The following is a 115343-nucleotide window of genomic DNA, read 5'->3' on the forward strand; positions in this document are numbered from 1 at the left end:
CTCTTCGGTCACATAATCATCCAGCACCTCCGGCAGCAGCGTGCTTTGGGTGCGGTGCTCTCCTTGGATAAATCGCTTCATCAACGCTCCTTAACGTGGATTCGACTTTTTATATAACGCTTGAGAGATATTTCTGTTTACCTCGTTGACAGATTTTTTGAATTATTTTTTATTGCTTTTTAGGGTGCGTTTTTACACAGCCTCTGCCGCAAGCGCGCACTCAGGCCAACAACCTCCGCCACAATGCCTTGTCTTTGATGAATCAAACACTCTGGCAGCTATTGTTTTTACGGTTACGGGGTCTGCGCTGACAACCTGACAATTGCGAACTATCACCATCGAATGTCCGGACCCCAGCTTCTTCAGATCTCAGCTTCCACCAGCCTCCAAAGTGCGTTGGATTCAACCGGCCAATACAAATATTCTGAACCATTGACCTAATTAATTTTCGACTAGACTCGGGCAAGGTCCTTTCCAGACAGCTTCATTCTCATTGGGTGCCCGTTGACCATCTCCGAAAAACTGATCCATTCCGGACTGTCCATTTCGTCGCGCAAAAAGAAACGATGGTCAGGAGTTGGTTCAAGTGGAATCACGCCGTCTAACCAAAGAATTCCGGCTCGCAATACGACATGCATGCTTCCTATCCAATCGCTGTCATTACGATAGTGTCCAACATAACTGTGCCATTCTGATGGCACCGAAAATTCGCGCGCTCCAGTGTAATCTGCGCTCACATACCAATCGTTACCCCAGCCAACTTCAGCGAACTTGCCCTCCTTTTTATCACCATCACGCTTAAAGTGAACTGCGAATTTCGCAAACTCCGGGTGTAATACGGTAAACGAATTTTCAGCACCAATAGTCGGTTCCAACGTCACCTGTGTTCCCCGATGTATCAGATACAATCTGTCGCCGACCGAAGTGATTTCCAGAATTCGACCATCGGCACCGGAAAAACGTCCCTCATAGTCCGACGCCTTGTCGACATAATCGGATGGCTTTTGCAGCGGTATTTTCGGTAAAGGTTTTCCCTCCCGAGAGGCTCGCATTAGTCTTAACGCATATTCAGCTACAGGTCTGGGTCTATATCCCTGCATTGAATTGACAGATACGAATACACCAAGACCTGCATCAAGATCAACTTCAAGCGCCGATGCAAAAGATACCATTCCTCCCGTATGACGAAGACGGGTGTGACCATCCAGCGTATCAACCGTTATTCCATAACCATACTTGGCGCCCTTACCGAATTCATCTGCTTCCGCGTGCGGTGTTGAAAACAGCTTAAATCCCGCTTCAGAAACCAGTCTGCCAGTGGGAACCTGTCCACGGTTAATTAACATCTGCAAATAGGCCCCCATGTCAACCGCGTTGGACGCAATGCAGCCACTGGCCGTTGTCACTGCAATTGGAGGCGCAGCAACGAGGCGTCCGGCGCGCGGATAAGGGCGATCATTTAATTCAACCATATAGCTATTAACGACTCTATTGGCCATATCAAGTGTAATGATTGGTTCAGTTGATTTCATTCCGACAGGATTTAAAATACGAACCCGGAATGATTCTGCGAGTGGGCGTTGATCCAACGTCTCAAGCAGAAGCCCAAGAGCGTCATATCCCATATTGCAGTAATGAAAAAAAGTCCCCGGGGCCGCCGTTGCATGATGACGGAATGATGGATCTGTTGGAAATAGCTCACCATCCGGCAATGCTGCTGAATGCGTCAATAAATCATGGGTGCTGATTGAACGTGTAGTGGAATCAAACCGAACCCAGGGAAGATATTCGGCAATTGGACGATCAAGGTCCAATTTTCCTTCGTCGTGCAATTGCATCAAACAAAGACCTAAAAATGATTTCGTAATTGAACCAATATGGAATAATTTATTAGGTTTTATTGCACTGCGTTTGACACTGTCTTCCACCCCAAAGGTACAAACGCGTTGTATGCCGCTGGCGTCTACAAGTGTCAACGTCAGACCTGGAGCATTCATGTCTTTTAAGTATTGTTGGATAAATTGATCGAGTAATGGAAAGATAGCCGCATAACTGCTTTTTGTAATCGCTTGTGCTTCATTAATTATGAAATTACTGGTCGTTGCAGCGGCCGCGGTTTGAATACTCAAACGTAAAAATTCCCGTCTTTTCATATACCCTTTAGTTTATGATTATAAATTTGGTTGCTGCGAAAGAACTCTGTACTCAAAAAAATCTACCCAAAGTGGCCAAATACTACTCCCGCCATTTTCCAGCACTGCACGGACCCCCTGAGTGCTGGAATCTATTCCGGCAATCGGACACCAATGACGGAACGGACTTTCTCGAATTTATTGGATCACGGTAACACATATTAGTTGGCGCAAATGAAAAGCGCCGTGATTTCGCTTGTGCGTAACAACACAGCTGTGCATTTTGTAATTGATACCAGAGGAAAACAGTTGGGGCTAAGATAACGGGGAAATAAATCAGCGGCATGACTTGCTTGAAAACCGCTTCTTCAAACCTGAGAATAGGAGGTGGGCTACGTAACAATCGCCGGGTAGCCAAACGCGGTTAGGGAACATGTTAAATAAGCTCATAGCCCAACTGGTATCGCCTGCAAACTGATGTTCTTCACCACCCAACTTGCTTCATTTACTTCCGCCTCCGATGGTTCATCGACAGAAGTGTGTGACGCAAGTACGAAGTCATTTCCATTGCTGAGTACCCAAATTTGACACCAGGAGTGCCGCAATAAACTTGCTAGAACCGTTCCGTATGTTCCCATTTTGCACTTGCCGGTCGAGCGACCTCGGATCTGGACGTGTGCATTCTTATTCACAATACCTTCTGCGTAGGACACTAGTTGCTCTGGGATTGGGTTTGGTATGGTGCCACCGTGATATTCCGCTTGGATAGAAATTTGTAGAGCACCAGTACTCTCAGGATCTTCTTTGATGAATGTAGAAGGACCATCCGCATTTTCGCTCGATAGATCGACCCAGCTTGGAGGCAACTCGACAACTAAACGTAACATTCCGTCCCTTTCGTTTATTAATCCCCTCCGGTAAAAGTGAACCACGATCACCTTATTAAATTTCTATTTACTGTGAGAGAGCGAATGTCGGCTTTATGGCCTTTTGACGAAAGACCGCTCGGTGCCGATTTTGTTGAAAAACTCTTTTTTCGACATAGTTAAAAAAATTTTAGGCGTCTAGAGCAACTCTAAAAAATTTCAAGTCACCCGGCACAACGACGGCACTAAAAATTGACTGTGAACTTCTATTAGTCTTCAGTTCGGTATTTGAATCAAGTTTTCATATAAAACTTAATTTAGCCCAAATTTTGATCAACCCGTTTTTTGAGTTTTTCAACAAAATCTGCCGATTCCGAGCATTTTCTAAAACATGCTGATCGGCTTTTGGCCTTCGCATTGCGGTCATGCGCAAGTGAAAGACAATAATTGAAAAATTAATAAATAGCAACTTTGTTGCCTGTAAATTTCGTTTAATGCTAATACCTTACCTTTGTATTTAAAGCGATGGGTGGCTTATTGAAGATACGAATAGGCGGCTTTTTCAAATGTTAATTGGTGGTTTTCTTAATGCGAATATGCAATGACTGTGTAGTTCTAGTAGATGGTCTTGCGGAAGGTATGTTTATTCAGTTAATGCGTCCATGCGCCATTGCAAGTTAATTTTCAACGCACTTTGTTTCCCAGCGCATTTGAACCAGCAACAACATCAAACAATTCTTCGTCAATCGAGTTCTGCCGTAGTCGGTAAAAAGTTCGGCTTAATACAGTCGATAATTCATTGATGTTTTTCTCTGCGCGTTGCATTGCGGCGAGGCGGCTGGCGTTTTCGCTGACCAATGATTCCGCGCAAGCTTTGAACAGTGAGATGAAGAGATATTCACGAAGCAGGGCGCGTAATAGTTCGTTGCCCGTTTCTGACTCTCGTCCTGTTTTCATTCCTATCGCTTCCGGCAGGTTCTTGGTGGGCCACGGAATTGCTGTTATGTTTCGCTGCCATTCGGCATCTAATGGCAACAGGCGCTGACAAACTGGCTGATATTGCGATCCGGATAGCGGCGCGTTGTGGAAGACATAGATTGTCTCCTGATCGTAGTCAAATTCACTGTGCGGTCGATGCGCTTCACAATCGATCTGAATACGGCCGACTAACTGGGTGATCGCAGTGGCCGAATTCGGTACTCCATACGGGCCAAACAGCGGCAGGTTTGCATCGCCAAGGATGGCATGTAACCGCTCGCCCACTACCCAAATTTTCTTTTCGCCGGGTAATTTGTCGAGTTTATCCATGACGAAGCGACCCATTACATCGTTGAATTGGCCCACTAATCCTTGATCGGAGCCAAACACAATTGCACCAATTACCTTATGTTCGTTCTGTTGAAAATGGGGCGTTACCACTGGCCCGGCCTGCCGAAAGCAAGCACTTAATCCCAGGGTAACCGTGCGTTCGTAATCACCCAGCGACTGCACCGCATTTTCGTATTGGCCGATGCTTGACGCTGCCATTGCCTTCATCGTGCGCACTACCGACTTGAGTTTGTCGGCACCGCTGATCTTTCCGCGCAAGCTGGCTAAGGTGTCGCTCATAGGCTTCTCATCGATTATTCATTTGTCACTCGTGGCGGTAAGCACAAACGGAGTTAGCGCTGTTTTCGCTATACGCTGAATGGTTGCGCGATCTTCGTCGCTTAATTTTTTTTGAGTGGTAAAACGCTGACATACGTCGTCTGGAATTTCTTGCGCAGCCAGAGATAAAGCCTGCTCCGCCTCCGGCATTCGTTCTAGTGGAACCGTATCGAACAATCCCGACGTGAGTGCAAACAGTATGCAAATTTGTTTTGGTACTGTCAGCGGTGAATATATCGGTTGTTTGAGGCAAGCGCGGATACGGTTACCGTGGTCGATAATGTTGCGCGAGCTGTCGTCCAGTCGCGTACCAAAGCGCGAGAAGGTCTCGAGTTCTTCAAACTGGGAATAGGCTAATTTTATTGTGCCCGCAACAGCACGGTAAGCACCAAGCTGTGCCTTGCCGCCGACTCGAGACACCGACTTTGCTACGTCGATGGCGGGTAACATGCCTAGCTCGAACAGGGTGGGCGACAGATAGAGTTGGCCGTCGGTAATAGAGATCAGATTGGTTGGAATGTAGGCGGCAATATCTTGTGCTTCGGTTTCGATAATGGGTAAGGAGGTGAGCGAACCGCCGCCTAATTCTGTGCGCAGATGGGTTGAGCGTTCCAGCAGGCGTGAATGAATGTAGAACACGTCGCCTGGGAAAGCTTCGCGTCCGGGCGGCCGACGCAGCAATAACGACAGCTCGCGGTAGGCGCGGGCGTGCTGGGTGAGGTCGTCATAGACGATCAACACATCCCGACCCGCCTCCATGAAATGCTCAGCAATGCTGGTGGCGGCATAGGGGGCGATGTAGGTCAGGCCCGGTGCGTCGTTACCTTCACTGACCATGACCACCGTGTATTCCATCGCACCATGGCTGCGCAGATCGGCGACTACTTTGGCCACCGAAGATGCACGCTGGCCGATGGCGCAATAGATGCAGAGCACATTTTGACCACGCTGATTGAGAATGGCATCGAGCGCAATTGCCGTTTTCCCGGTCTGCCTGTCGCCCAGTATCAATTCGCGTTGTCCCCGCCCGATTGGAACCAGCGCGTCGATCACCTTTATGCCGGTTTGCAAAGGAGTCGTTACAGGCGCACGATCCATAATTGCCTTGGCGTTGCGTTCAATCGGCAGACGCTGCGAGGTAGAAATCGGGCCCTGCTCATCCAAAGGGCGGCCAAGCGGATTGATCACTCGACCCAGCAGCTCTTCGCCGACCGCAACATCCATGACGCGCCCGGTTCGTTCTACTTCATCCCCGGTTTGTAATTGCGTGTAGTCGCCAAGCAGCACCACGCCGATTTCATTCGCGTCGATATTGAAGGCAATGCCGCGTAATCCGTTTGGGAAACGGATTAATTCCTCAAACCCGATAGTGGGTAAGCCTACGATGGTGGCAATGCCGGTAGAGACGGCGGTGACAATGCCAACTTCGCGTACTGCGAGCTGATGCGCGTATCCTTCCCGCACCTGACTCATATGGGCAAAGGTGTCGCCAACGGCGGCTAACAGAGTATCGGGTAGCTCGCTCATTTAGAAGCGCTATCTGTGGTGACTGTATCTGGCTCGTCTTTAAAAGGCTCTGTCGGATCAGCAGTCTCATTCGCCTGTATCTGTGCTTCCGTCATAGGAATAATCGTTGGTGCATCCTCTGTTTTTGCTTCTGTTTCTGCTCCTGTCTTGGCGTCTACGTTGGTTTCTGCCTTAACCGCTGGCGTCACTATGTCGTTTATCCGCTTATCAAGGGAAGTCAAATAATCATCAATGCTCCATGCCAGTTTTTGGCCGTTTATACTCAGTTCGACGCCGCACACCAGACGCGGCGCGATGTCGAATTTGACGGGAGCTTCCATTGCGAAAGTTTCCTTCAACGCTAACTGGATCGCTTTCTGCTGTCCTTCAGACAAGGCAAACGCGCTACGTACCAATGCCGGTTCTGTTGAATTTTTAAGGGCCTTGGTCAATTCGGTCTTGGCGTGCTCGTCCAGCGTGCGTAGCCGGTCTATGAATACTTTGATTATTTGCGTTTCGACGCTGGCCGAACCGAGATCAGATAAGACCCGGCGAGCAATAGAAAATACTTCTTCCTGCACACCGATCGTCACCTCACGTTTGAGTGCATCATGTTCACCTTGCAAGGTCGCCTCAAGCTTGGTACGTAAGACATCGACATCTTTTCTCGTTTGATCGAGCATTTTTTTTCGCTCCGTTTTTGCGTCATCTTGTGCTGCCTGTAATAAGGCACTGCGGCCTTGTTCAAAGGTGTCATTTTTTTTCTGAAACTCGTTGCGCTGTTGTGTTGCTGCAGTCTGTTTAGATTCGGCATCCTTCAATGCGGCGGTAATTTTTGCCTCGCGTGCATCGATGGCATTCAGAATAGGCTGATAGAGATAGCGCTTCATCAGCCATACCAGAATCAGGAAATTGATCGTTTGTGCAACAACCGTAAACCAGTCGATTAACATAACTTACTTCCCTGTCGTGAGGCTAATCACATGATTCCAGAACGGGTTCGCAAAGATCAGGATCATCGACACGACAAAACAATAGATAGCGGTCGATTCGATCATGGCGAGTCCCACGAACAAGGTGCGTGTGATTGTTGCTGCGGCATCGGGTTGTTGTGCCAGTGAAGTTAGTGCTGTTGCCACCGCACGCCCTTCGCCCAGTGCGGGCCCGATTACGCCGATGGCGATGGTAATGCCAGCGGTAAAAATAGAAACTATCGCGATAATCGTCATGTTATCCATGAGGTGCGTCCTTTGGGTTGGGAGTTTGCGGTTGCGGATTGGTTTTTAGATTAGCGACGGGCTCAGGTGCCCGTACCTGCATGGCTGCCGCAATGTAGACGGTTGCCAGAATGCTGAAAATATAGGCTTGCACCATGCCGGTTAGCAGGCCGAGTAAGGTCATCACTAAGGGAAACAAAAAAGGTGTAATGGTGAGCAGGATGGCGATGATCATCGTTCCGCTCATCATATTGCCGAACAGGCGTACTGCTAATGCCAGCGTACGCGACAATTCGCTGATGATGTTAAAGGGCAGCATCAGCAGGGTCGGCTCTAGATAGGACTTCAGGTAGCCGCTTAAACCCTGTTGTTCAATGCCAAACAACGGTACCGCGACGAATACGCAAAGCGCCAGCGCTGCCGTGGTTGACAGAGAACCCGTGGGTGGCACGTAGCCTGGAATGACGGTACATATACTTGCCGTCGCGACAAACAGGAATAGCGTCCCCAGGAAACCAAGATATTTTTCCGGGTTCGCCAAGCCGACCTCTTCGATCTGTTGTTTGATGCCGATAACGATGATTTCTAACGCACCTTGCCACCGGGAGATTTTTTCATCGGTTGCGAGCTTGCGGGTCACCAGCATGGCACCGACCGTCATCGCCAGCATCAAGAGCCAGGTTGTAATAATGGTTTCATTCAAATGGATGAAGCCGTATTGCCACAATATCAGTTGATCAGAGCTAAGATTCATTGTTCTTCCGATGCGTCTAGAGAGGGCGGCAAACGTAATTGACGTACATGAAAAAATCGTAGTACCGCAAACCGTGCAACGATGAATCCCAACAGGCAGACAATGGCGCGGTGCCAATCATCACCTGCTACCAAGTGCAGCCCAACCAGCATTCCCACTGTGCGTAATAGCAAACTGCCGAAAAACCAAAGTGCCGGGTTATCGGACACGACTCCTTTGAGAGTAGTCCACCACAAGCCGCCAAAAAACAGTGCGCCGATTACGATACCAACGGCAAACGCACCGGCGAGGTTAATGAAGTCATTCATCGCGGCTTTCCTTTTCGACCGGTTCACTCTGTTCTTTGTGTATTGCAGAGTCTTCCTTGGCTACCCAATGCCAGGCGTTGAAACAACCAAGGCATAACCCGGTAATTAACAATGTCAGCGTCCATGAATGTCCAGCCGGATAGTGCTTGTCGATCCATATTCCAATAGCAGCCCCCACCAACGTAGGAACCACCACCGACCAGCCGACCAAGCCCATCATTCCGAGACCAAACCAGACACCCTGTATAGTCCTTCTTTGCGCCCGGAGTTTGCGCATTTCTTGCTCGCCTACCTTGCGACTAAAGGTGGTCTCTACGATTGTCTCTGGCTGTTCTGGCTTATTGGACATGATGAAATGCCGCGAAACGTTGAATGAAATTGCTTTCCAGCTTAGACATGACACTACGCACACTCTGTTCTTGCGCGTCCAAAGTCAGGAAGTCTTTTTGGATTGTTTCATGCAGGTGGCCAAGATCAGTGCCGCCGATGGCGTTACGTACAGAAACCAGTACTTCAGCACCAATTTTGACCAACAAACCTTCATCTACCGCCAGATAAAATTCCTCACCATTTGCCATGGCATAGCTCAATATTCCCGGCGACAGCGCGGTCACACAATCGAGTCGATTCGGTAACAGGCCGAATGAACCGTGCGGAGTTTGCGCCACGATGCGTGCTACGTCTGGCTTGTCGGCAAATATCTGAAAGGGTAACAATACTTTAAGATGCATGAACCATCTCCGGTTCAGGTGTTAACTTCGCTATCGGTTTTACTTCTACCGTCGGTTTAGCAGCCATTTTTACTTCATCGATCGCGCCGATCATGTACAGCGCACTCTCTGGTACGTCCTTGAATTCATCATTCAGTATGCGTTCACAACCATCGAGCGCATCTTTTAAGCTCACTGTTTTACCTGATACGCCGCTAAATTGCTCGGTAGTGAAAAACGGCTGTGTCAGGAAGCGTTCCAGACGACGCGCACGGGCCACTACGTTGCGGTCGTCCTGTGATAACTGTTCCAGGCCGAGCATGGAGATAATGTCTTTGAGTTCTGAATATTGCGCCAACGTATGCCGTATTTCCTGCGCTAGCCGGTAGTGACGGTCGCCGATAATGCCAGGCGTCGCCATTTTTGAATTGGACTGTAGCGGATCAATCGCCGGAAACAAGCCTTCGCTGGCGCGGTCGCGTGACAGTACAATGGATGCCGACAGATGTGAAAAAATATGCACGGCGGCCGGATCCGTAAAATCATCTGCTGGCACATAAACCGCCTGAATGGATGTGATCGCGCCGGTGGCCGTATTAGCGATACGCTCTTCAAGCCCTGCCAGTTCGGTTGCCATCGTCGGCTGGTAACCCAGGCGGGACGGCATCTGTCCCATCAAGCCAGATACTTCGGAACCCGCCTGAATAAAGCGAAACACATTGTCGATTAATAGCAAGACATCGCGGTGCTCGTCATCGCGGAAGTATTCCGCCATGGTTAACGCAACATGACCCGCACGGAAGCGGCTGCCTGGTGGTTCGTTCATCTGGCCGAACACCATCACCATATTTGGCAGTACGCCAGCGTCTTTCATGTCGTGATAGAGCTCTTCGCCTTCGCGGCAACGTTCGCCGATGCCACAAAAGATGCTGACGCCATCGTGATGTCCGACTACGTTATGAATCATTTCGGTTAGTAGCACGGTTTTGCCAACGCCCGCTCCGCCGAATAGCCCCGCCTTACCGCCGCGTTCCAATGGGACTAGCACATCAATTACCTTGATACCGGTTTCGAATATTTCGGATTGAGTTGAACGTTGTGCCAGCGGAGGCGGGGAGCGATGCACAGAGCGCCACGACACATCGGAGAGCACCGGCCCACGGTCGATGGCGTTGCCGAATACATCGAACATGCGCGACAACGTTCCTTTCCCCACTGGCGTTGTCAATGGGCCGCCGGTATCCGTCACCGGCATGCCACGCGCAAGCCCTTGTGTTGGTGTCAACGCAATCCCTCGCACGCTATAGGCATCGAGCTGCGCCCAGACTTCAACGGCAATCTGTACTTGTGCGTTAACGTGTAACAAGGTGTTGATGGGGGGCAGGCGGTTCTCGAACCGGATGTCCACCACACTGCCGCGTACTGACAAGATCGTGCCGATGTTGGGAGCTGATGTTGAAGTAGTCATTTATTGTTCCAATACATACGTTCCTGTTGTGGCAACAAGCGGAAGGTGGCTCCTCACTTCATGCATTTTGTTATGCCGATGAGTGATCGTGAGCGCTAAAAGCTTAAGGGTGTACGGAACACGCCAGTTCATCTGTACGGTAGCGAACTTAGCGATGATTTTCTAATGTAAAAAGTCTATGTGGTTTGCCGCACAGATCAGGACAGGCATTGCGCGCACAGTTCATGGTGCAGATATGCAGGAAACCCGTCCGGAATAGCGCATTTATCAATCAGGATTCCAATGAAATACAAAGACTACTACCAGATACTGGGCGTCGAGCGAAGCGCAAGTACGGATGACATTAAGAAGGCCTATCGCAAGCTGGCGCATAAATATCATCCGGATGTCTCTAAAGATCCCGAAGGAGAAGAGAAATTCAAGGAAATAGCAGAAGCCTATGCGACATTGAAGAATACCGAAAAGCGTGAAGAGTACGATGCGATGGGGCCGCGAACAGCGGGTGATAATTTTACGCCGCCGCCTGAATGGCAAAATCGTTACGGCACTACCGGGTCAAATTTCGATGATGTGGATATTTCTGATCTTTTGAATGCATTTCGTTCCAGCGGATTTGCTGACGTGAAAAATCACGGCCGGGCAAGCCATGCAATGCCGGGTGAAAACTATACAGTAACGGTTCCTATTTCCCTGGAAAAAATTGCCACCGGCGGCGAAACCGATGTTCGCGTTGAGGTGCCGGAACAGGATGAAAATGGACTCCCACATCGGGTATCACGAACATTTCGCGTCAACATTCCAAAGGCGGCGAGCGACGGTCAGCGGTTACGGCTTGTCGGTAAAGGTGGCCCTGGCCGCAACGGCGGTAAACCTGGCGATTTGTACGTCGCGCTCACCATTGCACCTCACGCCATTTTTCGTGTCAGCGGGCGCGACCTGTTTTTTGATCTATTACTGACTCCATCGGAGGCGGTATTGGGCACAACTGTGGAGATACCGACATTAAATGGCAGATTGGAGCTCACCATCAAACCAGGAACGTCCTCCGGGCAGCGACTCCGTCTCGCCAAACGAGGGTTGCCTTCTGCGCACGGTGATGCGGGAGATTTGTACGCCGTGTCGCGCATCGTCGTACCTAAACAAGCTAGCGATCAAGAAAAAGCGCTGTACCGGCAACTTGCCGCTATTTCGGGTGGCACAGTTCATAGCGTGCGAGAAAGTCTTGAAAAGGAAGCAAAATGAGTACCAATATTTCCGAATGCATCTGGCTCAGTGATCACGATGTTTGTTCAGCCAATCACTTAATAGCAGTATCCGGGTTGTCTGCGGAAGAATTTGATGAACTAGTGCAAATTGGCATCATTACACCAATCAATGACAGCAAGTATTATCGATTAAGTTATATCGTCACCGCCAACACCGCCCGCAGGCTGCGCGATGATTTCGAGTTAGATTTGCACGGCATGGGATTGGCAATGACGTTGATGTTGCGCATCGAGAATTTGCAGGCAGAATTGAATAATGCGCGGGCGCGGATTCCTGCATCAATTAGGCCATATTAAATTAATACATTATTGGATTGATGTCTGCTTTATAAGCATGCGATGTTATGCAATGACTTCAAATGTGGTTTTGATCATTTCAAAAGAAGACGATCATTATCGGCATACTTTTGTTTCGCGAGATTAGATGTGGTGAGGTGCTGCACGTACCTTGCATTAGTACAAATGGTAAAACATGCTGATGCGATGGGATTTTTGCTTTGCGGAACAATAGCAGAAATAGAAAAAGGGCTGCAATTGCTTGCAGCCCTTTATATTCTTGGCTCCCCGACCTGGACTCGAACCAGGGACCTGCGGATTAACAGTCCGTCGCTCTACCAACTGAGCTATCAGGGAATTGTCTTTGAAATCAATGTGTTAGAAGCTAACTTTGCAATCAACTGTCTAACTGAATTTCACAACAGAACGAATTATATCAGAACTTTTTGGGAGTAGTGGATTTTTATGCAGTGTTTTTTCTCTTTTTAATTCTCGTTTAAATGGTGCTTGAGAAAATTTTCAGTTACGGCTAAAGATTTGTGCCCAAGCAGGTCGCAAATGGTTTCTATTGCGATTCCAGATTGCGCTAAATCTAGTGCACCTTTTACTTTTAAATCTTGTAATCCGAACGAGGCAATGCCGCCATTTTTTTGGTATCTGTGCAGCATGGCTGCGATGCCGGTTGGCGTATAAGGCGTACCTAATCGGGAAGCGAGTAGATAATGTTGAGTGGATGTGGCTGGTAAAACGTTATCGATCGCTTGCTGCAACTGCTTATCTATTTCTATTTTGAGCGCTTTATTGGTTTTACTGTGAATCAGATGAATAAAGTGGACTCCCTGATCGGTTTGAATCGCGTCCCGCTGAATGCGCAGCACTTCCGCCGGATTTTGCAGCGTTTTATAGGCAAGTTGCATCGCTAATTGAACTTGCGGTGTGGCAAGTTGATAAATGGCGAGGTAATCGAGGTCGCTAACATAACGCACGCGTGGTGTTTCTTTATTGCCGCCGATTTTTGTACATGGATTTACGGTGATGTTGCCGCCGCCTGTGCTGATGAGCCATGCGAATACGCTACCTAACAGTGTTTTTTCACGATTGGCACGCACGCCGCGTCCCAGTTGCTGATTAATATCCAGATAGTTTTTGACTTGCTCCGCATCAATCATTTCTGGATTCAATGCGCCAAAGTGCGCTTTTAGCGGTAACGCATAATGCTGATAATCAGAAAGAGTACGGGCGGCTTTTTGTTTGAGCTTAACTAATTGCTCAAAATGTAAAAGATAGTCATCAATGATCCACGCCATTGTATGGTTAGCGGGCGTGTCATTGTTGTAATGCACAGCCAGATGGCGGGCATGATGAATGTCTGTACCTAGGTTCTCCCATTTGCCGGTGAGTGCGTGAATATACCAAAACGCGTTGTGTTTATAGTGGCAACGTGCTGGTAAATTAAGTGGATTTCCGTCTTTTCGCTCTCGTTGCATGGGCTTATTTTACTGAAATTGAAATGTTGACATGATAAACCGCTTCCATTCGTTAAATTATGCCTAAATATATTGCATCGCAGAATGAAATTATCGCTTCTTCTTGCCGACTCACTATTGTTTCTTTCTGATTGCCAACTATAGTAATACTAGCTGGAAATGAAAACCCGCTGCGGTGGAATGCAAAAGAAGTCATTCTGCCATGCTTAGTGAGTTTATCCGGCAATTTTGCCTGCCCATATTGGTATCTGCTGAATTTTTAGGCTTTTTGTTAAAAGCGCTATTAATCAATGGTTTATAGAAACATTTTCCGTAGATCTGCGAACTTATCCACAAAATTTGTGAAGAACTTTAGTGTTATTTAGATTTGTTTTTTTTATAATGCCATTGTTTTTTCTGTGAATAATTGCGCAGCTAGCTACTCTAATTTGTCATTTGGACGTCATAATTTAACGTTAGGATAGTCATGTATCCCCAATTCTTTCCAAAGAGAATTTGCCCGTAATTGCAAAATTACGGGTTTTTTTTTGCTGAAACAGAGGAGATGTGCCTCGCTATGAGGCACGTAGTTGCTGCTGAACTTGTTGCTAATCGTCAACAGTGAGGTAAATGTAGTGGTATAACTTAGCGCGAGATAACGTTACCAGGTACTTTGCGGATTGCGTAAAACTCGGCTAAATTGTTGAATTGTTTATGGATTATTGATACAGGCATCGGCCGCAGTGAAATTGACCTATGGCATCACATAAAAATACTATAAACAACGCTTGATTTGATCATCTGATTGTCATATTGTGCAATGCACTAATTACTTCAAGGTATTCAATTGTCTTCTCAATTTCAACCAACGAAAAGCAGCACCCCAGCGTTAACCATCGCTGCTGTTGGTATCGTATATGGCGATATCGGAACTAGCCCGCTTTACACCATGCAAACCATTTTCTCTAAAGAATACGGTTTAGATTTAACTAATGCCAACATTTTGGGCGTAGTTTCATTAATTATGTGGGGCCTGTTTATTGTCGTGGCGCTCAAATACGTCACGCTGATTTTACGCGCTGATAACCGCGGCGAAGGCGGTATTATTGCGTTAATGGCATTGGCTTTAGAGTCGGTGGGTAAAAAATCACGCTGGAGCTACGCCTTATTGCTGCTAGGTTTATTCGGCGCCGCCTTGTTTTACGGCGATGGCGTTATTACTCCCGCGATGTCAGTCATTTCGGCAATCGAAGGGTTGAACGTCGCCACCCCGAGTTTTAGTACTTACGTCGTACCAATTACCGTGGTGGTACTGATTACCTTATATTCATTCCAGCACAAAGGAACCGCCGGGATCGGTAAATGGTTTGGCCCGATTATGGTGTTGTGGTTTATCGCTTTAGCAGTAATGGGTGTGCTTAACATCCTCAAAGCCCCAATCATTTTGATCGCCTTAAATCCATTTCACGCCTTTGCATTTTTGATGCATCACGGTTGGCTGGCGTTTGTGGCGCTGGGTGCCGTTGTGTTGGCATTTACCGGTGCAGAAGCACTCTATGCCGACATGGGGCACTTTGGTCGCAAACCAATTCGTCTGGCCTGGTTTGGCATCGTTTTTCCCGCTTTAATGCTAAATTATTTAGGGCAGGGCGGTTTGCTCATGACGAACGCTGCTGCTGTAGAAAATCCGTTTTATTATCAATTAGGCGCATGGAGTATTTACCCATTGGTGGCCTTATCTACCGTCGCTGCGGTGATCGCTTCGCAAGCGACTATTTCCGGCACGTATTCGATGACTAAAGAAGCGATTTCACTCGGATTATTGCCTCGCTTATCTATTATTCATACCTCAGTCAAAGAAATCGGCCAGATCTATATGCCGATGGTGAACTGGATTCAGTTAGCAGCAGTGTTGGGCGCGGTGGTTGGTTTCGGTTCTTCGGCCAATTTGGCCGCTGCCTATGGTATTGCAGTGACCGCGACCATGTTAATCACCACAGTGTTGACCTTCTTCGTCATTCGCCAGGCATGGAAATACAATATTGTCCTCTGTGTTGCCGCCACCGGTTTCTTCTTTATTATTGACACCGCATTCTTCTCAGCGAATGCACTCAAAATCATGCACGGCGGCTGGTTCCCCTTAGTGCTGGGCTCGATTATGTTTACTGTTATGCTGACCTGGCATAAAGGGCGTGAATTAGTGTTCCAGAATTTAAGAGTCCACGCGATTCCGCTTAAAGATTTTTTAGCTTCGTTATTTATCGCACCACCGCACCGCGTTGGCGGCACGGCGATCTTCTTGCGTAGTGCTTCGGAAGGCGTACCACATGCATTGCTGCATAATTTATCGCACAATAAAATCTTGCACGAACGCGTCATTTTCTTAACTGTTTACAATCAGGAAATCCCTTGGGTGCCATTCAATGAGCGCGTCAGAGTTATTGCACTGGGCAATGAGTGCTATCAGCTTGACGTGTTTTATGGTTTTAAAAATGAACCCGACATTCCACAGGCATTAGAGCTGGCAGAAGCCAAAGGACTCAAGTTTGAAATTATGGAAACGTCCTTCTTCGTGACCCGACAAACCATTGTTTCCCGTCCGCAGCACGAAATGTCCGCATGGCGCGAATGGTTATTTGTGATTATGTCGCGTACAGCAAGAGATGCGGCCGACTACTACCACATTCCAAGTAACCGGGTTATTGAGGTCGGTTCGCAAGTGGAAATTTAAGGTGCGCAACTAATTGCATTTGTTCAGCCTAGCCCGTATAATTGCGCGCTTCGGCTCCGCAGCATAATATTGCTGCGGTTGCACTCAAGTAGTAAGGAGAGGTGGCAGAGTGGTCGAATGTACTTGACTCGAAATCAAGCGATGGGGCGACCCATCCGAGGGTTCGAATCCCTCCCTCTCCGCCAGTAATACTAATGCCCGCGCAAGCGGGCATTTTCATATCTAAACGACGAGGAGAAAGCATGCTCGTGCGAGGAATTCTAAGGTAATCATCTGTAGGTGAATGCGCAGCCTGCGCCTGCCTAAGCAAATCATTCCTTCCGTCCGCAACTCGTTTTAAGTAGTACCAACCCCCCCTAAAAAAATCCGCATAAAATCGAGTATTTATGCGTGTTTTTTGTTTCAGGCGGATCCACACAGTACATTGATATCTCAAGTTTTTGCATCCAAGGATGAATAGTTCAAAAGCCTATTGATGCAAAAATGACTAAACTCTTAGCCCCGCAGACTGATTTCCCGGCATTTTTACATGATGAACCTCAATTCTGCTGATTGGCTGTATGGGGTGGTAATTTTGTCTGCGGGCAAGCGTTAAGTTATAAATTCGGATAGGATTATCGCTCTGGCTGCATATTGATTAATGATTTTTTTGCGAGGTACTAAATGTTGACTCAGGCGGAAAAAGGAAAAGCTTTTCGTGCGCTCCATGAGAATAAGGGCGCATTCATCATTCCCAATCCATGGGACGTGGGCACAGCAAGATTACTTGCGTCCCTTGGTTTTGAGTCGCTGGCAACCACTAGCGCTGGCTACGCGTTTTCCGTCGGACAACCGGATAATACGATTGCTCGTGATGAGATGATCGCGCATGTGGCTGCTATTGTTTCAGCCACAGATTTGCCAGTAAGTGCCGATCTTGAGAACGGTTTTGGTGATACTCCTGAATCGGTTGCGCAAACAATCAGGCTTGCGGCGGCAGCGGGTTTAGTTGGTGGTTCGATCGAAGATTCAACCAATCGTCCGGATGATCCGATTTATGGTCATGAACTTGCCGTTGAGCGAATCCTTGCAGCTTCGGAGGTGGTGCGAACGCTCCCATTTCCCTTCACATTGACTGGCCGCGCGGAAAATTACATGGTCGGCCGCCGTGATATCAACGATACAATTAAGCGACTTCAGGCCTACCAAGAGGCGGGGGCAGATGTGCTCTACGCGGCTGGCCTTTCGAGTAAAGAGGACATTGCTGCGGTTGTCAGTTCTGTTGATCGGCCAGTGAATGTTGTGATGGGATTGCAAGGCGCTCAACTGAGTCTTGCTGAACTGTCAGCTATCGGAGTCAAACGCATCAGCGTTGGAAGCGCACTCTCCCGAGCTGCCCTCGGAGCCTTTCTTCGCGCTGCTCGCGAGATGCGTGAGGATGGCACCTTCGATTTTGCAAATGAGGCAGTCAGCTATAAGGAAATCAATGCCATGTTCAAGGCATGACGGATGTAACCAATCAGATTTCCAAATAAGTAATACTAAAACCCCGAACTTTTCAATGAAATCAATCATTTAGAAGTTCGGGGTTTTTCCATTTCAGCACATATTTTTACCAGATGCTGAAGGCGTTAGCTTGCTCTGGGTATTCAACTAATTTTACTGACAGAATTTTCATTTTTTTGAAAATGCCATAAATGTGGCATTGCGGAAATATTTCTATATGCTGTTTATTTCTTGATGTAAACTTAAAAAGCGTGAGCATTGGGACTTCAAAGCAGTCATTGGATGCAATAAAGCGAATAAGAACGATCGGCCAAATATTCATTAATGTACTGACGCTATTTGAAAATCATTAGAAACGCTATCTCTACAGGTTAACGATAAATGAAAAAAATATTTATAAGATTAATCGCCCTGTTTGTACTTTTGTCAGTTTTTGATCTTGCTTCGGCTAAAGACAAAATTGTGATTACTCTGGAACAGTTAAATAAAATGTTCGTAAGTATGCGTTCTGACTTGGGAGATAAAGTTGATGGCGATTTGTTGTGGGGTTATTTTTTCACAGATTCTGATCCCAAAAAGCTTCAGCCACTAGCAGACCGGTTGTCAAAAAATGGTTACCGAGTCGTGAATATTTATCTCACTGACGATAAGAATAAATATTTCTTACACATTGAAAAAATTGAACACCACACACCAGAATCGTTAAATAAAAGGAACGCCGAATTTTACAAATTGGCGAATGAATTCCAACTGGAATCCTATGATGGAATGGATGTAGGGCCGGTGGGAAAGTAATCATAGTATGAATGGTAGATTGCCTTTATATTCAACCGGTGAAAGTCACCCAGACTGGCAGTAGCTTAGCTTTAAATATGAAGTAGTTGATGTAAATTTGTTTTCGTAACATGCCCCCATTGTGGGCAAAAAATTGGATACCGAAGTCGATGGCTAGAATGAAATTAAAAACAGAAGCAGTCGTATTGGCGGCAGATTTGATCGGAACTTCGGTGTTTGCGGTCGAAGGCGCGCTTAGTGCAATTCACGGCAATTTGGATCTGTTAGGTGTGATGGTGATTGCGTTCATCGCCGCACTTGGTGGTGGAGTTATTCGTGATATGTTGATTGGCGCAACGCCGCCGAATGCGATTCGTGACTGGCGCTATCCTGCGCTGACATTCCTGGCTGGTTTGCTGACCTTTATATTCCATTCGTCATTTCAGGCAATACCCACCCAGCTCATGTTAGTGCTAGATGCAGCTGGTCTATCTTTATTTGCCGTGGCCGGCGTTGAAAAAGCAACTATGTTTGGTATTCGGCCATTTGTTGCGATGTTGTTGGGTACGGTAACAGGAGTAGGGGGCGGGGTAATTCGCGATATATTAATGACGCGGGTACCCGCAGTTCTGCAGACAGATATTTATGCAACGGCTGCTTTTTTCGGTGCTTTTATCGTGTTACTGGGGCGCCGCTTTGGCTTGTCGGAAGGCTCCGCAGGATTACTTGGCGGCTTGGTGTGCTTTACTGTGCGTTTACTGTCAGTTGCTTATGGCTGGCATTTACCTAAAGCCTGAATTATTAATGGACAGGGGGCAGGTCTACTATTCATAGATCTTTCTATGAAAATAGGTGAATTTAGGTCAGCCCCCTATACCTAATCGCTGCTACACACGTATGCAGGTCATGAGATCGATCAATCAATCATAAAATAGAGCAGCTAGTCATGCTCTTTTTTGTCAGCTGGTTTCCCTTCTTCCTTCGAATTTTTGGGGGCCAGTTTCTTGTGTAAATTTTCATCCACTTTTTGTGGTTCAGCTTTACTAGGTTCCACAGGTTGTGGCGGAATTGGAGAAACTTCATTAGTTGGTGGCGGTTCTGCTCGTTTCACAGGTGAAGGTTTTGTTTCAACTACTGGTGAACGTACTTGTGTTGGCGGTGTTTCATTTGGGCGCACATGATTTTGATTATTGTGTTCCGACTCACTCGTCGTCGGGCGAGTAGTGGGCGGAGCAATTGGTGAAGGATGTTCTATCTGGTTATTAGGCTTTGTATGCTTTGAATTCGGTACCACAGGTTGAGAATGCGCTGACACCGTGGATACTTGACGAGCCGATGTGATTTCAGCTGCCGGTGCTACGTTTGTATGCGGATGTATCAACGCAGATGGGACTATCGGACGAACAACTTGTGCAGACGGTAATGTCATTGGTGGATGTCCTGCTACATAAGTTGGTATAGCTTTGGTTGAAACAGGTTCAGGAGCTGCTGCATTGACTACAGGTGTTTGAGCAGCAGCTAAGTGTGGTTGTGCCGGAATAGAAGTATTTACTGCTTGTCCGTTAGCCGTGGAGTTTGCCGGTGCGATGACGGTTACGTTGGTAATGTTGGTTGTGTTGGTTTGATTGTTGTTGGTAATGTGCATTCCTGATCTAATAATTGGCGGCAAACCAGAGACCACTGCAGGTGAAGTACCAATTGGTGCTGGTACGATCAAACCGTAATACGAACCGGGAGGCGCTGGGATGAACACGCCTTCAGGGCCATTTGGACGTGATCCTGCGATGACGCCTAACGTTATGACACCAATAGCAATGTTTGCGTTTAAAGATGGTGCAACAAAAGATATCCCCGGCGCAGCCCAAAAACCATTAACGAAAATTACTGAATTATCGCGATGGTCATAGTATGGATTATTCCAGTGATAACCGGGGCGTGGTGGCGGTGCCCAACTGCCATGCGCCCAGACCCAATTTCCCTCCCAAACCCAATAACCTCCAGTCCAAATTTCATCATCAGAAGGTTGTGGTGGCGGTGTATCCACTAACATAGGCGGCGGTGCCCAATCAACTCTAATTGGCGACGGTTGAACTAGCGGAGGTTCAACATAGACGCTTACAACTGATTGCGGAGCCGGTGGAGCGTACTCTTGCGACGAAACTCCTGATTGTTGCGCAGAAACTTGAGTTGTATCCGGCATTGCTTGAGTGGACGATTGTGAGTCTGATTGATTTACAGCTGGTTGCGTCGCTGTATCCGACTGCTCCTTGGCGCTACAGCCGGCCAATAATATTGCTAAAGTGATGGCTATCTTTTTCAAAAAAATCTCCTGGCTAAAACGCTATGTGGGATACCTTGATATTGCCAACAGTGACTAGCTGCTAACTAAAATCGATCATTTTTTATTGTGCTTAAGTGATTGGATGGTATCTCATGGTTAGCTCGTTGGTATGTGCGTAGGCGAACATAAGCTTCAGTGAAAACAAGTAAATAATATATTGCGCAACTAGGTGTGCTACCCCACAGACTTTATAAAAAGTAGCGAGTAGATTGAATGACGAATCAAGGCGTAGATCGATTAGTGATAATTGGTTTGCCACAGCTTTGTCAAGGCTCATACCAATCTGCATTGGGCATTGAAGTTTATTTTTATAGGAGATAGCAATGAAAAACAAACCGCTGCATAGCTCTGAAAAATTGGTGCATTTGGATGCAATCCTTGATGAGGCACTAACAGAATCATTTCCAGCCAGTGATCCAATCGCCGTCAGTTTTCCTCGTGCCGTTGATCTTGCTTCTAATGAGCCTATTGAGATTGCCAAGGAAGTTCAAAAACGGAAAAAATCATCGAAGCACAAGCATTGAAAATATCGATCAATTTACGAAAATTTTATCTTAAATTGATAGTGTTTTAACGAGCGCAATTTATTCAAAATAGAGTGCAGCCTAATAATTGCTATGCCACTTTTACCACTAATAAATTCCGCCCTTCAAAAGGAGAAATGTATATGTTACGTAACTCAAACGAATTTATAAATTGCGCAATTAGTGCAACGGATGGAGCCATTGGCCATATTGAAAATTTTTATTTTGACGATAAAACATGGGTCGTCCGCTACTTGATTGTTGATACTGGAAATTGGCTGTTCAGTCGAAAGGTATTAATTTCACCCAGAGCGGTTGAGCAAGTGAACTGGGAAAATAAAACAATCAGTGTCAATATTACTAAAGAGCAGGTAAAAAGTAGCCCGAATATTGATACGGAAAAACCAGTTTCGCGACAGCATGAAATGACGTACAACGGATATTATGGATACCCATATTATTGGGAAGAAATTGGCCTGTGGGGAATTGACGATTACCCACCGATGATGATGCCTATCTATACCGAAAGCTTAACGGCACCGCTTGGCGTAGAGCAAGAAATAGAACGTTCTCAGGAGCAAATAAAATCAAAAAACTATGATCCCCATTTGCGTAGCTATAAAGAAATAGAAACGTATCGGATATTAACAAGCGATGGCGAAATAGGGCATGTAAAAGGTTTGCTTATCGATGAAGAAAATTGGATCGTGCGATACATCATCGTTGATACAACTGCTTGGTGGCCTAGCCAGGGAGTACTTATTGAAATTCAGCGAATTAAGGAAGTAAACTGGGCTGATAATACAATCCATATCAACCTGACACAGCAGTCAATAATAGACGCACCACCTTACGATTCAAAAGAATTATTTAATCAAGAAAAGGAAATGGGACTTAAAGAACACTATCAACGTCTTGGTTATCGAATTGGCGAATAGACGGTTGAGTTCCTATTGATGCTAATAACGTTAAGTGATGTTTACGGCTTTAAATTAATGAAAAATCCTTATGTTTAAATGATTTTCAAGAAAGATTTAAATCTTTTCATTCTGCAATACTAAAACCCCGAATTTTTCAATGAAATCAATCATTAAGAAGTTCGGGGTTTTTCATTTTTGGTTTATCGGAAGGTTCTATAGGATTACTATGCGCCTACTGTCAGTTGAGCATGAGTGAATTGTTAGATCGCAGCGAGCGCACTAATCATGACGTAATACCCATCCAGATCACGGAGTGCGAATTCACTGGTGCCCGTATTGGGATTCAAATGAGGCTCCTCTTCCAGTCCAACGACAAGAGCACGTGCTCGAAGCAGAGTCTCGTTGAAGTCATCTACACGAAAGAACAAGAGTAGTCCATTGCCAGGCTGAACATGATCAGGACTAGTCAGTGGCGGATGGTCGTGACTTCCCCACTGGTGAAGGCAAAGCAAAACCGTGCCATCGGTGTCTATAATTTGCCCGAAGTAATCATGAGCGGGCTTCGTTTCCGTTTGACCAAATAGCGACTGATACCACCTGAAGCTGCTAGCAACATCAGCAACGCCGATGATTGTCCATGTACGTTTCATAATTTCCTCCGGAGGTAGCGGCCATGTTGACCAAGGCATCAATGGTAAATAGATTGATCTTGCCACGCATCAGATCAGATATGCGAGGTTGCGCCACACCAAACAATTTGGCAGCTTCTAATCGGGTTAGATTGGTGTGAGTAATGTGATTTTTAATGCCTGCATTAAAGACGAACGCAGTTTAATGTTAGTGACTTCTTCAGGTGTGTCTTCAATGGCGTCCCACACGCTGGCAAATTGTTTGTTTTTCATTATTTGATCTCCCTTAATAAGTTCCGGTAAGTGAGTAATTATTATCCGGGGGAATGCGTTTTCAGCCATTCGCGTAAAGCAGCATCAATACGCGTTTGCCAGCCATCACCGGAGGCTTTGAAATGCGCAATGACATCATGTGAAAGACGGATGTTGATGCGTTCTTTTGGATGCTCTGCGCGTGGCCGACCACGTGGTTTGAGCATGGTCTGAGCGACTTTAGCACTAAATAATTGGGGTAACACTTCATTGGCTGGACGAGCTTTAGCAAAATCCTTAGCAGTCCATTCAGGATTTTCGTCGTCGATTAATTCAGGATTTGGTTTTTTGCTCATCATAATAGTTCACCTCCCGTTGGTTCGCTTTACGCAAGCTAATCACATGCATCTTGTCTGCACGTGGCGTGAACACGACAGCGTGTAGCCGATATTCAATCAGACCAAGGGCAAGGTAACGCCGCTCGCCGTAATCTTTACGGACATCCTCTTCAATAAGAGCGCTTGACCAGTTTAATTGCTCGACCAGGCTGAATGATAAACCTCGATCAGATATGTTGCGTTCATTTTTTACTGGATCAAAAGAGATTTCCATCTGATTTATTGTACTCACAAAAAATATGCGAGTCAATTAATCCGAAAATGGAATTTGAGGTAACACGTAGTAAATTAAGAAATACGAAAAAACGTTTTAGCCTGGCACTGGTTCGGGTATTTTTTTAACGGTTTTTGTAATTGAGTTTCAATCTTCCCACTTTGTTCGATTTACCCATTGCAAATAGTAAAATTGCTTTTAGTTAATGATGCCGCTATGTTATTTTATTACTTCATTTTTTTAATTACCCACTAAATACCAAAGGGAGATTTCTTTGCAAAACAAGACTTTAAGTAAATTGGGCTGTCTGCTGTTTCTAATCGGCATGGTTAATGGCACTCAAGTGCTGGCGGCTTCTTGCGAAGATAATTTTTCTTCCTCTGGAAGTTTTTTTACCGGGAGTACTTTTAAAACCTGGGCTGAGCTGCCGAATAGTAAGTTTGAGAGTGCCTATAAGGGCGCTTATATGTACACAGTTAAGGATGGCTGGAAGATTCTGCAATCCAATAAAGAGATGGGCGTAATCTCTGCGGCACAAGCCGCTTCGTACGCTAAAGGTAAAGTTATTCCCCTGAATATTGCGGTTGAAAAATTAGGTGCAGGTACAAAAATCTCGCTGGTGTATACCACGCCAGCCGGGGCTGTTTCACCGGAAGCGGCAGTTAAAACGCATTTTTGTAAAACAATTGAGGCCGCTGAAGCTGAGCAAGCTGACACAACTGCGGTAGCGGTGAATGCGCCAAATGCGTCAAATACCAAGCCGGTAGCAAATACGAAAACAATGGAGGGCGCAGACGATAAAGCGCAGGCTAATAACATTAAGACTGACGAATTCATTAAAGGAAACAAGCCTTGCCTCGGTGGTATTTGTATTGGTGATGACGTCGCCTCACTGAGCAAAATTACCTGGGCGCCGATGCCAAGCAACTTCAAAAATTATCACCCTAGCGATGTGGAAGTGCAAAATATGATGCACGGCCAGAAATTTGTTGCCGGTGCCAATTCTGCTGATATCTTGCGTGGTGCAATGCCGTATATGGCATTCAGTATTTTTGATAGTGATGCGGTCCCAAAGTTGACTGAGCTACATGGTTTTTGCGAGAATATGGCGGGTTTTTTAGGTAGTTATAAATCAGATAGTGGATTTGATACCTATGTTGTCGTGAATGTTTTACCTGATGCTTATCCATCGCCACGCAAACTGCAGGTCACTTCAATTCGACGTAATTACCCTACGATTTATACCGAAGATCAAGTTAAAGAGTTAGCCAGCCAATTTAAAAAGCGTTATGCCAGCATTCCTGGTGAGGCTTACCGAGCCACGCATACTAAACCGTCTGAGGTTGAGTGGTCGTTTCAAAATCGCGCATTAATAATCGGTTATTCCGGAGGATGGATGTCAAGCCGAATTGAGCAGTTTAAACAATACCCCGGTTGTGGGAAAGCGCTCAGCATAGATTGAGGAAGTAAGGTGTAAGTAATTTTATGATTTGATCTAATGCACGCTCGCCGGTGGGCATTAGATCAAACTCAATTTTTACCCCCATCTCGCTTGCATGTGGTGAATTACCCTAATCGTTTGCTAGCGGAACGGTTTGTGCCCCCCAGGTAACACTAAACACCAGACATTAATTCCCTGTACCTATCATCAAACTAAGCAGCGCTTTAGTCTTTCTTGCCCAATTTTGCAAGAGCGTTTCCTGCTGCGCTGATTACGTCTCTCCCTTCATCATTACTGTGGCGGAAGTTGTCGAGTAACGCGGCTTCACGTCTGTTGCGTGCTACGCCGAATACTTCTGTTTCATGGGGTTCCGCCGTGACTTGGCTGGGGACATTGGAACTGTTCTGATACGTTTGCTGTGTCTGAGCTACGCCCAGAACATGACGAGGCATAGATACGCGCTGGCCAGTCAGGACGTAAAGAACGTCTACCCCTGTCTCTGAAATGGCGGCTAAGTAGGCGGCATCTGGTGCGCGTCCACCACTTTCATAATTAAATTGGGATGCTCGCTTAGTGCCGCCAATCGCTGCAAACGCAGTTTGGGACATGCCAAGTCGTTTGCGTTCTTCCTTTAATCGCACACCAATATCTAATAAATTAGTCATATTCCAATAAAGTTATTGCGCATGCTCACAAAAGTAGGCATAATTAGCAAAAATAAATATCAAATTAACCACTTGCGGTGGTTAAGCATTTTGCATATAGGAGTCATGTGAATGACGCCCGGACAAGTTCAACAAGCCAAACTCATCAAAGAAAGCTTTCGTGAGTGTGGCCTGACTTTTACCCAGAGGGGTAAAGAAAACGACGCCTCCAAGCGGTTTACCGCGTGCGCGGGTTCGATAAAGTGCATTATGGTAAAGCATGATATAGCAGTGAGGCCCGGCATGAAAACACCGGGCGATCAACCGCCTGAATGATGCTCACCATAACAAGCAAATTGATGTGAAGGCGATTTCCATCGCTGTTTTGCGAATTCCCCCGGCTATGGACACTTGCAGTTTTCTATTTGCAATTCCCGTACGCCTCCCAACGCTCAAATTGAGCCGGCCACAGCACGTTTTCTATTTTCCCATAACCACTAGCAAGACAAAAGGAGTTTAACGATGAACCGGCAACTTACCTTATATCTTCCCAATCCACTGGCCGCTCGTGTAACGCTGTTTTTATCGACTAAAGGCCAACCGCTTACTACCTGCCGTTCCGTTGATGAACGGTTAGGTAAGAATCATAAAAGCAGTTTAAAAAATCTTAATGCCGTCATGGCTGCAACATACTATTTTCGGTTGAAACGGCAAGTCGCAGGTGACAGGGTTTGCGCGGAGTTTATTAAGAATAGGAGTGAATAATGATTAAGTTCACGACTGTTTTAAATTTCATTCTATGTGTCTTGGCATTTTCTGCATCAAATGCTCTGGCTACTAATGTCTGCAAGCTAACGCAAAGTACGTTCCAGATGCCATTCAGTTTGTCTGTCGCACAGGATGCGCCAGTTGGAACACAGATAGGTCCGGATATAGAAACCGGACCACTTCAGCTTTACACCTGTACGGGAAACTATAGTTCACAATCGCTTGGACTTAAACCTATCGGCGGTGTGCTCCATGGCATGATTAATGGCCGGCGTGTTTTCAAGACGGGTATTGCAGGTATCGGTTATGCACTGGGCCTGAGATCAATTGGCAACTGTGATGGCAGCAGCGCTTATTTAGATGGAGTTGAATTTACTTCAGAGAGGCTTGGTCCCTTAAACAGGCTTTTCTGTACTTATCCTGGGTTGATGCCAGTGCAACCGATGCGGGGACAATTTCTGCTTGCATTTTATAAAATCGGAGCCACGAACGGCGGTAGCCTTGCATCATACGTTGTTGGCGCAAGTGTTATTCGTAATAACCAAAGTTATTGGGAGAATCCGAACAGTTCAACGGAATCAAAACTTACCATAAAGGGTTTGGCTGTAACAACCGTAAGCTGTTCTCTCTCGGATATCGTCGTTCCAATGGGTGACACGAATACTCAACAGATGTTTAATGGCGTTGGTAGCAGACTCAATCCGGTGCCATTTACAATTCACCTGAATAATTGTAGAGCTGGCCCTAATACATCGGTTAAGTATCAATTCGATCCTTTAATGCCTGCATTCGATGCTAAAAACGGTATTCTTGCCCTGAACGCGGGTGGTGCAAGAAGGCTGGCGGCGACAGGCATAGGCATTGAGATACGAGCCGCAGGCGGCACCGAAGCGGTACAGGCGTTTGGGGTTCCTCATGTGTTTGGGAAAATTACAACAGGGGAAAACTATACTATTCCGCTTAATGCCAGATATATACAGACTGCTGCAAAAATAACCGGCGGCATTGCCAATAGCGCGATGACGTTTACTCTTATTTATGATTAAGAGGATACCTGCTGCTTATCGCTATCTTTTCAAACACGGTAGTGGGTATTTCCCATAACCTTACACATCGTTATTCCCGCGCAAGCGGGAATTCGGTAGCGAGCTGGGAATTTAGCTGATACATCGTTTGTCAGTGATTTAATCTTTTAAGTTTGTTCAATTTTTTTGGGAGCAGTTAAGTCCAACTGCGACAGTGGCACCGGATGCCCGACTTCATAGCCTTGCGCGTAATCTACCCCGATTTCGCGCAATTTTTTCAAGATTTCCTTGTCTTCGACGAATTCCGCAATCGTTTCTAACACCATGACATGACCAATGTTGTTGATCGCGGCGACCATCGCTGCATCGACCGGGTCATTGGCGATGTCTTTTACAAAGCATCCATCGATTTTTAAGAAATTGACCGGGAGATGTTTCAGATAAGAGAATGACGACATGCCGCTGCCAAAATCATCCAGGGCAAATTTGCAGCCTTTGGATTGCAGGGCAATGATAAAGGCCCGAGCATTTAACAGGTTGGTGATGGCCGCCGTTTCGGTAATCTCAAAGCAGATGCTGCCGGAGTTGACCCCAGAGGTTTCCAGTTGCTCGAAGATGAAGGGTAGGGCTTTTTCATCATTCAAGCTGGCACCAGATAGGTTGATGGAGAAAAGTGACGTTGCGCCAAATTCGAGCTTGGCAATATGTGCGAATGCGGTTCGTACTACCCAGCGATCAATTTCGGGCATTAATCCATAGCGCTCTGCGGCAGGAATGAACGCCATTGGCGGAATAATTTGACTCTCGGTATTGATTAGTCTGAGCAGTATTTCAACGTGTTCATGATAGGGCTGGGTAGTATTGAGCGAAACAATTTTTTGGGCATACAGCACAAAACGATTCTGCGTGATGGCGCTATAAATTTTGGTGTACCAGTCGATCTCGCCATGCCGTTTGCTCATTTCGTAATCGTCTTCCATATAGACATGAATGCGATTACGTCCCAGATCCTTGGCGGTATAACAGGCCGAGTCCGCTATTCTGAGAATTTCTGCACAACTCAGATTTTCCGGTCCATTTCCGCCAAAGTTGACTAAGCCGATACTTACGCTGATAGGGAAGGTTTTTTCATCCCATACAAAATGAAAATCGCCAATAATATTTCTGAGATTTTCCGCAATTTGCAGCGCAAAATATGGTGGGCAAGATTCCAGTAATACACCAAATTCATCACCACCCAATCGCGCCAAAGTATCGTTGGCGCGTAGGGTTAATCGTAGTAAGCCGGTAATTTGTCGCAATAACTCATCGCCGGAATTATGGCCGCAGGTGTCATTAACGATTTTGAACTGATCAAGATCTAAATAAGCAAGCGCGTGTTGATGTCCATGTAAAGAACTGCTTTCGATTGCTTTTTGAAGGCGGCGGTCGAATTCACTGCGGTTGACTAAGTCGGTCAAGGCGTCGTGCGTGGCTTGGTACGTCATTTCTTCCGAAAGACGACGCGCGTCACTGACGTCATGAAACACCAAAACTACCCCAATCACTTTATTGTCACGATCTAGCATCGGCGCTGCGGAATCTTCAATGGCGTACATGATTCCGTGCTTGCCGATGAGCGCGCTATGGTTCGACATGCCGGAAATTTTACCCGTGCGTAGCACTGCTTCGATGGGGGAAGGATTGGGCTCTTGCGTTTCTTCATTGACGATAACTAATACCTTGGATGCGGCTTGCCCGCAGGCTTCCAATATAGTCCAACCAGTTTTTTCTTCGGCGACCGGATTCAGGTAGGTGACATTGCCATATTCATCGGTCGTAATTACGCCATCGCCGATAGAATTCAAGGTCACTTCAAGGCGCTGTTTTTCCTGGAATAATTCGGTGGCCCTGACTTCAAGCTCGCGTTTTCCCACTTCTAAATTGGCATAAGCAATGGCCAGTTGTTCTTCGTTATTTTTTAAGCGCAGCTCAACGTTGTGACGTTCCAGTGCCATTTGAATGGTGGCGTGTAATTCGCGTTCTGAAAATGGTTTTATTAAATAGCCGTAGGGCTTGGTTGCCTTGGCGCGTTCCAGTGTTTTTTCTTCGGAATAGGCAGTGAGATAAATCACCGGCACGTTAATTTTTGCCGCGGTGTCGATCCCGTCGATGTCGCCGGAAATATTAATATCCATCAGCACAATATCGGGCATGATTTCGTTGACGGCTTTCATTGCCTGGTCATGTGAAGCAGCGACGCGTGGCACTTCGTAGCCCAAGACAATCAGGCGTCGTTGAAGATCTAGCGCGACAATACTTTCGTCTTCAACAATCAATATTTTTGATGGCATATTCATACCTATATTTAGTTGTTAACCAGTTGTGTAGGTCAGATTTCGGCGATCAATATTAGCGTAATATAAAAGCTATTCGTACTGTTAAGTAGTTGTTGATTTATAGATAAAACTGACTAGGAAATTGCAATAAAAGCTCTTCCACGTTTAAACACTATAGTTCATATTTTGTAAGATAGAAATTGTGAATCAGAATATGAGCAAAATTTTCCAACTGACATCTTGGGTTGAGAAAATTACCACAAATCTGACTTGTTATCGCTTTCCTGAGATTCCCATTCGAGTGAAAACCTGGTGGGATCCCGGCGATTAATGGTTAATGTCCCTTCGAGCTGCTGAGACAATAAAGCGACCAGTCGCAGCCCCAATGTTTCCACGTTATCGACATCCAGCTCGCTCGGTATGCCGACGCCGGTATCGCTGATTACCAACAGTATTTTGTTCTTATCATGACGCGTCAACGAGACGGCGATTTCTCCCTGGCGGTTATCCGGAAAAGCATGTTTTAGCGCGTTAGTGATTAATTCGTTAATTAATAAGCCGCATGGGATAGCAGAGTTGATGGGGAGGAAGACTGATCCTGCATCGATTTTTAACTCGACATTTCTCACATCAACGCAGTAAGAAGACACCAACGTGGGTACCAGTGCATTTAAAAATTCGCCAAAGTCGACACTGGCAAAATCATGCGACTGATAAAGCGTTTGATGTATCAGCGCCATTGACTGGATGCGGTTCTGGCTATCCATTAACATGCTTTTAACGGTGGCATCATTGATCTGCGATGACTGCAAGTTCAGTAAACTTTGCACAACCTGTAAGTTGTTTTTAACACGGTGATGTATTTCACCGAGTAGCAAATCTTTTTCTTGTAAGGCGGATTGTATGCGGACAAAGGATTGCTCCAGTAACTCCGCCGCCAGTTTGCGTTCCGTGATTTCGGTTCGGATATTGGCATTTGAGGTATCCAGTTCGGCCAACCGGTCACGCAGCGTGATGCGCATGTAGTCAAAGCTGGCCGCTAGCGCAGTAATTTCGTCGCTGCCGGAAATGGTAATTGCCTGGTCAAAAGTCCCTTTACTGAAGCGTTCGGTGGCCTCTTCCAATTTGATAATCGGCGCGACAATTCTGCGCTGAAAAATATGCAACAGCCCCAAAATGACGCCCGCCAGCAAGGTGACTGACACCGCCAGCAGGCCATGCATCCATTCCTTTTGCGTGTTGATGTAGGCCGCTGCTACGTCATTCATCGCAAGTATGTCGGAGACCATGGAAGACGTTCTGACGTCGAGTTGTTCTTGAATGATTTGCAGGTCTTCTTTGCGCGCTAAGTCTTGTTTTGCATTTGAAAGCATACCGAACAGAGCGCCAACTGCTGCATGATTTTCAAGAATTCTGGCCCTGAGTGACTGTGTTTGCTTATCCAGCGGCGGAATCGACATGAGTATTGGGGTCAGCTCGCTAAATTGTGCCTGCCATTGGCGCGCCGCGCGTTGATACGACGGGCTTGATAACTCGGGTAGGAAACCGCGTATCAGGGATATCTTTCGCACCGCCGCATTCAAGTTCAGCGTTGCCTCAGTATGACGTGTATCCATTACCTGCAAGATGATGATCGTTGCTGCCAGCAAAGTAACGCTGGCAATACTGATGACCGCCGATAGTTTTAAGGTTGGGCTAATTCGCATTGTTATTTTGAAATAGTGACTTCAGTCGGTTTAATCGCGCGCAAGGGTTCCGTTTCGAACGCATCCAAAATATCGGGGAAGGGGCCATTTGGCACTAATCCACGCCGGAAAAACCAGTGCACCTGATTTTCTGTCGCTATTAACAGCGATTGTTTGAGCGTTAATTCATAGGTCAATGGTTCTCCATGGCCGCGTAGCACGCTGGTGTCGACCCCCGACGCGCTGGCAATGATGTTGTAGGCTTCGTTTGAGTGTTCTTTGGTAAAAATTTCCGCCTTATAGAGCGCCCGTAGAAACCGGTCGATTTCTTTACGGTGGTGCGCCGCATAATCTGGACGGACAATGATGTTGATCGTTTGTGCATAAGCCTCATTACGCAAAAATGTCACCCCATTGTCACCGAGTTGGTTTTGCATGTTGGTCATATGCGGCACCCAGACTGACGCGGCATCGATCTTTCCGGAAACCAGTTCAGCAACTAACTCCGTAGGCAAGCCAGGCACCATCGTGATTGAGTCCAGCGGGATATTGTGGAACGCTAAAAAGGTTTCCAAATCGTATTGTGTGTTGGTGCCAAACACGAACCCGATCCGCTTGCCCTTCAGGTCTTCCGGTGTGAGAACTCCATGATCTTTACGCGCAACAATGCCCGAACTCCAGCGGGAAGAAAAAATAGTTGCTATAAATTTGGGATGCTTTCCCTCTGCCAATGCCATGGCGACCGGTGTTTCTGCCGTAGTGGCGAAATCGGCCTCACCTGACAGCACACGTGCAATTGCTTCTGGCCCGACTTGCATGGTTTTATAGGTGACAGTCAGGCCTTCGTCAGTAAAATATCCTTTTGCTTGAGCAATATGTATTAACCCGGAATGCGGCGTTTGAAAACGTAAAATGACAATAGGGAGAGGCGATGGGGGCGGCTGCCAAAAATGGGAATAATGAATAAAGATGCCGGTGATGAGGGCAACTGCGACTACGGCTGCCAGCAACAAGCTTTTGTTAAACATTGCTTTATTCCTTCATCGTCTAATAAACCGTGGTAACGGATCTAACATCGGTGTCAGGGGTTGTCGCACTGGTGGATTGATTACTTAATCAGTTTTTGCAAACATCGCGATATCAATAGCTTTGCTTTGTAAGCCAATTTTCACCATGATTTTATTGACGATGTTGCCGACAATCTTCTTTTTAGACTATTTTTCGACTTGTGAATAGGCATTAAATAGTGTGTTTGGCAGGTTTTTGTGCATCACACCATTGAAAACGCTGCTTTTTGATATAAAGCAGCGTTACATATTTCGTATTGAGAATAGTTGTATTTTTAGAATACCGTAGTATTAAATTTGAAAAATGGCGATATAGGCAATATTTGTGTTGAACTAAGAGCCATTAAATAGGTTGAAAAATACAAAAAATATGGGGGAGTCGGTGAAATGGTCGCGAAAGGTGCGTGGCAAGATTGATTTACCCCAAATTCATACTGTGATGAATCTGGGGAGCGGTCGTATTAAATCGGTGTTTCTGTACGATTGAGCAGGTTAATTTTTTCCTGTTTGTCGACAAACGGAGTACGTTTCGAAAACAGTTGAATTAACACCGGCAACACAAGCAATATTAATACCGGTGCCAGCAAGATTCCGCCAACCACCACCAATGCCAACGGTTTTTGAACCTGAGAGCCAATACCGGTTGCAAACGCTGCTGGCAGCAAGCCGGCGCAGGCGGCGCTACAGGTCATCATTACTGGTCGCAAGCGCGTTTGACACGACTGTACGATGGCATGTGCCCGTTCCGTTCCGGATTCAATCAGCTGGTTATAGTAAGACAACACGATGATGCCTTCCATCACCGAGATGCCGAATAAGCCGATAAAGCCGATTGCTGCCGATACACTAAACGGCGTCCCCGTGACATACAGCGCGAAGATGCCGCCAATGAGTGCCATTGGCATGACGCTGGCCGCAAGCAAGGTATCAGTGATGGAGTTGAAGTTAAAGTACAGCAGCAACATGATCAGGGCGAGGCTGAGCGGCACCACGATTTTTAAGCGAGCCATGGCATCTTCCAACTGCCCAAATTCGCCGACCCATTCCATCCGGTAACCGCCGGGTAATTTAACCTGCTCTGCTACCTTGCGTTGCGCCTCTTGTACTGCGCCGCCCAAATCACGTCCACGCACGCTGAATTTGATCGGGATGTAGCGTTCCTGACCTTCGCGATAAATGAATGACGCGCCGGATACCAGATTGACACTGGCCACATCGGACAAGGGAATCTGCACGACGCCGCTGCCATTGGGGTTTTGTGCGCCAATGGTGATTCTGCCGATGGAATCCAGGTTTTGCCGGTATTGGGACGCCAGACGCACGACGATAGGGAAGTTGCGGTCGCTCCCTTCCTCATACAGATTTCCTGCCGCCTGGCCACCAATCGCCGCTTGCACGGTGGCATTGATGTCACCGGGTTGCAATCCATAACGTGCGGCACGTACCCGGTCAATGTCGATTTTCACCGTGGGTTGACCCAGCGCATTGAATACCGACAAATCGGCAATGCCCGGCACGGTCGCCATGACTGCCTTGATCTGCGCGGCACTTTTTTCTAGCGCAGCTAAATCATTGCCATACAGTTTGACCGAGTTTTGACCTTTTACGCCTGAAGCGGCTTCTTCTACATTGTCTTCAATGTATTGAGAAAAGTTGAACTCAACACCCGGAAATTTTTCTTGAAGTTTGGCGCTCATGTCTTCTGTTAATTTTTCCTTAGTGATGCCCTTCGGCCAACTGCTGGATGGCTTCATCGGTACAAAAAATTCGGCATTAAAAAAACCACTGGCATCGGTGCCGTCATCGGGACGTCCATTTTGAGAAACAATCGAATCCACTTCCGGATAGCTTTTTATAAGCAGACGCATTTGATTTACATAGGCATTACCTTCTTCCAGTGAAATCGAATCCGGCATGGATGCACGTATCCACAAATTGCCTTCTTCCAGTTTTGGTAAAAACTCCAGCCCAAGTGTGTGTACAGCGATGACCGCAATCAGTCCTAATACGGCCATTCCGCTGAGTATCAAGGCGCGGTTAACAATGGCAAATTCCATCACCGGAGTATAGATGCGGCGCATCCAGCGCACTAAAAAAGTTTCTGTTTCGTCGACATGTTCTGGTAACAGCAATGCACAAAGCGCAGGCGACACGGTGAAGGTTGCAATCAAGCCACCGACAATGGCGTAGGCATACGTCTTTGCCATCGGCCCGAAGATATGACCTTCAACGCCGCTCAGTGTAAACAACGGCAGAAAGCCGGCGATGATGATGGCGGCCGAAAAGAAGATCGGGCGATTTACTTCAGCCGCAGCGTGTGCAATGGTTAAAAATTTGCCGCGCAGTGAGGTGTCTGACCGGGTGTAATGCTGCATGGGCGAGCCCAAACTGCGTTGCGCCTGACTCTCGGCCAGATGCCGGAACACGTTTTCCACCATGATGACGGTGGCATCGACAATTAACCCGAAATCAATCGCGCCAACTGACAGCAGGTTGGCGGATTCGCCGCGCATCGTCATAATGCCGATGGCGAAAAACAAGGCGAACGGAATCGTCGCACTGACAATCACCGCGCTACGTAGGTTGCCGAGAAATATCCATTGCACCAAAAATATCAACGCAATGCCAACTACCAGATTTTCCAATACGGTGTGGGTGGTAATGGCGATGAGTTCGCTGCGATCGTATATTTTTTCGATATGCACGCCGGGCGGCAAAATACCGGAATGATTGATTTTGTCGACTTCCTGTTCAACCCGCAGAATGGTCGGCGTGCTTTGTTCACCGCGCCGCATCAAGACGATTCCCTGCACGATATCGTTATCCGCGTTATTGCCAGCGATCCCCAGGCGCGGCACATTGCCTACGCTGACGGTCGCAATATCGCTGATGAGTACGGGTGTCCCCGCCAGTGAAGCCACCATCGTATTCCGGATATTGTCGAGCGAATGGATCATGCCCACGCCACGTACCACGGCGGCCTGTGCACCGAAATTCACCGTCTGACCGCCAACGTTAATGTTGCTGTTGTTGAGTACCTGTAAGACTTGCGGCACGGTTAGTCCGTAACGCATCAGTTTAGCCATGTCGATGGACACTTCGTAGTCTTTGGTCTTTCCGCCCCAGCCATTCACATCGACCACACCAGGGACAGCCTTAAACCTGCGCTCCAGCATCCAGTCTTCAATTGTCTTCAAATCCATTACTGAATAGCCCGGTGGGCCGACGACCCGATAGCGGAAAATTTCGCCGGTTGGGCTGGTTGGCGAAATTTGTGGCGCCGCGCCGTTCGGCAACGGTGCCAATTGTGAAAGACGGTTAATGACTTGCTGTTCGGCTTCCTGATAGCTGTAGTCATAGGTAAATTGAACCTTGACATCGGACAGGCCAAATAAGGAGATAGTCCGCACTGTTGTAACGTGTGGAATGCCGGCCAGTTGCACTTCAATCGGGATGGTTACATAGCGCTCAATCTCTTCGGCAGATTGGCCGGTACTTTGGGTAATAATGTCGACCAATGGCGGAACCGGATCGGGGTAGGCTTCAATGTTGAGTTTGATAAAGCCGACGGTGCCCAAAGCGAACAGGGCAACCAGTAGAATCACCACCAGCAGGCGCTGTTTGAGTGAGAAGGCAACAATGCTATTCATGCTTGGTTTTCTTGAAAGTGTGATTGATTTAAATTGGGAAAATAAAAATTAGGTGATGTGTGCCGCATTGCCATCGTTAGATTAACGCGCAACATTGTCGGCCTGGTTCCACCAGCCACCGCCCATCGCCTGAAACAGGGCGGCTGTATCGGCGTAGCGATTTGCCTGTGCCTGAACCAGCGTCAATACCGATAGTTGATACGACTGTTCAGCAGCCAGTAGCGTCACATAACCGATATCACCTAATTCAACCTGACGACGTGCAATCGCTAAACTTTCGGCAGCGGCGCGCTCGGCAATCAGTGCGGTTTGTAATCCGTCCGCATCAAATTGCAACGCCTGTAAAGTATCGGCAACATTTTGAAATGCGCTAATAACGGTGCTGCGATATTGCGCTGCCGCTTCGTCGTATGCCGCTTCAGCCGCGCGCTTTTTGTGCAGCAATGTGCCACCGTCAAAGAGCGGCTGGGTAATGCCGCCGACTAAAGTCCAAAAACTATTTCCAGGGCTGAACAGCTGGCTGATTTGGGTGGACATGCTGCCGCCACTGGCGCTCAAGGTAAATTGCGGGAGCATATTGGACTGGGCGACGCCGACCAGTGCACTGGCTGCGTGCAATTGCTCTTCAGCAGAACGTACATCAGGCCGTTGTTGCACTAACTGAGAGGGCAGGCTAACCGGTAATTTTCGCGGTAATTGGAGCATTGACAGTTCAAATGTTTCTGGCATGGGATCACCAGGAAAACCTCCGACCAACGCTGCCAATAAATCACGCTGCTGAGCCAGTTGTTTTTGTAGCGGCGGCAGCATGGCTTTGGTTTGCGCCAGTGTCGCTACCTGTGCAACAACATTGGCCTGTGCTACGGCACCTAATTCAAATTGCCGCTGGAATAAATCCAACTGCTCCTGCTCGATTTTAATCATTGCATTTGTGGCGCTGATTTGCGCGCGCAATGACGCTTCCTGAACAGCTGCTGTGACGACATTGGACGTCAGGGTTAAGTAAGCGGCTTCACGCAGGAAGCGCTGCGAATCCGCTTGCGCCTGCAAGTTTTCTACTTGACGTCGATTGTTGCCGAATACGTCGGCGGTGTAAGAAACATTTAGCTGCGCTGTATGCAAATTGAACAGCGAAGCACCGGAAGCCGCCGAGGATGAAACGCTGTTCAGCGCTTCCTTTTGACGGGTCGGGGTGAAATTGGCGCTGACACTTGGATAATAAGCACCTTGTTGCGCATAGACGGTTTCTTGCGCAACCCGTAACGCGGCTTCAGCTTGTTGCAGGTTCGGATTGTTTTTCAGCGCCTGTTCAATCAGCTTATTTAATGCGGGCGATTGAAATAACGTCCACCATTGTTGCGGGATATGTTCAGCACTTGCAAAATACTGAGCCTCGCCGCCTGCGACTGGCGCAGAGACGGTTTTGGTTGCCAGTGGCTCTTGTGTATAGCCATTGACGGCCGGTGCGGCAGGGCGTGTAAAATCCGGTCCAACCGCGCAGCCGGATAGTAATAGCAGCGCAGCAGGGAGTGTCATCATTAACCGGCGCTGTTTGAGCGAGTAGGCAAAAATGCTAGTCATGATTAATTACTTTCAGCTGCGCGGTCAATGAACAAAGCACCACTGGTGACTATTTTTTCACCTGCGTTCAAGCCGCTGGTTGCTTCAATCAAATCACCGTTAACGCGTCCGGTTTGAATCGGCCGCAACGCCAGACTGCCATCTTTTTCGGCAACGAATACATGAGCGTTGGAACCTTCATACACAATGGCGCTTTGTGGCACACCAGGAGCTGTGGCAACATCGCCAGTCAAAATACGGAACGTTGCGAACATCATCGGTTTTAGTGCGCCGTCTTGATTGTCCACTTCGGCGCGGACTGGCAGGCGATGCGTATTAGGATCAATTGATGGTGCAATCCAGGCAATCTTGGCCTTGAAAACGCGACCAGGCCAAGCTAGGACATTGACTTCGACTGGCGTACCTATTTTCATGTGCGGCGCATCGGTCTCACGCACGTTGGCGATTAACCAGACGGTGGATAAGTTGGCGATCGAATACACGGGATTGGTGGCCCCACCTGATGCGCTTTGAATATTTTGCCCAACCCCAACCTGACGCAATATGACTGTGCCAGCGATGGGCGCGCGGATAATGGCTTCAGGATTCATCTGTTGCGTAACAGGTTTTGTCTCTAATGTGCTGATTTCTGCGTCGGATTTGCCCAGAATGCGTAAACGGTTATGCACTGTACTCAGCGCTACTTCAGCGCTACGCAAATTGCTTTGTGCGGTAGCCAGGTCTGCCTGGCTCTGCAGCCAATCTTTTAAGGCTCCGGCTTTAGCCAGATACAAATCATGCTGACGCTGTTCCGATGTTTCCGTTAATTTAATTTGTGCGTGTGCGGTTTTAAGCCCGGCAACGGCACTAATTAAATCGTTTTGACCTTGTACAAACTCGGAAGCTTCCACCGCCATTAACGGCGCACCTTTGTTGACAACATCGCCTAATTTTGCGAATAATTTGGCTACATGCCCGGAATACGGTGAAAAAACCGGTGTAGTGGTGTCGTCGTTGCTGGCAATGGTGCCATCGGTAATTTGCTCGTCACGAAAACTGACGGACTGAACCGGGAGAATTTTCAATGCGTCTAGCTGGCTTTGGCTGGGCCGAAAAGTGCCCGGTGCAACCGGTACCTCTACATTAGTTTTAGCATCCGATTTACCCGTAATGAAATGATTGATAATCAGTCCGCCGCACAGCAGAGCGACGACAGCAGCGGCGATGCTTAGCTTCGTTTTAGTCGGCATGGCGAGCTCATTTTTTAAGATCAAGATAGAAGGGATATCAGCAGGTTTGTTCATGGTGTCCAACGTTGGATGGCTATGGTATTAAATTAAAAGACGTTAATTGATGTCAGTAAGAGCTACCCCAGCTAGTTCGGTAAGGGCGGTCTTCCGACGTTAGTGCTACGACTAACGTCAGTAATTGTTATTGACTTGCCCGGTATTTTTTTCCGTAACGATAGGATGCAGTTTGACTTTGATGACAATAACAATTCCGATATAATTTTTTTATAAAGAAATCACAGAGTAAGAGTAAAGAAGTTGTAAATTTCGTCGGCAATCGACGTATTCAAAACTGTTCCGACCACCATTTTTTACATTCCAGTGTTTTGCCGATAGCGCATTAGCTTAAAAATGGACGATGGCGTCGATGGCTAACATGGCCTGGTTATTTGACCTTTGGTTGCAGTAGAACCGTAACCAGCCGTGCATGGATTGTTGTAAGGCGCGCAGTTTGATGTTGTGGTCGAAACTAGTGCGCAAGTATCATTAGTCGCCAAAACAGTGCGTGATTATGGTGCGTTACCGTTTATCTACGGCCATTTAGGTGCTTTTTAGCATGGCATGAGACTTGCTGTGTCAGTTGAGGAATCTCACGTTTGTTAACTCACTATTAAATCGGAAATACCATTATGAAGAATAAATTAGGGAGTTTCACAGCAGTATTCTTTTTTGCGGTGCTATCACATAACGCCATCGCAGATGAAGTTGTAGAGGCACCAAAACCTGACAATGAATTTTCATTTAATTTAGGTGCAACCTCAGACTACCGCTATCGCGGTATTTCTCAGTCGAATTTACACCCTGCGATCCAGGGTGGTGCTGATTACACGAACAACCCAACCGGTTTATATGCCGGTACGTGGCTGTCTTCAATTAAATGGATTACCGATGCCGGTGGTAGTGGCGATGTTGAAATGGATTTGTACGCAGGTAAACGGGGGGATATTGTTAGCGATCTGTCTTACGATGTGGGCGTATTGAGCTATGTATACCCAGGTAATAATTTAGGTCAGATTGCTGGTTTAGCCAATGCCAACACAACTGAAATTTATGGACAGCTGACGTATAAATTGGCGAACATCAAATACTCCCGTTCGGTAACCAATTTATTCAGCATTCCAGGCAGTAAGAATAGTGGTTACGTTGATTTATGGACCAGCATTCCTGTCACTGACGCATTAGCTTTGGGTTTGCATGTGGGCCATCAAACTGTTGAAAATAATTCGAATTTTTCCTATACCGACTGGAAAGTTGGTCTTTCGCAGGATTTCTTTGGCGTTTCTTTCACCCTTGGTGTCGTCGGCACCGACGCAAATAAATTAATGTATGTAACGCCTGATGGAAAATTTACCGGCAAAACCAGTTTGGTGCTTTCCGCAGCAAAAACATTCTAAATCGGGCTATTTATGAAACTCATTACTGCAATCATCAAGCCGTTTAAGTTGGACGAAGTGCGAGAAGCTTTATCTGCTATCGGCGTGCAAGGTATTACGGCGACTGAGGTGAAAGGTTTTGGACGTCAAAAAGGGCATACAGAACTGTATCGCGGCGCGGAATATGTGGTTGATTTTTTACCTAAAACTAAAATTGAAGCTGCAGTGAATGATGACATCGTCGACCGCGCAATCGAAGCAATTGAAACAGCCGGACGCACTGGCAAGATAGGCGATGGAAAAATTTTCGTCTTTGATTTGCTGCAAGTGGTGCGGATACGTACAGGTGAAACTGGCAATGATGCTCTATAAGGAAAATACAATGAAAAGTTTTTTAGCATTAACTCTCGCCAGCTTAGTTGCCGCATCCTGTTTGCTCGGGAATGCTAACGCTGACGATAAGGTAGTCACACCGGCTGCCGCTGTAACAGCAAGTGTGAGTGCAAGTGTGAATGTAAGTTCGCCAACAGCAACACCTGAGGCACCTGCTGCCATTGCGGCAGCTCCTGAGGTGGCAGTGGTAGCAGCAACGCCAACGCCCAATAAAGGCGATACAGCCTGGATGATGGTTGCCACGTTGTTAGTAATATTAATGACTATCCCTGGTTTGGCCTTGTTTTACGGCGGGTTAGTCCGTTCAAAAAACATGCTGTCGATCTTGATGCAGGTATTCATGATTTTTGCCGTGATTATTGTATTGTGGTGTATCTACGGGTACTCACTTGCATTTACTCAAGGTAATTCATTTATTGGCTCGTTGTTTGGCCCAGATGGTCGCTTGTTTTTGAATGGCATTTTTGATCCTGCTAAGGGCACATTTTCAACTGCGGCAACATTTAGCAAAGGCGTTGTGATTCCTGAGTTTGTGTACGTAGCTTTTCAGGGAACGTTCGCGGCAATCACTTGCGGATTAATCATTGGCGCATTTGCAGAGCGGGCCAAGTTTGTTGCGGTGATGTCGTTTATCGTGATCTGGTTTACTTTTTCTTACCTGCCGATTGCTCATATGGTTTGGTTTTGGCCCGGTCCTGATGGCATTAAAGATGCCGCCACATTGGCGATTGAAACAGCTAAAGGTGGATGGTTATGGAAAAAAGGTGCGCTTGATTTTGCCGGTGGAACTGTCGTACACATCAATGCAGCGATTGCCGGTTTAGTTGGTGCAGTGATGATTGGGCGTCGGATTGGTTTTGGCAAAGAATCCATGGCACCACATTCCTTAACCATGACGATGATCGGTTCTTCCCTTTTATGGGTCGGTTGGTTCGGATTTAATGCGGGTTCTGCACTGGAAGCTGGTGACATTGCGGCTTTGGCTTTCATCAACACATTGCTGGCTACCGCCGCAGCGTCTGTTTCATGGGTTTTGGGTGAATGGCTGAGTAAAGGTAAACCGTCCATGTTAGGTGGTGCATCTGGCGCTGTGGCTGGCCTGGTTGCAATTACACCGGCGTGCGGCTTTGTTGGCCCGATGGGGGCGTTGTTCATCGGCTTATTAGCCGGATTAGTTTGCTTATGGGGCGTAAATGGGTTGAAACGGTTGATCGGCGCCGATGATTCTTTAGATGTATTTGGTGTGCACGGCGTCGGAGGTATTTTAGGTGCGTTATTGACGGGTGTATTTGCTTCACCGGCATTGGGCGGACAGGGAATATTTGATTACGTCACTAACAAATTATCTGCTGATCCCTACAGCATTGCTGACCAGTTACTCATTCAAGCGGAAGCTGTATTGACAACGGTGCTTTGGTCGGCAGTTGTTTCTATCATTGCGTTTAAATTAGTTGATCTGGTTATTGGCTTACGCGTTCCAGAAGATGAAGAACGTGAAGGTTTGGATATTACTAGCCACGGTGAATCTGCTTACCATGCGTAAAATTAGTAATAGCAATTTATAAGATCTTGTTTAAGCACTTCCATTGGGAAGTGCTTTTTTTTTATGGAAAAATTAAGACGAACGGCATGGCAATCGTAGCGTCGATTGCCATGCCGTTCAGTGGAGTTTAAGTGTGATTGGACTTATTTTTAGCGCGCTATCGTTGTGCGGCGAGTTACTTTTCGTTGCAGTTGGATCAATCCGTAAATCAATGCTTCAGCTGTCGGTGGGCAACCTGGAACGTAGACATCGACGGGAACAATTCGGTCGCAGCCGCGTACCACGGAATAGGAGTAGTGATAATAACCGCCGCCGTTTGCGCAGGAACCCATTGAAATGACGTAGCGCGGTTCGGGCATTTGGTCGTAGACTTTTCTTAATGCCGGAGCCATTTTATTGGTTAAGGTGCCTGCAACAATCATCAGATCAGAATGTCGCGGGCTGGCACGCGGCATGACGCCGAATCTGTCGATGTCATAACGAGCTGCTGCGGAATGCATCATTTCTACTGCACAGCACGCCAAGCCAAAGGACATATACCAGAGGCTGTTGCTTCGGCAGCGATCAGCCATTTCATCGAGTGAGCTGAGGATAATATTGTTCGAGCCTATTACGTCCATCGGGATATCCTTTAAAAGTGAGTTGCTGAAACATTCCAATTAATAATAAATTTATAACTTATTATCATAATGGAATGCTAAGGCAACGTCAATTTTCTGGATAAAGGGTCGAAGAAAGCTAATTAATCTTTACCGATTGAACGCGCCAGACGTATTCCCGTTCTTTGCCATCTTGCGCTGGCTGGGAAAAAATTGCGGTAAGTTAAGCGCGAATGATGTTTAGGTGTGAAGGCTGAAGAGCCGCGCAGCACATATTGATTGACCATGAATTTACCGTTGTACTCACCTATTGCACCCTCGGCGATGGCATAGCCCGGATAGGGCGCGTAACTACTGGAAGTCCATTGCCAGCAACATGCAAATAGTTGAGTCAGTTGGGCATTTTTTTGCGCCGCATATTCCCATTCCGCCTCGGTCGGTAGCCGCGCGCCTACCCAACTCGCATACGCGGAGGCTTCAAAAAAAGAGAGATGGCAAACCGGTTGGAGCGGATCGAGTTCATGCAGACCGTGCAGCGTGAATTCTTGCCAATGATTAGTGTGCCGCCAATACAGTGGATGTTTTATTTGCTGTTGAATTATCCAATTCCATCCATCTGCAAGCCATAAGGTGGGATTGGTATAACCACCTGCTTCAATGAAGGCCAGATATTCACCGTTGTTGACGAGCCGTGATGCGAGCTGAAATTCTTCAATAAATTGCCGATGGCGCGGGGTTTCGTTATCAAAGCAAAACCCTGCTTCGTGATGACCGATTTCTTGTAAAGCTGGTTCAAAGTAATGCCAATCGATTGCTGCTGGAATGGCGTCAACGGTATCAAGAATGCCTGTATCTTCAGCGAGCATGACTGGATTCAGCGGATTGGACGACAGCAGATGTTTAATATCGGTCAGCATTAGCTCCTGATGTTGCTGTTCATGCTGAATGCCGAGTTCAATCAATTCATCGCATTTAATTGATGAGTGATGTTGATATAGGAGTTGGATGCGCTCGTCGACGGCATGCCGGTATTCCAAAACTTCCTTGAGGTCGGGGCGGGTCAGTAGCCCTCGTTGCGGGCGCGGATATTGCTCACCTATCCCGTTGTAGTAAGAGTTAAACAGTAATTTAAAGGCTGGATGAAATGCGTGAAAATCAGGATCAAACGTTTCAAGAATAAAGGTTTCAAAAAACCAGGTGGTATGCGCGAGATGCCATTTAATGGGGCTGGCATCCGGCATTGATTGCGCCGCCGCATCTTCTGCTGAAAGGTAAGCCGCGATGCGCAGGGAATATTCGCGGGTCTTTGTCCAGCGCTCTATTAGCGTTAGTGTTGCGGACATAGTTTAAATCGCTTTAGCATAAATCACTGCATACCAGTTTGCATCGTCGCTCCAATGGCGGGCTTTTCCAAAACCTGCGGCGCTCAATAATTCTAAAAATAGGGGTAGTGAATATTTATAGCTGTTCTCAGTATGAATCCGTTCACCACGAATAAAATGTCGATGATTATTTCCCCATTTCACTTGCAGATTCATCCGTGCTTCCAGATGCATTTCAATACGCGATTGCTGCGCATTAAAGAACGCATAATGCTGCCATTGACGTATATCAAAATCAGAGCCCAGCAACTGATTAACATGTCGCAACGCATTCAGATTAAACGCGGCCGTAACGCCCAGATCATCATCGTAGGCAGCATTGAGTGTGGCAGAGTCTTTGATCAGGTCAATGCCGATCAGGATGCCGCCATCGGCGTCGCAGGCAGCGCGGATTTTTTTGAGGAAGGTCAGAGCAATGTCAGGGTGAAAATTACCTATTGACGAGCCGGGGTAAAAAAACAAGCGTTGGTCGCTGCGCACTTCGTCAGGCAATGTCCAGTTTTTTGAAAAATCCATGCCCAGCGCCGTCATTTCAATGTGCGGAAAACGTTGCCGCAAATGCCGTACCGAATCCGTTAAATGATTCACTGAAATGTCGATCGGCACATATTGATCTGGATGGAGAAACGGGAAAAGTCGCGCTGCTTTGGCACAATTACCGGCACCTAAATCAATCAAGGTACCGCCCGGGCCGATGGTTTGAGAAATATCAGTAAGGTGGCGGGTAAAAATGCCGGCTTCGGTGCGGGTTGGATAATACTCAGGCAGGACGCAAATCGTCTCGAATAACACCGAGCCTACGGTATCGTAAAAGTATTTGGGGGAAATGGTGGCATGGTCGCTTAACAAGCCGGTAGTGAGTTCCTGGATAGTGAACTCCTTCGTATCAAGCGCATGGTCCCGGTCTGCTATTGCCACGTTCACTGAAGTTGCTAAATCCATAGACGACCCTGTTGAAGTTTCTCAATGACAATTAAATGATCTAGGTGTTGCTTGAAAAAATTTAATAAATCATACCTGACTATTGAAAAAATAGCGCGTGGCTAACTGAGCCGAGGCAATGCTAAGGCACATTGTAAAAAATGCCAGCCATGCGTAAGGCCAAAGCAGAGGCATGCCGATTAATATCAGACCATCATTGCTACCGGGAATCAGCAAGCTGCCCCATGCCATCATTGCACCTCCAAGCAGGCAACGTAAAGCCGCGGTTATCGACGGGGTCGTCCAGCAAAACTTGCCGGCAGTTTTTCCGCCTACCACAGCCCCGGCAAACAGAGCGGCGGCCATACCAATGCGGCCGTTTATATTCTGTAACATGCCGTGCGCCAGTTCGGACAATACCTCGGTGTAAGTCCATTTTTCTGACAAAATTACGGTCGCCAGAAAAGCAAAACCGATGACGATGGTGGCCATGTGCGGCGACCATGCTGTGTCGCTATTCGCTTGTCTGGTACGCGTGAAAATTTTGTAAATCCGCCAAATCAATAACGCAGCTAATGGCCAAAGAGCCGCACTGGCAGCCAAAGCCATGGCTGAAGTGCTTGGCGTTGCCGTGTGCATTGGCATGCCAAAGATTACTTGCATACTGAGGCAGCCTAAAAAATAACCTATGGGCGTTAAAGCGAAAACCCACTGTCCGATACCTAAACGAGCGATTACCCCAACTACGCAAGCACCGTTGATGTAAGCCCCCAAGCCTAAGATCATCGCACCAAAAAATGTCCAGCTTGTGACAGCGTAGCCGCCCGGTAAACTGTTCAGTAAATGAAAGTGTTGGGCTAACCCAAGTCCGACAGCTACCCAGACTGCCGCTTCCAACAAGGCGACGAGGCGTTTTGTACCACGCCGACTGACGATTTCATCCACCGCAGTCACAGAGCAGGTCGCGCCGCGTTGGATGGCAAAACCCATTACTCCGGCGGCCAGCAATGCCAGTATGAAAAATAGCGGAGTAATCATGGACATGATCGATACTCGATAATCCCTTCGATAGAATCGTTACCTTCCCGCCAGGGAGCGCGTTCGATCATTCGAAGCGTATCGGCGTAGCCGGCAGCGCGTCGGGCATTCACGCCAGTGAAGGAAAAGTCGATGTCTTTACTTTGATCTTCATCGTCAAGGCGCGGTGCAACCAGATGGGCAACGTGCATCGTGGTTCCGCAACCCCAGGCAGTCAATTCTTTTACACACGCTTCGTTCTGTTTGCTAGCCGGTAGTTGTTTGCCAAGCTCACGGATTACATGCCGCAATCGATGGATTTGTTTTTGCTTCTCAATGTGACTGTCGGCGCGGCTGGCAAACTGGATGTCTTTCTGGCGTGCCAAAACGTCGGCAATCGATTCCGGTTCCGGTCCGCTCTGGTGCCATACATTGACAGCAAAAATCAGGGAGTTACGTCGCGGGTTGTCATCTAAAACGGCTTCGATGGGGGTGTTGGAATAAATACCTCCGTCCCAGTAGGGGGCGTCTTCAATCCTGATTGCGCCGAACGCCGGTGGCAATGCGCCGGAAGCCATGATGTGCTTGGCATCGATGTGTGTATTACTACTATCGAAATACCGCATCATGCCCGAATTGACATTCACCGCACCGACCGTTAAGCGCGTTTTTCCCATGCCATTGATCTGACCAAAATCAACCAGCTCGCACAATGTGCGTGCCAGTGGCTCGGTACTATAGTAAGAAGCCTTTTCCACTCCTAGTTTGACTTTGTTGCCAAGCAGTGCTGCCGGGTTTGGCTTAAAGAAGGAGGGGATGCCGTTCAGCACCGTTGTTATGTTTGAAAATAGGCTACTGACGCCAAACGGATCGAATCGGGTAGCTATGGATTGTTGTTCTATTTTCTCCCAAAATGCCAATAATTTTTCCATGCGATCAGCAGGTTTATTACCTGCGATCAGCGCGCCGTTGATCGCGCCGATGGACGTTCCTATAACCCATTCAGGCTCGATTCCTGCAGCATGCAGCGCCTCGTACACCCCGACTTGATATGCGCCAAGTGCGCCGCCGCCCTGTAGAACCAGAACGACACGCCCCGGTAGCTGGAGGTTGTTGGTTGCGCCGGCTCGCAGTGAGGGCTTTTCCGCGTGTCTATTGGTCATTGTTAGTCCATTCGTCGTAAGTCGATAAAATGGCCCTCGGTATTTTTTGACTCCAAGCTACTCACCTACTGGGCATGGCTATCAGTCGGACTTAGTTCAAAATCCTTACATATCACTATTTTTTAGATCAATGCAGCAGAAATGGCAATGTTTTTTGATGGGTTCAGTGATCGGCTGCGCGGTACGCTAAATCCGGTATTGCCGGTACTAAGCGCTTCTTCCCGGACTAGTGACGGTGTTTTTCCGTGAAATTTTCTAAAGCAGCGGGAAAAATGCGAGTTACTTAAAAAGCCGCACTGTAAGGCGATATCAATGATGGAATTGTTGGTAGTAATCAGTAGGTTGTAGGCATTGTTTAAGCGCAGCTCAAATGCTAAAGCCAGCGGGCTCATGCCGAGCTCAGTCTGAAACAGGCGTTCCAGATGACGCACGCTCACATTGACGTGTTGCGCAATAAATTCGGCTGGTAGCGGATCGCTCAAATGCCGCTCCATTAATAACATCGCCTTCCGCACGCGGATGTTGTTGGTTTCCTTTGTAAATAACGGTTGCGGTTGCGGCGTTTTAGCGGGCAGGGGCGCGTGTTCTATCATGATGCGCAGTGCTTTCGCTGCGCGCGATTTTTCACAATGGCGGTCAACCAGATAGGCCGCCAAATGCACTACGCTAGTGCCGCCGGCGCAGGTGAGCCGGTCCACATCGTCGATGAATAATTCATCGGAGCTGACTTTAAGATCGGGGAATTCGTTGGTGAATTCACTGTGTACATACCAGCTCACGCAACTGCGTCGGCCTTGCATTAATCCCAGTCTGGCAAGTACGAAACTGCCGGTACAAATGCCGATCAATGGAACATTAGCTGCGGCGGCCTGTTTTAAGTAATTTTCGAGTGCAGTTGGAAGTTGAAGTGCGTTTAACAGGCCGCCAACCATAACGATGTAATCGAACTTGCTCGGGTCAGTTAACTGTGAGGTTGGCATAATCTCGATGCCGCAACTGGCTTTGATAGGGCGCATTTCATGACTCAGCACCGTCCATTCACAATGGATCGGGCGACTGCGATCACCATCGTCCGCGGCTAAACGTAGCGTGTCGACAAATGCGGAAAAAGCCAGCAGGGTGAAGTTGGGCGACAGCACAAAGCCCACCGATAGCTTGCTCTTTTTCTTGGTATTCGAATTTAACAAAATAGCCTCCTTTGCGGATTTTTTAATGGCCAGGATGCGATCAAAAAATGGTGAGTCAGTGTTGGAAAACGCATTTCAAACTATGAACGTTATCAACTTCTCAGCAATTTTTGTACCAGCTTGTCTCCCGGAAAATTATACATAGCGACTACCCTGCTAACAACAAAATTAATGGACATGATGGCGTAAATAGTCAATAAGCAGTCAATAAAGCCTTATTGCTCTAGACGAGAATCTTTGTTTCATTAACGCAACAAGATGTTTGTTAGCGAACCTAACTGAGCTAACTGAATATTATTTTGAATGCGCGCTATTTTGTTCAGTGAAGGTGCATATTCCTAGGGATCGCACCAAACTAGCGCGCTGTAATGATGCATGATCGAAGGCAATTCCTTTCATTTGAAATCAGCGAATTTGATGATCGTTGGCGTGAATTATGTGCTCGCGAAGATTGGTAGAAATAGTGCAGCGCATCATAAACATGTCGAAATCAGACAATACTGTGTCCTAATCAATCAATTTTAAATTCAGCGCCATCGCAATAATTAACTCCTACGATTTTGAGGCGGGAAAAGCGATATGGCACAGAAAAACTACTCGTTGTGGAGCCTCATTCAGCAAGGCTTCAAACGTCAGGAAGGTTGGGATCAGGCGTGGCGTAGTCCGGAGCCGAAGAGTTCTTACGATGTGATTATTATCGGCGCTGGCGGTCATGGATTGGCGACGGCTTATTACCTGGCGAAAGAACACGGCATTCGCAATATTGCGGTGCTCGAAAAAGGTTATCTGGGCGGCGGGAATACAGCGCGCAATACCACTATCGTTCGTTCCAATTATTTGTGGGACGAAGCCGCCATGCTGTACGAACACTCGCTGAAACTGTGGGAAGGTTTGTCGCAAGAAATCAACTTCAACGTCATGTTCAGCCAGCGCGGTGTGTTCAATTTAGGGCACTCATTACAAGATATGCGCGATATTGAACGGCGTGTGAATGCCAACCTGATCAACGAAATCGATGCGCAAGTGCTTAGCGCCGCCGAAGTCAAAGATCGTATCCCCATGATTAACACTAGCAGCAATACCCGTTACCCGATTATGGGCGCAAGTTTTCAGCCACGCGCTGGCGTTGCCCGGCATGACGCGGTGGCCTGGGGCTTTGCCCGTGCTGCCAGTAATCTTGGTGTCGACATTATCGAGCAATGCGAAGTGACTGGTTTGAATGTGGACGGTGGACACATTAAAGGCGTGGAAACCTCACGCGGCACTATTCGTGCTGACCGCGTTGGGTGTGTGGCAGCAGGTCATTCAACGACGTTAGCCAAAATGGTCGGCTTGCGTATGCCGCTGGAAAGCCATCCGCTGCAAGCCTTTGTTTCAGAATCTCTCAAGCCGGTTTTAGATACTGTGGTGATGTCCAATGCGGTGCATGGTTACCTCAGTCAGTCTGATAAGGGTGAGCTGGTGATTGGTGCCGGTATTGATAGTTACCTCAGCTATGCGCAACGCGGTAGCCCGCATGTAATCGAGCATACAGCCGCCGCAATTATCGAATTGTTCCCTATGTTTTCCCGGGTACGGATGAATCGTCAGTGGGGCGGCATCGTTGATGTCTCTCCCGACGCGTGTCCAATTATTGGCAAAACACCGATTAAAGGTTTGTATTTTAACTGTGGCTGGGGCACTGGCGGCTTTAAGGCAACGCCCGGTTCCGGCCATGTGTTCGCTCACACGATTGCGCACGATGAACCACATCCGCTCAACGCTGCTTTCGGTTTGGATCGCTTTCATAGCGGGCATTTAATTGACGAACACGGTGCTGCTGGCGTCGCACATTAATCGCAATTAGATTAGATACAGGGAGAACTGCCTCATGTTTATGTTTCATTGTCCGCACTGTAACGATGTGCGCGAAGAAGAAGAATTCAGCTACGCCGGAGAAGCCTTTATTCCTCGCCCGGCTGCACCTGATACGGCTACCGATGCGGAGTGGGGCGATTACGTCTTTATGCGTAAAAACACCAAGGGTTGGCATTGGGAGCAATGGCTGCATTCGGCCGGTTGCCGCAAAGTGATTGCCGTAAAGCGCCACACTTTTACGCACGAAATTGCCGGCGGCTGGACACTGTCTGAAGGCAAACGGATTTACCTCGAGGAGCAAGCGTGAATTCGCATCGTATTAATAAACCTAATTCACGTATCAATCGTGAGCAAGCGTTGTCCTTTACTTTTGACGGCAAGAGTTATCAGGGGTTTGCTGGCGATACGCTCGCATCCGCTTTGTTAGCTAATGGCGTGCGCATGATTGGGCGCAGCTTTAAATATGGACGTCCGCGCGGCATCGTTGGTCATGGTGCGGAAGAACCGAATGCCTTAATTCAATTGGAGAAGGGAGCGGTGACGACTCCTAACGTGAAGGCAACGCAAGTTGAGTTATATGAAGGACTGAACGCATTCTCGACTACCGGTTGGCCGTCGCTAAATTTTGATGTGAAGAGCGTCATGGGACGGGCAGCGCGGTTTATGCCAGCCGGGTTCTATTACAAAACCTTTATGGCACCGCCAAAAATGTGGCCGTTGTACGAAGACGTTATTCGCCGCGCCGCTGGTTTCGGCAGTGCTCCGGTTGACCCTGATCCTGAATATTACGATCATCTGCATCATCACCCCGACGTGTTGGTCGTCGGCGGTGGTGCTTGCGGTATCTGGTCTGCGTTGATTGCAGCGCGTGCCGGTTTGCGTGTGATGTTGGTGGACGAGCAAGCGGAAATGGGCGGTTGGTTATTGTCGGACGGCGATGCAATCATCGACAGTTATCCTACACATACATGGCTGCGTAGCTGTATCGCAGAATTGGATCAAATGTCGAATGTGACGCGCTTACCGCGTACGACTGCATTTGCCTTGCATGATGCAAATTTAGTGCAGGCAGTTGAACTGATTCAGGATCATTTATCGCTTAATGCACGCAACGCAGAATTGCCACGTCAGCGCCTACACAAAATTCGTGCCAATCAAGTCATTCTGGCAACCGGTGCATTAGAACGTCCCCTAGTTTTTGGGAATAACGATTTACCGGGCGTGATGACGGCATCAGCGGGACAAACCTATTTAAACCGTTATTCAGTCCGTGCAGGAAAAAAAGTGTTGGTGATGACCAGTAATGACTGGGCTTATGGCGCAGCCTGTGACTTGGCGCAGGCCGGTGCAGAAGTCACTCTGGCTGATACGCGGGTAAATGGCGCACTGCCTGCACGCAGCAAGGCGGCACAGCAGGCCGGAGTAACCATTTTGAACGGTCATGGCATTGCGCATGCAGTCGGCGGCCGCGCTGTGATGGGTGCGCATTTAATTAAACTCGACCCTGTTATGAATCAAGCGATCGGTAGCGGCGCTGAGGTTGCCTGTGATTTATTACTTTCTTCCGGTGGCTTATCGCCGAATGTACATTTGTTTTGCCATAACGGTAGCCGACCTAGCTGGAGTGAAGAAAAGCTAGCTTTTGTCGCACCGGAACAAGGGCGCAAGGGAATTTCCTGTGTGGGTTCGGTGGTTGGTGAATTCAGTTTGCAGGATGCAATTGCACAGACCACTCAGGTTGTGACGGCCTTATGTTCGTCGTTGGGTAAAACAGTGTCAGTTGCACAACCTAAAGTTGAGGGCAGCAAAATGCCGGTAAACGCAGCTCCAGCACGCCGCATATTCCGCGTGCCTGACGGCAAACGCGAAGGGCATGGCAAAAAAGCGTTTGTTGATTATCAAAACGACGTTGCTGCCTCTGATATTGAGTTGGCTGTGCGTGAAAATTATCGTTCGATTGAACACGTTAAACGCTACACCGGCCTGGGTTTCGGTACCGATCAAGGCAAGCTTTCCAACGTCAATGGCTTTGCGATTGCCGCTGATGCACTCGGTAAATCGATTGCCGAAGTCGGCACCACGACGTATCGCCCTGCCTACACGCCGGTGGCATTCGGTGCGTTGGCTGGCGCGATGGTGGGTGATACGTTTGACCCATCCCGATATTCAGCGATACATGAAGCACATGTAAAACGCGATGCCAAGTTTGAAGTGGTCGGGCAATGGATGCGCCCTTGGTATTTTCCAAAAGGCAGCGAAGATTTACATGCCGCAGTCAATCGTGAATGTTTAGCTGCACGTAATGGCGTCGGGATGATGGATGCTTCTACGCTCGGAAAAATCGATATCCGTGGCCCGGATGCACGTGAATTTTTAAATCGCGTCTATTCCAATGCATGGAGCCAGCTTGCTCCGGGCAAGTGCCGTTACGGCTTAATGCTCGATGAAAACGGCATGGTGATGGACGACGGCGTTACCGCATGTCTGGATGACCAGCATTTTATGATGACCACGACCACCGGCGGCGCTGCACGTGTCATGAGCTGGCTGGAACGCTGGTTGCAAACCGAATGGCCGGATTTAAAAGTCTACCTGACCTCAGTGACCGATCATTGGTCAACCAGTGCAGTGGTCGGCCCTAAAAGCCGTGCTGTGCTGGAAAAACTGTGTACGGATATTGACCTGTCGGCCGATGCGTTTAAATTTATGGATTGCCGGATTGGCACGGTAGCTGGCGTTCCAGCCAGAGTATTTCGTATCAGCTTTTCCGGCGAACTGGCTTATGAAGTCAACGTTGACGCCAGTTACGGCCATTACATGTGGGAAGCCTTGATGAAGGCGGGTGAAGAGTTTGAAATTACCCCTTACGGTACCGAAACGATGCACGTATTGCGTGCAGAAAAAGGTTTCATCATTGTTGGGCAAGATACCGATGGTTCCGTCTCGCCGATTGATTTGGGTATGGCGTGGGCAGTCAGTATGAAAAAATCGTTTGCTTTCCTGGGTAAGCGTTCACTTGCTCGGACTGACACCGCACGGACTGACCGTAAGCAGTTAGTTGGTTTGATGACCGAAGACCCGAATGTGGTGTTGACCGAAGGTGCGCAGATTGTAGAGAGCGCGCAAGTCGGCCCGATGGAGCACATGATCGGCCGCGTCACATCGAGTTATCACAGCGCTTTCCTTGGCCGTTCGATTGCGATGGCGCTAGTTGAAGGCGGTTCGGCTAAAGACGGACAAGTGCTGTATTGCTGGGATGGCGGAAAAATCACGAAAGCAAAAATCGTGTCCCCTGTGTTTATTGATCCAGAAGGAAAACGTCAACATGTCTAACTATTCACCTGAAATAGCTGCTGAGGCGGTTAAGCAAATTAATCCTAATTTTAAGCCCTACGCACGTTCACCTTTGCACGCCTTTGGTTTACCTGCGCAAGCGCGCAGCAAAGATAGTAGCCGCGGTGTGTGGATGAATGAATTGCCCTTGCTTGGTTATATCGTAGTGCGTGGAAATAGTGCAGATCCGCTCTTTATTCAGGCAATCCAGGATGTATTAGGGATTGCATTGCCGACTACGCCGAGTACTTTTGTTCCGGTAAATCAGGGCATCGTTGTTTGGCAGACGCCGGACGAATGGCTGGTGGTGTGCGCAAGAGCGGCGCATGGCAATTATTTAGCCAAGCTGACAGAATCGTTGAGCACTCTGCATGCGCAGGTGGCGGATAACTCGGGCGGGTTGACGACGGTTTATGTAAGTGGCGCGAAGCATGTTGAATTGTTGCGCCATGTTGGGGTGTACGACTTTGAATCGATTACGGACGGGCAAGCGATTAGCACCATCTGCCACAAAGCCAATATTGTGGCTTTGCGTCATGACAGCGAGGGGATTTTTGTTATTTTCCGCCGTAGCTTTGCCGATTATTTCTGGCTGCTGCTGACTAAAGCTGCACGACCTTATGGATTGGGGATTAGCGTATTAACGCCGGATTCCTCTCATCCATTATTGAGTTTTCTGTAATGCCGTTTAGCGTCTTTGAAGTCTTTCGCATCGGTATCGGGCCGTCTAGTTCGCACACGGTGGGGCCGATGTTGGCGGTCAATCGTTTTCTACAGTTGTTGAAGCCACAGTTAACAGAAGTAGCGCGTGTGCAGGTAGATTTGTATGGATCGCTCGCGTTGACCGGTGTCGGCCATGGAACCAATGGCGCGGTGATACTTGGTTTACTTGGTGAGCAACCACATTCAGTGAATCCGGCGACGGCACAAGACAAGGTAGATTTAGTGCGCTTAGACCAGCAATTGCTGCTGGATGGCACACATGAAATATCTTTTTCCTGCGCCACGGATTTGTTATTTCACATGCGGGAATCTTTGCCGCAACATCCGAATGGCATGCGGCTAACTGCATTTGATGCTGATGGCAATGTATTGGTAAAGCGTGCGTATTTTTCAATCGGCGGTGGTGCGGTACAGGACGAAGATGAAATAGATGTGAGCGTGAAATTGGAAGTTACGCGTTCGTCCGAGCCTTGTCCATTTGCGAGCGCACAGGATTTATTGAATTGGTGCGAAACCAAACAATGCAGTATTGCAGACATCGTTCTTGACAATGAGTTGACCTATCAAGATGAACAAACGACACGGCTGCGGTTATTGGAAATTTGGCAGGTCATGCATGACTGCGTAGAGCGCGGACTCATAACCGAAGGGACATTGCCGGGTGGCTTGAGCCTGAAACGACGTGCGCCAGCCATGTTCAGGCAGGCTGGTCACGGTTCGGATGGCAAGCTCAGTATTGACTTTGCGTTGATGGATATTTTGAGCGCCTTTGCCATCGCCGTGAATGAAGAAAATGCCGCCGGTGGCCGCGTAGTAACGGCGCCGACTAACGGTTCCGCAGGTGTGATTCCAGCCGTACTCAGCTATTACACCCGCTTTAATCCTAGTGCTAATGATGACGGCATTATCCGGTTTTTATTGACAGCCGCTGGTATCGGCATGCTGTACAAGCGCAACGCCTCTATTTCAGCCGCCGAGATGGGTTGTCAGGGCGAGATTGGTGTATCGGCTTCAATGGCAGCAGCCGGTTTGGTTGCGGTAATGGGCGGGACTAATCTGCAAGTGGAAAACGCCGCAGAAATCGCCATGGAACACTTTCTCGGCATGACTTGCGACCCGCTGAATGGTTTGGTGCAAGTGCCCTGTATTGAGCGTAATAGCATGGGCGCAATTAAGGCGATTAACGCAGCGCGGATGGCAATGATGAGCGACGGACGGCACTTGGTATCGCTGGACCAGGTTATCGAGACGATGCGCCAGACCGGCATCGATATGCAAAGTAAATATAAAGAAACCTCACTGGGCGGGTTGGCCGTCAATGTGGTTTTTTGTTGATGCATTTGCAGCGTAGGGGCATCCCTTGTGGGTGCCCTGGTAGCCAGGAACTCGCAATATTAGTTCATACCGAAGGGCACCCACAAGGGGAGCCCCTACAATTTCAGAGTAAGTTTAATCGGGAGATAAACATGTCTAACAAAGCATTTTTCAATAACTCACTGGCGCAAACAGATTCTGCGGTAATGACCGCCATTAACGGCGAAATGCATCGCCAGCGTGACCAGATCGAAATGATCGCCTCGGAAAATATCGTCTCCAAAGCGGTACTGGAAGCGCAAGGCTCGGTCTTGACCAATAAATATGCAGAAGGCTACCCCGGCAAGCGTTATTACGGTGGCTGCGATCAAGTCGATGTGGTTGAAACTTTGGCGATTGAGCGTGCTAAACAATTATTTGATGCAGCATACGTCAATGTGCAACCGCATTCCGGCGCACAAGCTAATGGCGCAGTAATGCTGGCGTTGGTAAAGCCGGGTGAAACCGTGCTGGGTATGTCGTTATCAGCAGGTGGTCATTTAACCCACGGCGCCAAACCGGCGCTGTCCGGCAAATGGTTTAACGCGATCCAATACGGGGTACGTCGCGTCGACTGTTTAATTGATTACGAAGAAGTAGAGCGTTTGGCGCTTGAGCATAAGCCAAAATTAATTATTGCCGGTTTCTCTGCCTATCCGCGTGAAGTGGACTGGGCACGGTTTCGCGCCATTGCCGACAGTGTTGGCGCATATTTGATGGTGGATATGGCGCATATCGCTGGCTTGGTTGCAACTGGACTGCATGCCAGCCCGGTACCGCATGCGCATGTCACGACATCAACCACTCACAAGACTTTACGCGGCCCGCGTGGCGGCATCATCATGACTAATGATGAAGAGATTGCTAAAAAAATTAATTCAGCCGTTTTCCCCGGTTTGCAGGGCGGGCCGTTAATGCATGTGATTGCAGCAAAGGCCGTTGCGTTTGGCGAAGCGTTACAACCGGAATTTACCAGCTATATCAAGCAGGTAGTCGCCAACGCCCGCGCACTTGGCGAAGTGCTGGTTGCCGGCGGCGTTGATCTGGTCACTGGCGGAACCGATAACCATTTGTTGCTGGTTGATTTACGACCGATGGGCTTAAAAGGAAACACGACTGAACATGCTTTAGAACGTGCCGGATTTACCTGCAATAAAAACGGAATCCCTTTTGACGATGAAAAGCCGACAGTTACTTCCGGTGTGCGTCTCGGCACTGCTGCGGGTACTACCCGTGGTTTCGGTGAGCAGGAATTCCGCCAGATCGGTGCGTTGATTTTGGACGTGTTGAATGGCTTGCGCACCAATCCAGAAGGAAACAGCGCGATAGAAAACCGGGTGCGCGCTGAAGTTGCTGCCATCTGCAAAGAATTTCCGATCTATTAATTTCATCTAGCGCGACCAGGAGACAAATATGAGCAACTTGCACGACTCTGCAACCATTATCGATGGCTTAATCATCGCTAAGTGGGAACGGTCAATTTTTGAAGATATGCGGCGCGGCGGTTTAACTGCGGCAAATTGCACTGTGTCAGTCTGGGAAGGATTCAGCGACACGGTGGCGAATATCGCCGATATGAAAAAATTAATGCGTGAAAACAGCGAACTGGTATCGCTGGTAAGAAGCACCAAAGATATTCAAGACGCCAAACAAAACGGTAAAACCGGCATCATTCTCGGTTTTCAAAATGCCCATGCGTTTGAAGATAACCTTGGCTATATCGAAGCATTTGCCGATATGGGTGTACGCGTAGTGCAAATTTGCTACAACACGCAAAACCTGATCGGTACCGGTTGCTATGAGCGCGATGGCGGCTTGTCCGGCTTTGGCCGCGAAGCGATTGCGGAAATGAACCGGGTCGGCATTATGGTGGATTTATCGCACGTTGGCGGCGCTACCTCGGAAGAAGCGATTCTGGCATCAGCTAAACCGGTTTGTTATTCGCATTGCCTTCCATCGGGCTTGAAAGAACATCCGCGCAACAAGAGCGACGAGCAATTACGCTTCATTGCTGACCACGGTGGTTTTATCGGCGTCACCATGTTTCCTCCTTTCCTCAAGCGTGGCATTGAAGCCACCGTCACAGATTATGTCGAAGCGATCGACTATGTAATTAATCTGGTTGGCGAAGACTGTGTTGGTGTCGGCACCGACTTTACTCAGGGCTACGACAAAGGTTTCTTCGATTGGATTACCCATGATAAAGGCCGTTATCGCCAGCTAACCAAGTTCGGCACGATCTTAAATCCGCTGGGTATTCGCACCATAGGCGAGTTCCCGAATTTAACCGATGCGATGGAAAAAGCAGGTTGGACCGAGTCCCGCATACGCAAGGTGATGGGTGATAACTGGGTGCGTACGTTCAAAGAAGTCTGGGGCGCGTAGGTTGTATTTGTGATTTTGGTTTTGTAGGGGCGTCCCTTTTGGGCGCCCTTCTTTGAGCAACCACGGGTACCCACAAGGGGCACCCCTACGAAAACCTAATTTCTATTAATCCCAACTATTCAATATTTATTCAGGAGTGTCAGATGAAACCCCAATTACCCATCGAGGTGAACGAAGAAACCGGCGTGTGGAGCACTGATGGTTTGCCAATGCTATACGTGCCACGTCATTTTTTTGTCAATAATCATGTAGCAATCGAAGCGGCATTAGGTCGTGAACGTTATGCGCAACAGCTGTATGGCGCCGGTTATAAGTCGGCCTATTTTTGGTGTGAAAAAGAAGCCGCTACGCACGACATGTCTGGCCTGGCCGTATTCGAACATTACTTAAAACGTCTGTCGCAACGCGGCTGGGGCTTGTTTGTATTTGACTCTGTGAATGTTGAAACCGGACATGCGCGTATTTCGCTGCATCATTCTTCTTTCGTGCTGGCACAACCCGACGCACACGACAAGCTGTGCTACATGTTTGCCGGTTGGTTTTCCGGCGCGATGGATTGGGTGGCGCAGACTACCGGACGCAGCTATGCCACCACCAGTAGCGAAACACAATGTGCTGCTGAAGGTCATGCTCATTGCGTGTTTACAGTTGAACCGAAATAAGGAAAGACATGCGTTATCCGAATCTGTTTGCACCGATTACGATTAATAAAGTCACCATCCGTAATCGCATCATCAGTACTGCTCATGCCGAGGTGTATGCAGAAAATGGCGTTCCGGGTGAGCGCTATATTCGTTACTACGAAGAGAAAGCCAAGGGCGGAGTTGGCCTGGCAATTTGCGGCGGCTCCAGTCCGGTATCGATTGATAGCCCGCAAGGGTGGTGGAAGTCGGTTGATTTATCGAATGACCGGGTCATAGAACCGTTGGCGCGTCTGGCTGCAACCATGCATAAGCACGGCGCAAAAATCATGATTCAGGCGACGCATATGGGCCGACGCTCCAGCTATCATGGCGAACATTGGCCGCATTTGTTAACTCCTTCCGGTGTACGTGAGCCAGTACATCGCGGTAATGCAAAAATCATCGAATTGCATGAAATTCGTCGCATAGTGCAAGACTTTGCCAGTGCTGCAAAGCGGGTGCAATTGGCGGGCATGGACGGCATTGAGATATCCGCTGCGCATCAACATTTAATCGACCAGTTCTGGAGTCCGCGCACCAATAAACGCACCGATGAATACGGCGGTAGCTTGCAAAATCGGCTGCGGTTTGGGATTGAAGTATTGACGGCGATTCGTGAAGCGGTGGGGCGTGATTTTTGCGTTGGCTTACGGATGTGCGGCGATGAATTTCATGAAGACGGTTTAAGTCATGAAATGCTTAAAGAAATTGCCGTGGAAATGGAAAAAACCGGCTTAATCGATTACCTCAGCGTCATTGGCTCCGGTGCAGATACACACAATACCCTAGTCAATTGCATGCCGCCAATGGCCTTGCCGCCGGAGCCATTCGTGCATCTGGCCGCGGGCATTAAATCGGTGATTACCTTGCCGTTGATGCATGCGCAAAGCATTCGTGATCCAGTACAGGCTGAACGCGTTCTGGCCAACGGCATGTGTGATCTGGTCGGGATGACGCGTGGGCAAATGGCGGATCCGCATCTGGTGATTAAGATACGCGACGGTAAAGAAGATCAGATTAAACAATGTGTTGGCGCTAATTATTGTATTGATCGTCAATACAATGGGTTGGATGTGCTGTGCATACAAAATGCCGCAACCAGCCGTGAAGAAACCATGCCGCATGTCATTGAAAAATCACCGGGTAAAAAACGTAAAGTCGTCGTGGTCGGCGCTGGTCCTGCTGGCTTGGAAGCGGCACGGGTAGCGCGTGAACGCGGTCATGATGTGGTTTTGTTTGAGAAGAATGATCAGGTCGGCGGGCAAATCATACTGGCCGCCAAAGCACCGCAACGTGAGCAAATGGCGGGCATTGTGCGCTGGTTTGATATGGAAACCAAACGCCTGGGCATTGATCGCCGGCTTGGCGTGGCAGCGACGGCAGAGATGATACTTGCCGAGCAGCCGGACATTGTGGTGCTGGCAACCGGTGGGTTAAATCATACTGAAGAAAACCCTAACTGGAAGGTGCCGGAAGGTTTGGCCGTTAGCAGCTGGGACATTTTGTCGGGTAAAGTCGCTCCCGGAAAAAACGTGCTGGTCTATGACGGTATTAGCACTCACGCTGGTGCCGGTGTTGCCGATTTCATTGCGAGTCGCGGTAATGTGGTTGAAATGGTAACGCCTGACGTCAAGATAGCCGACGATGTGGGAGGCACTACCTTCCCGATTTTTTACCGTCGTATGTATGCCTTAGGTGTTGTGATGACGCCTAACTATTGGCTGGATGGCGTGGCACGCGAAGGCGACAAGATAATCGCGACACTACGTAATGAATATACGGACGAACTTGAAGAGCGTGAAGTGGATCAGGTTGTGATTGAAAATGGCATTACCCCGAATGACGCACTTTATTGGGAATTAAAAGAGCGCTCGGTGAATCTGGGGCATACCGATATCACCACTTTGTTTGCCGCGCAACCGCAGCCGGGTCTTGATCAGGAGTTGGCAGCAGATCAGTTCATGTTGTTCCGTGTCGGCGATTGCATATCGATGCATAACATTCATGCTGCCATCTACGATTCACTTCGCTTGTGTAAGGACTTTTAATATGCTCGCGCTTGTTTTGACAGTCTCATTCTGGACTAGCGTAGCAATATTTTTGCTGGGTCTGCTAATGCGTGCGCGGCTATGGCGGAATGGTCGCGCTGCACCATTAGCACTTGGTAATTTATTTTCGATACCGAAACGCTATTTTGTTGATTTGCACAATGTGGTTGCGCGTGAACCGTTCATCGCCCGCGCTCACGCAATGGTTGCCGGTGGCGCGGTATTGGCGTTGCTGATTATTGCCATCAACTATGGGCTAGCTCAGTATTCACCGTTACTCGACCGGGTGTTATTGCTGGCATCTACCTTGATGTTATTCGGTTCCGCTTTAATGGCCTGGCGCCGTCTGGCACCGCCGACGCGTTTATCACGCGGGCCGTGGATGCGTTTGCCATTTACCTTGATGGCTTTTGCCATAGGTTCTGGACTAGCCGCTTGGCTGGCACCGCAAGGCGCGCAAGCACCGGCACTGATCGTGATCGTTTTGCTGTTAATCGGCAGTGCTGAGCTGGCGCTTGGAATAGGCATGGGCGGTCCAATGAAACACGCCGTGGCGGGTTTGTTAAATCTGGCTTTTCATCCGCGCCAAGATCGCTTTGCTGGAAAGCGGTCAACCAATCTGCGTTTGCTTGACTTGTCCAAGGGCGATTACGGCGTAGCTAAACCAGCCGATTTTTCCTGGAATCGTCTGCTGCAGTTTGACGCTTGCGTCCAATGCGGTAAATGCGAAGCTGCGTGTCCGGCCTTGGCTGCGGGGCAGCCACTTAATCCGAAGAAGTTGATTCAGGATATGGTAGTCGGACTGGCCAGCAAAGATGATTCTGCTTATGCTGGAACACCGTATCCGGGCAAACCGGTTGGTCAGCATAGCGGCGCGCCGCATCTGGCGATCATCCCCGGTTTAGTCGACGCAGATACCATTTGGTCATGCACCACTTGCCGCGCCTGTGTGCAGGAGTGCCCGATGTTGATCGAGCATGTTGATGCCGTTATCGATATCCGCCGTGAACAAACGCTAGTGCAAGGAGCAGTGCCGGGCAAAGGCGCACAGGTTTTAGAAAACCTACGTCATACCGAAACCGTGGGCGGCTTTGCAAAATCGGCACGTTATAACTGGGCGATTGATTTAAACGTACCGACCTTAATTCCGGGACAAAAAACCGATTGGCTATTAATTGCAGGTGAAGGTGCGTTCGACATGCGCTATCAGCGAGCGTTACGTTCACTGGTACGTGTGCTGCAACATGCTGGTGTTGATTTTGCCGTGCTGGGCGCAGCGGAAATTGATAGCGGCGATTTAGCGCGCCGCTTAGGTGATGAGGCAACTTTCCAAGAGCTGGCGAAAAACAATATCGCCATGCTGGGCAAGCGTGCCTTTAAGCATATTGTGACGCCTGACCCGCATGTATTCCATTGCCTCAAAAATGAATACCCCGCTTTAGGTGGGCACTACGATGTATGGCATCACAGCGGTTTGATTGCGCACTTGTTTAAAGAGCGCCGGATTCGCCTGAAAAAAACGCCGTTACTCAGTGCGCCACTCACCTATCACGACCCGTGTTATTTGGGGCGTTACAACGGTGAATTCGATGCCCCGCGCGAAGTGCTGGAAGCCTTGGGACACAGCGTGCGTGAAATGGAACGCTCACGCGAAAAAGCACGTTGTTGCGGTGGTGGCGGCGGAGCGCCTTTCACTGACATCCCCGGCACGACGCGCATCCCGGATATCCGCATTATCGATGCCAATTCTATCGGTGCAGAAATCGTCGCCGTGGCATGTCCTAACTGCACGTTTATGCTTGAAGGTGTGGTTGGCCCGCGTCCGGAAGTGATGGAGCTGGCTGAATTAGTTGAACAGCGTTTGGGAGAGTAATTAATGCAACCAACTTCAGCAACCCGTCGAATCAATCCACGCCGACCGTATGTAATTAGCGCCAATGGATTGAAACGGATTATTTTAGGCAGCGATCAGGGCACACGTGACTTGCAGCTAACTCGTCATACCGCTGTAGCAAAAACATTCCGAACGACACAAACGGCTACCCGTAATTTGCTGGTTTTGCTACATAGCGATAACGGCATGTTAGATGCGCATGGGAAGGAAGTCATTGCCGCCGCCGCCTTGCTGGCGGATCTGCAAACCGCTGTGGTAGTGGCTGTTTTAGGTGGCACAGGCGAAGATCTTGGCGCGTTTGGCGCAGATGTTGTCATCACTCTGAGCCAGTTAGATGCAATGCAGTTTCGCCCGGAACTGTCACTCGCATTGGTCGCTAAACTAATTGCTGAGTATCAGCCGCAACACCTTTTCCTAGCAGACCGCAACGCAGATGGTGACTTGGGAAGACGCCTAGCAGCGCGCTGTAAATATTCGATTGCCACCGATGTAGTGGAAGTTGGTGGCGACTATGCCCTTAGATTAGTCCCCGGCGGAAAATACGCCCGCTGCGCACTGCCTCAGATCGTATTGTTAGCCCGCCATGCGGCAGATGTTAATTTACCGTTCATTGGGCAAGGCCGATCAGTGATGACGCATGAGTGCACTGAGGTATTCCCTTCGGTAGTAACCGATCTCGGTTTGGAGACCAGTAACCCGGACAGTATTAGCCTGGAAGAAGCGGACTTCATTGTCTCTGCCGGTAACGGCATGAATGACATGGAAGCTTTCAATGCATTGGCTACGCTGCTTGGCGCGTCAGTTGGCGCTTCCCGGGTAGCGGTTGATGACGGCCGCTTTAGTCGCGACAAACAGGTCGGAGCAACCGGCAAGACGGTGCAGTCCAGCGTGTATCTGGCGCTCGGTATTTCTGGTGCGGTTCAACATTTACAAGGCATTAAAGAATGCCGGCATGTGATTGCGGTGAATCTGGATGCCAGCGCCCCAATCGCCAAACGAGCAAATTTGATGGTGGTTGAAGATGCGCAGGCGCTGATGCGAGCATTAATGTCGCAAGTTCAGCAAGCTAAGCAGGAAAAAATGACTACGCAAACATCATACGCATAAGGGCACTATGGCAAACGAGTTGAACATGAATATGTCCGAAACTGCACCACTTAAAATCGCGGTGTTGCTGTCCCCCGCACAGCATGCAGTAAGCGGCCACCCCTTACGTAGTAGCAGTGACGCAGCAGCATTTGAACTTGCCTGCAGTTTGGCGCCAGAGCAGCGCCTGACAATACTGTGTGCAGGAATGGTGAGTAAGGAAAGCCTTAACGATTACCTCGGTCTGGGTGCTAGCGCTATTGAAGTCTTGACAGTGGAGCAGGGTGCTGACGTAGTGGCCGCCTTGCAAGCGCGTTTGCAGGGTTTCGATATTGTGCTGTGCGGCGTCCGTTCCGACGGTCAGTCCGGTTCGGGTTTATTACCCTATTTATTGGCTGAAGGCCTGCAAATGCCATTAGTTGCTGATGTGCTGGAAGCGAAATTTCAAACGAAGGGTTTGCAGGCGCAATTACAACTGCGGCAGTTTTTACCCAAAGGCATGCGACGCCGTCTGGAAGTGAGTTTACCAGTGCTCTTGACAGTACATGCGCGTGCACCGCAAACACGCCAATATGCGTATGCTCGGGCGCGATCCGGACGGATTAGCTATGTGGCTGGTAAACACCAAAGTAACGGCACAAATGATACGCCGTCGCAAGCGTGGAATATAGAACCCGCGTTGCGACGACCGCGCCCGCTGAAAGCCAAAATTGTGCAAAGCGGACATAGCCGGATGTTGGGCGCGATTGGTGGTGATACTGAAGTGCGTGCTAGCGTTGTTTTGAAAGAAGGTAGTGCAGAACAAAAGGCACAAGCCTTGCTGGCCTATTTGCGCGAACACCATTTGGTTGATTACTGATTTTATTTCGGGTTGTCGGCTGGGTAGATAACCCAGCATCTACACGCTACTAACTAAAAAAAACGTAATTCTAAACGTTGAGCTTCGCAGTACGCAGGAGTGGATTAAAGGTGAGGTGTGTTGTTTAATAACGATGAGCGATATTCCACGGTTGCGGCTTCACTTACAGCAAAAAAAACCGCCCGAAGGCGGTTTTCTGAGAGACAGGCCAATTAATGTTTTTTTGCTTTGCGATGTCCTGCGGCTAGCGCCAGCAGACCTAGTCCCGCTAGGAATAGCGTTCCCGGTTCCGGGACACTCGGAGGTGTTGATGCCGCTTGCCCCGTAACAACCACATCGTCCACGTACCACTCAGAAGGACTTGTATTTCCTCCCAGAGTCAGGAGATCCGACCCAGTTCCCACAAAGCTAAACGTATACTGAGTGTTTGCGCCTGACGCAGTATTGTTGAGCGCCACCAAGTCTGAACCGTTGATTGAGAGATCGAAGAAAACATTGGTATCACTTGTACCCGCAGCGCCGTAGAGCACATAAACGCTGCCGTTGTAGGTGCTGCCGGACACGTCGGTCAGGGTTTGCGAGAGGGTTGGTACCGGCTGGCCGTCATCATTGCCGATCGAGAGGGCAGTAGTGCCGCTATTGACTAGGGGTGGAGCTGTTATGGTGTGATTGAAGCTAGGTTCCAAGTCATAGCCAGCGCTTGGCAGCCAATTATTTGGCACAGAGTTATTGGTATTCCCGCCGATCGTGCTGGAGTACGTTCCACCCTCGAATCCACAATTGCTCACGAGATTGCCACTTACCCCATCGCAGATGCTGGGTGTGGCCATCGCAGTAGATGAAATGGTCGCCAACCCACCAATAACCATTGAAGCCAGTAAACATGGCCTGAGAAAGGATTTCATAAAAACCTCCAAAGCGTGATAAGGACTGAGATCGGGGTCAATTTATCGACCCAACGGAGCTTAGATCGATATGAAGCATATGCCGTGCCATGAAATAATATATCCAATAAATCAAATGCTTAAGAGAATAAGTAAAAACGGCGAGCACGAAAATGTAAAAACTTTCGACGGCAGGATGGCTGTAATGCAAGCGCATCGGCTGAGATGCCATTCCGGTTATTTTCGTCAAATTCTTGTTGTGGCCGCATCTCAGCATGATTGACTAACTTTCCAAGCTCAAATCCAATTTCATCGCCTGTTTGTAAATGCATTGCGATTCTGAATTGCTGAGTGGAGAATTAGTTTTGGAAAGTGACGTGGGTCTGGGGCCGTAAGTACTAGTTAGGCACAGAAGAACGTCTAGGTATAATATTTCCAGTTTGCAACATGTCAGGTTACAATTAGAAAGCACGAGACTGGTTTAGCTCGGTAGATTTGGCTAACGGTTCAACAGTTCAATGATTCGTAACTGACTTAAATCGGGAGCGGATTCAATCGGACAGTTGGATAGCCTCTTCAAAGCGGGCGGCTGTCCCATATCTCTGGGATGTGTGTAAGAATTTTTCTCGGGTACATTAATTTACCTTGTAATTTATTTATTCTCTTGCGTCTTGTCTCGGATGGCGGATGTCTCGTAAAGCTAAAACTTACTCTTAAGGAAATGAATCATATGAGCAATTTATCGACCGGAAGTTGTCTGTGTGGCGCAGTCCATTTTGAATATTCTGGAGAGCCTGTTTTCTCAGGTAATTGTCACTGTCGTGATTGCCAACGCAGTTCAGGAAGCGCATTCACTCCCGCACTATTCGTCCCGGAGGAAAATGTTTCCATTAGTGGCGCAGTGAAATATTACGAATCAAAAGCTGACAGTGGAAATGCTATAAGTCGTGGTTTTTGTCCAAATTGCGGATCACAGTTATTTGCCAGACTTGAGATCATGCCGAAAATGTTAGGCCTTCGAGCAGGAACCCTTGATGACCCATCAAATTTTCACCCCAAGGTAAACTTTTTCACATCCAGCGCTTCTCATTGGGATCATATGAACCCAGATTTGCCAACGTATCCAAAATCGCCACGCTGAGTATGGATCCGTATAAAAATGGATGATGGGCTCTCAGCACTTTCTGATGCGAACACTCAAGCATGTTGCAACAGAAATGAGCTTGCATGTGCTGGCGTATAACATGAAACGCGTGATGAAAATTATAGGCATCATCCCATTGATGATGGTGATGGGGGCCTGAGAGGGGCTTTATGTTGCAAATATCACCCATTTCAGAGTCACTACAAGCGATTTAAGCTTCGCACTAAAAAAACGGACAGCTTGAAATTAAAAAAACAGATTAAACTGAGACGCCCCTGACCCGCTTAAACGGCAATCTAAACGAATAAAAATCGATCACGGCTGGAATTTTGGTTTTTACACAGTCTCGGCACGAACCGGACGTTTATGGCATTCGCAATTTAACGACGAATTATCAAAAATATGTTGTTGCAGGTAACGTTTTAAGACTAGTTATACAAACGAAAATCTAATTTTTGATAAAAGGAAAAAATATGCGTGCCAAACTATTACTTATCGGTTTTATGTTCTGTTTTTTGAGCATTCAATTCGTACAGGCTCAGGAAAGTGAGCGATCAAATGACATTCGAACTGCAGTACCACAAACATCCACCATTTCGGATGACCCAGAAGTTCTTGGCTCAGAGCGCCTATTTTCTGCTTGGATGGAAGGGCAGATTGCCTATCGAGGTTTACCGGGAATCGCAATCGGGGTTGTCAGTGATCAGAAACTAGTCTGGGCCAAGGGATTTGGTTTTGCAGATATCAAGGTCAAATTGCCGATGACGCCAGAAACAAAATTTCGCATCGCGTCAAACAGTAAATTGTTTACAGCAATTGCCATCATGCAGTTGCGTGAACAAGGCAAGCTTGGGCTCGATGATCCGGTTGTGAAATATTTGCCGTGGTTCACGCCAAAACCTGCCGGAGACGACGATGGGCCAATCACCATTGAACAACTGTTGTCCCACAGTTCAGGCTTGCAGCGCGAGGCGTCTGACCATTGGTCTTCATTGCAATTTCCGACCAGCGAAGAATTACAGCGTCTGCTTTCAGATCGGCAGGCGACATTTGCGCCATCGGTCCGTTGGAAGTATTCCAATCTTGGTTTTGCCATTGCCGGGGATGTAGTTGAAAAAGTGAGCGGACAAAAATGGGCGGATTACGTGACTCAAAACATCTTCAAGCCATTGGGTATGAACGATTCCAGTGTTGATAAAAATGTTGCCGGTCTTGCGGTTCCCTATGGCCGGCGCATGCCGGACGGATCCCGTGCCATCTTTCCATTTGTCGATGCCAAAGGAATGGGGTCGGCGACTGGTGTAACGTCGGATGTAAATGATTTGGCGAAATTCATTTCTGCCCAGTTTCGGCGAGGCCCGCGCGGTGGCGCTCAAATCGTCAGCGGTGGTTCATGGCGCGAAATGCTGCGGGTTCGTTCGGTTGAGGAAAACTGGACTACCGGATCTGGACTTGGTTTTGATATGAGACGCGTCAAGGACAAAACTTATATTGGACATAAAGGAGGTTATTTTGGTAATACCACCCAGACACTGATTCAACTGGATGACAAGGTCGGGGTTATTGTATTAACCAATACCAACGATTCCGATCCGTCTGATATTGCACAACAATTGATGGCTACGGTAGGCCAGGCAGTGGCAAAAGCAGCCAAGGAAAAAACTGTCCAAGTCGAGTGGGATGCATCTTGGGAACGTTATGCCGGTCTGTATCGCGGATACTGGGGTGATTCGAAATTTGTCCTGGGTGATTCGCAAGTTGTCCTGCTAAATAAAAAACTGGTCATCATCACACCGAACGGACAAAACCTGGATAATCCGGTTTCACTGGAACCGCTGGGTAACGGGAAATTCCGCTTCATGGCAACGACAGGAGGAGATGTCGCTGGCGAAGTGGTACGGTTTGAAGAGGTAAAGGATAAACCTATGCGCATGTATACCGGCGATTCCTGGCTGGATCGTGTACAGTAAGATATCTGAATTTTAGATAAAATACTGACTGCGATATTGTTGACTGATGCTGCGAATCTAAGAGACTGTTCAGAAGTCAGGGATGAAAGTTAATTGGTCGCCATGGGCACAATTTAGTTATTCGTTTGCTAAATTAAATACCCACATTTAAGTCCGTTCATCTGGATTGATCCCACATCAATTGACAGCCTACATTCAAGGGTGATGGCATAGATCGAAAATCTGGATGGCATCGCCCAGTCTATTCACACCATTATCAGCACTCCCAAAGACTCAGTCTCTTTTCGCCCCTTGTTCGACTGTCATTTGCATTGTTACCTGGATTGCCCCATTAGCCGTGCCCGGAAACGATAGTCAATAAAACGGCTACGCAGTCCGAAGCATTAACTCAAAAAATCCTCACCTGACAGCGCTGGATTAGCACTCGCTGTTTCATTGCCAACATTAAAAACAACGCGATTATTTATTAAAGCCCAGCAGCAAATCCCCCAAGAAATCAAGTCAAATTTATGCCATGTGTATGCATGTTTCCACACGGCATTAATTTCTAGGTTAGCTAACAAATTTAAGCTAATCTATTCAATTCTTCCTACTCGTTTTTTGCACTTTCCACTCTATGAAATCCCATTTCAAACAAATGCTTTTTATGAATAGCCTCCCATCCTTTTCTGATGATTTTTTGACTCTACTTGGTGCGTTGCGCAATAACCTGACGTAGACAGTCAATAGTATGTCGTTGACGGTCTAGTTGCTCTTATTGCTGCCGTGTAAGTTACTGAGGTGCAAGTAGAGTTTTGCGCTAGTTCCATTCGCTTCATAAAAATTATATTGAACCAGAGGGGAGATTGAGTAATGAAAATTGCAAATGTGTTGAGGGCGCTCGCTGTAACGGGGTTAGTGACTGGGTTGGTAACGGCGTCGGCGGCAGATATGACGCGTTTGGGTCAGGATTTGACTGGTGTTGGAGCGGAGAAGGCTGGTAGCAAAGACGGTGCGATTCCTGAATTTTCGGGAATGAGCAAGCCCTTGCCGGGTTGGTCGTATGGAAAGTTGCGGGAAGATTTTTGGAAATATAAGGCAGAAAAAGCACTCTTTGTTATCGATGCATCGAACGTTGATAAGTATGCCGATAAGCTGACTGCGGGTCAGATTCAAATGCTTAAACAGGTCAAGGGTTACACCATGCCTGTTTATCCAGCGCACCGTGAATGCGGCCTTCCTGATAGCGTAATTAACAGTACTAAAGCAACCGCGGGCAAGTCTGCCATTGGCAAAAATGGATGGACTTTGGATAGCGCAGTTTTGCCAAGTGTGCCATTTCCGATGCCACAAACTGGTATTGAAGTTATGTGGAACTGGCTGATGCGCTACCAGGGTTTAGCTGCAGAATGGCCTGATGCCTATACCGTTGTTTCGCCACGTCCTGGCACGACCACGCCGATCACAACACGTTGGAATCAATTGTCGTATTTCCCCTGGGTTGATAAGCCGATGTCTGGAAACCTGGAGCCGGAAGCCATGCAAAACGGTTTCTATTATCTCTATACCGAGCCTGCTGCTTTAGCCGGACAAGGAACGATACAGCGTTATTACTACGGTAAAGATGTCGATACCTTTTATTACTTTACCGGACAACGCCGGGTTCGCCGTTTGCCGATGTACGCCTATGATGCGCCGCTGATCGGTTATGAAAATCAATATCCGGCAGATATCTCCTTTGTGTTTTATGGCAACCCTGATCGTTTCGACTGGAAATTGGTCGGTAAAAAGGACGTCTACATTCCTTACAATGGATTCGGAATGCAGCGTTTCAATACCAAAATCAGCGAAGCGATGCAGGCAAACTACGTCAATCCGGCAATGCGCCGTTACGAGTTGCATCGCGTTTGGGAAGTTGAAGGTACCGTTAAATCCGGCGTTCGCCATTCAACTCCGAAGAAAACGTTGTACATCGATGAAGACAGCTGGTGGGTAGCCGTTGGCGATGATTTCGATGCGCAAGGCAAGATCTGGAAAGCTAAAGAAAATAACATTACACCGCAATGGGAACTCGGCGCCTGTGCTTCTTCCGCTTCGGTGTACAACGATTTGATTAGTGGTCGTTATGTACTCGATGAAACGATTATTGGCACAGGTAAAGACATTCGATCATATCCCCCTGGATCAAAAGATCCACGATTTAAAGATAACTTCTTTACTGCTGAAAATTTGAGCGCAATCAGTGATCGCTAATATCAAAAAATAAGCAAATCGAGCAGCGTTGCATCTGGAGCTTGGAACCCGGCGCGCAACGCGGGGTGATTTAAAACAGTTTGGGGATAGAAGAAAATGAAAAAATCAATATTGAAATTGGTTGGGGTGACTGTGTGCGGAGCGGTTACATATTTGCCCGTACATGCAGAAAATTACGATACAGGTATTGGCGATCTACAGGCGGCGTGGGTGTCGAATATAACGGGCGGAATTGGTATGCGTACCAAGAGCCCAAGTTGTACGTTGACCGGTGACCCGAATGCAAATGGTTGCGGCGCATCGGCCAATGTGGCTGGCTGGGCCAATGGTGATAATGGCGATTTGAATTATAAAAAAGATCAGTTGTACACGGCGTACTCCAGTCTCACCAGTGAGTTGTATCTGACTTCACGTGAGCAAGGCTTCAAGTTTTTGATGCGTGCTACTGGCTTGTATGATTTTGCGGCGGATGATACACAACGCACGCCACTGTCAACGGATGCGAAAGCGCAGTCTGTGCACAGTATTGTGTTGCTCGATTTATGGGCTCAAAAGGATTTTCAACTTGCGGATCAGAGTGCGCACGTTCGTTTAGGTAATCAGGTAATTAACTGGGGTGAAAGCCAATATGCATTGGGTGGTATCAACGCGACCAATTCGCTGGATCTGCAAAAACTGGATTTACCGGGGACGTTGTTGAAGCAGGCTTTGTTGCCAGCACCGATGCTGAGTTTCGTCAGTAGTTTGCCGGGTGGTTGGTCGACCGAGGCGTATGTGCAATGGGGCTGGAATGGCGATAAGTTCCCACCAGTTGGTACTTTTTGGTCTACCTCCAATGGCCTCGGTCGAGGAGCTGTGCCATTCACTAGTAATACCACTAACTACAATCTCGGTGGACTAAATGCCGGCTCAATTGCCGGAGCTAATAGTAATAACAGTCAATACTATGATTCTGTTAATCAGAATTTGGTGAATGGTCAGTACTCAGGCGCTCCGTACAATTCCATCGGTTATCAGCCCATCACCAACAACCCTGGCAATAATACGCAGGGTGGTGTGAAGTTGGCGTATAAGCCTTCCGGTTCTGACGTCAGCTACGCTTTTTACTATGAAAACTACACTGACAAAATGCCGAATGCGACGTATTTGGCAAGCGGCGCTACGGAGTATTCCTATGTGAAAGATCGCAGCTTGTTTGGTGTCAGCGCCAACTTCCAAAGCGGTCAGTGGGCGTTTGGTACGGAACTCTCTTACCGTCCACATGATGCGGTATCTATGACTGGCTGTTTCATTCAAGGTGGTCCGGCTGATTACAATACTAATGCGTTGGCTGGTGCAAATTGCCAGGGCTGGAAAGATTTTTCCAAGTATGAGTTTATTTTCGACGCGCAATGGCAGCAAACTAGAGGCGATCCTTTCCTGAGTCTGGTGAATGCAGATACCGGCATATTTTCAGCAGAATTGGCGGTGATCGATTATCCGGACGTGAACGCGAATACTCAATATACCCGTACGGTTGCAGGGCAAAAGATCTATCAATTGGTTGATGCAGGTTACGGCGCATCGCTGGTGAATAATCAGGCGCTTGGCTATCAGATTTATCAAGGAGTAGGCACGTCAGTGTCATCAGGTCTTGTGCTGGATTACAACGTTACTTATGACAATTCCGTGATTAAAGGTTGGCAGGTGACGACGGGATTGACCTTCTATGACTCTTTCAAAGGAGTTACCCCAACGTTGTATGAAAATTATGCACATGGCTATAAGTCAGCTAACTTTTATATGTTGTTCAATCAAAATCCGGCGGTATGGCAAGCAGGGCTGAATTACACGGCATTTTTCGGCGGAAATTCCACCACCAATGCCTATTCAGATCGAAACAATATCGGTGTTTTTGTAACTCGTAATTTTTAAAGAAGCCCGTGGTAGGTTGAGCTAGGCTGTATCAGCCCAACAATTTTAAACGTAGACGAATGTCGGGCTGGTGTAGCGCCAGCCCAACCTACGAAAGAATTTTAAAAACAAGGAATGCTCGTGTTAACAAGCTTGATTCATAAATTAGAGCACTGGCTCTTTTCGCACCGCGCTGTGGTACTTGGCTCGCTGGCGATTCTTACTGCTGTCATGGCTTATTTCGCTCTGCAATTGCGCATGGATGCGGGTTATGAAAAGCAAATTCCGATTGGGCACGAATACGTACAGACTTTTCAGCAATACCGCGCCGACTTATTTGGTGCTAACCGATTGACGGTGGTTGTTAAAGCCAAGCACGGAAAAATTTGGACTAAAGAAGGTTTAGCGATTCTTTATAAAGTAACGCAGGCCACCACGTATTTGCCGAATATTGATCGGCTCGGCGTGCAGTCCTTATGGACGCCAAACAGCTACGTGAACGAGATCACTGAAGAAGGTTTTCGCTCGCAGCCAGTGATTCCCGGCACAGTCACACCGGACAGTTTGACGGCAGAAGATATAGCCCATATCCAGAGCGCCGCATCCGAAGGTGGCTTCATTGGTTCCTTGGTTTCGCGTGATGAAAGTGCTGCCATGATTACGGCAGAAATCGGTGAAACCGATAACGAAGGCAAAAAGATCGACTACATTAAATACAATCACCTAATTGAAGAAAAATTACGTGCGCCATTTGAAAATGCCGACTATGAAGTGCAGATCATCGGCTTCGCTAAACAAATCGGCGACATTGCCGATGGCGCGCAAGCGGTGTTGGTATTTTGTGCAATTGCCCTATTGTTAACCGGGCTTGCAGTCTACTGGTACAGTCATTCCATCCGTTTTACCTTATTGCCGATTGCCTGTTCGCTGACTTCGTTAGTATGGCAATTCGGTACTTTGCGTTTGCTTGGTTATGGGCTGGACCCGCTAGGTGTGCTGGTGCCATTTTTAGTTTTTGCGATTGGTGTGTCACACGGCGTACAACAGATTAACTTCATTACGCGTGAACTGGCAGAAGGAAAATCGTCCTTTGATGCTGCACGCCATAGTTTTACCGGCTTGCTCATTCCTGGCACGTTGGCGTTGGTGACAGCCTTCGTTTCTTTTGTCACGCTGCTGTTAATTCCGATCCCGATGATTCGTGAACTGGCGATTACTGCGTCTCTCGGTGTGGCGTACAAAATCATTACCAATCTGGTGATGCTGCCGGTTGCCGCATCCTGCATTAATTTCCCGCATTCGTATGCACAAAAGGCGATGAAAAAGCGCGAACAGCGCGCGCGCTGGCTGCTGCCGCTGACCAAGGTTGCAAAGCCGCGTAATGCGTTAATGGTGTTGTTGGTCACCTTTGGCTTGCTCGGCGTCTCCATCTGGCAAAGCCATGACCGGGTAGTGGGAACGCTGCAACCGGGTGCGCCTGAACTGCGCCCGGAAGCACGCTTTAATCGCGATGCGGTCGCTATTTCCAGCAGTTTTGATGTCGGTCTGGACTGGCTCTCGGTTGTTATTCAGTCACCACCGGAATCCTGTGAAAGCCCCGCCGTTGGCACTTATGGCGACAAACTTGAATACGCCTTGAAAGGTGTGCCGGGTATAGTTTCCATCAGCTCCTTCCCCGGCAATCTGCGTACTTACAATGAAGGCTATAACGAGGGCAACCCGAAGATGAATGCAGTGCCGATCGACTCTGGAAATTATGCCGGACTGTCGACAGAAATCGGCCGGGTGCGCGGTTATCTCAACAAAGATTGCAGCATGACGGCGGTGCATCTGTATTTGGCTGATCACAAGGCCACTACGATTAACCGGGTAATTGCCGAAGTTAAAGCATTCCGTGCCGCGCATGTGGAACCGGGCATCACCATTCGCTTAGCCGCTGGTAACGCTGGCGTGTTGGCCGCGATTAACGATGAAGTGGAAAAAAGCGAATTGCCGATGATGTTGTACGTCTATGCCACCATCGCTTTGCTGGTATTCATTGTGTACCGTGATTTGCGCGCAGTGATTGCTTGCTGTTTGCCGCTGACAGTGGGGACCTTCATCGGTTACTGGTTTATGAAGGCGTTTGATATCGGCCTCACCGTAGCTACCTTGCCGGTTATGGTGCTGGCGGTGGGAATTGGGGTCGATTATGCGTTTTATATTTATAACCGCTTGCAAGCACATCTGGCCGCTGGCGAGACCATCGCCAAGGCGATTGAACATTCGATTACCGAAGTAGGTATGGCAACCATTTTTACGGCAATTACCTTGGCAATCGGCGTGGCAACTTGGAGTTTTTCGGAACTGAAGTTTCAGGCCGATATGGGCAAACTGCTGGCCTTTATGTTTATCGTGAATTTGGTGATGGCGATGACCGCCTTGCCGGCCATTGCGGTGTTTTTGGAATGGGCGTTTCCGCGCAAATCCAAGGTGCGGGTTTCAGCAGTATTTAGTCATTAGGACAGTCCAATGAAAAACCAACATAAATTGATCCTGGCCGTGAGCGGTGCGCTGTTTTCGGTGAGTGTCATGGCGAGCAGTATCGAGAGTCCAGTGGCTGTTAATAAGCCACAGTTAAAAGTAACGGCGGCAGAACACTTTGCCGGTGCAACCAGCGTCAAAATGCTGGCGGCAACCCGCGCCGGAAAACGCATTGTCGCCGTGGGCGATTATGGCGTGGTGCTGTTATCGGACGATGAAGGTAAATCTTTTCATCAAGCTAAATCAGTGCCCGTCAGCTCGACCTTAACTTCAGTGACCTTTACCGATGCGAACAACGGTTGGGCAGTTGGGCATTGGGGGGCGATTCTAAAAACGGCGGATGGCGGACAGTCTTGGGTGTTGCAACGTAGCGATTTCGCAGTGGATCAACCGTTATTTTCGGTTTATTTCAAGAACGCCAATGAAGGTTGGGCAGTCGGATTATGGTCGCTCATGTTGCATACCGCAGACGGTGGTGCGAGTTGGTCGGTTGTGTCATTGCCGCCACCGGCTGGTGCCAAAAAAGCAGATCGTAATTTGTATGCCATCTTCGGTGATGCCAAGAGCTGTTTGTATGCCACTTCGGAGCAGGGACGTGTGCTGCATTCGGAAGACGCCGGCGCGACGTGGGAATATGCAGAAACTGGTTACAGCGGATCGTTATGGACTGGTTTGAATCTCGCTGATGGTGCTTTATTGGTTGGTGGTTTGCGCGGCACAATTTATCGCAGTGATGATGGCGGGAAAAGCTGGCAGGTATCCAAGACTAATTTAAAAAGTTCGGTGACGAATATGACGCAACGTGCAGATAAAAGTATTGTTGCTGTGGGGCTGGACGGCTTGAATATGATTAGCGTTGATGGTGGTGTGAGCTTTGTTGGCAAGCAGCGTCAGGATAGAGCGGCGCTGACGGCGGTGATTGAAACGCAAACGCCGAGCGGAATGCAATTGTTTTCGTCGTTGGGGCCGGTTGGTGAGTGATATCGGTATTTTTTCGTAGGGTGGGCACGGTTTTGTGCCCACGCCTAACCACAAATAAACAATGGATTTTATTTAGAGTTTTATTGATCGAAAGTAACGCGTGGGCACAAAACCGTGCCCACCCTACAGCGCATTAGAACAAAAAAATATCAGGGGACGCAACATGGATTCAGAAGTAGTCGGCACATCTTTTAGCAGCCCTGGCGTGACACATGCTGCCAGCGGTAATTTACATCGCACTCTCGATTGGCGCGGCGCGTTTTGGGCGGCAAGCGGCGTACCCGCCGGGGTTTTACTGACCATAGGTGGTATTGCAACCACCATCGGCCAACCTGCTTGGGTAGTTTGGATAATGTCGATCATGATGGGTTTCGTTCAGTCGTTTACCTATGCTGAAATTGCTGGGTTATTCCCGCATAAATCGGGCGGCGCTTCTGTCTATGGTGCGAGTGCTTGGGTCGGTTACAGCAAATTTATTGCGCCGATTTCGGTGTGGTGCAACTGGTTAGCCTGGTCGCCGGTGTTAGCCCTAGGTACCGGATTAGCTGCTGGCTATATTATGCTCAGCCTGTTTCCTGCCAATGCCGCCATTCAAACCTGGCATTTAAATTTGGCTGATCTGGGTTGGATACATCAGGGCCTAACGATACGCATTAATGCAGTATTTATCATTGCGGCATTGCTGCTATTGCTAACCTTCTTCCTGCAACATCACGGTGCCGCCAAGGCCGCACGCAAGCAAAAAATTCTCGGTATCGCCTGTTTGTTTCCCTTGGTGATCGTTGGATTGGTTCCTATCATCACCGGCGACATGCCGTCAGACCACTTTTTTCCATTGCTGCCGATGGTGCGTGACGCTGCCGGTCATATCGGTTTTGGTACCTGGAATATAGCTGGGTTAACGTTAATGATGGGTGCGATGTTTGCCGCCAACTGGTCTACCTTCGGATTTGAAACAGCGGTGTGTTACACGCGTGAATTCAAAAATCCCGGCAGCGATACCTTCAAAGCTATTTTGAGTTCCGGCGTGCTTTGCATTGTGATGTTTACTATCGTGCCGCTGGCATTTCAAGGCTCGTTAGGATTAGATGCCCTGCTAGACCCAAGTATTTATGACGGTACCGGCGTTGCATTGGCAATGGCGAAAATGGTCAAAGGTGGCGCTATCGTAACCAACCTGATTATTGTGATGCTGCTGTTGTCGCTGCTGTTGATCGTCATGACCTCGATGATGGGTTCTTCACGCACGCTGTATCAGGCATCCGTCGATGGCTGGTTGCCGCGTTACTTATCTAAAGTAAATGAACATGGTTCACCAACGTCGGCAATGTGGACGGATCTGGTCTTTAATATATTTTTATTGATGCTGTCGGATTACTTCACGGTGCTGACCATTTCCAACGTCTGCTATTTGCTGTTTAATTTCCTGAATTTGCAGGCGGGCTGGATACACCGAATGGACCGTAGTGACTGGCCGCGCCCATTCCGTTGCCCAACTTGGTTGTTGGCGTTAGGCGGCGTATTCGGCTTCGTCAATATGGTGTTTGTGGGAGCCGGAGCCGATGTCTGGGGCGAAGGCACTTTACGCAACGGCCTGTTTGCAGCGGCGCTGATTTTGCCGGTATTTATATTCCGTCACTATGTGCAAGACAAAGGCGTTTTTCCGCAACATATGCGCGATGATGGCGCACCTCAAGGCGTTACTACGCGGCTGCGCGCCGGTATTTTGCCGTATCTGGCGTTGCTGGCATGTGCGGCTGTGATTTGGATCAGTCATTACTTTGCGCAATTCCATTATTCCTAATAACTATTCTTGGTACTGCTGCCAATTTGGCGGTAGTACCGCCTATCATCATATGTCGCAATCTTTCAAGCTAATGTCGGAAAGGAGCAAGTGCTGCATCTTGCTTTGCTTGACTATGATTTTATCGGCGATTAATTTTCTCTCCTAAAGGCACAACGATGAGCACACCTGCTTCACCTCTTCGGACGCTGTTAGACCGACGCAAATCGGGCTATAGCCTCGAAGCTCCGTTTTATACCGATCCTGCTATTTTCGAGCAGGATATTAAACACATTTTTGGCCAGCACTGGATTTATGTCGGCCCCGAAGTAATGGTGCCGGAAGAAGGTGATTTCGTCACCATTGAAATTGGCCGCACTTCCGTATTGATCGTTCGCAGCGACGATATGCAAGTCAATGCTTTTCACAACGTTTGCCGCCACCGTGGATCACGTTTGTGCACGGAACACAAAGGGTCCGTTGGTAATCTGGTCTGCCCTTATCACCAATGGACATACAACCTCGAAGGCACGTTGCTGTTTGCCGAGCACATGGGCGAGTCATTTAATCGTAGCGGGCATAATTTAAAGCCGGTGCATGTACGTAATATCGCCGGGCTAATCTTTATCTGTCTGGCTGAAAATCCTCCGAAAGATATTGAGGATCTGGCCGCGGCGATGACGCCGTATATTGCACCGCATCGTATTTCTGATTGTAAGATCGCCACCCAGATTGACATCATCGAAGATTGCAACTGGAAGCTGACGATGGAAAATAACCGCGAATGCTATCACTGTCGCGGTAATCATCCTGAGCTGACAATTTCGTTATACGAATACGGTTTTGGCTATGCACCGACGCCGGAAAATTGCGAAGGGATAGATCAATACAATCAAATCCTGGAGCAACGTCATCAACAATGGGAAGCCATGGGTTTGCCGTGCCGTGAATTAGATCATCTGGACGATTGCATCACCGGATTCCGCACTCAGCGTTTGCCGCTGGATAGAGCAGGGCAATCACAAACCATGAATGCCAAAGTCGCCAGTTCAAAATTACTGGCTGATTTTCAGCAGGCCGATTTGGGTGCGTTGTCGTTCTGGACCCAGCCGAATTCCTGGCACCACTTTATGAGCGACCACATCGTCACCTTTACCGTCTTGCCGATTTCCGCAGAAAAAACAATGGTACGCACAACATGGCTGGTTCACAAAGATGCCGTGGAAGGCCGTGACTACAACCTCAAGGATTTAACTGCAGTTTGGGTGGCAACCAATGCGCAAGACCGCGCCTTGGTTGAGCGTTCCCAGCAAGGCATTCGTAGCGATGCCTATGAGCCGGGGCCTTATTCGCCTTTTACTGAAATGCTGGTTGAGAAATTTTGCAACTGGTACACCAATCGTTTGTCGGCACTGGCAGAATAATTTTATGCTCATTTCGCTCACTCACCAATTCAACGCTGCTCCGGTTCTTTGGAATGGCGACTCTGATGACACATTAATCTGCCGTGAAATACGGCAGGAAACAGCGGACGTCAAAACCTTTGTTTTGGGCTCACCACAGCCGCGCTTGTTTCGCTATGCTCCGGGTCAGTTTATAACATTGGAACTGGACATAGCTGGGCAAACCATTAACCGCTGCTATACCTTGTCGTCCACGCCAACTCGGCCGGATCAGGTATCAATAACGGTTAAACGGGTGCCTGGCGGTATCGTGTCGAACTGGCTGCATGATAATTTGACCGTAGGCAGTAACTTGCGCGTGTTGGGCCCTGCCGGGGAATTTTCTTGTTTCCTGCATCCGATGCCACCGAAGCAAAAATATTTGTTCCTGTCAGCCGGTAGCGGCATTACGCCTTTGATGTCGATGGCACGTGCCGCACATGATTTAGTGCTGGATGCCAATATTGTTTTTATGCATAGCGCGCGTACGCCCGGCGATATTATTTTTGCGCGTGAACTGGAATTGATGGCCTTTAACCGCCCCCAATTTCAACTTGGTCTGGTCTGCGAACGACGTGGCAATCAACCGATGTGGGCAGGATTTAATGGATTTTTGACGCACGCGATCTTACACAATGTAGCACCGGACTTTATGGATCGCCATGTGTATACCTGCGGCCCCGCACCCTATATGGCGGCAGTGCGAGCGCTGTTGCAGACAGCCGGATTCACTATGGCGAATTATCATGAAGAAAGTTTTTCATTTGAAACATTGCAAGCAGATCAAGCCGATATCGGCGCGTTATTGAACCTTCCTGAATTAGCACAGTCAGAAACCGCTATCGCATTAACTTCCCACGTATCAACTTCCCAATTCAATATTGAATTCACGCGCACCGGCTATCAAGTTGCATGTAGTGCTGATCAAACTATTCTCAGCGCTGCACGCGCTGCTGGCTTACGTTTACCAACCTCATGTACACAAGGTTTGTGCGGTACGTGTAAAACAAAAATGGTTTCGGGGCAGGTTGAGATGAAACATGCTGGCGGTATCCGGCAACGGGAAATTGATCAGGGCTGGATTTTGCCATGCTGTAGTAAGCCATTGAGTGATGTTGTTTTAGAAAAGTAAACCTTCATTAGAAAGGTGTCTTGTATTACTCGTATAGATACTACTGTGCGAGTTCAACAATGCTTTATAAAAAGGAGACAAACATGTCAGAAAATCGTGGTGTTGTATATATCGAATCCGGTCGGGTGGAGGTGCAAAGTATCCCTTTCCCTAAACTGGTATCACCAAAAGGTAGAAAGCTTGGACACGGCGTTATCCTCAAAGTCGTCTCCACTAATATTTGTGGATCAGACCAACATATGGTGCGAGGTCGTACCACAGCTTCTGCGGGACTGGTGTTGGGGCATGAAATTACCGGCGAAGTGATTGAACTTGGCTCGGACGTTGAAACGCTGAAATTGGGCGATTTAGTCTCAGTACCATTTAACGTCGCTTGCGGCCGATGCCGTACCTGTAAGGAACAAAACACGGGCGTTTGTTTAACAGTAAATCCGGCTCGTGCTGGCGGCGCTTACGGCTACGTTGATATGGGCGATTGGATCGGCGGTCAGGCTGAATACGTGATGGTGCCTTACGCAGATTTTAATTTATTGGCTTTTCCTGACAAAGCACATGCGATGGAAAAAATCCGTGATTTAACCTGTTTGTCCGATATTTTGCCGACAGGTTTTCACGGCGCAGTCACCGCCGGAGTAGGGCCGGGCGCCACAGTCTACATTGCCGGTGCAGGTCCGGTTGGTTTAGCCGCTGCAGCTTCTGCACGTTTGCTGGGCGCGGCGGTTGTGATTGTTGGTGACGTTAATCCCTTGCGACTTGATCACGCTCGCAAGGTCGGTTTTGAAACCGTTGATTTATCAAAAGATGCATCGCTAGTTGATCAGATTGAAAAAATATTGGGCGTGCGCGAAGTGGATTGTGCCGTTGATTGCGTCGGGTTTGAAGCACGTGGCCATGGCCATGAAGGTTCGCAAGTGGAAGCGCCCGCAACAGTGTTGAATTCGTTGATGGAAGTAACACGCGCCGCTGGCCGCATCGGCATTCCCGGTCTGTACGTAACGGATGATCCGGGAGGTGTTGATGATGCAGCCCGTCGTGGTAGTTTGTCAGTTCGGCTTGGTTTGGGTTGGGCTAAATCACATAGCTTTCACACCGGGCAGACACCGGTCATGAAATATAACCGCCAACTGATGCAAGCCATTTTGTGGGATCGCATCAATATTGCTGAAATCGTTGGTGTACAAGTGATCGCATTAGATGAAGCGCCGAACGGATATGCTTCATTTGACGCAGGAGCACCAAAGAAATATGTGATTGATCCACATAAAATGATCAGGAGAGCTGCATAAGTTTCTCGTTGTTTTGGCAGCCAATACTCTTTGGTGTTGGCTGCCATTTTTATTTAAAAGATGGAGTTGGTGAAAAAAATGTCAAACGCAAATTTAAACGCATTTTCAAATGCAGGTGTACAACAACTATACATAGCTGGCCGTCGGGTTGATGCTACGAGCGGGAAAACATTCAAGGTCATCAATCCTGCCAATGGCGCAGTGTTAGCCGAAGTGCAGCGCGCCAGCAAAGCCGATGTGGATGCCGCAGTTGCCAGCGCACAAGCAGGGCAGCGGATATGGGCTGCCATGACGGCCATGCAGCGCTCACGAATTTTGCGTAATGCCGTCGCAATTTTACGGGCCCGTAATGACGAATTGGCTGAACTTGAAACGCTCAATACCGGTAAAGCATTATCGGAGACTCGTGCGGTCGATATTGTCACCGGAGCCGATGTGCTCGAATATTATGCGGGGTTGGTTCCGGCAATAGAAGGTCAGCAGATACCGTTGCGTGATACTTCTTTTGTGTATACCCGCCGTGAACCTTTAGGCGTGGTTGCTGGTATCGGGGCCTGGAATTACCCAATTCAAATTGCGTTGTGGAAGTCTGCGCCAGCACTGGCTGCGGGCAATGCGATGTTATTTAAGCCTAGCGAAGTGACGCCGTTGACGACACTTAAGTTGGCAGAGATTTATACCGAAGCTGGTTTGCCTGATGGCGTATTTAATGTACTGACTGGCGGCGGTCGCGAAGTGGGAACCTGGCTGACTGAGCATCCTTCAATAGAAAAAATTTCATTTACTGGTGGCACGTCGACTGGCAAGCAGGTGATGGCGAGTGCTTCCAGTTCAACCTTGAAAGAAGTGACGATGGAGTTAGGTGGTAAATCGCCGTTGATCGTGTTCCCGGACGCTAATCTGGATCGTGCTGCCGATGTGGCGATGATGGCTAACTTTTATAGTTCTGGCCAAGTATGCACTAATGGTACGCGGGTGTTTGTACATAACTCCATGAAGGCGGCGTTTGAGCAAAAAATTGTGGACCGGGTGCGACGGATTCGGGTTGGTGATCCGCTTGATCTGCAAACTAATTTTGGCCCGCTGGTGAGTTTTTCGCATATGGATAGTGTGCTCAAGTATATTGAAATCGGTAAAGCTGAAGGCGCTAGATTGTTGGCAGGCGGCGGGCGGGTTACTACAGGATCCTTGGCGCAAGGTGCTTATGTTGAGCCAACCGTGTTTACCGATTGCACCGATAACATGACGATCGTACGCGAAGAAATTTTTGGGCCGGTGATGGCTATTTTAGGTTTTGATGATGAGGATGAAGTTATTCGTCGCGCGAATGATACCGAATACGGATTGGCGGCTGGGGTGATGACTGAGAATTTGAGTCGGGCGCATCGGGTTATTCATCGGTTGGAAGCGGGGATTTGCTGGATTAATACTTGGGGGGAGTCGCCTGCTGAAATGCCGGTTGGGGGGTATAAGCAGTCTGGGGTGGGGCGTGAGAATGGGTTGATGACTTTGGCGCAATATACGAGGGTTAAGTCGGTTCAGGTTGAGTTGGGGGCTTATACCTCGGTGTTTTGATGTTGTGTTAACTTAAATGATCCCTCCGCATGGTGAATTTGAGGCCTGTAGGTCGGGGGTGGCCCGACAGCCAGTTACCTTTTTTGCGTCGCCAAAAAAGGTAACCCAAAAAAGGCGACCACGCTATTTCGGAAACCCCGATTTTTCAGAGGGGAAAAGGGAAAAGTTCGAAACTCGCCTGCGGCTCAAACAGCGAACCTTTCTTATCCTTTTCCCCTCTGAAAAACCGGCCGAACTAGAAGTGGGGGTAGGTCAAAAGCAACGTCAACTGCAAAATCAACTGCAAAATCAACTGCAACTGCAAAATCAACTGCAAAATCAACTGCAACTGCAACTGCAACTGCAGCTTCAACTTCAACAGCAACACATACAAATTTCAACTAGTCCTGTTTGATTAGTTGTAAACGTAACTTAGGAACAAACCATGAACAAACAAGCGGAATTTGATTATATTATTATCGGCGCTGGCTCAGCTGGTAACGTACTGGCGACCCGGCTCACTGAAGACGCTGATGTCACAGTATTGTTGCTGGAGGCGGGAGGGCCGGATTATCGCTTGGACTGGCGTACTCAAATGCCGGCGGCGCTGGCTTTTCCGTTGCAAGGAAAACGCTATAACTGGGCTTATGAAACTGATCCGGAACCGCATATGAATAACCGCCGTATGCAGTGCGGCCGTGGTAAAGGTTTGGGCGGGTCTTCGCTAATTAATGGGATGTGCTATATCCGTGGTAACGCGCTTGATTATGATAATTGGGCTAGTGCCGAAGGTATGGAAAGCTGGTCTTACTTGGATTGCTTGCCTTATTTCAGGAAAGCCGAAACACGTGATATCGGCGCTAATTCCTACCATGGTGATAACGGCCCGGTTAGCGTGGCGACGCCTAAGCATGGTAACAATGTGCTGTATAACGCCATGATCGAAGCTGGCGCTCAAGCTGGGTATCCACGCACTGATGATTTGAACGGTTTTCAGCAAGAGGGTTTTGGACCGATGGATCGCACTACGACGCCTAATGGGCGGCGAGCCAGTACGGCACGTGGCTATCTTGACCAAGCGCGACAGCGTGCCAACCTGACTATCGTTACCCATGCCCTGACTGACCGTATTTTGTTCACAGGCAAGCGTGCAACGGGCGTTGCGTATCTTCATAGAGATACGCTGCAGACGGCGTTGGCACGACGTGAAGTGCTTTTGTGTAGTGGTGCAATTGCTTCCCCTCAAATTCTACAACGCTCGGGCGTTGGTCCGGCAGATTTACTGAGAAAGTTAGATGTGCCTGTGGTACATGATTTACCCGGTGTTGGTGCTAATTTGCAAGATCACCTGGAAATTTACCAGCAATATGAATGCAAACTTCCTGTCTCTTTATCTCCTGCTTTAAAGCTATATAATCAGCCAAAAATTGGTGCCGAATGGCTGTTTCTTGGTACTGGGATAGGCGCTACTAATCAATTCGAAGCAGGTGGTTTTATTCGTAGTAATGAAAATTTCGCTTGGCCGAATATTCAATATCATTTTTTGCCGGTAGCGATCAACTACAACGGCAGCAATCCGATTAAAGTACATAGTTTTCAGGCGCATATGGGTTCCATGCGCTCACCCAGCCGAGGTCGTATCGCGCTGCGCTCCAAAGATCCGCGTGAACATCCGAGCATTTTGTTTAACTATATGTCGCATGAACAGGACTGGACTGAATTCCGCGCTGGTATTCGTATCACCCGTGAAATTATGCAGCAGCAGGCATTAGCTCCTTACACAGGCAAGGAAATTTCACCGGGAGCTGAAGTAAGTAGCGACGCTGAACTCGATGCCTTTGTCCGTGAACATGGCGAAACCGCGTTCCATCCGTCGTGCACCTGCAAGATGGGATATGACGCGATGGCGGTAGTCGACAATCAAGGTCGGGTGCATGGCATGGAGAGTTTGCGTGTGATCGATGCGTCGATCATGCCGGAGATAGTTACGGGAAATCTCAACGCACCGACGATCATGATCGCCGAGAAATTAGCTGATGTAATCCGTGGCCGTGTTCCGCTGGCGAAAGTGGAAACACCCTATTACATCGCTAATGGAGCGCCAGCCCGGCTGGGTTAATCTACAATAGTTTGAAACCGTGCCAGCGCATCTTCCACCACAAAATCTGGTGCGGTTTCAATTTTCTTTGCACCTCGCTCTTCAAGGTCAAGCATACGCACTTGATTAACCAACGCCACACCTTGCGTCTTGGTTCCTGAGCCGCTTAATGACACCGCAAAACCGGCATGCCGGGCAAAGTCCCCACCTTGTGTTATTGGCGCAATTAGCACTACCCCCATGGCATTAAACACGGATGTTGAAAAAACTAAGGCTGGTCGATGTTCGCCTTTCTGTTCGCGCCCTTGCGCAGGCTCCAAATTCACCAGCACAATATCACCACGCCCAAACTTAACGCGCTTCACCATACTTCACGTCCAACTGGTTTAATGTTGTTCCAAGCCGCCAGGTCAGCAGGTTCTGACGCTGTCATATCACATTGCGCAACAAGATCAGTCAACGCATACGCTGGCCGCTTAGCCTTTAGCATTATTCCATCAGGACGTACATCGACCGACAACTTATCACCAAGCGTTACTTTTAGCATGCCGAGTAGTTCCGTTGGCAAGCGCACGGCGGCACTGTTGCCCCATTTTTGAATTGAAAGTTCCATTTGCAGATCTCCTAAATGTATTTGCATTGTAGGCGATTATAAAAATACGTCAAGAATTATGTTTAAACAATGTATCTACATTGTTGCGTCTAAAAAATAAATAATATGCCAATTCGACTGGTTACATTAAGTAGATCGCTGCGGTTGCATTTCTCAAAACCAACAACATCATCGTGCGGTTGCAATAGAAATACATCACTGTCTTTATCCGGCGTTGCGTTTCGGAATGTTTGTGTGGCAAACTACTTAGATTGCCCCTTAAATGGAAAACCATGCATACGCTCAATAGGCCCCTTGCTCTTCTTGCGCTTTCAATTTCGCTCATAGCCGGTTTCGCTAACGCCAGTGATAATAATCTGGCCGATTCCGGTTTGGCGGAAATCTCCGATTCACCTACCGTCAATCTACGCGAGCACTACACTAAATACGAATTCCAGATTCCTATGCGTGATGGTGTACATTTGTTCACAGCCGTCTATGTTCCCAAAGATGCGTCCAAAAGCTACCCGTTTCTACTCAAACGGACACCTTATAGTGCAGGAGTCAACGCGCAAGGTGAATTGAATTACGGTGTTGATTACTTCCCGAGTGCGATTGGGCCATCTCCGGAATTTGAAGCGAGTGGTTATATATTTGTGAACCAGGATGTGCGTGGTCGTTATATGTCGGAAGGTAAGTGGCAAGAAATGACACCGCACGTTAACCCGAAGCGCGAAAAGGGCGAAGGTAACGAGAGTGAAGACATGTACGACACAGTCGAGTGGCTGCTCAAACATGTTCCTAACAACAACGGCAAGGTCGGGATATTAGGTACTTCCTACCCTGGTTTTTATACCTCGGCTAGCATCATTAATTCACATCCGGCGATCAAGGCTGCGTCGCCACAGGCACCGGTTACCGATCTGTATATGAACGATGATTCATATCACGGCGGCGCATTTATGTTGGCCGCCAATTTTGATTTTTACTCTACCTTTACTGAACAAAAAAATCCGACTCCGTTGCCTAAGTCTAGGACAGCTTTTAATTATGGCACTAGCGATGGCTATGAGTTTTTCCTGTCGCATTTTACGATGCAGGATGCGCTTGCTACCTTGACTCAGAATCAGCGCGCGTTGTTACAACCAACCATTGAACATGCTACTTACGATGATTTCTGGAAAATACGGAATATCGCTCCACACCTGAAAAATATTCATGCAGCGGTATTGACCGTGGGTGGTTGGTTTGATGCGGAAGATTTGCAAGGGCCTTTGAGCACCTACAAGGCGATCAAACGTAATAACATCGGTATTTATAATGGATTGGTAATGGGTCCGTGGTCGCATGGAGCTTGGGGGCGGCTTGACGGCGCGAGTTTGGGCAACGTTAAATTTGATGCAAAAACTTCCTTGTATTTTCGCAAAAATATTTTATTTCCGTTTTTTGAGCAGTATTTAAAAGGCATTACCAATAAAAATACCTCTGAGGTCTATGCCTTTGAGACTGGCACCAATATCTGGCGTAATTACGCGGCATGGCCGCCGCAACAAGCTCAGGCACGCACGCTTTATTTCGGGGCTAATGGCACGTTGAGCTGGCAAGCGCCAAGTGCGGATTCCGGTTCCGCTTTCGATGAATACGTGAGTGACCCAAAAAAACCAGTGCCATATATTGCTTATGTCGCGACCGGCGTACCGAAAGAATACATGGTCTCTGATCAGCGCTTTGCCGCGAGCCGGCCCGATGTGCTGGTCTATCGTAGCGAACCGCTGGAACAAGATGTGACGCTGGTTGGGCCCGTGTCGCCGAAACTATTCGTCTCTACCACCGGCACCGATGCGGATTGGGTGGTGAAGTTGATCGACGTCTATCCTTCGGAGTACCCCAACACGGACAGTGCGAAAGGAAGCGGTAAAGACGTGGCGCCGCCATCTGTCAGCATGGCAGGCTACCAGCAACTGGTACGTGGAGATCCGTTACGTGGGAAATTCCGCAATAGCTTTGAAAAGCCTGAACCTTTCACTCCGGGCAAGGTAGAGGTAGTGAGTTATAGCATGTCAGATATTAATCATACTTTCCGACGTGGGCATCGCATCATGGTGCAGGTACAGAGTTCGTGGTTCCCGTTGGTCGACCTTAATCCGCAAACTTTTGTCGATATTCCACACGCTAAACCGGAAGACTTCCAGAAAGCTACGCAACGTGTGTTTCATACCACAGCGATGCCTTCCGGTATCGTCTTGCAAATGCTGCCGATGTGATTGCGTCGCTAACGCTGCATCGGAATAGATGTGGCGTTAGCAATCTGGTCGTGTACGGTTTGGTGGCCATTGAGTTGGCGAAAAACGTGTAGCGATTGGCAGAAACCGAATAGAGTGACGCGCAATCTGATCGTAAACTTCTTTCCGTATTTAATCTCATTCACTTCGGAAAGAACCATATGTATACCATGTCACAACCATCCCAGCTTGACGCCAACACAGCACTCGTCACCAAATTTATGCAAGATGTCTGGAATCGCCAGGACGCAGCCGCAGTACCTAATTTCGTAACAACTGACTATATCGATCACGCATATACGCCGCGGGACGCCAGCGGGCATGCGGCAATGGTCGGCGCATTTTCTGCGGCCTTTAGCGATGCGCAGCATGTCATTGAACAATTAACCGCGCAGGATGATTATGTGGTGATCCGGGTTCGGGTTACTGCTCGCCATACCGGTAATTTTCGTGATGCGGCACCGAGTGGTAATCTGATCGATGTTGTGCAATACCGCACGTTTCGCTTGCTTGACAATAAAATTGCCGAGCATTGGGCTTTGTTTGATACTGCAACGCTGTTTCGGCAAATTGGCGCATCACCGTCGCCTGCCAATGCCTGTGTAAAAAAGTAGTTTAAACTGATTGCTCCCGATCTTCTGTAGACACTATGTCCGACATTTCATTTGCGTTCCACAAAGTATTCGATCAGCCGTTTGATACCGGTGTGCGTAGTTTTGCGCAACCGTATTTGTTGTTTGCTTCAGTTGGTGCGTTTCATGTCGATAGCGCAGATCGAACCTGGTTATTACCGCCGTATCGGGCAGCTCTCATACAAGCCAATGCGCCGGTGCGGATTTGGAGTACTGCACCTGCGGTGTCATCGTCGGTGTTATTTGCCAGTGATTTGACTCCAACCTCAACCTTGGCTTCGATGCCAGCATTGGACTGTCAGGTTTTTCGGGTCAGCACGCTGCTGCATCAAATGATTAATTATGCGACGCAGTGGGATGTCGATAAAGCAGCGCTTGATCCGGCTTCTCAGTCATTCTTTCAGGCTTTGGCGCATGTGGTTGGCACTGCATCAGCTGAGACTGAAAACTTGTGGTTTCCACGTGCCCGCTCGTCAGATTTAGAGCGGGCCATTGCATTTACCTTGGAGACATTGAAAGAAGAAACTGCTTTCTCTGAGGTGGCTCGTGTGGCAATTGTGTCTGAGCGCACTTTATCTCGACGATTTTTAGATGAGCTGGGTATGAGCTGGATTGAATTCGTGCAACGCGCACGTATCGTCCGCGCAACGGAAGGGTTGGTCATGGGCGACGCCAGTATTGCCGAACTGGCCTACACCTGGGGCTTTTCCAGTGCGAGTAGTTTCGCCCAAAAGTTTCGTCAACTTATGGGCGAAACACCAACGCAATATCGACAACGCCTACGCGCAGCACAATGAGCTACGGATACGCATTTTATATCCTGCTAATCAGCACTTAAATTCAATCCCACCGAATTTCCGCTTTCAGCAGCAGCGGCTGCTGAGCCTGAGGCTACCCCAGCCATTGACTTCTTCCATTGCCAACGTAATAAACACAAACTCATCACTGCCTGACAGGCCACCGTCGCCACCGATAAATACCACAACTGATGCAACGTAAATTCAGGTCGCAGAGACAGCCAGTAAGCCGGTACGGCAAACAAAAACAGGCGCGTACCAGTACTCAGCAGCGAAGGCCAGGTATTGCCGAGAGCCTGGAAGAAACCGGAACAAACAAAGATCAGTCCTGTCGCTACAAAATTCCAGGAAATAATATGCAAAAATTCCGCCGCCACCAAGGCTGATTGCGGATCCCTGGCAAAGGTGCCGACCAACCAGCTTGGTTGGAATTTACAAACCAGCGTCAAAAACACCATAACGCCAACCTCTAAATATATTGCCTGACGCATCGTTTCCTTCACCCGCCCCATAGCTTTTGCTCCCATGTTTTGTCCGGCAATAGCAGGGACTGCAAAGGCGATGGCCATGCCCGGTAAAAAGATGGCTTGCATCAAACGCGAACCCACCCCAAAACCGGCCATTGCCGCAGGGCCGAAATGACTGATGATGCTGTAAATGACCGCCATAAACACGAAAAAGCAGGCGAATTCGGCTCCTGCCGGGAAACCAATATTCAAAATACGTCGCCACACTCCCCATTGTGGGTGCATCTGGTTGCGCTGAAAACGCACAAAGCGTTCTTGTTTGACGAAATAAACGAACAGCATGACAACACCAATTGCGATCGCAATGGAGCTCGCCAGACCAGCGCCCATTACACCGAGCGGATACCCCGTGCCCCAACCAGCGATTAATACCGGAGCCAGCACGATGTTGATTAACACGGTCACAATCTGCACTAACATCCCCGGCTTAACAATACCGCCGGCACGTAAGGCTGAACCAATCGCATTCAATATAAATTGCAGCGCAAGACCAGGCGCATACCAGCGCAAATAGCTCACACCCATTTCCGTCGTTTGCGGGTCAGCACCTAAGGCGTGGAAATAGTAAGGCGTTAGCACCAAACCAGTGAATAGAATCACGACGGCACATAGCCCGGACATCAGTAAGCTTTGATTAAAAATCAGATTGGAATCAACCTTGTCGTGCGCACCGATGGCTCGCGCCATGAGCGCCACCGTGCCAACACCCAGCATTTGCGTTAAGGCCATGACGATGTACATAATGGTGCCCGCTGCACTCACGCCCGCTAATGCCGCATCGCCCAAGCGTCCGACGAAATACAGGTCGACCATGAAATACAGGGTTTGCACGAACATGCCGATGCCGATCGGGATCGACATGGTGATTAAGTGGCGTCGAATTGAGCCTTGGGTCAGATCTTTTATCATTTGATTCTCGTTTGAATAATTGGGAGGCTTATATCTGTGTGGAGATTGATTCCACCATCCTTAACATGCCCACCGTTCAACATGGTTTGTTTGTATTTTGTTGACTGAAATTTACGATTTGCAACATTACCACAGTTCAATTAACAAGTATAACGTTGGCGTTAGCTGACTGGCACTGAGCGTGCAAAGTTCAGACTGTTGTTGCGAACGGGCGTCGGTGCTGTAGTGACACAATAATGTGCCGAGTGGTAGTGCCGCGCAATGTATATACTAGGTACTAGTAAATTATTTTAAAAGGAGAACATCATGAAATGGACTGATTCTCGCGCTATTGCCATCGAATTGGCTGAAAAACATCCCGACATCGATCCCCGGCAAATTCGCTTCATGGAATTACGTGAATGGGTATTGGCACTGGATAGTTTTGACGATGTCCCCGAGCATTGTGGTGAAAAAATTCTCGAAGCGATACAGTTGATGTGGATGGATGAAGCGGATGAGGATGATTAAGTTGAAGTAAAAAGCTGAAGCAAAAAATGCTTGCTTCAGCGTAAATAGTGCCCGTTAAGCAGGCATGACTCAAATCTTGGGAATCCGAATCCGGCTAATCATCAGTGAGCCTGATATGGCATACAACAATACCAGTGGATGGAATTGAAAGCCGCCGACAAACAGTACGCCAAACCACATTTGCTGCCCCAGTGCACCTTGCCAAACCGCTAGCGCCATAATGATCACCAGCACCAACGAAGTGGGAATGGGCGTACCTTCAAAGTATTTTACTTTGTCGCCACCATCCGACAACTCTTCAGCGGTGACGTTATAGCGCGCCAGACGTGATACGCCAGCCGCAACAAAAAATAGCAAAACGATGCGGTCATATAAACCTTGCATGCCGCACGCGTAGGCGATGACGGCGGGTGCTACGCCGAAGGAAATCACATCGGCCAGCGAATCCAGTTCCCGTCCCATCGCCGAACTTTGTTGACGCCAGCGCGCGATGCGGCCGTCTAGGACATCGAATAACAGTGCAAATGGAATCAGGCCGCATGCAAAATACAAGTGCATGGTGTCGCCAGTTTGCAGGTAAGTCATGGCAGAAAATAATGCCCCGACACCGCAGAAGGCGTTGGACAAAGTGAACCAGTCGGCCAAGTGAAATTCACGAATCATTGAGAACGGTTTAGGGGCGGTCATAAATAGATTTAGAGTTGTTGGACGGGTGTGAAGTCGTGAATTAAGTTGTAAATCAAGCTGTGAGTTAATCTGTAAATCAAGCAATGTTAAGCAGCGGTATTATCGCATAGCAGCAAAGGTAATTTAGACACTATCAGTTCTGTTTTTGTTATGATTTGCGTGGATAAGTGAGTGTGCGGGTTGTTTTGCGTGTGAGTCATCAGGTTATTTCATCCGGCTGCCAATCAGGAAAAAAAGAGTCTTAACTCAGCAATACAACATATTTGTCATTGCGTTGACATTATTAATTCCACTGTTATACTTAACTACATCACCATAAATGTGCGCGGCAACACTGAGCACTGAAATTTTTTGCAACAAAGCCCAGGGAGTTTTAAACATGACTATCGGCTGGAATGACAACGCGCCAATTTACCGCCAGCTCAAGGAGCGGGTGATTGGAATGATGTTGGATGGAGTAATCAAATCGGGCGATGCCCTACCGTCGGTGCGTCAGATTGCCGCTGAATACCAGCTCAATCCGATCACTGTCTCGCGCGCCTACCAAGAATTGGTAGACGAAACTTTAGTTGAAAAAAGAAGGGGGCTGGGAATGTATGTAATTGACGGAGCTCGTGACAAACTGCTGGCCAGCGAACGGGAACGCTTCATTCGCGAAGAATGGCCCGCGCTGCTTGAACGTATCGGCCGCCTTGGCTTGGACCTCAATCAATTAATGCAATCCAGCAAAGTTGGAGGTGCAGCATGACCCCCATTATTTCTGCTAAAGGCGTGAGCAAGCGCTATGGCAATCAAGTTGCTGTAGATAACATCAGTTTCGACATACCGTCCGGGCGCATCGTCGGACTGATCGGCCCTAATGGTTCAGGTAAGACAACGACGCTAAAAGCGCTGCTGGGCCTGATTCCTTTTGATGGGGCTCTGTCGGTATTAGGACTGGATCCGCGCACCCAGCGTGACGAATTGATGAAGCAAGTGTGTTTCATCGCGGATGTGGCCATCCTCCCAAGTTGGTTGCGGGTATCTGACGCGATCGATTTTGTGGCTGGAATTCATCCCCAATTCAATCGTGCGAAAGCTGAGAGTTATATTGCTCATACCAAGTTGCAACCATCGATGAAGGTCAAGGCCATGTCTAAAGGCATGGTCGTGCAATTGCATCTGGCGTTGGTGATGGCTATCGACGTGAAACTGTTGGTGCTGGATGAGCCAACGCTGGGGCTGGATATCCTGTACCGTAAACAGTTTTACCAAAATTTGCTGGAAGATTATTTTGACGAACAAAAAACCATCATCATCACCACGCACCAAGTGGAAGAAGTTGAGCACATCTTGAGTGACTTGATGTTTATCCGTGACGGCAAGATCATCTTGTCGGCAACCATGGATGAGGTCAGTCAACGCTACGTGGAAGTCATGATTGAGCCTGAACGGTTGAGTGCTGCCAAGGAATTGGGGCCGATTGATCAGCGCACCGTATTTGGAAAATCCGTGATGTTATTTGATGGGGTGGCACACGAGCAACTGGCAGCGTTGGGCGAAACACGCATCCCGAATATTGCCGATTTGTTCGTTGCAACCATGAAAGGAAGCTACGCATGAAAACGATGAAATGGTTAATTCGACGCGAGTTCTGGGAACACAAGGGCTCTTTCTTTTGGGCACCGTTGATTGTCGCTGCCATTATGAGTGTCTTCATTCTTGGCATAGTGAGCTTGGGTGTATCAGCAGACAACATACGCGGCACTTACGGCGAAGTAAACGATACCCAGGTTTCCATGAGTACCTTGGCAGCGCAGGTCAGTGATGCACAAAAAGCGCAATTGGCTAATACGATGGCTAATGCGTATATGTTTGTCACTGCACCGCTCTTCATCGTGCTCAGTTTTATTGTTTTCTTTTATTGTTTAAGTAGCCTGTACGAGGAACGTCGCGACCGTAGCATCCTGTTTTGGAAATCGCTGCCGGTCTCGGATGGCATGACGGTACTTTCCAAACTGATGATGGCCGCAGGCGTGGCGCCACTGATCACGATCGCCGTGGCAACCGTAACTTCGCTGTTGGTGCTGCTGATGTTTTGCGCCGCACTCGCTTTTAAGGGCATTAACGTATTCGGCCTGTTACTGAGTACACCGGCACTGTACGCCGCGCCGTTTCAATTGCTCGGAATGCTGCCGATATATTTGTTATGGGCTTTACCGACTATCGGGTGGTTGTTGATGGTGTCGGCTTGGGCGCGTTCCAAAGTATTTCTGTGGGCAGTAGGTGTACCTTGTTTGTCGATGGCATTGCTGGTTTGGGCAGAGCGACTGTTTAACTTCCAATGGAATATTGTCTGGTATGCGAAGAACATCGTTGCAAGGCTGTTGTTGGGTGTTATTCCAGGTGGTTGGGTTTCACTCGTGGATTTAGGGAACGCACAGATCATCACCCAACACCGTTCTGGAGTTGAAATGTCGGGGATTTTCACGCAATCATGGGCAACGCTGGCTTATCCCGAGCTTTGGATTGGTGTTGCTGCTGGTGTGGCAATGATTTACGTTGCCATTCGGTTACGGCGTTGGAGGGAGTAAGCCCAGGCTAGCACTGCATCAGTAAATTAGGATGGCGTGCTAGCCAATTTCAGTACATCCATATAACCCGGTGGTGCAGCAAGATAGCCACGTTCACGTAGCATCTGATGCATCGCAGGTAATTTGAAATACGGTACGGAAGCCATTAAGTGGTGTTCAATATGGTGGTTCACCCTTAATGGTGCAACCGTAGCGCGTGCCAGCAGGCCAGCGCGAGTTGAGCGGGTGTTCAAAAACATATCAGTACTCGCTTCGGTGCAGGCATGTTCGGCAATCGAGCGGATGCGCATAAACAAACTATACGTTGTCAGGTAAGCGCCCAGCCACGCCAAGTACAGCCACGGATAACCTGCCACCGTCAGCAGTGTTATTAATAACAGGTGAAACGCCACGTTTTTCCAACTATTGCGGGCAATGCTTTGCGCATAATCGCGCCAGGTGCGCCCTTCTTGCGGCAGTTTTGCAATGTCACTCGCCACAGTCCAGCGGATCACGCCGGCATTCATCAGCAATAAACCAAATTCACGTTTGATGCCGGAAATCCCTGATAAATCACGGGCAAATTTACGCAACAATGAACTGCGGCTTGTAGGGAAGGGCGCCGACAAACTTTTGTCGGTATCCGCATCGGTACCGGTTTTAATATGGTGCGTTAAATGATGTTGACGATACTGTTTAATATCGACTCCGACCGGGCTGCCACAAACATAATCGGCCAATACATCGTTAAGCCATTTGGTTTTAAACAAAGTACCATGCGATGCATCGTGCATCATAATCGCCAGACTCAGTTGTCGCCCACCTAGAATAATAAAGGCAATACACCACATAAGCGGGTGCGGCCAAACCGCCAGTGCTACAAAAACCAAGGCAATGACACCCCAGGTAAATAACACGGCGCTCCAACCCATCAGGTCGGAACGGGCGGTAAGCTGGCTGATTTCTTCTGCGCTGAAAATATCACGAAGTTTAAGCTTAACTGAGTTACGCATGGCTGAGGTAGGTTTGACTGGGGCTGGGTTGATCTGGCTCATGTTATATCTCGATAATCGTTTTGTGCAGTTAACCGAAAAATTTAATCAGCATGTTAATCACTTTGTTAGCCGATTTTTCATAAGGCGGCAGCATCATTAATTTGATAGCAGAAAATCTGCCTTGATAAAACACTGGTCGCATTTTGGAGAAGGTGGTGAACCCTTCGAGGCCATGATAATGCCCCATGCCGCTAGCACCAACGCCGCCAAAAGGAATGTCATGTTGAGCAACATGCAGCAATGCGGTATTGACCGAAACGCCGCCTGACATGACGCGGGTAATGTAAAAATCCTGCAACGCTTTATCATGTGTGAAAGGGTAAAACGCCAGCGGCCTATCATGGGCATTCACATAATCAACGACTTCCTGCGCATACTGATACGTCTTGATCGGTAACAAGGGGCCGAATATTTCGCGCTGCATAATCTCCATCTCATCCGTGACATTGAAAACCAATGTCAGTGGGAATTTGCGCTGGTTTGCATCTGGTTTGCAATCCTCAAACAGGTTGACTACGCGCGCACCTTTTGCAATGGCGTCATCCAGTGTCGCCTGCAAACGGTCATAAGAACGTTGGTCAATAATTGAGGTGTAATCGTTATGGTTGATGTCTGGATAGCGCTCGGTAACGACGCGCTTTGCTTCCGCCGCAAATACTTCTTCACACCCCGCAGGTAAATAAACGTAATCTACATTGGTGCAGATTTGCCCTGCGTTGAAAGCTTTAACCCACATGATGCGGTCAGCTGCCGTTGCTATCGGAAAATCCGGCCCAACCACAGCGGGTGATTTCCCACCTAACTCCAGCGTTACCGGCGTCAGGTTGCGTGCAGCGCTAGCCATAACGGCTCGACCGGTTTGGCCTGAACCGGTAAAGAATAAATGATCAAATGGCAGGGAAGAAAAAGCGGGTCCACGACCACCGCCATCTTCAAAGAATTGTAATTTTTCTGGCGGGAAGTACTTGGGCGTGATCTCGATTAAAAGACGCGCCAGGTTGGCCGAGTTTTCCGACATTTTCAACATCGCTCGATTACCTGCACCGAAAATTGCCGCGAGTGGCGCAAACGACAGATTAAGCGGGAAATTCCACGGCACGATCACGCCGATTACGCCAAGCGGTTGTGGAATAACCGCAACACTGGACGTTGGATAAAGGATTAAATCAATCTTGCGCTTTTGCGGCCGCATCCATTTTTTTAAATGCTTCAGGTTGTCTTTGATCTCTTGTAATACCACGAAGAATTCAGCGAACAAGGTCTCAAAAGTAGAGCGATTACCGTAATCGGCATTAATTGCGGCGATGAGCGCGTCTTTGTTTTCCTTCAACATGAGCGCCAAATTTTCCAGATCTGCTCTGCGACTGGCATAGCTCGGCACCGGATCAGCAAAATAGGCTGCGCGCTGACGCTGAAAGCATTCAGTAAATTCGACCGGAATAGCTGGAGACAGATGTGTATCTATTGGAGCATTCATATTGTTTTTGTTGAAATGGGGTGAGGCAGATGAAAGCGCAGTGGAGAGCGCCAGCTGTTTATTGCAATCTATTAACTTAAATTAAGTTGGGTAAATAAGCAAATGTTTCGTGGGTATATTGTGCTACTGACGAGCATCTTATTCAACGTGTTTGGATCAGGAGTTATTGAGATGAGATGTGTTCGTCTTAATCTCCTTCTTGACTTGGATAGAAGTTAGTGCAAACATAGGACATATATTGTCCTATGTTTGCATAGTTTTTGCTACTATAACATCATGAAAACTTCTATCAAAGAGCAGATTAAGGCTAGCCTCAAAGCTTCACGGAAGCAAGTTTTCTTGCGAGCTGATTTCACACACTTTGGCGAATACCGGCAAGTCACCCGTGCACTTTCTTCACTCGCCAGTGAAGGGTTAATTAACCGTGTTGGCTATGGAATATATTGCCGAAAAATGGGCAGCGACAGCCAAACAAACCAGATTGTGGGAAAAATAAAAAGCCGGCTAGGAAAACGTGTTAATCGTTTAATCCAGTTAGGTGAAATTTCGATTCGACTGGGGCAACCTCAACCACCTAATGCGCAAGTGTCTTTGGATGCATTTAAATTACGTTTGGCGCAAGAAATTATTCGGCAAGTAGAGTTCTCTGATATACGAGAAAAAAGCCTCGCCAACCTATCCCGCTGGAAATTAAATGGCGTTTGGTCTAGTGCTTACGATGAATGGGAACAATTGATGAAATCAGGAAGCGAGGCCAAAATTATGGCAATAATGATCGGACAGGATGAAGATGCTAACCGCCTGCGCCAATCGGCACCTTACACTGGCTTACTCGATCAGCAAACTGTGGAGCGTGTGCGTGAAGCGACAACAGCTTGAACACTTACTCAGAGCATCTGGAACAATACTCGGCGAAACGCAATTCATCGTTATTGGATCACAATCCATATTGGGGAAATACCCAGAAGCACCTGATGATTTATTAATGTCGATGGAAGCCGATTTTATCCCAAAGAATATGGGGCTAAAACGGAGTCACTGAACACAATCGGCGAGTTATCTGAGTTCCATGATACGCATGGCTACTACGTCGACCCGGTTGATGAAACTACTGCCGTTTTACCAAAAGGTTGGAAGGGCAGGTTAATTAATTTATCCAATCACAAAGACAATTTCTCTACGACTACCTCAGCACCTGTTGGATTCGATCAAAGCGGCAGCAAATTCGCATGATGTTCCTTATCAATCATTGATCAAGGTATGGCTGCAAGAAAAATTGCATAGCTCGTAAGTTGGGCAGATAGGTTTATCTGTCCAGCTTTCTGTGATTGAATAATAAATTCCTTTACTTGGGGGGCGAAGTGTTGGGCTGTTGGCCGAACAAACCGTGCTCTAAGCCAGGTAGATCGAGGTTACATAGAGACACGTCGCCCCTCCGTATTAATCACTTTCTCCCCATCCTCTTTAGTGAATTCTTTTAATTGCGGTAGCGGCAGAATATCCAGCACCAATTCAGACGGGCGGCATAGTTTAGTTCCGAGTGGCGTTTCGACGATCGGGCGGTTGATCAGAATCGGATGCGCGAGCATGAAGTCGATTAAGGTAGCATCGGTCAAGTTTGGATCATCCAGATTCAATTCGTCATATGGCGTGCCTTTTTTCCGGAGCAGGTCGCGCACCGGGATATTCATCGCCGCTATCAGTTCGACTAATTTACTTCTGGACGGAGGGTTAATCAGATATTCAATAATTTCCGGTTCTACGCCGGTATTGCGGATTAGCTCAAGCGTATTACGTGAAGTGCCGCATTGTGGATTATGGTAAATCGTGACTGTCATGATGATGAGCTTTCTCGAATAATGTTAACACTGCTTTTTGGTCAAATCACTGGAAGTGATCGTTCCGCCATTTGTTGAGTTCTTTGGTGTAGTCGAATAAATCCAGCCAAATAACAACGTCGCTGCAAATGCGCCAAGCAACTGGGCAAGAATAAATCCGGGTGTATCGGACGGGCGAATACCAGCAAACGTGTTGGTGGCGGCGCGTGCCAAAGTCACTGCTGGATTGGCAAATGAGGTTGATGAAGTGAACCAGTAGGCCGCTGTAATGTAAGCTGCAACGGCAAATGGAGTAACGCCAGGGCGGCTGCGCGAACAGCCAATAATTACAGCGATGAGTCCAAAGGTCGCCACGAATTCGCTCCACCATTGTGCTGGCCCTGTGCGTATGTGTTCCGACGCAAAGAGCAGCGGCAAGTTAAACATGCCATCCGCCGCAGCGACACCAGCAAAGGCGCCGATAATCTGGATCGCTATATATGGCGCGACTTCTGTCATTGGTATATTTTTCTGCCAAGCTTCTGAGAGCGTTACAACAGGGTTGAAATGCGCGCCAGATATTGGGCCAAACATCAGGATCAATGCGACTAAACCGGCACCTGTAGCAAGCGCATTAGCCAGCAGTGCAACGGCAACATTAGCGCCGGATAATCGTTCCGCCATAATGCCGGAACCAACCACGACCGCCAGCAACAATGCGGTTCCCAAACCTTCCGCTACTAATCGACGTGTCAGGTTCATTCTGCGACCTCGCTAATTTTAGCGCTAGTGCTTTTGGGTGTGCAAACAGGGCTGCAAGGATTGCCGCCGCAGCAGTTTTCGGTGAGAAATCCGATCAAACCATTCATTGTGATGAAGTTGGCGCTGTAGATAACGAAGCGGCCTTCCTGGCGTGATGTGATCAAATCTGCATACGACATTTCTTTTAAATGGAATGACAAGGACGATGGCGGAACACCGACATGTTCACTGATTTTAGTGGCAGCCATACCTTCTGGGCCTGCTTGTACCAGGGCGCGAAACACGGCTAAGCGTGATTCTTGAGCCAGGGCAGCTAATGCAGAAATAACATTTTTGGTTTCCATCGATGTGCTCTCAGTTAATTCAATGATTCGATAATAGTGGAAGTATGGAATAAATTCAAATTAAACTTAAGAGAAATTGGTATTTTATCTTGGGGTTAATGCTGTCCAGATATGTCAATGACAATAAGACGCCACTCCAGCGCAGGCGGAGCCCAGAGTTGGCACGGTAAATTGTTCAATAAGTAATTCGCTGCTGGATGATTTAGTGAGGGGGAAATATCTAGCCGTTAATACCGTTGCAGGCTCTCACGTGCCACTGGATTCACGCCTGCGCGGGAATGACGTTAATGTATGTTGAGCTTAATTGAATTGAACGGTATTAACTCCTACTGACAATATGAAAACCTTAAATCAATAGCGTGAAGCTATTCCGTCGCTTCAATCATTTCCACTTGAATTAAACCAGCTAACAAATTAATCATCTGATCAATTTCAGCATTCGTGACATTCAGAGCAGGCATAAAGCGTAGCAAATCCGGCTTTGGCGAATTAAGCAGTAAACCAACCGGCTCTAAATTACGCGCGGCTTCCACAATTTTGGAGCCAATCGGCGTACCTAATTTTAAGGCGCGTAATAAACCTTCACCGCGTTCTCCCTGCAAACCAAAACGATCCGAAAGCGCTTGCAGTTGCTGGCTTAAATAGGCGCTTTTTTCGCGGACAGAAGGCATAAATTCCGGGCGTAACAATTCCTTAAATACGGCTGCACCAACCGCTGTCATCAGCGGATTTCCGCAGTAAGTTCCGCCTTGGTCACCCGGTACAAAACACGCTACTTCGGCGCGACATAACAGGGCTGATAACGGTACGCCAGCGCCTATGCCTTTGGCCAAGGTCATTATGTCGGGCTCAATTTGGGCGAGTTGATATGCGAATAGTTCGCCGCAACGCCCGATACCGGTTTGAACTTCATCCACGATCAATAGAATCTGATGTTTTTCGGTCAGCGCGCGCAACGCTTGCATGAATTCTCGGCTGGCAGGTAATACACCGCCTTCGCCTTGTACCGGTTCTAACATGACGGCAACCGTGTTGGCGGTGATGCATTGTTCAACTGAGGCGATGTCGTTTAATTCGGCCTTAACAAAACCACTGACTTGTGGCGCAAAAATAGTGTCCCAACCGGGTTTGCCCGAGGCGGACATCATCGCTAAGGTGCGGCCGTGAAAGCCGTGGTCAAAGGTAATAATTTCAAATGCGCCATTTTTGTTGAGCTGGCCCCATTTGCGCGCTAATTTAACCGCGCCTTCATTGGCTTCTGCGCCGCTATTGGCAAAAAATACTTTATCAAAGCAGGAGTTTTCAACCAGTAAATTGGCGAATTCCAGCATAGGTTGATTATAAAAAGCGGGCGACGGATTAATCAGTTTTTTTGCTTGTTCTGTCAACGCATCCACTACGCATTGCGGTGAGTGCCCTAAACAATTTACCGCCCAGCCTTGCATGAAATCTAAATACTTTTTGCCATTATGGTCACTCAACCACATGCCATGACCTTCGGTAAATACAATTTCAGGTCGCGCGGTAATGAACATGAGCGCATCCGTATCAGCCAAATTAAATTCCATACAAGCTCCAATCAAAAGAACGGTTAAAAAATAAGACGAAAAAAAAGCCACAGGTTGGAGCCTGTGGCTTTGCATGCGGTTTGAATGTTTATTAACGTTGCGTGCAACCAGGCTCGATCAGCGGCAAGCTACGTCGAGCACTATTTGATGAGGTAACGTTGATAAAATTTTTCATGGGCAAAGTGTAGATTTATTTGTGCACTGCGTCAAAACATTTTTTAACGCATAACGTTAAGTGTTACGCCAAATCCGCTTCAGAAATAAACGAGTCGGCATAAAACTCTTCAACAGGTAATTTAGCCAATGCCACAAAATCACGTTTGGCCGAATCCACTACGATCGGCGCGCCACAGGCGTACACTTGAACGCCGGATAAGTCGCTAAAGTCATCCAATACGGCACGGTGTACAAAACCGTTGCGGCCAATCCAATTATCTTCCGGTGTTGCGTCTGATACGACCGGTACATAACTGAAATTAGGAATGTTAGCTGCCCAATCCAAACAGAGTTGGTGCATGTATAAATCAGCAGGGCGACGGCCACCCCAATACAAAGTCATTGGACGAGTAATTTTTTGTTCTACCACGTATTCGATGATGGCTTTGATCGGCGCGAAACCGGTACCGGACGCTAATAGCACCATCGGTTTATCGCTATCTTCACGCAGGTAAAAAGTACCTTGAGGTCCTTCAATACGCAAAATATCGCGCTCTTTTAACGTGCTAAAAACCTGGTCGGTAAATAAACCGCCCGGCATGTGGCGAATGTGCAGACTGATTTGGTCGCTGGTATGCGCGGCGTTGGCCATGCTGTAGCTGCGGCGTTTTCCGTCACGTAGCAAAAATTCGATATACTGCCCGGCGTGGTAAACAAATTTTTCGGTGGCAGGCAGTTGCAGGCAAACCAGCATCACGTCGTGGGATAATTTTTCTATTTTAGCGATGCGGGTCGGTAGTTTTTTGCTAGCAAATTCACCGGCTTCCACTTCGCGAGCTTCGATCGTTACGTCGGATTGTGGTTTGGCGCAGCAAAACAGTGATAAACCCTGTTGTTCTTCCGCCGGCGTCAAGGTTTTTTCCTGATGTTTGTTGAGAACGGTTTGTCCGGATAAAATTCGTCCCTTACACGCACCGCATGCGCCATTTTTACAGCCATGTGGCAAGACCAGGCCAACACGTAAAGCGGCCGCTAATACAGTTTCATCAGCGCCGCACTCAAATTGGCGGCCGCTTGGGCTAACAGTTACTTGAAAAGTCATATCATCCTGCACATGAAAAAAAATCAAAAATGTAAAAAAATCGGTCTGCCACGAGTCTTAATTGTGGGCTGTGGCGACATTGGGATGCGTATTTTACCGCTTTTAGGTGCGCATTTCAGAGTCTTTGCTGTTACTAGCCAAGCGAGCCGTTGTGAAGAGCTGCGCGCTGCTGGTGCAATTCCCTTGATCGCTAATTTAGATGAGCCCGCAACATTGGCGCGTTTAGCTGGTTTGGCATCATTAATTATTTATTTGGCACCGCCGCCGTCAGAAGGTGTAAGTGATACGCGCAGTCGTCATTTGGCTGCGCTTTTATCACGCCGTTGTTGTTTGGTTTATGTCAGCACTTCGGGTGTTTATGGTGATTGTGGTGGTGCGTTGATAGCTGAAACACGTACCGTGAAGCCGCATAATTTACGGGCAGTGCGGCGTGTGGATGCGGAACAGGTTTGGCGGTTGTGGGCGCGGCGTACCGGGTCGGCTTTAAGTATTTTGCGGGTGCCGGGGATTTATGCGGCGGATCGGTTGCCGCTTGAGCGGCTTAAAAAAGGTTTGCCTGCGTTATTGCCGGAACAGGATGTATTTACTAATCATATTCATGCCGATGATTTGGCGCGTTTGGTGATGCAGGCTTTGTTTTACGGAAGCCCGAACCGGGTTTATCACGCCGTGGATGACAGTTGTTTGTTGATGGGGGAATACTTTGATTTGGTGGCGGATCGGGTAGGTTTGCCTCGCGTGCCGCGATTGGCTCGGGATGAATTGGTGTTGCAGGTTAGTCCGGCGATGTTGTCGTTTATGGGGGAGTCGCGGAGGATGAGTAATTTGCGGATTAAGGGGGAGTTGGGGTTTAGGTTGCGTTATCCTTCTGTTGTAGATGGCGTGGTGGGGATAGGCGTGGTCTAACTGAAAGTCCTACTTGTGTATGATTTTAAGTCCTACTATAATAAAACTTATGGTGAAACTTATGAAGCGTATGGAGGTGTTATGTTGCAAACGTTAAGACGCGCAGGTGGTTCACTTGTCATGACAGTGCCAAAGGCATTCATTGAACAAAACAATCTTCAAGATGGTTCGCAGGTGGAGCTTTCTTTAGAAGGACATCGTATGACGATTGATGCTCCAACAAAGCGTCGATATAAGCTTGATGCATTGTTGGCTGAAATGCCTGCTGGAAAACTTCCGATGGTTGAAGGGTGGGATGATATGAAACCAGCCGGATTGGAAGTTTTGTAATGGCGGCTTATATTCCTAGTCGAGGTGATATTGTTCACTTGCAATTTGACCCCGCTTCAGGTCAAGAAATGAAGGGAGCTCATTTTGGATTGGTCATCAGTCAAAAGGCGTTCAATGCACGTGGCTTGGCGATGATTTGCCCTATATCGCAAGGTGCAGCAGCGTCAGCAAGAACGCATGGCACAGTGGTTACTTTGATGGGATTAGGAGTTGATACACAAGGCGCTGTTCATTGCCATCAAATCAAGTCGCTTGATTGGGCGCTGCGCAAGGCGAAGTTTAAAGAGAAAGTGACACGGGATATTGTCGATGATGTTGCGGCGCGCGTTGAAGCAATTATTTTTGAATGAAGTGTCGGAACACGTGCGGGTGAGTACGGCAATGTACACACCCGTTACGGTCAAAGCCAATTGTAATTTTTTCTGAGATCCAGGTTTTTAATCCCTGAAATTATTAAATTCCAACGGCAAATCTTTAATTTCTTTTTTAAGCATCGCCATTGCGTCTTGCAGATCGTCGCGTTTTGCGCCTGTTACGCGAACAGCGTCGCCTTGGATGCTGGCTTGGACTTTTAATTTGCTGTCTTTGATTACTTTAACGATCTTTTTAGCGTCGTCGCTTTCAATACCGTTTTTGATTTTGATGACTTGCTTGACTTTGTCGCCACCAATTTTGTCTATTTTGCCCATGTCAAGAAAACGCACGTCTACTTTACGTTTTCCCATTGTTTGGGTCAGTTCTATGATGATTTGTTCAAGATGAAAGTCGGAATCGCCAAATACGATGACTTCGCGTTCTTTTTCTTTAAGTTCGATCTTGGCGCTTGTTCCTTTGAGGTCGAAGCGATTGGTGATTACTTTGTTTGATTGCGTAACTGCATTTTTTACTTCTTCCATACTGGCTTCAGAAACAGTGTCAAATGAGGGCATGGCTTATCCTTTGTGAAAGTGCTATCAACAGAAGCGCTATTTTAACCGAGAATTTTCATTAGGACGTAGCCGAGGGCCTTCTTTTTAGGTCGTCTGGCAAGGCGCGCCGACGATGCGGCCTATATGCCGCAAGGAGAAGTAACGCAGTCCAGGCGGCATAAAAAGGAGGCAATTGGCTATGTAGCGTTGTGTGCAAGCGATGAGCGTGTTTTTTGTCGGAAGGTTAATGTTTATCATCATCTACACGAAGTAGTAGCGACCTAATGGAAAATCTCGGTTTAACGTAACAGCAGGGCGCAATACTAGCTTATCCAGTTTATAATCCTGCGCTATGTCTTCTAGCCTACACCTCCAATCTGCCGTTTCTTTACAATCTTTCACTACTTTTGGGATTGCGGCTTCTGCCCGTCATTATTTACGCGTGAATGAGTTATCTCAATTGCAGCAAATTAGCTTGCTTCCCGAATTAGCGGGTTTGCCGCGTTTGATTTTGGGAGGAGGTAGTAATTTGATCCTGACCCAAGACTTTCCTGGCGTGGTCGTGCATATGGCTTTGGAAGGGCGTGAATGTGTTTCTGAAGATGCTCAATTTGTTTATGTGCGGGCTGCTGCCGGAGAGGTTTGGCATGATTTTGTGCAATGGACATTGGCGCAAGGTTGGGGTGGATTAGAGAATTTATCGTTAATACCGGGCAGTGTCGGTGCCGCGCCGATTCAAAATATCGGCGCTTATGGCGTTGAGATTAAAGACTATTTTCATTCCTTAAGCTGGCTGGAATTCGCCAGCGGGAAAATACATACCTTCACACTAGCAGAGTGCCAGTTCGCTTACCGTGACAGCGTGTTTAAACATGCTTTGCGCGACCAAGGTGTGATTCTGGATGTGACCTTCGCGTTAGCCAAGCAATGGCAGGCCAAGCTCGGTTACGGCGACGTTGCGCAAGCTTTGCAGGGAATTAAGTCGCCAACGCCGAAGCAAGTCAGTAATGCGATTTGTGCGATCCGTTTAAGCAAATTGCCGGACCCTAGTGTGATTGGAAACGCCGGTAGCTTTTTTAAAAATCCGCTTGTGTCCGTCGAATTTCGGAATGCATTAATCGCGCGTTGCCCGGGTTTAGTCAGTTATCTGCAAACTGACGGTCAGTACAAACTAGCCGCTGGTTGGTTGATTGAGCAAGCCGGTTGGAAAGGGCGGGCTCTAGGAAAAGTTGCTGTATATGCAAAACAGGCGCTGGTATTAGTGAATTTGGGCGGCGCAACGGGCGCTGAAGTTGTGGCACTAGCGCAGGCTATTCAGGCGGATGTGATGCAAAAGTTTGGTGTGCAGTTAGAAGTTGAGCCAGTGTTTGTATAGTGTTTTAGCCTGAAAATCCGCGTAAAAAATGCAAAAATAGGGTGTTTTCATATCTAAAGTATTCTGAAAAGTTGATTTAAAAAAGGCCGGAGTTTAATCAAACTCCGGCCTTTTACTTTAAATCAACAGCGCTAATTATTGCTTTGTCGCTGCTGCTGGCGCTTGATCCACTTTATGTTCCCCTTGTGGAACACCGTGATGGTGGTGCCAATGATGATGATGGTGGTGGTGACGGTGCTTCATAAAACGTGCTACATGCTTATCCATCGTTACTTGCTGCTCAGGTGTCAGTACAGCATAAAACGCTTTCAATGAAGTCAGCAGTGTTTGCATTTGAGCCTGATGTTTTTGCATCATTGCCAAGTGTTTTTCCAGGCGTTCTGGCGCAGACATTTTTTCCATATCGGCATGTGCTGGCATTTCATGACGTTGCGCCATCATTGCGTCTCGTTGTTGATGCAGGCTTTCAGTGAACGTTTTCCAGGCGGGTTCTTGTGCCGCAGTGATTTTCAACGAATCGTGCAATTTAGCTTCATGCATAGCTTGGAATTTAGCCATTTGTGCATGGCGACATTCTTCTTTGTTTGCCTGATCTTTACAGCTATTCCATTGATGCTCTTGCGCGCCTGCCAGTAGCGCAAAAGAAGCCAGGCCGATTGCGGCACAAGCATGAACCAATCGTTGTTTCATGTTGCTCATAAATTTCTCCTTAGTGTAGTCGGTTGCAAAATAACGGCGCACGAATCGTTTGTGCTTGGCTGTATCTTAGAGCGCGTATATGTCACTAAAGTGTCGAGGTTTGTTGATTTTGTATCGACGTGTATCGATAGCAAGATGTACCGATTTTGTTGGATAAGTTAAAAACAAAAATGCCACTGCGAGAGTGGCATTTGATCTAACTTTATTTTAGGAGTTGCAGCAAACTTTATTTGCGACGCGCGCGAGCGTTCGCGGCAATCCGCATCCGTAACGCGTTTAATTTAATAAAGCCGCCAGCATCTGCTTGGTTATACGCGCCGCCATCTTCATCAAACGTAGCGATAGTCATGTCAAACAAAGAGTCGGTTTTAGAGTCGCGCGACATGGTTGTCACATTGCCTTTGTACAGTTTCAAACGTACCCAGCCGTTCACGCATTGTTGGGTATGATCGATTAAGGTTTGCAGAGCAATTCGCTCTGGAGCCCACCAGTAGCCGTTATAAATCAGGCTGGCGTAACGTGGCATTAAATCGTCTTTTAAATGCGCCACTTCGCGATCTAAAGTAATCGATTCAATTGCACGATGCGCGCGCAGCATAATCGTACCGCCCGGGGTTTCATAGCAGCCGCGTGACTTCATTCCAACATAGCGGTTTTCTACTAAATCCAAACGACCAATACCGTGTTTGCCGCCCAAGCGATTCAGCTCGGTTAATACGGTTGCTGGTGACATGCGCACGCCATTCAGCGCGACGATATCACCGTGTTCAAATTCCACATCTAAAAATTCAGCTTGGTCTGGCGCCGCTTCCGGGCTGACAGTCCAACGCCACATTGATTCTTCAGCTTCGGCACTTGGGTTTTCTAAATGGCGGCCTTCAAAACTGATGTGCAACAGGTTGGCGTCCATTGAATACGGAGCGCCGCCGTTTTTGTGTTTCATGTCAATTTCAATGCCGGCATCTTGTGCGTATTTCAGCAGTTTTTCACGTGACAGCAAATCCCATTCGCGCCATGGAGCAATCACTTTGACATTAGGCATTAAGGCATACGCACCTAATTCAAAACGCACTTGGTCGTTACCTTTTCCGGTTGCGCCGTGTGAAATTGTGTCCGCACCAGTAGCTTTGGCGATGTCAATTAAACGCTTGGCGATCAGCGGGCGGGCAATTGATGTACCGAGTAAATATTCGCCTTCATAGACGGTATTGGCACGGAACATCGGAAAAACGAAGTCGCGCACGAATTCTTCACGCAGATCGTCAATGTAAATATTTTCTGGTTTGATACCGAATTTCAGTGCCTTTTGGCGCGCCGGTTCCAGCTCTTCACCCTGGCCTAAATCGGCGGTGAAGGTGATGATTTCGCATTTGTAATTATCTTGCAGCCATTTCAAAATAACCGAGGTATCCAGGCCGCCTGAATATGCGAGAACTACTTTATTAATATCGCTCATGATTTTCTCAATAAAAGGGAGGTGCTTGTTTAATCTGACAATCTATTAATCTGGGCTTACAACTTTTCCTATGACCAGGTATTCCAGCAAAGCTTTTTGAATATGTAAACGGTTTTCAGCTTCATCCCACACCACAGATTGCGGCCCGTCGATCACTTCTGCCGACACTTCTTCGCCACGGTGCGCTGGCAGGCAATGCATAAATAACGCGTCTGGTTGAGCGCGCGCCATTTTTGCGGCATCGACTATCCATCCGTCAAACGCCGTTAACCGCGCCTGATTTTCAGCTTCATAGCCCATGCTGGTCCAAACGTCGGTGGTCACTAAAGACGCACCGACACAAGCGTCGCTTGGATTGGTAAATAAGGTGTAATTGGTTTGTGATTTTGGAATACGCGACAAGTCAACTTCGTAGCTTTTAGGCGTAGAAATATTCAGATGGAAGCCAAAAATTTGCGCTGCTTGCAGCCATGAATACAGCATATTGTTCGCGTCACCGACCCAAGCCACACTTTTACCGGTGAGTGCTCCACGATGCTCAATAAACGTAAATACATCGGCAAACACTTGGCAGGGATGATGTTCGTTGGTCAGGCCATTAATCACCGGCACGCGAGAATTAGCGGCAAAGCGCTCAATAATGTCTTGGCCAAAAGTACGGATCATGATGATGTCGCACATGCGCGAAATTACTTGTCCGGCATCTTCCACCGGTTCACCGCGTCCGAGTTGGCTGTCGCGAGTATTCAAATAAATCGCCGCGCCACCTAGTTGGTGCATGCCTGCTTCAAACGATAAGCGAGTACGGGTGGAGTTTTTTTCAAAGATCATCACCAAAGTGCGGTCAATTAGCGGGTGATAGATTTGATATTCTTTGAATTTGCGTTTAATGATGCGCGCACGTTCCATGACATAGTGATACTCATCTAACGTTAAGTCAGACATCTGCAAGAAGTGTTTGATTGCCATAAGTGGATTAGCGAGCTTGAGCGGGGAATGCTTTCCGCGTTGCGCTGTTGTGAAAGTCGAACTTGATTATAGGGGATTATTTGCGTTTATGCCTCGTCTTGCTTGCTATAACAATGAATTATTCAGTTATTTAATTAAAAAACAAAATTAAATTCTTAATAAATTAAATTTTTATTGATATTAATTACTTTGATGATTCTGTGAAACCTTGTCTTAATTGAAATAATAAAATTTAATGACGGAACTTTTTAATTTGGAGTACACCATGCAAAGGTGAAATCGAGCGTGTTAATCGATAGCCGTGGTAGTTATTCATTTACTATTTTGTACGTCGGTTGCATTTAAGGCTATTTAAAAATATACAATTTATTCAATCCAAGCTACATTGATTGGCCTGTTATTTTGTTGTTCTGTGCTCGAAAGGCGAAGTGTTAATCTCAGCCGGTTTTTGATAAATATGAATATTCCAGAGTAAAAAATGCAAAATCCCTCAATAGTTCTGCAAGGCTTCCTTTTTGGTATCGGTTTGTTCGCCGCTATGGGGCCCAAAGATTCGTTCCTAATCAAGCAAGCCTTAATCGGTCGGTACCTACCAATTCTGGTTTTTATTTGTGTCGCTTCCGACATTCTATTGATTACCTTAGGAGTAGCTGGCATTGGCCGACTCGTCGCTCAATCAGCGGGTTTGCTCACTGTTGCCGTATGGGGCGGAGCTGCTTATTTATTTTGGTATGGTGGGAAAACACTGTTAGCGGCGCTGACAAATAAATCCATGCCAAGTGATACCAAAGTCGACTACGGTACTTCGCTAAGATCGGTTTGTCTCACGGCGCTTACCCTGTCGCTCTTTAATCCCTATGCCTTGATCGATACTCTGCTTGTGATTGGCCCGATTAGCGGTAGTATGCCCGACGATGTTCGTTGGTTTTTTGCGTTTGGTGCAATGATGGCTTCCTTGCTTTGGTTTTCTGTACTGACCATCGGCACGACATTTTTAAGGCGGTTTTTTCTACAAGCTGTGATGTGGCGTGTGCTTGATACTATAATCGCGTCCATCATGTTTTATTTGGGAATACAGCTGCTGCTCTTTTATCGGTAAATGTGCATTCCCGATAGCCGCAATCGGGAGTGCATCACATTAAAATTAATCGATAGTACCTATTTATAACCGAGCGTTTGCGCCGCTTCATGCACCAATTGCTCATACATATCATGACGCATTTTGCTGATTTCCCCAGTTTTGATCGCCGCTAAAACAGCGCAACCGGGTTCGGTGTGATGATGACAATTGTAGAATTTGCATTGCCCTAAATGTGGGCGAAACTCAGGAAAAGCACGTTCCAGCATGCCTTCGCTTAAATGATGTAAACCAAATTCCTGAAAACCCGGTGAATCAATAATGATGCTGCGCTCATTTAAATGGTAAGACCGTACAAATGTGGTGGTGTGTTTGCCGGTATTTAAAGCCGCTGAAATCTCACGCGTAGCGATTGCTGCATCAGGTATCAGCAAGTTGATCAGCGAAGATTTCCCCATGCCGGATTGGCCGATTAAAATCGTTGATTGTCCTTCAAGCAGCGGCATTAATATATCTAATGTTTGCTGCGGATTGGTTTTTGCTGAAACAAAATGTACCGGATAATCTAATTTTTGATATATTTCCAAGCGTTTTTTTGCTGCTGGCAATAAGTCAAGAACGTCGATTTTATTCAAGACTAAATGCGGCTTAATGCCGCCAGCTTCAGCAGCGACCAAGGCGCGACAAATTAAATCATCGGAGAAGCCTGGTTCGGTGGCGACCACAATAAATAGTTGGCTTAAATTAGCCGCCAATAGTTTGGAGCGATATTGGTCTGAGCGATACAGCAAAGTTTTGCGCTCGGTAATTGCCTCAATTACGCCTTGGTTTTTTGAGGTGAGTTTATATTCCACCACGTCGCCCACCGCCACGTCACTCTTTTTGCCGCGAGTAACGCAGTTGAACAGCATCTCTTCGGCTTCAACCAGATAATGTCGGCCATGTGCTGCCATGACCGTGCCAAACAATTTAGACATCAAGAGAACGATTGTTGAAATACGGTTTCAACTTTGGCGGCGCAAATAAAATCGTTTTCCGATAAACCACCACGTCCGCCATTGACACTGTGGGTATCGAATTTAATCACGCATTGCTGATAAGTCAGCGTAATTTCAGGATGATGATCTTCAACGTGAATCACATAGGCAATGGCGTTCATGAAGGCCAGCGTTTCGTAGTAATTTTTAAATTTATATGTTTTAACGATGCGATTGCCTGCAGCTTCCCAACCGGGTACGGCGGCTAGATAAGCCGCCAATTCTGTGTCAGCCAAGGCTGTTTCTGTGTGCTGGCATTTGCGGGCTAATAGTTCACGAGTACTAGGCATGATGTTCTTTCGCGTTATTTAATTGATAGTGATTATTCAGATGATTGATGCGTACTGCAGCCGATGGATGGCTGTCATAAAAAGTGGAATACATCGGATCAGGCGTTAAGGTTGATGCGTTGTCATCATACATTTTGACCAGGGCAGAAATTAAGTCATCCGCTTTCGTATGATAGGCGGCAAAATCGTCGGCTTCAAATTCATGTTTACGTGAAGTGATGGCGCTGATCGGCGAGAAGAAGAAGGTAAATAATGGCAATGTCAGCATAAATAATAACAATGCCATCGCATCATTACTGTTATTAGTACCGATTAGCAGTGGGTCAACACCGAGCCCGGTATAAAACCAAACTTGTTCCTTCAAAAAACCGAGCAAAGCTAAAAAGCCCAAAGACAAGATGAAGATCAGCACGATGCGCTGCACGATATGCTTCTTTTTAAAATGGCCGAGTTCATGCGCTAATACCGCTTCAATTTCTTGCGGTGCTAATCGTTCGATTAAGGTATCAAAAAACACGATGCGTTTCGATGCGCCAAAGCCGGAAAAATAAGCATTGCCATGTGCGCTGCGTTTGGAGCCGTCCATAATAAACAGCCCTTTAGACGCAAAGCCGGTGCGCTGCATTAAGCCTTCAATACGGGCTTTTAAACTTTCATCTTCAAGCGGTTTGAATTTATTGAATAACGGAGCAATCACGCTAGGGTAGAGCACCATCATCAGCAGCTGAAATCCGCTCCAAACCAGCCATGCATACAGCCACCACAAGTCGCCGGCGCTGCCCATTAATTTCAGCACTACCCAGCATAATGGCAAGCCAATTGCGGCACCGATCACGCTATTTTTAATCATGTCAGTAAAAAATAGACGCACAGTCATTTTGTTAAAGCCAAATTTTTCTTCCAGCACAAATTGACGGTAATAATCCATTGGTAGATCGATCAGGCTAGTAATGAAGGCAAAACTCACCAACAAGCCAATCTGATAGCTCATTCCAGTGCCAAGTAATGGTATTAAGTGGGTAGATAGCCATTGCAAGCCGCCAAACAGGGTAAGCGCCAACAAAATTAGCGCGCCTAAAAACAGGTCGATTATTCCTAATTTTGCTTTGGCTATGGTGTAATCAGCTGCTTTTTGATGGGATGCCAGTGTTATTTTTTCGGCAAATTGAGCCGGAACCGTAGCGCGGTGCTGTTGAACAAAGCGAATTTGACGTGAAGCCAGCCAAAAACGACATCCTAAGGTCAAACTTAAGAAAACAATGAACAATACTGAAAATGCGAATGAATCCATGCTGCTCCTGTGAGAAAATAGCGCATTAATGAAGTGTGGATGGTTTGGATGTATGCCACGCTACTTTTGCTTATTAGTTTGAATACGAAGTTTATATACGTGCAACGCGCCAAGGAATAATTATGTCACAAGCCAGTATTTTACCTGCAACTCCTGTAGTCAAGCCCAATGAATTTAATTTGGTCTGGCTTGACATGGAAATGACAGGACTTGACCCAGATACCGATCGCATCATAGAAGTTGCTGTGATCGTGACTGATATGGAATTGAATATTTTGGCAGAAGGCCCAGTATTTGCGATTCATCAATCCGATGAAACTCTGGATAAAATGGATAACTGGAACAAAGGTACTCACGGCCGTTCTGGCTTGATCGACCGGGTAAAAGCCTCCACGGTAACGGAAGCGGAAGCGGAAATTGCCTTGATTGCCTTCCTGAAAAAATATGTTCCCGCCGGAAAATCACCGATGTGCGGCAATTCAATTTGCCAAGATCGCCGCTTCATGGTGCGCGGCATGCCGAAACTGGAAGCCTATTTCCATTACCGCAATCTGGATGTTTCCACCATTAAAGAACTATGCCGTCGCTGGAAGCCTGAGTTAATTAAAGGTTTTAAAAAGCACCAAATGCATACAGCTTTAGCGGATATTATTGAATCGGTGGAAGAGTTGCGCTACTACCGTGAACATTTTATTGTTCCGTAAAAGCAGTTGGAATGAAAAAAAACCGTCACAGCTAAACAGCTTGTGACGGTTTTTTTATTGCGTATACATTAATACGCGCTAAATCAATGCACTGTAGGTCCAGCGCCGCAGCAGTTTTTATATTTCTTGCCGCTACCGCAATTACAGACATCATTGCGACCTTGTTTTGGGGTATCACGTTTAATAGTGCTAACGCCGGAAGTGCGCAATGGCAGCCAATATTGGTATAAATGCGGAATCGCCGCTTCTACTTCAATCGCTAATTTATGGCATTTTACGGGTTCATCTACTAACTTCATCTCTTCTTCGCTAATTTCATCTGCGCCGAGTAAGTAGATCGGGCGTAATAACGGTTCTAACGAAGATGATTTGATCGTTTCCCATGCATCAGCACGGAGTTGCATCCCTTCCCAGAAGCCCCATGCCCAAGCTTCACCATCAATAATTTCTTTACCGTTTAACTCATAAACGCAAAACAGC

General features: G+C 47.9%; 106 protein-coding genes, 2 tRNA genes and 2 pseudogenes (1 of these 110 running past the window's edge). 58 read left to right on the top strand and 52 right to left on the bottom strand.

All coding sequences use genetic code 11. The annotated features are described in order from the left end of the window. Positions 1–452: 452 nt before the first annotated feature. From S2091_RS16290 to atpD, 11 genes are all read right to left on the bottom strand, one after another. Positions 453–2129, bottom strand: a complete 1677-nt coding sequence (locus tag S2091_RS16290) for a serine hydrolase domain-containing protein (protein ID WP_165795007.1) — start codon at positions 2127–2129, stop codon at positions 453–455. Between the two features lie 449 nt (positions 2130–2578). Further along, the gene (locus S2091_RS16295; protein ID WP_133166930.1) at positions 2579–2998 is read right to left on the bottom strand and encodes a hypothetical protein; all 420 of its coding nucleotides are present in this window, start codon (positions 2996–2998) and stop codon (positions 2579–2581) included. 684 nt (positions 2999–3682) lie between these two features. After that, positions 3683–4606, bottom strand: coding sequence for a F0F1 ATP synthase subunit gamma (locus S2091_RS16300; RefSeq protein WP_105533018.1), 924 nt, complete (start codon positions 4604–4606; stop codon positions 3683–3685). Between the two features lie 18 nt (positions 4607–4624). Continuing rightward, a complete protein-coding gene (locus S2091_RS16305) occupies positions 4625–6172 on the bottom strand; it encodes an alternate F1F0 ATPase, F1 subunit alpha (RefSeq protein ID WP_105533019.1) in 1548 nt (515 codons plus the stop codon). Continuing rightward, positions 6169–7104, bottom strand: coding sequence for a F0F1 ATP synthase subunit delta (locus tag S2091_RS16310; RefSeq protein ID WP_105533020.1), 936 nt, complete (start codon positions 7102–7104; stop codon positions 6169–6171). Before S2091_RS16310 ends, S2091_RS16305 begins: the two co-directional genes overlap by 4 nt. Before the next feature lie 3 nt (positions 7105–7107). Beyond that, positions 7108–7389, bottom strand: coding sequence for a F0F1 ATP synthase subunit C (locus S2091_RS16315; protein ID WP_105533021.1), 282 nt, complete (start codon positions 7387–7389; stop codon positions 7108–7110). Continuing rightward, positions 7382–8122, bottom strand: coding sequence for a F0F1 ATP synthase subunit A (locus S2091_RS16320; protein WP_105533022.1), 741 nt, complete (start codon positions 8120–8122; stop codon positions 7382–7384). Before S2091_RS16320 ends, S2091_RS16315 begins: the two co-directional genes overlap by 8 nt. Continuing rightward, a complete protein-coding gene (locus tag S2091_RS16325; protein ID WP_105533023.1) occupies positions 8119–8430 on the bottom strand; it encodes an ATP synthase subunit I in 312 nt (103 codons plus the stop codon). Before S2091_RS16325 ends, S2091_RS16320 begins: the two co-directional genes overlap by 4 nt. Then, positions 8423–8779, bottom strand: a complete 357-nt coding sequence (locus S2091_RS16330) for an AtpZ/AtpI family protein (RefSeq protein WP_105533024.1) — start codon at positions 8777–8779, stop codon at positions 8423–8425. The genes S2091_RS16325 and S2091_RS16330 overlap by 8 nt, the downstream gene beginning before the upstream one ends. Next, complete coding sequence (locus tag S2091_RS16335; protein WP_105533025.1) at positions 8769–9161, bottom strand: F0F1 ATP synthase subunit epsilon; 393 nt, start codon at positions 9159–9161, stop codon at positions 8769–8771. Before S2091_RS16335 ends, S2091_RS16330 begins: the two co-directional genes overlap by 11 nt. Further along, the gene (gene atpD, locus S2091_RS16340; protein ID WP_105533026.1) at positions 9151–10608 is read right to left on the bottom strand and encodes a F0F1 ATP synthase subunit beta; all 1458 of its coding nucleotides are present in this window, start codon (positions 10606–10608) and stop codon (positions 9151–9153) included. The genes S2091_RS16335 and atpD overlap by 11 nt, the downstream gene beginning before the upstream one ends. 282 nt (positions 10609–10890) lie before the next feature. Here atpD and S2091_RS16345 point away from each other — a divergent pair, with 282 nt between their 5' ends. Continuing rightward, positions 10891–11850 (top strand): DnaJ C-terminal domain-containing protein, encoded by a 960-nt coding sequence (locus S2091_RS16345; protein WP_105533027.1) that lies wholly within the window; start codon positions 10891–10893, stop codon positions 11848–11850. Beyond that, the gene (locus tag S2091_RS16350; protein ID WP_105533028.1) at positions 11847–12170 is read left to right on the top strand and encodes a chaperone modulator CbpM; all 324 of its coding nucleotides are present in this window, start codon (positions 11847–11849) and stop codon (positions 12168–12170) included. The genes S2091_RS16345 and S2091_RS16350 overlap by 4 nt, the downstream gene beginning before the upstream one ends. A 260-nt stretch (positions 12171–12430) precedes the next feature. Here S2091_RS16350 and S2091_RS16355 read toward each other — a convergent pair. Together S2091_RS16355 and S2091_RS16360 are read right to left on the bottom strand one after the other, a co-directional pair. After that, positions 12431–12506 (bottom strand) — tRNA-Asn (locus S2091_RS16355). Positions 12507–12634: 128 nt separating this feature from the next. Continuing rightward, positions 12635–13636: a tyrosine-type recombinase/integrase gene (locus S2091_RS16360; protein WP_105533029.1), complete on the bottom strand. Its 1002-nt coding sequence runs from the start codon at positions 13634–13636 to the stop codon at positions 12635–12637. Between the two features lie 826 nt (positions 13637–14462). Here S2091_RS16360 and S2091_RS16365 point away from each other — a divergent pair. From S2091_RS16365 to S2091_RS16390, 5 genes are all read left to right on the top strand, one after another. Further along, a complete protein-coding gene (locus S2091_RS16365) occupies positions 14463–16346 on the top strand; it encodes a potassium transporter Kup (protein WP_105533030.1) in 1884 nt (627 codons plus the stop codon). A 95-nt stretch (positions 16347–16441) separates the two neighbouring features. Then, positions 16442–16531 (top strand) — tRNA-Ser (locus S2091_RS16370). Between the two features lie 478 nt (positions 16532–17009). Further along, positions 17010–17831 (top strand): isocitrate lyase/PEP mutase family protein, encoded by an 822-nt coding sequence (locus S2091_RS16375; protein ID WP_105533031.1) that lies wholly within the window; start codon positions 17010–17012, stop codon positions 17829–17831. 381 nt (positions 17832–18212) lie between these two features. Then, on the top strand, positions 18213–18626 hold the full coding sequence (locus S2091_RS16385) for a ribonuclease E inhibitor RraB (RefSeq protein WP_207769728.1): 414 nt from the start codon (positions 18213–18215) through the stop codon (positions 18624–18626). Between the two features lie 158 nt (positions 18627–18784). Continuing rightward, positions 18785–19402: a trimeric intracellular cation channel family protein gene (locus tag S2091_RS16390; protein ID WP_105533033.1), complete on the top strand. Its 618-nt coding sequence runs from the start codon at positions 18785–18787 to the stop codon at positions 19400–19402. Between the two features lie 143 nt (positions 19403–19545). On the opposite strand, the gene S2091_RS16395 is transcribed toward S2091_RS16390, so the two are convergent. Then, positions 19546–20925, bottom strand: coding sequence for a hypothetical protein (locus tag S2091_RS16395; RefSeq protein ID WP_105533034.1), 1380 nt, complete (start codon positions 20923–20925; stop codon positions 19546–19548). A gap of 344 nt (positions 20926–21269) precedes the next feature. Here S2091_RS16395 and S2091_RS16405 point away from each other — a divergent pair, with 344 nt between their 5' ends. Together S2091_RS16405 and S2091_RS16410 are read left to right on the top strand one after the other, a co-directional pair. Continuing rightward, entirely contained in the window at positions 21270–21470 is a 201-nt protein-coding gene (locus S2091_RS16405; RefSeq protein ID WP_105533036.1) for a hypothetical protein, read from the top strand. Positions 21471–21613: 143 nt separating this feature from the next. After that, a complete protein-coding gene (locus tag S2091_RS16410; protein ID WP_105533037.1) occupies positions 21614–22408 on the top strand; it encodes a PRC-barrel domain-containing protein in 795 nt (264 codons plus the stop codon). Between the two features lie 242 nt (positions 22409–22650). Here S2091_RS16410 and S2091_RS16415 read toward each other — a convergent pair whose 3' ends face one another. The 4 genes and pseudogenes from S2091_RS16415 to S2091_RS16430 all read right to left on the bottom strand — a co-directional run bounded on the left by S2091_RS16415 (position 22651) and on the right by S2091_RS16430 (position 23883). Next, positions 22651–23040 carry a VOC family protein gene (locus S2091_RS16415; RefSeq protein ID WP_105533038.1) on the bottom strand — a complete coding sequence of 130 codons (390 nt, stop codon included), beginning with the start codon at positions 23038–23040 and terminating at the stop codon, positions 22651–22653. After that, a pseudogene (locus S2091_RS16420) lies at positions 23006–23292 on the bottom strand (helix-turn-helix domain-containing protein). The gene S2091_RS16415 and the pseudogene S2091_RS16420 overlap by 35 nt, the downstream one beginning before the upstream one ends. Before the next feature lie 41 nt (positions 23293–23333). Further along, positions 23334–23627: a BrnA antitoxin family protein gene (locus tag S2091_RS16425; RefSeq protein ID WP_105533120.1), complete on the bottom strand. Its 294-nt coding sequence runs from the start codon at positions 23625–23627 to the stop codon at positions 23334–23336. Beyond that, positions 23605–23883, bottom strand: coding sequence for a BrnT family toxin (locus S2091_RS16430; RefSeq protein ID WP_105533039.1), 279 nt, complete (start codon positions 23881–23883; stop codon positions 23605–23607). The genes S2091_RS16425 and S2091_RS16430 overlap by 23 nt, the downstream gene beginning before the upstream one ends. Positions 23884–24157: 274 nt before the next feature. On the opposite strand from S2091_RS16430, the gene S2091_RS16435 reads away from it, so the two are divergent. Further along, on the top strand, positions 24158–25345 hold the full coding sequence (locus S2091_RS16435) for a hypothetical protein (protein ID WP_105533040.1): 1188 nt from the start codon (positions 24158–24160) through the stop codon (positions 25343–25345). A gap of 203 nt (positions 25346–25548) precedes the next feature. On the opposite strand, the gene S2091_RS16440 is transcribed toward S2091_RS16435, so the two are convergent. Next, on the bottom strand, positions 25549–25989 hold the full coding sequence (locus S2091_RS16440) for a helix-turn-helix domain-containing protein (protein WP_105533041.1): 441 nt from the start codon (positions 25987–25989) through the stop codon (positions 25549–25551). A gap of 111 nt (positions 25990–26100) precedes the next feature. Here S2091_RS16440 and S2091_RS24075 point away from each other — a divergent pair, with 111 nt between their 5' ends. The 3 genes from S2091_RS24075 (at position 26101) to S2091_RS16455 (ending at position 27782) form a co-directional block, all read left to right on the top strand. Further along, entirely contained in the window at positions 26101–26304 is a 204-nt protein-coding gene (locus S2091_RS24075; RefSeq protein WP_105533042.1) for a hypothetical protein, read from the top strand. 186 nt (positions 26305–26490) lie between these two features. Continuing rightward, positions 26491–26733: a hypothetical protein gene (locus S2091_RS24080; RefSeq protein WP_105533043.1), complete on the top strand. Its 243-nt coding sequence runs from the start codon at positions 26491–26493 to the stop codon at positions 26731–26733. Further along, complete coding sequence (locus S2091_RS16455; protein ID WP_105533044.1) at positions 26733–27782, top strand: fimbrial protein; 1050 nt, start codon at positions 26733–26735, stop codon at positions 27780–27782. The genes S2091_RS24080 and S2091_RS16455 overlap by 1 nt, the downstream gene beginning before the upstream one ends. 146 nt (positions 27783–27928) lie before the next feature. On the opposite strand, the gene S2091_RS16460 is transcribed toward S2091_RS16455, so the two are convergent. The 6 genes from S2091_RS16460 to S2091_RS16485 all read right to left on the bottom strand — a co-directional run bounded on the left by S2091_RS16460 (position 27929) and on the right by S2091_RS16485 (position 39345). Then, entirely contained in the window at positions 27929–30094 is a 2166-nt protein-coding gene (locus S2091_RS16460; protein WP_165795008.1) for an EAL domain-containing protein, read from the bottom strand. Between the two features lie 239 nt (positions 30095–30333). Then, positions 30334–31785 carry a sensor histidine kinase gene (locus tag S2091_RS16465; RefSeq protein ID WP_105533046.1) on the bottom strand — a complete coding sequence of 484 codons (1452 nt, stop codon included), beginning with the start codon at positions 31783–31785 and terminating at the stop codon, positions 30334–30336. Positions 31786–31787: 2 nt separating this feature from the next. Beyond that, on the bottom strand, positions 31788–32792 hold the full coding sequence (locus S2091_RS16470) for an ABC transporter substrate-binding protein (RefSeq protein ID WP_105533047.1): 1005 nt from the start codon (positions 32790–32792) through the stop codon (positions 31788–31790). A gap of 500 nt (positions 32793–33292) precedes the next feature. Beyond that, positions 33293–36481: an efflux RND transporter permease subunit gene (locus S2091_RS16475; RefSeq protein WP_105533048.1), complete on the bottom strand. Its 3189-nt coding sequence runs from the start codon at positions 36479–36481 to the stop codon at positions 33293–33295. A gap of 81 nt (positions 36482–36562) precedes the next feature. Beyond that, positions 36563–38062: an efflux transporter outer membrane subunit gene (locus S2091_RS16480; protein WP_105533049.1), complete on the bottom strand. Its 1500-nt coding sequence runs from the start codon at positions 38060–38062 to the stop codon at positions 36563–36565. A gap of 2 nt (positions 38063–38064) precedes the next feature. Then, on the bottom strand, positions 38065–39345 hold the full coding sequence (locus tag S2091_RS16485) for an efflux RND transporter periplasmic adaptor subunit (RefSeq protein ID WP_105533050.1): 1281 nt from the start codon (positions 39343–39345) through the stop codon (positions 38065–38067). A 614-nt stretch (positions 39346–39959) separates the two neighbouring features. On the opposite strand from S2091_RS16485, the gene S2091_RS16490 reads away from it, so the two are divergent. Genes S2091_RS16490 through S2091_RS16500 form a run of 3 tightly spaced genes read left to right on the top strand, consistent with a single transcriptional unit; the run spans position 39960 to position 42639 of the window. Then, complete coding sequence (locus S2091_RS16490) at positions 39960–40724, top strand: TorF family putative porin (RefSeq protein WP_105533051.1); 765 nt, start codon at positions 39960–39962, stop codon at positions 40722–40724. A 12-nt stretch (positions 40725–40736) separates the two neighbouring features. Further along, positions 40737–41075 carry a P-II family nitrogen regulator gene (locus S2091_RS16495; protein ID WP_105533052.1) on the top strand — a complete coding sequence of 113 codons (339 nt, stop codon included), beginning with the start codon at positions 40737–40739 and terminating at the stop codon, positions 41073–41075. A gap of 10 nt (positions 41076–41085) precedes the next feature. Then, positions 41086–42639 (top strand): ammonium transporter, encoded by a 1554-nt coding sequence (locus tag S2091_RS16500; RefSeq protein WP_105533053.1) that lies wholly within the window; start codon positions 41086–41088, stop codon positions 42637–42639. A gap of 149 nt (positions 42640–42788) precedes the next feature. On the opposite strand, the gene S2091_RS16505 is transcribed toward S2091_RS16500, so the two are convergent. From S2091_RS16505 to S2091_RS16530, 6 genes are all read right to left on the bottom strand, one after another. Then, positions 42789–43265 (bottom strand): NuoB/complex I 20 kDa subunit family protein, encoded by a 477-nt coding sequence (locus tag S2091_RS16505; RefSeq protein ID WP_423828247.1) that lies wholly within the window; start codon positions 43263–43265, stop codon positions 42789–42791. A gap of 116 nt (positions 43266–43381) precedes the next feature. Then, positions 43382–44581, bottom strand: a complete 1200-nt coding sequence (gene egtB, locus S2091_RS16510) for an ergothioneine biosynthesis protein EgtB (protein WP_105533055.1) — start codon at positions 44579–44581, stop codon at positions 43382–43384. Between the two features lie 3 nt (positions 44582–44584). Further along, the gene (gene egtD / locus S2091_RS16515) at positions 44585–45562 is read right to left on the bottom strand and encodes an L-histidine N(alpha)-methyltransferase (RefSeq protein WP_105533056.1); all 978 of its coding nucleotides are present in this window, start codon (positions 45560–45562) and stop codon (positions 44585–44587) included. A 69-nt stretch (positions 45563–45631) separates the two neighbouring features. Next, on the bottom strand, positions 45632–46585 hold the full coding sequence (locus tag S2091_RS16520) for a YeeE/YedE thiosulfate transporter family protein (protein ID WP_105533057.1): 954 nt from the start codon (positions 46583–46585) through the stop codon (positions 45632–45634). Next, positions 46576–47721, bottom strand: coding sequence for a patatin-like phospholipase family protein (locus S2091_RS16525; protein WP_105533058.1), 1146 nt, complete (start codon positions 47719–47721; stop codon positions 46576–46578). The genes S2091_RS16520 and S2091_RS16525 overlap by 10 nt, the downstream gene beginning before the upstream one ends. 122 nt (positions 47722–47843) lie before the next feature. Further along, a complete protein-coding gene (locus S2091_RS16530; protein ID WP_207769729.1) occupies positions 47844–48908 on the bottom strand; it encodes a GlxA family transcriptional regulator in 1065 nt (354 codons plus the stop codon). 579 nt (positions 48909–49487) lie between these two features. Between S2091_RS16530 and S2091_RS16535 the strand changes: the two genes are divergently transcribed. The 12 genes from S2091_RS16535 to S2091_RS16590 all read left to right on the top strand — a co-directional run bounded on the left by S2091_RS16535 (position 49488) and on the right by S2091_RS16590 (position 65129). Continuing rightward, positions 49488–50744 (top strand): sarcosine oxidase subunit beta family protein, encoded by a 1257-nt coding sequence (locus S2091_RS16535; RefSeq protein ID WP_105533060.1) that lies wholly within the window; start codon positions 49488–49490, stop codon positions 50742–50744. Positions 50745–50778: 34 nt separating this feature from the next. Then, positions 50779–51072: a sarcosine oxidase subunit delta gene (locus tag S2091_RS16540; RefSeq protein WP_105533061.1), complete on the top strand. Its 294-nt coding sequence runs from the start codon at positions 50779–50781 to the stop codon at positions 51070–51072. After that, the gene (locus tag S2091_RS16545; protein WP_105533062.1) at positions 51069–54098 is read left to right on the top strand and encodes a sarcosine oxidase subunit alpha family protein; all 3030 of its coding nucleotides are present in this window, start codon (positions 51069–51071) and stop codon (positions 54096–54098) included. Before S2091_RS16540 ends, S2091_RS16545 begins: the two co-directional genes overlap by 4 nt. Continuing rightward, entirely contained in the window at positions 54091–54780 is a 690-nt protein-coding gene (locus tag S2091_RS16550; RefSeq protein WP_165795009.1) for a sarcosine oxidase subunit gamma, read from the top strand. The genes S2091_RS16545 and S2091_RS16550 overlap by 8 nt, the downstream gene beginning before the upstream one ends. Then, complete coding sequence (locus S2091_RS16555) at positions 54780–56156, top strand: L-serine ammonia-lyase (protein WP_105533064.1); 1377 nt, start codon at positions 54780–54782, stop codon at positions 56154–56156. The genes S2091_RS16550 and S2091_RS16555 overlap by 1 nt, the downstream gene beginning before the upstream one ends. Before the next feature lie 131 nt (positions 56157–56287). Further along, positions 56288–57559 (top strand): serine hydroxymethyltransferase, encoded by a 1272-nt coding sequence (locus S2091_RS16560; RefSeq protein ID WP_105533065.1) that lies wholly within the window; start codon positions 56288–56290, stop codon positions 57557–57559. 28 nt (positions 57560–57587) lie between these two features. After that, complete coding sequence (locus tag S2091_RS16565; RefSeq protein WP_105533066.1) at positions 57588–58559, top strand: dipeptidase; 972 nt, start codon at positions 57588–57590, stop codon at positions 58557–58559. 143 nt (positions 58560–58702) lie between these two features. Further along, positions 58703–59221 carry a DUF5943 domain-containing protein gene (locus tag S2091_RS16570; protein ID WP_105533067.1) on the top strand — a complete coding sequence of 173 codons (519 nt, stop codon included), beginning with the start codon at positions 58703–58705 and terminating at the stop codon, positions 59219–59221. 8 nt (positions 59222–59229) lie between these two features. Next, positions 59230–61290, top strand: a complete 2061-nt coding sequence (locus tag S2091_RS16575) for an NADH:flavin oxidoreductase (protein WP_105533068.1) — start codon at positions 59230–59232, stop codon at positions 61288–61290. A gap of 1 nt (position 61291) precedes the next feature. Then, complete coding sequence (locus S2091_RS16580) at positions 61292–63163, top strand: (Fe-S)-binding protein (protein ID WP_105533069.1); 1872 nt, start codon at positions 61292–61294, stop codon at positions 63161–63163. Between the two features lie 3 nt (positions 63164–63166). Next, positions 63167–64291 (top strand): electron transfer flavoprotein subunit alpha/FixB family protein, encoded by a 1125-nt coding sequence (locus tag S2091_RS16585; protein ID WP_105533070.1) that lies wholly within the window; start codon positions 63167–63169, stop codon positions 64289–64291. Positions 64292–64316: 25 nt separating this feature from the next. Next, a complete protein-coding gene (locus S2091_RS16590) occupies positions 64317–65129 on the top strand; it encodes an electron transfer flavoprotein subunit beta/FixA family protein (protein WP_165795010.1) in 813 nt (270 codons plus the stop codon). Between the two features lie 212 nt (positions 65130–65341). Here S2091_RS16590 and S2091_RS16595 read toward each other — a convergent pair whose 3' ends face one another. Both S2091_RS16595 and S2091_RS16600 read right to left on the bottom strand, forming a co-directional pair. Next, a complete protein-coding gene (locus S2091_RS16595; RefSeq protein ID WP_105533072.1) occupies positions 65342–66034 on the bottom strand; it encodes a PEP-CTERM sorting domain-containing protein in 693 nt (230 codons plus the stop codon). A 119-nt stretch (positions 66035–66153) separates the two neighbouring features. Continuing rightward, positions 66154–66345 carry a hypothetical protein gene (locus tag S2091_RS16600; protein ID WP_105533073.1) on the bottom strand — a complete coding sequence of 64 codons (192 nt, stop codon included), beginning with the start codon at positions 66343–66345 and terminating at the stop codon, positions 66154–66156. A 398-nt stretch (positions 66346–66743) separates the two neighbouring features. On the opposite strand from S2091_RS16600, the gene S2091_RS16605 reads away from it, so the two are divergent. The 14 genes and pseudogenes from S2091_RS16605 (at position 66744) to betA (ending at position 86072) form a co-directional block, all read left to right on the top strand. Beyond that, on the top strand, positions 66744–67154 hold the full coding sequence (locus tag S2091_RS16605) for a GFA family protein (RefSeq protein ID WP_105533074.1): 411 nt from the start codon (positions 66744–66746) through the stop codon (positions 67152–67154). Between the two features lie 16 nt (positions 67155–67170). After that, a pseudogene (locus S2091_RS24530) lies at positions 67171–67317 on the top strand (IS5/IS1182 family transposase); the annotation flags it as partial. 313 nt (positions 67318–67630) lie between these two features. Then, positions 67631–69127 (top strand): serine hydrolase domain-containing protein, encoded by a 1497-nt coding sequence (locus tag S2091_RS16615; protein WP_207769730.1) that lies wholly within the window; start codon positions 67631–67633, stop codon positions 69125–69127. Positions 69128–69979: 852 nt separating this feature from the next. Further along, entirely contained in the window at positions 69980–71359 is a 1380-nt protein-coding gene (locus S2091_RS16625) for a DUF1329 domain-containing protein (protein WP_105533076.1), read from the top strand. Between the two features lie 96 nt (positions 71360–71455). Further along, positions 71456–73273, top strand: a complete 1818-nt coding sequence (locus tag S2091_RS16630; RefSeq protein WP_105533077.1) for a DUF1302 domain-containing protein — start codon at positions 71456–71458, stop codon at positions 73271–73273. A gap of 120 nt (positions 73274–73393) precedes the next feature. Then, complete coding sequence (locus S2091_RS16635) at positions 73394–75754, top strand: efflux RND transporter permease subunit (protein ID WP_207769731.1); 2361 nt, start codon at positions 73394–73396, stop codon at positions 75752–75754. Between the two features lie 9 nt (positions 75755–75763). Continuing rightward, positions 75764–76756: a WD40/YVTN/BNR-like repeat-containing protein gene (locus S2091_RS16640; protein WP_105533079.1), complete on the top strand. Its 993-nt coding sequence runs from the start codon at positions 75764–75766 to the stop codon at positions 76754–76756. A gap of 163 nt (positions 76757–76919) precedes the next feature. Next, positions 76920–78560: a trimethylamine N-oxide permease gene (locus S2091_RS16645; protein WP_105533080.1), complete on the top strand. Its 1641-nt coding sequence runs from the start codon at positions 76920–76922 to the stop codon at positions 78558–78560. 158 nt (positions 78561–78718) lie between these two features. Next, on the top strand, positions 78719–79963 hold the full coding sequence (locus S2091_RS16650) for an aromatic ring-hydroxylating oxygenase subunit alpha (RefSeq protein ID WP_105533081.1): 1245 nt from the start codon (positions 78719–78721) through the stop codon (positions 79961–79963). Positions 79964–79967: 4 nt separating this feature from the next. Continuing rightward, complete coding sequence (locus S2091_RS16655; RefSeq protein WP_105533082.1) at positions 79968–81113, top strand: FAD-binding oxidoreductase; 1146 nt, start codon at positions 79968–79970, stop codon at positions 81111–81113. A gap of 83 nt (positions 81114–81196) precedes the next feature. Beyond that, the gene (gene fdhA / locus S2091_RS16660) at positions 81197–82399 is read left to right on the top strand and encodes a formaldehyde dehydrogenase, glutathione-independent (protein ID WP_105533083.1); all 1203 of its coding nucleotides are present in this window, start codon (positions 81197–81199) and stop codon (positions 82397–82399) included. A 78-nt stretch (positions 82400–82477) separates the two neighbouring features. Further along, a complete protein-coding gene (gene betB, locus S2091_RS16665) occupies positions 82478–83974 on the top strand; it encodes a betaine-aldehyde dehydrogenase (RefSeq protein WP_105533084.1) in 1497 nt (498 codons plus the stop codon). Positions 83975–84032: 58 nt separating this feature from the next. Next, the gene (locus S2091_RS23870; protein ID WP_133166931.1) at positions 84033–84368 is read left to right on the top strand and encodes a hypothetical protein; all 336 of its coding nucleotides are present in this window, start codon (positions 84033–84035) and stop codon (positions 84366–84368) included. A gap of 30 nt (positions 84369–84398) precedes the next feature. After that, entirely contained in the window at positions 84399–86072 is a 1674-nt protein-coding gene (gene betA / locus S2091_RS16670; RefSeq protein ID WP_105533085.1) for a choline dehydrogenase, read from the top strand. On the opposite strand, the gene S2091_RS16675 is transcribed toward betA, so the two are convergent. Continuing rightward, positions 86069–86419 (bottom strand): type II toxin-antitoxin system ChpB family toxin, encoded by a 351-nt coding sequence (locus tag S2091_RS16675; RefSeq protein WP_105533086.1) that lies wholly within the window; start codon positions 86417–86419, stop codon positions 86069–86071. The two genes, betA and S2091_RS16675, sit on opposite strands and share 4 nt — an antisense overlap. Next, positions 86413–86664, bottom strand: coding sequence for an AbrB/MazE/SpoVT family DNA-binding domain-containing protein (locus tag S2091_RS16680; protein WP_105533087.1), 252 nt, complete (start codon positions 86662–86664; stop codon positions 86413–86415). The genes S2091_RS16675 and S2091_RS16680 overlap by 7 nt, the downstream gene beginning before the upstream one ends. Before the next feature lie 272 nt (positions 86665–86936). On the opposite strand from S2091_RS16680, the gene S2091_RS16685 reads away from it, so the two are divergent. The 3 genes from S2091_RS16685 to S2091_RS16695 all read left to right on the top strand — a co-directional run bounded on the left by S2091_RS16685 (position 86937) and on the right by S2091_RS16695 (position 90354). Next, on the top strand, positions 86937–88907 hold the full coding sequence (locus tag S2091_RS16685) for a CocE/NonD family hydrolase (protein WP_105533088.1): 1971 nt from the start codon (positions 86937–86939) through the stop codon (positions 88905–88907). A gap of 179 nt (positions 88908–89086) precedes the next feature. After that, complete coding sequence (locus S2091_RS16690) at positions 89087–89539, top strand: ester cyclase (protein ID WP_105533089.1); 453 nt, start codon at positions 89087–89089, stop codon at positions 89537–89539. A gap of 35 nt (positions 89540–89574) precedes the next feature. After that, complete coding sequence (locus tag S2091_RS16695) at positions 89575–90354, top strand: AraC family transcriptional regulator (RefSeq protein ID WP_105533090.1); 780 nt, start codon at positions 89575–89577, stop codon at positions 90352–90354. Positions 90355–90380: 26 nt separating this feature from the next. On the opposite strand, the gene S2091_RS16700 is transcribed toward S2091_RS16695, so the two are convergent. After that, on the bottom strand, positions 90381–91790 hold the full coding sequence (locus S2091_RS16700) for an MATE family efflux transporter (RefSeq protein ID WP_207769732.1): 1410 nt from the start codon (positions 91788–91790) through the stop codon (positions 90381–90383). A 306-nt stretch (positions 91791–92096) separates the two neighbouring features. On the opposite strand from S2091_RS16700, the gene iscX reads away from it, so the two are divergent. Beyond that, the gene (iscX, locus tag S2091_RS16705) at positions 92097–92300 is read left to right on the top strand and encodes a Fe-S cluster assembly protein IscX (RefSeq protein ID WP_105533091.1); all 204 of its coding nucleotides are present in this window, start codon (positions 92097–92099) and stop codon (positions 92298–92300) included. Positions 92301–92369: 69 nt separating this feature from the next. Here the strand turns inward: iscX and pssA are convergent, their stop codons facing one another. After that, positions 92370–92987 (bottom strand): CDP-diacylglycerol--serine O-phosphatidyltransferase, encoded by a 618-nt coding sequence (gene pssA / locus S2091_RS16710; protein WP_105533092.1) that lies wholly within the window; start codon positions 92985–92987, stop codon positions 92370–92372. A 379-nt stretch (positions 92988–93366) separates the two neighbouring features. Between pssA and S2091_RS16715 the strand changes: the two genes are divergently transcribed. Genes S2091_RS16715 through S2091_RS16725 form a run of 3 tightly spaced genes read left to right on the top strand, consistent with a single transcriptional unit; the run spans position 93367 to position 95560 of the window. Next, positions 93367–93735, top strand: coding sequence for a GntR family transcriptional regulator (locus tag S2091_RS16715; RefSeq protein WP_105533093.1), 369 nt, complete (start codon positions 93367–93369; stop codon positions 93733–93735). Continuing rightward, a complete protein-coding gene (locus S2091_RS16720; RefSeq protein WP_105533094.1) occupies positions 93732–94589 on the top strand; it encodes an ABC transporter ATP-binding protein in 858 nt (285 codons plus the stop codon). The genes S2091_RS16715 and S2091_RS16720 overlap by 4 nt, the downstream gene beginning before the upstream one ends. Then, the gene (locus S2091_RS16725; RefSeq protein WP_105533095.1) at positions 94586–95560 is read left to right on the top strand and encodes a hypothetical protein; all 975 of its coding nucleotides are present in this window, start codon (positions 94586–94588) and stop codon (positions 95558–95560) included. Before S2091_RS16720 ends, S2091_RS16725 begins: the two co-directional genes overlap by 4 nt. 26 nt (positions 95561–95586) lie before the next feature. Here the strand turns inward: S2091_RS16725 and S2091_RS16730 are convergent, their stop codons facing one another. Both S2091_RS16730 and S2091_RS16735 read right to left on the bottom strand, forming a co-directional pair. After that, positions 95587–96594 carry a fatty acid desaturase family protein gene (locus S2091_RS16730; protein WP_243405463.1) on the bottom strand — a complete coding sequence of 336 codons (1008 nt, stop codon included), beginning with the start codon at positions 96592–96594 and terminating at the stop codon, positions 95587–95589. A 28-nt stretch (positions 96595–96622) separates the two neighbouring features. Next, positions 96623–98071, bottom strand: a complete 1449-nt coding sequence (locus tag S2091_RS16735) for a coniferyl aldehyde dehydrogenase (RefSeq protein ID WP_105533096.1) — start codon at positions 98069–98071, stop codon at positions 96623–96625. A 276-nt stretch (positions 98072–98347) separates the two neighbouring features. Between S2091_RS16735 and S2091_RS16740 the strand changes: the two genes are divergently transcribed. The 3 genes from S2091_RS16740 (at position 98348) to S2091_RS16745 (ending at position 99362) form a co-directional block, all read left to right on the top strand. Continuing rightward, positions 98348–98950 (top strand): hypothetical protein, encoded by a 603-nt coding sequence (locus S2091_RS16740; protein WP_105533097.1) that lies wholly within the window; start codon positions 98348–98350, stop codon positions 98948–98950. Further along, a complete protein-coding gene (locus tag S2091_RS23875; RefSeq protein WP_133166932.1) occupies positions 98931–99113 on the top strand; it encodes a hypothetical protein in 183 nt (60 codons plus the stop codon). The genes S2091_RS16740 and S2091_RS23875 overlap by 20 nt, the downstream gene beginning before the upstream one ends. 156 nt (positions 99114–99269) lie before the next feature. Further along, positions 99270–99362, top strand: coding sequence for a CopG family antitoxin (locus S2091_RS16745; protein WP_243405464.1), 93 nt, complete (start codon positions 99270–99272; stop codon positions 99360–99362). Between the two features lie 121 nt (positions 99363–99483). On the opposite strand, the gene arsC is transcribed toward S2091_RS16745, so the two are convergent. The 5 genes from arsC to S2091_RS16770 all read right to left on the bottom strand — a co-directional run bounded on the left by arsC (position 99484) and on the right by S2091_RS16770 (position 103820). Next, positions 99484–99912 carry an arsenate reductase (glutaredoxin) gene (arsC, locus tag S2091_RS16750; protein WP_207769736.1) on the bottom strand — a complete coding sequence of 143 codons (429 nt, stop codon included), beginning with the start codon at positions 99910–99912 and terminating at the stop codon, positions 99484–99486. Between the two features lie 21 nt (positions 99913–99933). Continuing rightward, positions 99934–100650 (bottom strand): aquaporin, encoded by a 717-nt coding sequence (locus S2091_RS16755; RefSeq protein ID WP_105533100.1) that lies wholly within the window; start codon positions 100648–100650, stop codon positions 99934–99936. Further along, positions 100647–100994, bottom strand: a complete 348-nt coding sequence (locus tag S2091_RS16760; RefSeq protein WP_105533101.1) for an ArsR/SmtB family transcription factor — start codon at positions 100992–100994, stop codon at positions 100647–100649. The genes S2091_RS16755 and S2091_RS16760 overlap by 4 nt, the downstream gene beginning before the upstream one ends. A gap of 365 nt (positions 100995–101359) precedes the next feature. Continuing rightward, positions 101360–102562 carry an acetylornithine transaminase gene (locus S2091_RS16765; RefSeq protein ID WP_105533102.1) on the bottom strand — a complete coding sequence of 401 codons (1203 nt, stop codon included), beginning with the start codon at positions 102560–102562 and terminating at the stop codon, positions 101360–101362. Between the two features lie 238 nt (positions 102563–102800). Further along, the gene (locus S2091_RS16770) at positions 102801–103820 is read right to left on the bottom strand and encodes a CDP-6-deoxy-delta-3,4-glucoseen reductase (RefSeq protein ID WP_105533103.1); all 1020 of its coding nucleotides are present in this window, start codon (positions 103818–103820) and stop codon (positions 102801–102803) included. 12 nt (positions 103821–103832) lie between these two features. On the opposite strand from S2091_RS16770, the gene S2091_RS16775 reads away from it, so the two are divergent. From S2091_RS16775 to S2091_RS16785, 3 genes are all read left to right on the top strand, one after another. After that, a complete protein-coding gene (locus S2091_RS16775) occupies positions 103833–104726 on the top strand; it encodes a Rossmann-fold NAD(P)-binding domain-containing protein (RefSeq protein ID WP_105533104.1) in 894 nt (297 codons plus the stop codon). An 81-nt stretch (positions 104727–104807) separates the two neighbouring features. After that, positions 104808–105056 carry an AbrB/MazE/SpoVT family DNA-binding domain-containing protein gene (locus S2091_RS16780; protein WP_105533105.1) on the top strand — a complete coding sequence of 83 codons (249 nt, stop codon included), beginning with the start codon at positions 104808–104810 and terminating at the stop codon, positions 105054–105056. After that, complete coding sequence (locus tag S2091_RS16785) at positions 105056–105406, top strand: type II toxin-antitoxin system PemK/MazF family toxin (protein ID WP_105533106.1); 351 nt, start codon at positions 105056–105058, stop codon at positions 105404–105406. The genes S2091_RS16780 and S2091_RS16785 overlap by 1 nt, the downstream gene beginning before the upstream one ends. A gap of 87 nt (positions 105407–105493) precedes the next feature. Here S2091_RS16785 and S2091_RS16790 read toward each other — a convergent pair whose 3' ends face one another. After that, positions 105494–105985: a YajQ family cyclic di-GMP-binding protein gene (locus tag S2091_RS16790; RefSeq protein ID WP_105533107.1), complete on the bottom strand. Its 492-nt coding sequence runs from the start codon at positions 105983–105985 to the stop codon at positions 105494–105496. 331 nt (positions 105986–106316) lie between these two features. Between S2091_RS16790 and murB the strand changes: the two genes are divergently transcribed. Next, on the top strand, positions 106317–107339 hold the full coding sequence (murB, locus tag S2091_RS16795) for a UDP-N-acetylmuramate dehydrogenase (protein ID WP_105533108.1): 1023 nt from the start codon (positions 106317–106319) through the stop codon (positions 107337–107339). Between the two features lie 135 nt (positions 107340–107474). On the opposite strand, the gene S2091_RS16800 is transcribed toward murB, so the two are convergent. From S2091_RS16800 to argF, 3 genes are all read right to left on the bottom strand, one after another. Continuing rightward, positions 107475–108038, bottom strand: coding sequence for a Spy/CpxP family protein refolding chaperone (locus S2091_RS16800; protein WP_105533109.1), 564 nt, complete (start codon positions 108036–108038; stop codon positions 107475–107477). Between the two features lie 226 nt (positions 108039–108264). Then, positions 108265–109494, bottom strand: coding sequence for an argininosuccinate synthase (locus S2091_RS16805; RefSeq protein ID WP_105533110.1), 1230 nt, complete (start codon positions 109492–109494; stop codon positions 108265–108267). Between the two features lie 45 nt (positions 109495–109539). Next, positions 109540–110463 (bottom strand): ornithine carbamoyltransferase, encoded by a 924-nt coding sequence (gene argF, locus S2091_RS16810; RefSeq protein ID WP_105533111.1) that lies wholly within the window; start codon positions 110461–110463, stop codon positions 109540–109542. Positions 110464–110941: 478 nt separating this feature from the next. On the opposite strand from argF, the gene S2091_RS16815 reads away from it, so the two are divergent. Then, positions 110942–111562, top strand: a complete 621-nt coding sequence (locus S2091_RS16815; RefSeq protein WP_105533112.1) for a LysE/ArgO family amino acid transporter — start codon at positions 110942–110944, stop codon at positions 111560–111562. A gap of 59 nt (positions 111563–111621) precedes the next feature. On the opposite strand, the gene rsgA is transcribed toward S2091_RS16815, so the two are convergent. The 3 genes from rsgA to S2091_RS16830 are packed head-to-tail and all read right to left on the bottom strand — an operon-like array spanning position 111622 to position 114159. After that, on the bottom strand, positions 111622–112518 hold the full coding sequence (gene rsgA, locus S2091_RS16820) for a ribosome small subunit-dependent GTPase A (protein WP_105533113.1): 897 nt from the start codon (positions 112516–112518) through the stop codon (positions 111622–111624). Beyond that, positions 112518–112868: a 4a-hydroxytetrahydrobiopterin dehydratase gene (locus S2091_RS16825; protein WP_207769733.1), complete on the bottom strand. Its 351-nt coding sequence runs from the start codon at positions 112866–112868 to the stop codon at positions 112518–112520. The genes rsgA and S2091_RS16825 overlap by 1 nt, the downstream gene beginning before the upstream one ends. Further along, positions 112861–114159, bottom strand: coding sequence for a M48 family metallopeptidase (locus S2091_RS16830; protein ID WP_105533115.1), 1299 nt, complete (start codon positions 114157–114159; stop codon positions 112861–112863). The genes S2091_RS16825 and S2091_RS16830 overlap by 8 nt, the downstream gene beginning before the upstream one ends. A 122-nt stretch (positions 114160–114281) precedes the next feature. Between S2091_RS16830 and orn the strand changes: the two genes are divergently transcribed. Continuing rightward, a complete protein-coding gene (orn, locus tag S2091_RS16835) occupies positions 114282–114863 on the top strand; it encodes an oligoribonuclease (RefSeq protein ID WP_105533116.1) in 582 nt (193 codons plus the stop codon). An 83-nt stretch (positions 114864–114946) separates the two neighbouring features. Here the strand turns inward: orn and S2091_RS16840 are convergent, their stop codons facing one another. Next, on the bottom strand, positions 114947–115343 hold the 3' portion of the coding sequence (locus S2091_RS16840) for a UPF0149 family protein (RefSeq protein ID WP_105533124.1). It continues 302 nt past the right edge of the window; the window shows 397 of its 699 coding nt (coding positions 303–699); its start codon lies beyond the right edge, outside the window; it ends in the stop codon at positions 114947–114949.

The organism is Solimicrobium silvestre (genome assembly GCF_002976435.1).
GTDB classification, from domain to species: domain Bacteria; phylum Pseudomonadota; class Gammaproteobacteria; order Burkholderiales; family Burkholderiaceae_D; genus Solimicrobium; species Solimicrobium silvestre.

Coding starts and splice junctions, on each gene's coding strand:
- S2091_RS16300 (WP_105533018.1), bottom strand. CDS start 4,606: ATGAGCGACACCTTAGCCAGCTTGCGCGGAAAGATCAGCGGTGCCGAC.
- S2091_RS16305 (WP_105533019.1), bottom strand. CDS start 6,172: ATGAGCGAGCTACCCGATACTCTGTTAGCCGCCGTTGGCGACACCTTT.
- S2091_RS16310 (WP_105533020.1), bottom strand. CDS start 7,104: ATGTTAATCGACTGGTTTACGGTTGTTGCACAAACGATCAATTTCCTG.
- S2091_RS16315 (WP_105533021.1), bottom strand. CDS start 7,389: ATGGATAACATGACGATTATCGCGATAGTTTCTATTTTTACCGCTGGC.
- S2091_RS16320 (WP_105533022.1), bottom strand. CDS start 8,122: ATGAATCTTAGCTCTGATCAACTGATATTGTGGCAATACGGCTTCATC.
- S2091_RS16325 (WP_105533023.1), bottom strand. CDS start 8,430: ATGAATGACTTCATTAACCTCGCCGGTGCGTTTGCCGTTGGTATCGTA.
- S2091_RS16330 (WP_105533024.1), bottom strand. CDS start 8,779: ATGTCCAATAAGCCAGAACAGCCAGAGACAATCGTAGAGACCACCTTT.
- S2091_RS16335 (WP_105533025.1), bottom strand. CDS start 9,161: ATGCATCTTAAAGTATTGTTACCCTTTCAGATATTTGCCGACAAGCCA.
- atpD (WP_105533026.1), bottom strand. CDS start 10,608: ATGACTACTTCAACATCAGCTCCCAACATCGGCACGATCTTGTCAGTA.
- S2091_RS16345 (WP_105533027.1), top strand. CDS start 10,891: ATGAAATACAAAGACTACTACCAGATACTGGGCGTCGAGCGAAGCGCA.
- S2091_RS16350 (WP_105533028.1), top strand. CDS start 11,847: ATGAGTACCAATATTTCCGAATGCATCTGGCTCAGTGATCACGATGTT.
- S2091_RS16360 (WP_105533029.1), bottom strand. CDS start 13,636: ATGCAACGAGAGCGAAAAGACGGAAATCCACTTAATTTACCAGCACGT.
- S2091_RS16375 (WP_105533031.1), top strand. CDS start 17,010: ATGTTGACTCAGGCGGAAAAAGGAAAAGCTTTTCGTGCGCTCCATGAG.
- S2091_RS16385 (WP_207769728.1), top strand. CDS start 18,213: ATGAAAAAAATATTTATAAGATTAATCGCCCTGTTTGTACTTTTGTCA.
- S2091_RS16390 (WP_105533033.1), top strand. CDS start 18,785: ATGAAATTAAAAACAGAAGCAGTCGTATTGGCGGCAGATTTGATCGGA.
- S2091_RS16405 (WP_105533036.1), top strand. CDS start 21,270: ATGAAAAACAAACCGCTGCATAGCTCTGAAAAATTGGTGCATTTGGAT.
- S2091_RS16410 (WP_105533037.1), top strand. CDS start 21,614: ATGTTACGTAACTCAAACGAATTTATAAATTGCGCAATTAGTGCAACG.
- S2091_RS16415 (WP_105533038.1), bottom strand. CDS start 23,040: ATGAAACGTACATGGACAATCATCGGCGTTGCTGATGTTGCTAGCAGC.
- S2091_RS16425 (WP_105533120.1), bottom strand. CDS start 23,627: ATGAGCAAAAAACCAAATCCTGAATTAATCGACGACGAAAATCCTGAA.
- S2091_RS16430 (WP_105533039.1), bottom strand. CDS start 23,883: ATGGAAATCTCTTTTGATCCAGTAAAAAATGAACGCAACATATCTGAT.
- S2091_RS16440 (WP_105533041.1), bottom strand. CDS start 25,989: ATGACTAATTTATTAGATATTGGTGTGCGATTAAAGGAAGAACGCAAA.
- S2091_RS24075 (WP_105533042.1), top strand. CDS start 26,101: ATGACGCCCGGACAAGTTCAACAAGCCAAACTCATCAAAGAAAGCTTT.
- S2091_RS24080 (WP_105533043.1), top strand. CDS start 26,491: ATGAACCGGCAACTTACCTTATATCTTCCCAATCCACTGGCCGCTCGT.
- S2091_RS16455 (WP_105533044.1), top strand. CDS start 26,733: ATGATTAAGTTCACGACTGTTTTAAATTTCATTCTATGTGTCTTGGCA.
- S2091_RS16460 (WP_165795008.1), bottom strand. CDS start 30,094: ATGCCATCAAAAATATTGATTGTTGAAGACGAAAGTATTGTCGCGCTA.
- S2091_RS16465 (WP_105533046.1), bottom strand. CDS start 31,785: ATGCGAATTAGCCCAACCTTAAAACTATCGGCGGTCATCAGTATTGCC.
- S2091_RS16470 (WP_105533047.1), bottom strand. CDS start 32,792: ATGTTTAACAAAAGCTTGTTGCTGGCAGCCGTAGTCGCAGTTGCCCTC.
- S2091_RS16475 (WP_105533048.1), bottom strand. CDS start 36,481: ATGAATAGCATTGTTGCCTTCTCACTCAAACAGCGCCTGCTGGTGGTG.
- S2091_RS16480 (WP_105533049.1), bottom strand. CDS start 38,062: ATGACTAGCATTTTTGCCTACTCGCTCAAACAGCGCCGGTTAATGATG.
- S2091_RS16485 (WP_105533050.1), bottom strand. CDS start 39,345: ATGAACAAACCTGCTGATATCCCTTCTATCTTGATCTTAAAAAATGAG.
- S2091_RS16490 (WP_105533051.1), top strand. CDS start 39,960: ATGAAGAATAAATTAGGGAGTTTCACAGCAGTATTCTTTTTTGCGGTG.
- S2091_RS16495 (WP_105533052.1), top strand. CDS start 40,737: ATGAAACTCATTACTGCAATCATCAAGCCGTTTAAGTTGGACGAAGTG.
- S2091_RS16500 (WP_105533053.1), top strand. CDS start 41,086: ATGAAAAGTTTTTTAGCATTAACTCTCGCCAGCTTAGTTGCCGCATCC.
- egtB (WP_105533055.1), bottom strand. CDS start 44,581: ATGTCCGCAACACTAACGCTAATAGAGCGCTGGACAAAGACCCGCGAA.
- egtD (WP_105533056.1), bottom strand. CDS start 45,562: ATGGATTTAGCAACTTCAGTGAACGTGGCAATAGCAGACCGGGACCAT.
- S2091_RS16520 (WP_105533057.1), bottom strand. CDS start 46,585: ATGTCCATGATTACTCCGCTATTTTTCATACTGGCATTGCTGGCCGCC.
- S2091_RS16525 (WP_105533058.1), bottom strand. CDS start 47,721: ATGACCAATAGACACGCGGAAAAGCCCTCACTGCGAGCCGGCGCAACC.
- S2091_RS16535 (WP_105533060.1), top strand. CDS start 49,488: ATGGCACAGAAAAACTACTCGTTGTGGAGCCTCATTCAGCAAGGCTTC.
- S2091_RS16540 (WP_105533061.1), top strand. CDS start 50,779: ATGTTTATGTTTCATTGTCCGCACTGTAACGATGTGCGCGAAGAAGAA.
- S2091_RS16550 (WP_165795009.1), top strand. CDS start 54,091: ATGTCTAACTATTCACCTGAAATAGCTGCTGAGGCGGTTAAGCAAATT.
- S2091_RS16555 (WP_105533064.1), top strand. CDS start 54,780: ATGCCGTTTAGCGTCTTTGAAGTCTTTCGCATCGGTATCGGGCCGTCT.
- S2091_RS16560 (WP_105533065.1), top strand. CDS start 56,288: ATGTCTAACAAAGCATTTTTCAATAACTCACTGGCGCAAACAGATTCT.
- S2091_RS16565 (WP_105533066.1), top strand. CDS start 57,588: ATGAGCAACTTGCACGACTCTGCAACCATTATCGATGGCTTAATCATC.
- S2091_RS16570 (WP_105533067.1), top strand. CDS start 58,703: ATGAAACCCCAATTACCCATCGAGGTGAACGAAGAAACCGGCGTGTGG.
- S2091_RS16575 (WP_105533068.1), top strand. CDS start 59,230: ATGCGTTATCCGAATCTGTTTGCACCGATTACGATTAATAAAGTCACC.
- S2091_RS16580 (WP_105533069.1), top strand. CDS start 61,292: ATGCTCGCGCTTGTTTTGACAGTCTCATTCTGGACTAGCGTAGCAATA.
- S2091_RS16585 (WP_105533070.1), top strand. CDS start 63,167: ATGCAACCAACTTCAGCAACCCGTCGAATCAATCCACGCCGACCGTAT.
- S2091_RS16590 (WP_165795010.1), top strand. CDS start 64,317: ATGAATATGTCCGAAACTGCACCACTTAAAATCGCGGTGTTGCTGTCC.
- S2091_RS16595 (WP_105533072.1), bottom strand. CDS start 66,034: ATGAAATCCTTTCTCAGGCCATGTTTACTGGCTTCAATGGTTATTGGT.
- S2091_RS16600 (WP_105533073.1), bottom strand. CDS start 66,345: ATGCATTTACAAACAGGCGATGAAATTGGATTTGAGCTTGGAAAGTTA.
- S2091_RS16605 (WP_105533074.1), top strand. CDS start 66,744: ATGAGCAATTTATCGACCGGAAGTTGTCTGTGTGGCGCAGTCCATTTT.
- S2091_RS16615 (WP_207769730.1), top strand. CDS start 67,631: ATGCGTGCCAAACTATTACTTATCGGTTTTATGTTCTGTTTTTTGAGC.
- S2091_RS16625 (WP_105533076.1), top strand. CDS start 69,980: ATGAAAATTGCAAATGTGTTGAGGGCGCTCGCTGTAACGGGGTTAGTG.
- S2091_RS16630 (WP_105533077.1), top strand. CDS start 71,456: ATGAAAAAATCAATATTGAAATTGGTTGGGGTGACTGTGTGCGGAGCG.
- S2091_RS16640 (WP_105533079.1), top strand. CDS start 75,764: ATGAAAAACCAACATAAATTGATCCTGGCCGTGAGCGGTGCGCTGTTT.
- S2091_RS16645 (WP_105533080.1), top strand. CDS start 76,920: ATGGATTCAGAAGTAGTCGGCACATCTTTTAGCAGCCCTGGCGTGACA.
- S2091_RS16650 (WP_105533081.1), top strand. CDS start 78,719: ATGAGCACACCTGCTTCACCTCTTCGGACGCTGTTAGACCGACGCAAA.
- S2091_RS16655 (WP_105533082.1), top strand. CDS start 79,968: ATGCTCATTTCGCTCACTCACCAATTCAACGCTGCTCCGGTTCTTTGG.
- fdhA (WP_105533083.1), top strand. CDS start 81,197: ATGTCAGAAAATCGTGGTGTTGTATATATCGAATCCGGTCGGGTGGAG.
- betB (WP_105533084.1), top strand. CDS start 82,478: ATGTCAAACGCAAATTTAAACGCATTTTCAAATGCAGGTGTACAACAA.
- betA (WP_105533085.1), top strand. CDS start 84,399: ATGAACAAACAAGCGGAATTTGATTATATTATTATCGGCGCTGGCTCA.
- S2091_RS16675 (WP_105533086.1), bottom strand. CDS start 86,419: ATGGTGAAGCGCGTTAAGTTTGGGCGTGGTGATATTGTGCTGGTGAAT.
- S2091_RS16680 (WP_105533087.1), bottom strand. CDS start 86,664: ATGGAACTTTCAATTCAAAAATGGGGCAACAGTGCCGCCGTGCGCTTG.
- S2091_RS16685 (WP_105533088.1), top strand. CDS start 86,937: ATGCATACGCTCAATAGGCCCCTTGCTCTTCTTGCGCTTTCAATTTCG.
- S2091_RS16690 (WP_105533089.1), top strand. CDS start 89,087: ATGTATACCATGTCACAACCATCCCAGCTTGACGCCAACACAGCACTC.
- S2091_RS16695 (WP_105533090.1), top strand. CDS start 89,575: ATGTCCGACATTTCATTTGCGTTCCACAAAGTATTCGATCAGCCGTTT.
- S2091_RS16700 (WP_207769732.1), bottom strand. CDS start 91,790: ATGATAAAAGATCTGACCCAAGGCTCAATTCGACGCCACTTAATCACC.
- iscX (WP_105533091.1), top strand. CDS start 92,097: ATGAAATGGACTGATTCTCGCGCTATTGCCATCGAATTGGCTGAAAAA.
- pssA (WP_105533092.1), bottom strand. CDS start 92,987: ATGACCGCCCCTAAACCGTTCTCAATGATTCGTGAATTTCACTTGGCC.
- S2091_RS16715 (WP_105533093.1), top strand. CDS start 93,367: ATGACTATCGGCTGGAATGACAACGCGCCAATTTACCGCCAGCTCAAG.
- S2091_RS16720 (WP_105533094.1), top strand. CDS start 93,732: ATGACCCCCATTATTTCTGCTAAAGGCGTGAGCAAGCGCTATGGCAAT.
- S2091_RS16725 (WP_105533095.1), top strand. CDS start 94,586: ATGAAAACGATGAAATGGTTAATTCGACGCGAGTTCTGGGAACACAAG.
- S2091_RS16730 (WP_243405463.1), bottom strand. CDS start 96,594: ATGAGCCAGATCAACCCAGCCCCAGTCAAACCTACCTCAGCCATGCGT.
- S2091_RS16735 (WP_105533096.1), bottom strand. CDS start 98,071: ATGAATGCTCCAATAGATACACATCTGTCTCCAGCTATTCCGGTCGAA.
- S2091_RS16740 (WP_105533097.1), top strand. CDS start 98,348: ATGAAAACTTCTATCAAAGAGCAGATTAAGGCTAGCCTCAAAGCTTCA.
- S2091_RS16755 (WP_105533100.1), bottom strand. CDS start 100,650: ATGAACCTGACACGTCGATTAGTAGCGGAAGGTTTGGGAACCGCATTG.
- S2091_RS16760 (WP_105533101.1), bottom strand. CDS start 100,994: ATGGAAACCAAAAATGTTATTTCTGCATTAGCTGCCCTGGCTCAAGAA.
- S2091_RS16765 (WP_105533102.1), bottom strand. CDS start 102,562: ATGGAATTTAATTTGGCTGATACGGATGCGCTCATGTTCATTACCGCG.
- S2091_RS16770 (WP_105533103.1), bottom strand. CDS start 103,820: ATGACTTTTCAAGTAACTGTTAGCCCAAGCGGCCGCCAATTTGAGTGC.
- S2091_RS16775 (WP_105533104.1), top strand. CDS start 103,833: ATGAAAAAAAATCAAAAATGTAAAAAAATCGGTCTGCCACGAGTCTTA.
- S2091_RS16780 (WP_105533105.1), top strand. CDS start 104,808: ATGTTGCAAACGTTAAGACGCGCAGGTGGTTCACTTGTCATGACAGTG.
- S2091_RS16785 (WP_105533106.1), top strand. CDS start 105,056: ATGGCGGCTTATATTCCTAGTCGAGGTGATATTGTTCACTTGCAATTT.
- S2091_RS16790 (WP_105533107.1), bottom strand. CDS start 105,985: ATGCCCTCATTTGACACTGTTTCTGAAGCCAGTATGGAAGAAGTAAAA.
- murB (WP_105533108.1), top strand. CDS start 106,317: ATGTCTTCTAGCCTACACCTCCAATCTGCCGTTTCTTTACAATCTTTC.
- S2091_RS16800 (WP_105533109.1), bottom strand. CDS start 108,038: ATGAGCAACATGAAACAACGATTGGTTCATGCTTGTGCCGCAATCGGC.
- S2091_RS16805 (WP_105533110.1), bottom strand. CDS start 109,494: ATGAGCGATATTAATAAAGTAGTTCTCGCATATTCAGGCGGCCTGGAT.
- argF (WP_105533111.1), bottom strand. CDS start 110,463: ATGGCAATCAAACACTTCTTGCAGATGTCTGACTTAACGTTAGATGAG.
- S2091_RS16815 (WP_105533112.1), top strand. CDS start 110,942: ATGCAAAATCCCTCAATAGTTCTGCAAGGCTTCCTTTTTGGTATCGGT.
- rsgA (WP_105533113.1), bottom strand. CDS start 112,518: ATGTCTAAATTGTTTGGCACGGTCATGGCAGCACATGGCCGACATTAT.
- S2091_RS16825 (WP_207769733.1), bottom strand. CDS start 112,868: ATGCCTAGTACTCGTGAACTATTAGCCCGCAAATGCCAGCACACAGAA.
- S2091_RS16830 (WP_105533115.1), bottom strand. CDS start 114,159: ATGGATTCATTCGCATTTTCAGTATTGTTCATTGTTTTCTTAAGTTTG.
- orn (WP_105533116.1), top strand. CDS start 114,282: ATGTCACAAGCCAGTATTTTACCTGCAACTCCTGTAGTCAAGCCCAAT.